This window comes from Streptomyces sp. CNZ287 (assembly GCF_007827615.1).
Genome location: NZ_VISV01000010.1, coordinates 1 through 113632, shown reverse-complemented (window position 1 = coordinate 113632; position 113632 = coordinate 1). Strand labels below are relative to the sequence as shown.

General features: G+C 72.9%; 107 protein-coding genes, 3 pseudogenes and 2 riboswitches (1 of these 112 cut by a window edge). Of the genes and pseudogenes, 61 read left to right on the top strand and 49 right to left on the bottom strand.

Going from position 1 to position 113632, the window contains the following annotated elements:
* The 5 genes in view from FB457_RS19365 to FB457_RS19345 are tightly spaced (at most 50 nt apart) and all read left to right on the top strand, a layout consistent with a single transcriptional unit that may run on beyond the window.
* Nucleotides 1–362, top strand: the 3' end of a protein-coding gene (locus FB457_RS19365; RefSeq protein ID WP_145782561.1) for a lantibiotic dehydratase C-terminal domain-containing protein. 727 nt of this gene lie to the left of the window's left edge; the window shows 362 of its 1089 coding nt (coding positions 728–1089); its start codon lies off the left edge, out of view; its stop codon occupies nt 360–362.
* Entirely contained in the window at nt 359–1468 is a 1110-nt protein-coding gene (locus FB457_RS19360; protein ID WP_047017309.1) for a metalloprotease, read from the top strand. Before FB457_RS19365 ends, FB457_RS19360 begins: the two co-directional genes overlap by 4 nt.
* A 46-nt stretch (nt 1469–1514) precedes the next feature.
* On the top strand, nt 1515–2438 hold the full coding sequence (locus tag FB457_RS19355; RefSeq protein WP_047017310.1) for an ABC transporter ATP-binding protein: 924 nt from the start codon (nt 1515–1517) through the stop codon (nt 2436–2438).
* Nucleotides 2439–2488: 50 nt separating this feature from the next.
* Nucleotides 2489–3244: an ABC transporter permease gene (locus tag FB457_RS19350; RefSeq protein WP_047017311.1), complete on the top strand. Its 756-nt coding sequence runs from the start codon at nt 2489–2491 to the stop codon at nt 3242–3244.
* On the top strand, nt 3241–5229 hold the full coding sequence (locus FB457_RS19345; RefSeq protein ID WP_047017312.1) for a TOMM precursor leader peptide-binding protein: 1989 nt from the start codon (nt 3241–3243) through the stop codon (nt 5227–5229). The genes FB457_RS19350 and FB457_RS19345 overlap by 4 nt, the downstream gene beginning before the upstream one ends.
* A 93-nt stretch (nt 5230–5322) precedes the next feature.
* On the opposite strand, the gene FB457_RS19340 is transcribed toward FB457_RS19345, so the two are convergent.
* Nucleotides 5323–5496, bottom strand: a complete 174-nt coding sequence (locus tag FB457_RS19340; RefSeq protein WP_018840305.1) for a thiazolylpeptide-type bacteriocin — start codon at nt 5494–5496, stop codon at nt 5323–5325.
* Between the two features lie 203 nt (nt 5497–5699).
* Between FB457_RS19340 and FB457_RS19335 the strand changes: the two genes are divergently transcribed.
* Both FB457_RS19335 and FB457_RS19330 read left to right on the top strand, forming a co-directional pair.
* Complete coding sequence (locus FB457_RS19335; RefSeq protein WP_047017313.1) at nt 5700–6956, top strand: amidohydrolase; 1257 nt, start codon at nt 5700–5702, stop codon at nt 6954–6956.
* On the top strand, nt 6953–7189 hold the full coding sequence (locus FB457_RS19330) for a hypothetical protein (RefSeq protein ID WP_047017314.1): 237 nt from the start codon (nt 6953–6955) through the stop codon (nt 7187–7189). The genes FB457_RS19335 and FB457_RS19330 overlap by 4 nt, the downstream gene beginning before the upstream one ends.
* 6 nt (nt 7190–7195) lie before the next feature.
* Here FB457_RS19330 and FB457_RS19325 read toward each other — a convergent pair whose 3' ends face one another.
* Nucleotides 7196–8218 carry a helix-turn-helix transcriptional regulator gene (locus FB457_RS19325; RefSeq protein WP_253911375.1) on the bottom strand — a complete coding sequence of 341 codons (1023 nt, stop codon included), beginning with the start codon at nt 8216–8218 and terminating at the stop codon, nt 7196–7198.
* A 303-nt stretch (nt 8219–8521) separates the two neighbouring features.
* On the opposite strand from FB457_RS19325, the gene FB457_RS19320 reads away from it, so the two are divergent.
* Entirely contained in the window at nt 8522–9313 is a 792-nt protein-coding gene (locus FB457_RS19320) for a class I SAM-dependent methyltransferase (protein ID WP_047017315.1), read from the top strand.
* A 61-nt stretch (nt 9314–9374) separates the two neighbouring features.
* Here FB457_RS19320 and FB457_RS19315 read toward each other — a convergent pair whose 3' ends face one another.
* Nucleotides 9375–9920, bottom strand: a complete 546-nt coding sequence (locus FB457_RS19315) for a GNAT family N-acetyltransferase (RefSeq protein ID WP_047020259.1) — start codon at nt 9918–9920, stop codon at nt 9375–9377.
* A gap of 384 nt (nt 9921–10304) precedes the next feature.
* Here FB457_RS19315 and FB457_RS19305 point away from each other — a divergent pair, with 384 nt between their 5' ends.
* Nucleotides 10305–10808 (top strand): GNAT family N-acetyltransferase, encoded by a 504-nt coding sequence (locus FB457_RS19305; RefSeq protein ID WP_047017316.1) that lies wholly within the window; start codon nt 10305–10307, stop codon nt 10806–10808.
* Nucleotides 10809–11182: 374 nt separating this feature from the next.
* Here FB457_RS19305 and FB457_RS19295 read toward each other — a convergent pair whose 3' ends face one another.
* The 4 genes and pseudogenes from FB457_RS19295 to FB457_RS19280 all read right to left on the bottom strand — a co-directional run.
* Nucleotides 11183–12862 (bottom strand): PH domain-containing protein, encoded by a 1680-nt coding sequence (locus FB457_RS19295; protein ID WP_145782559.1) that lies wholly within the window; start codon nt 12860–12862, stop codon nt 11183–11185.
* Nucleotides 12859–13392: a PH domain-containing protein gene (locus tag FB457_RS19290; protein WP_047017318.1), complete on the bottom strand. Its 534-nt coding sequence runs from the start codon at nt 13390–13392 to the stop codon at nt 12859–12861. Before FB457_RS19290 ends, FB457_RS19295 begins: the two co-directional genes overlap by 4 nt.
* An 88-nt stretch (nt 13393–13480) precedes the next feature.
* Complete coding sequence (locus FB457_RS19285; RefSeq protein WP_047017319.1) at nt 13481–14470, bottom strand: zinc-binding dehydrogenase; 990 nt, start codon at nt 14468–14470, stop codon at nt 13481–13483.
* Between the two features lie 37 nt (nt 14471–14507).
* Nucleotides 14508–14861, bottom strand: a pseudogene (locus tag FB457_RS19280) (NAD(P)-binding protein); the annotation flags it as partial.
* Between the two features lie 107 nt (nt 14862–14968).
* Here FB457_RS19280 and FB457_RS19275 point away from each other — a divergent pair.
* Nucleotides 14969–15694, top strand: coding sequence for a pentapeptide repeat-containing protein (locus FB457_RS19275; RefSeq protein ID WP_486589075.1), 726 nt, complete (start codon nt 14969–14971; stop codon nt 15692–15694).
* 85 nt (nt 15695–15779) lie between these two features.
* Nucleotides 15780–16358 carry a Uma2 family endonuclease gene (locus tag FB457_RS19270; protein ID WP_047017322.1) on the top strand — a complete coding sequence of 193 codons (579 nt, stop codon included), beginning with the start codon at nt 15780–15782 and terminating at the stop codon, nt 16356–16358.
* Between the two features lie 80 nt (nt 16359–16438).
* Here the strand turns inward: FB457_RS19270 and FB457_RS19265 are convergent, their stop codons facing one another.
* Complete coding sequence (locus FB457_RS19265; RefSeq protein ID WP_047017323.1) at nt 16439–17014, bottom strand: TerD family protein; 576 nt, start codon at nt 17012–17014, stop codon at nt 16439–16441.
* A gap of 170 nt (nt 17015–17184) precedes the next feature.
* Here FB457_RS19265 and arfB point away from each other — a divergent pair, with 170 nt between their 5' ends.
* Nucleotides 17185–17616, top strand: coding sequence for an alternative ribosome rescue aminoacyl-tRNA hydrolase ArfB (gene arfB, locus FB457_RS19260; protein ID WP_047017324.1), 432 nt, complete (start codon nt 17185–17187; stop codon nt 17614–17616).
* Between the two features lie 55 nt (nt 17617–17671).
* Here arfB and FB457_RS19255 read toward each other — a convergent pair whose 3' ends face one another.
* Nucleotides 17672–18211: a flavin reductase family protein gene (locus tag FB457_RS19255; RefSeq protein ID WP_253911377.1), complete on the bottom strand. Its 540-nt coding sequence runs from the start codon at nt 18209–18211 to the stop codon at nt 17672–17674.
* Nucleotides 18212–18551: 340 nt separating this feature from the next.
* Here FB457_RS19255 and cdgB point away from each other — a divergent pair, with 340 nt between their 5' ends.
* Nucleotides 18552–20243, top strand: coding sequence for a diguanylate cyclase CdgB (gene cdgB, locus FB457_RS19250; RefSeq protein ID WP_047017326.1), 1692 nt, complete (start codon nt 18552–18554; stop codon nt 20241–20243).
* A 183-nt stretch (nt 20244–20426) separates the two neighbouring features.
* Complete coding sequence (locus FB457_RS19245) at nt 20427–21404, top strand: carbohydrate-binding protein (protein WP_047017327.1); 978 nt, start codon at nt 20427–20429, stop codon at nt 21402–21404.
* A gap of 69 nt (nt 21405–21473) precedes the next feature.
* Here FB457_RS19245 and FB457_RS19240 read toward each other — a convergent pair whose 3' ends face one another.
* The 5 genes from FB457_RS19240 to FB457_RS19220 form a co-directional block, all read right to left on the bottom strand.
* Nucleotides 21474–22349, bottom strand: coding sequence for a ketose-bisphosphate aldolase (locus FB457_RS19240; RefSeq protein ID WP_145782555.1), 876 nt, complete (start codon nt 22347–22349; stop codon nt 21474–21476).
* 2 nt (nt 22350–22351) lie between these two features.
* A complete protein-coding gene (locus tag FB457_RS19235; RefSeq protein WP_145782655.1) occupies nt 22352–23356 on the bottom strand; it encodes a 1-phosphofructokinase in 1005 nt (334 codons plus the stop codon).
* A gap of 65 nt (nt 23357–23421) precedes the next feature.
* Complete coding sequence (gene nagA / locus FB457_RS19230; RefSeq protein WP_145782553.1) at nt 23422–24639, bottom strand: N-acetylglucosamine-6-phosphate deacetylase; 1218 nt, start codon at nt 24637–24639, stop codon at nt 23422–23424.
* Nucleotides 24639–25568 carry an ROK family protein gene (locus tag FB457_RS19225; RefSeq protein ID WP_186462004.1) on the bottom strand — a complete coding sequence of 310 codons (930 nt, stop codon included), beginning with the start codon at nt 25566–25568 and terminating at the stop codon, nt 24639–24641. The genes nagA and FB457_RS19225 overlap by 1 nt, the downstream gene beginning before the upstream one ends.
* Nucleotides 25569–25715: 147 nt before the next feature.
* The gene (locus FB457_RS19220) at nt 25716–26654 is read right to left on the bottom strand and encodes an SIS domain-containing protein (protein ID WP_047017332.1); all 939 of its coding nucleotides are present in this window, start codon (nt 26652–26654) and stop codon (nt 25716–25718) included.
* A 255-nt stretch (nt 26655–26909) separates the two neighbouring features.
* Here FB457_RS19220 and FB457_RS19215 point away from each other — a divergent pair, with 255 nt between their 5' ends.
* Nucleotides 26910–28190 carry an ABC transporter substrate-binding protein gene (locus tag FB457_RS19215; RefSeq protein ID WP_047017333.1) on the top strand — a complete coding sequence of 427 codons (1281 nt, stop codon included), beginning with the start codon at nt 26910–26912 and terminating at the stop codon, nt 28188–28190.
* 94 nt (nt 28191–28284) lie between these two features.
* On the opposite strand, the gene FB457_RS19210 is transcribed toward FB457_RS19215, so the two are convergent.
* The gene (locus FB457_RS19210; protein WP_125936447.1) at nt 28285–28530 is read right to left on the bottom strand and encodes a DUF3263 domain-containing protein; all 246 of its coding nucleotides are present in this window, start codon (nt 28528–28530) and stop codon (nt 28285–28287) included.
* Between the two features lie 37 nt (nt 28531–28567).
* Here FB457_RS19210 and otsB point away from each other — a divergent pair, with 37 nt between their 5' ends.
* Nucleotides 28568–29428 (top strand): trehalose-phosphatase, encoded by an 861-nt coding sequence (gene otsB / locus FB457_RS19205; protein WP_047017334.1) that lies wholly within the window; start codon nt 28568–28570, stop codon nt 29426–29428.
* 106 nt (nt 29429–29534) lie between these two features.
* Here the strand turns inward: otsB and FB457_RS19200 are convergent, their stop codons facing one another.
* Complete coding sequence (locus FB457_RS19200; protein ID WP_145782651.1) at nt 29535–30395, bottom strand: alpha/beta fold hydrolase; 861 nt, start codon at nt 30393–30395, stop codon at nt 29535–29537.
* 104 nt (nt 30396–30499) lie between these two features.
* Between FB457_RS19200 and FB457_RS19195 the strand changes: the two genes are divergently transcribed.
* Entirely contained in the window at nt 30500–31021 is a 522-nt protein-coding gene (locus FB457_RS19195) for a CGNR zinc finger domain-containing protein (protein WP_047017336.1), read from the top strand.
* Between the two features lie 27 nt (nt 31022–31048).
* Here the strand turns inward: FB457_RS19195 and FB457_RS19190 are convergent, their stop codons facing one another.
* Together FB457_RS19190 and FB457_RS19185 are read right to left on the bottom strand one after the other, a co-directional pair.
* Complete coding sequence (locus FB457_RS19190; RefSeq protein WP_145782551.1) at nt 31049–32476, bottom strand: trehalose-6-phosphate synthase; 1428 nt, start codon at nt 32474–32476, stop codon at nt 31049–31051.
* A gap of 610 nt (nt 32477–33086) precedes the next feature.
* Nucleotides 33087–34049 carry a glucosyl-3-phosphoglycerate synthase gene (locus tag FB457_RS19185; RefSeq protein WP_047017338.1) on the bottom strand — a complete coding sequence of 321 codons (963 nt, stop codon included), beginning with the start codon at nt 34047–34049 and terminating at the stop codon, nt 33087–33089.
* Between the two features lie 179 nt (nt 34050–34228).
* A riboswitch (SAM riboswitch) is annotated at nt 34229–34368 on the top strand.
* Between the two features lie 17 nt (nt 34369–34385).
* On the opposite strand from FB457_RS19185, the gene thrC reads away from it, so the two are divergent.
* From thrC to groL, 4 genes are all read left to right on the top strand, one after another.
* Nucleotides 34386–35690 (top strand): threonine synthase, encoded by a 1305-nt coding sequence (thrC, locus tag FB457_RS19180; RefSeq protein ID WP_145782548.1) that lies wholly within the window; start codon nt 34386–34388, stop codon nt 35688–35690.
* Nucleotides 35687–35965, top strand: coding sequence for a MoaD/ThiS family protein (locus tag FB457_RS19175; protein ID WP_047017340.1), 279 nt, complete (start codon nt 35687–35689; stop codon nt 35963–35965). The genes thrC and FB457_RS19175 overlap by 4 nt, the downstream gene beginning before the upstream one ends.
* A 396-nt stretch (nt 35966–36361) precedes the next feature.
* Nucleotides 36362–36565: a cold-shock protein gene (locus tag FB457_RS19170; RefSeq protein ID WP_018839739.1), complete on the top strand. Its 204-nt coding sequence runs from the start codon at nt 36362–36364 to the stop codon at nt 36563–36565.
* 378 nt (nt 36566–36943) lie between these two features.
* Nucleotides 36944–38566: a chaperonin GroEL gene (gene groL / locus FB457_RS19165; RefSeq protein WP_047017341.1), complete on the top strand. Its 1623-nt coding sequence runs from the start codon at nt 36944–36946 to the stop codon at nt 38564–38566.
* Between the two features lie 239 nt (nt 38567–38805).
* Here groL and murQ read toward each other — a convergent pair whose 3' ends face one another.
* Complete coding sequence (gene murQ, locus FB457_RS19160) at nt 38806–39741, bottom strand: N-acetylmuramic acid 6-phosphate etherase (RefSeq protein ID WP_047017342.1); 936 nt, start codon at nt 39739–39741, stop codon at nt 38806–38808.
* A gap of 393 nt (nt 39742–40134) precedes the next feature.
* Nucleotides 40135–41073 carry a MurR/RpiR family transcriptional regulator gene (locus tag FB457_RS19155; protein WP_018839736.1) on the bottom strand — a complete coding sequence of 313 codons (939 nt, stop codon included), beginning with the start codon at nt 41071–41073 and terminating at the stop codon, nt 40135–40137.
* A 139-nt stretch (nt 41074–41212) separates the two neighbouring features.
* On the opposite strand from FB457_RS19155, the gene FB457_RS19150 reads away from it, so the two are divergent.
* The 6 genes from FB457_RS19150 to FB457_RS19130 all read left to right on the top strand — a co-directional run bounded on the left by FB457_RS19150 (nt 41213) and on the right by FB457_RS19130 (nt 44731).
* A complete protein-coding gene (locus FB457_RS19150) occupies nt 41213–41584 on the top strand; it encodes a hypothetical protein (RefSeq protein WP_047017343.1) in 372 nt (123 codons plus the stop codon).
* Nucleotides 41581–41853 carry a DUF4031 domain-containing protein gene (locus FB457_RS19145; RefSeq protein WP_047017344.1) on the top strand — a complete coding sequence of 91 codons (273 nt, stop codon included), beginning with the start codon at nt 41581–41583 and terminating at the stop codon, nt 41851–41853. The genes FB457_RS19150 and FB457_RS19145 overlap by 4 nt, the downstream gene beginning before the upstream one ends.
* A gap of 70 nt (nt 41854–41923) precedes the next feature.
* Entirely contained in the window at nt 41924–43168 is a 1245-nt protein-coding gene (locus FB457_RS19140; protein ID WP_047017345.1) for a Cmx/CmrA family chloramphenicol efflux MFS transporter, read from the top strand.
* A 57-nt stretch (nt 43169–43225) separates the two neighbouring features.
* Nucleotides 43226–43351: a hypothetical protein gene (locus tag FB457_RS36270; RefSeq protein ID WP_486589074.1), complete on the top strand. Its 126-nt coding sequence runs from the start codon at nt 43226–43228 to the stop codon at nt 43349–43351.
* A 48-nt stretch (nt 43352–43399) separates the two neighbouring features.
* On the top strand, nt 43400–43798 hold the full coding sequence (locus tag FB457_RS35290; protein ID WP_078898392.1) for a hypothetical protein: 399 nt from the start codon (nt 43400–43402) through the stop codon (nt 43796–43798).
* Nucleotides 43799–43894: 96 nt separating this feature from the next.
* The gene (locus tag FB457_RS19130) at nt 43895–44731 is read left to right on the top strand and encodes an SMP-30/gluconolactonase/LRE family protein (protein ID WP_047017346.1); all 837 of its coding nucleotides are present in this window, start codon (nt 43895–43897) and stop codon (nt 44729–44731) included.
* 47 nt (nt 44732–44778) lie between these two features.
* On the opposite strand, the gene FB457_RS19125 is transcribed toward FB457_RS19130, so the two are convergent.
* Nucleotides 44779–45465 carry an HD domain-containing protein gene (locus FB457_RS19125; RefSeq protein ID WP_486589073.1) on the bottom strand — a complete coding sequence of 229 codons (687 nt, stop codon included), beginning with the start codon at nt 45463–45465 and terminating at the stop codon, nt 44779–44781.
* A gap of 36 nt (nt 45466–45501) precedes the next feature.
* Here FB457_RS19125 and FB457_RS19120 point away from each other — a divergent pair, with 36 nt between their 5' ends.
* Nucleotides 45502–46200: a copper homeostasis protein CutC gene (locus FB457_RS19120; RefSeq protein ID WP_240662389.1), complete on the top strand. Its 699-nt coding sequence runs from the start codon at nt 45502–45504 to the stop codon at nt 46198–46200.
* 75 nt (nt 46201–46275) lie between these two features.
* Here the strand turns inward: FB457_RS19120 and FB457_RS19115 are convergent, their stop codons facing one another.
* Entirely contained in the window at nt 46276–46677 is a 402-nt protein-coding gene (locus FB457_RS19115; protein ID WP_047017349.1) for a VOC family protein, read from the bottom strand.
* A 148-nt stretch (nt 46678–46825) separates the two neighbouring features.
* On the opposite strand from FB457_RS19115, the gene FB457_RS19110 reads away from it, so the two are divergent.
* Nucleotides 46826–47065, top strand: coding sequence for a ribbon-helix-helix protein, CopG family (locus tag FB457_RS19110; RefSeq protein WP_047017350.1), 240 nt, complete (start codon nt 46826–46828; stop codon nt 47063–47065).
* Nucleotides 47055–47369: a type II toxin-antitoxin system PemK/MazF family toxin gene (locus tag FB457_RS19105; protein WP_047017351.1), complete on the top strand. Its 315-nt coding sequence runs from the start codon at nt 47055–47057 to the stop codon at nt 47367–47369. The genes FB457_RS19110 and FB457_RS19105 overlap by 11 nt, the downstream gene beginning before the upstream one ends.
* 239 nt (nt 47370–47608) lie before the next feature.
* Here the strand turns inward: FB457_RS19105 and FB457_RS19100 are convergent, their stop codons facing one another.
* The gene (locus FB457_RS19100; protein WP_047017352.1) at nt 47609–48631 is read right to left on the bottom strand and encodes a LacI family DNA-binding transcriptional regulator; all 1023 of its coding nucleotides are present in this window, start codon (nt 48629–48631) and stop codon (nt 47609–47611) included.
* Nucleotides 48632–49016: 385 nt separating this feature from the next.
* Here FB457_RS19100 and FB457_RS19095 point away from each other — a divergent pair, with 385 nt between their 5' ends.
* The 13 genes from FB457_RS19095 to FB457_RS19035 all read left to right on the top strand — a co-directional run bounded on the left by FB457_RS19095 (nt 49017) and on the right by FB457_RS19035 (nt 63193).
* Nucleotides 49017–50120: a glycoside hydrolase family 172 protein gene (locus tag FB457_RS19095; RefSeq protein WP_047017353.1), complete on the top strand. Its 1104-nt coding sequence runs from the start codon at nt 49017–49019 to the stop codon at nt 50118–50120.
* 119 nt (nt 50121–50239) lie between these two features.
* On the top strand, nt 50240–51667 hold the full coding sequence (locus tag FB457_RS19090; protein ID WP_145782544.1) for an ABC transporter substrate-binding protein: 1428 nt from the start codon (nt 50240–50242) through the stop codon (nt 51665–51667).
* Nucleotides 51664–52626: a carbohydrate ABC transporter permease gene (locus tag FB457_RS19085; protein ID WP_047017355.1), complete on the top strand. Its 963-nt coding sequence runs from the start codon at nt 51664–51666 to the stop codon at nt 52624–52626. Before FB457_RS19090 ends, FB457_RS19085 begins: the two co-directional genes overlap by 4 nt.
* Nucleotides 52616–53491: a carbohydrate ABC transporter permease gene (locus tag FB457_RS19080; RefSeq protein ID WP_047017356.1), complete on the top strand. Its 876-nt coding sequence runs from the start codon at nt 52616–52618 to the stop codon at nt 53489–53491. The genes FB457_RS19085 and FB457_RS19080 overlap by 11 nt, the downstream gene beginning before the upstream one ends.
* A gap of 107 nt (nt 53492–53598) precedes the next feature.
* Nucleotides 53599–55017 (top strand): L-fucose/L-arabinose isomerase family protein, encoded by a 1419-nt coding sequence (locus tag FB457_RS19075; protein ID WP_047017357.1) that lies wholly within the window; start codon nt 53599–53601, stop codon nt 55015–55017.
* Between the two features lie 170 nt (nt 55018–55187).
* A complete protein-coding gene (locus FB457_RS19070; RefSeq protein ID WP_145782542.1) occupies nt 55188–56765 on the top strand; it encodes a sugar ABC transporter ATP-binding protein in 1578 nt (525 codons plus the stop codon).
* 7 nt (nt 56766–56772) lie between these two features.
* The gene (locus FB457_RS19065; protein ID WP_047017359.1) at nt 56773–57960 is read left to right on the top strand and encodes an ABC transporter permease; all 1188 of its coding nucleotides are present in this window, start codon (nt 56773–56775) and stop codon (nt 57958–57960) included.
* Nucleotides 57957–58982 (top strand): substrate-binding domain-containing protein, encoded by a 1026-nt coding sequence (locus tag FB457_RS19060; RefSeq protein WP_145782540.1) that lies wholly within the window; start codon nt 57957–57959, stop codon nt 58980–58982. The genes FB457_RS19065 and FB457_RS19060 overlap by 4 nt, the downstream gene beginning before the upstream one ends.
* 5 nt (nt 58983–58987) lie before the next feature.
* Nucleotides 58988–60472, top strand: a complete 1485-nt coding sequence (locus tag FB457_RS19055) for an FGGY-family carbohydrate kinase (RefSeq protein ID WP_047017361.1) — start codon at nt 58988–58990, stop codon at nt 60470–60472.
* A 148-nt stretch (nt 60473–60620) separates the two neighbouring features.
* A complete protein-coding gene (locus FB457_RS19050; RefSeq protein ID WP_047017362.1) occupies nt 60621–61271 on the top strand; it encodes a hypothetical protein in 651 nt (216 codons plus the stop codon).
* Entirely contained in the window at nt 61253–62242 is a 990-nt protein-coding gene (locus FB457_RS19045) for a hypothetical protein (RefSeq protein WP_145782538.1), read from the top strand. The genes FB457_RS19050 and FB457_RS19045 overlap by 19 nt, the downstream gene beginning before the upstream one ends.
* A gap of 83 nt (nt 62243–62325) precedes the next feature.
* A complete protein-coding gene (locus FB457_RS19040) occupies nt 62326–62913 on the top strand; it encodes a dihydrofolate reductase family protein (protein WP_145782536.1) in 588 nt (195 codons plus the stop codon).
* Nucleotides 62914–62968: 55 nt separating this feature from the next.
* Complete coding sequence (locus tag FB457_RS19035; protein ID WP_145782534.1) at nt 62969–63193, top strand: hypothetical protein; 225 nt, start codon at nt 62969–62971, stop codon at nt 63191–63193.
* A 129-nt stretch (nt 63194–63322) separates the two neighbouring features.
* Here FB457_RS19035 and FB457_RS19030 read toward each other — a convergent pair whose 3' ends face one another.
* Entirely contained in the window at nt 63323–64582 is a 1260-nt protein-coding gene (locus FB457_RS19030) for a PP2C family protein-serine/threonine phosphatase (protein ID WP_047017366.1), read from the bottom strand.
* Nucleotides 64583–64717: 135 nt separating this feature from the next.
* Between FB457_RS19030 and FB457_RS19025 the strand changes: the two genes are divergently transcribed.
* Entirely contained in the window at nt 64718–65470 is a 753-nt protein-coding gene (locus FB457_RS19025; protein ID WP_145782532.1) for a class I SAM-dependent methyltransferase, read from the top strand.
* 88 nt (nt 65471–65558) lie between these two features.
* Here the strand turns inward: FB457_RS19025 and FB457_RS19020 are convergent, their stop codons facing one another.
* The gene (locus FB457_RS19020) at nt 65559–67625 is read right to left on the bottom strand and encodes a HelD family protein (protein WP_047017367.1); all 2067 of its coding nucleotides are present in this window, start codon (nt 67623–67625) and stop codon (nt 65559–65561) included.
* Nucleotides 67626–67896: 271 nt separating this feature from the next.
* Between FB457_RS19020 and FB457_RS19015 the strand changes: the two genes are divergently transcribed.
* Nucleotides 67897–68265 carry a hypothetical protein gene (locus FB457_RS19015; protein WP_047017368.1) on the top strand — a complete coding sequence of 123 codons (369 nt, stop codon included), beginning with the start codon at nt 67897–67899 and terminating at the stop codon, nt 68263–68265.
* Between the two features lie 153 nt (nt 68266–68418).
* Entirely contained in the window at nt 68419–70641 is a 2223-nt protein-coding gene (locus FB457_RS19010; RefSeq protein WP_145782530.1) for a protein kinase domain-containing protein, read from the top strand.
* A 31-nt stretch (nt 70642–70672) separates the two neighbouring features.
* On the opposite strand, the gene FB457_RS19005 is transcribed toward FB457_RS19010, so the two are convergent.
* From FB457_RS19005 to FB457_RS18995, 3 genes are all read right to left on the bottom strand, one after another.
* Nucleotides 70673–71206, bottom strand: a complete 534-nt coding sequence (locus FB457_RS19005; RefSeq protein ID WP_047017370.1) for a GNAT family N-acetyltransferase — start codon at nt 71204–71206, stop codon at nt 70673–70675.
* A 79-nt stretch (nt 71207–71285) separates the two neighbouring features.
* On the bottom strand, nt 71286–71531 hold the full coding sequence (locus FB457_RS19000) for a DUF397 domain-containing protein (RefSeq protein WP_078898689.1): 246 nt from the start codon (nt 71529–71531) through the stop codon (nt 71286–71288).
* Complete coding sequence (locus FB457_RS18995; RefSeq protein WP_047020264.1) at nt 71518–72321, bottom strand: helix-turn-helix domain-containing protein; 804 nt, start codon at nt 72319–72321, stop codon at nt 71518–71520. Before FB457_RS18995 ends, FB457_RS19000 begins: the two co-directional genes overlap by 14 nt.
* A 201-nt stretch (nt 72322–72522) precedes the next feature.
* On the opposite strand from FB457_RS18995, the gene FB457_RS18990 reads away from it, so the two are divergent.
* Nucleotides 72523–73011, top strand: a complete 489-nt coding sequence (locus FB457_RS18990; protein WP_253911379.1) for an ATP-binding protein — start codon at nt 72523–72525, stop codon at nt 73009–73011.
* A gap of 93 nt (nt 73012–73104) precedes the next feature.
* Nucleotides 73105–73308: a hypothetical protein gene (locus tag FB457_RS18985; protein ID WP_047017372.1), complete on the top strand. Its 204-nt coding sequence runs from the start codon at nt 73105–73107 to the stop codon at nt 73306–73308.
* Nucleotides 73309–73572: 264 nt separating this feature from the next.
* Here the strand turns inward: FB457_RS18985 and FB457_RS18980 are convergent, their stop codons facing one another.
* The 9 genes and pseudogenes from FB457_RS18980 to FB457_RS18935 all read right to left on the bottom strand — a co-directional run bounded on the left by FB457_RS18980 (nt 73573) and on the right by FB457_RS18935 (nt 82879).
* Nucleotides 73573–74376, bottom strand: a complete 804-nt coding sequence (locus FB457_RS18980) for a hypothetical protein (RefSeq protein ID WP_145782527.1) — start codon at nt 74374–74376, stop codon at nt 73573–73575.
* A 1505-nt stretch (nt 74377–75881) separates the two neighbouring features.
* Nucleotides 75882–76718, bottom strand: a pseudogene (locus FB457_RS18975) (IS5 family transposase).
* Between the two features lie 81 nt (nt 76719–76799).
* The gene (locus FB457_RS35695) at nt 76800–77522 is read right to left on the bottom strand and encodes a thioesterase, FlK family (RefSeq protein WP_222439509.1); all 723 of its coding nucleotides are present in this window, start codon (nt 77520–77522) and stop codon (nt 76800–76802) included.
* A 129-nt stretch (nt 77523–77651) separates the two neighbouring features.
* Nucleotides 77652–78203, bottom strand: coding sequence for a YbaK/EbsC family protein (locus FB457_RS18960; RefSeq protein WP_347612467.1), 552 nt, complete (start codon nt 78201–78203; stop codon nt 77652–77654).
* 2 nt (nt 78204–78205) lie between these two features.
* Nucleotides 78206–78508 (bottom strand): ArsR family transcriptional regulator, encoded by a 303-nt coding sequence (locus FB457_RS18955; RefSeq protein ID WP_145782522.1) that lies wholly within the window; start codon nt 78506–78508, stop codon nt 78206–78208.
* Nucleotides 78509–78819: 311 nt separating this feature from the next.
* On the bottom strand, nt 78820–79224 hold the full coding sequence (locus tag FB457_RS18950) for a hypothetical protein (protein WP_486589083.1): 405 nt from the start codon (nt 79222–79224) through the stop codon (nt 78820–78822).
* A 351-nt stretch (nt 79225–79575) separates the two neighbouring features.
* On the bottom strand, nt 79576–80223 hold the full coding sequence (locus FB457_RS18945) for a sulfotransferase family protein (protein WP_047017375.1): 648 nt from the start codon (nt 80221–80223) through the stop codon (nt 79576–79578).
* A 34-nt stretch (nt 80224–80257) separates the two neighbouring features.
* Nucleotides 80258–81301 carry a type III polyketide synthase gene (locus tag FB457_RS18940; protein ID WP_047017376.1) on the bottom strand — a complete coding sequence of 348 codons (1044 nt, stop codon included), beginning with the start codon at nt 81299–81301 and terminating at the stop codon, nt 80258–80260.
* A gap of 42 nt (nt 81302–81343) precedes the next feature.
* Nucleotides 81344–82879 carry an arylsulfotransferase family protein gene (locus FB457_RS18935; RefSeq protein ID WP_347612464.1) on the bottom strand — a complete coding sequence of 512 codons (1536 nt, stop codon included), beginning with the start codon at nt 82877–82879 and terminating at the stop codon, nt 81344–81346.
* Nucleotides 82880–83347: 468 nt separating this feature from the next.
* Between FB457_RS18935 and FB457_RS18930 the strand changes: the two genes are divergently transcribed.
* From FB457_RS18930 to FB457_RS18890, 8 genes are all read left to right on the top strand, one after another.
* The gene (locus FB457_RS18930; RefSeq protein ID WP_145782520.1) at nt 83348–85156 is read left to right on the top strand and encodes an ATP-binding protein; all 1809 of its coding nucleotides are present in this window, start codon (nt 83348–83350) and stop codon (nt 85154–85156) included.
* Nucleotides 85153–85590 (top strand): roadblock/LC7 domain-containing protein, encoded by a 438-nt coding sequence (locus tag FB457_RS18925; RefSeq protein ID WP_047017379.1) that lies wholly within the window; start codon nt 85153–85155, stop codon nt 85588–85590. Before FB457_RS18930 ends, FB457_RS18925 begins: the two co-directional genes overlap by 4 nt.
* Nucleotides 85587–85955, top strand: coding sequence for a DUF742 domain-containing protein (locus tag FB457_RS18920; protein ID WP_047017380.1), 369 nt, complete (start codon nt 85587–85589; stop codon nt 85953–85955). Before FB457_RS18925 ends, FB457_RS18920 begins: the two co-directional genes overlap by 4 nt.
* The gene (locus tag FB457_RS18915) at nt 85936–86622 is read left to right on the top strand and encodes a GTP-binding protein (RefSeq protein WP_047017381.1); all 687 of its coding nucleotides are present in this window, start codon (nt 85936–85938) and stop codon (nt 86620–86622) included. Before FB457_RS18920 ends, FB457_RS18915 begins: the two co-directional genes overlap by 20 nt.
* The gene (locus FB457_RS18905; protein WP_486589072.1) at nt 86619–88151 is read left to right on the top strand and encodes a cytochrome P450 family protein; all 1533 of its coding nucleotides are present in this window, start codon (nt 86619–86621) and stop codon (nt 88149–88151) included. The genes FB457_RS18915 and FB457_RS18905 overlap by 4 nt, the downstream gene beginning before the upstream one ends.
* The gene (locus tag FB457_RS18900) at nt 88148–89419 is read left to right on the top strand and encodes a cytochrome P450 family protein (RefSeq protein ID WP_047017382.1); all 1272 of its coding nucleotides are present in this window, start codon (nt 88148–88150) and stop codon (nt 89417–89419) included. Before FB457_RS18905 ends, FB457_RS18900 begins: the two co-directional genes overlap by 4 nt.
* A 449-nt stretch (nt 89420–89868) precedes the next feature.
* Entirely contained in the window at nt 89869–91185 is a 1317-nt protein-coding gene (locus FB457_RS18895) for a PP2C family protein-serine/threonine phosphatase (RefSeq protein WP_145782518.1), read from the top strand.
* Between the two features lie 256 nt (nt 91186–91441).
* A riboswitch (cyclic di-AMP (ydaO/yuaA leader) is annotated at nt 91442–91584 on the top strand.
* Nucleotides 91585–91595: 11 nt separating this feature from the next.
* Nucleotides 91596–92717 (top strand): peptidoglycan DD-metalloendopeptidase family protein, encoded by a 1122-nt coding sequence (locus tag FB457_RS18890; protein WP_145782517.1) that lies wholly within the window; start codon nt 91596–91598, stop codon nt 92715–92717.
* Nucleotides 92718–92920: 203 nt separating this feature from the next.
* Here the strand turns inward: FB457_RS18890 and FB457_RS18885 are convergent, their stop codons facing one another.
* From FB457_RS18885 to FB457_RS18870, 4 genes are all read right to left on the bottom strand, one after another.
* Nucleotides 92921–93286 (bottom strand): VOC family protein, encoded by a 366-nt coding sequence (locus FB457_RS18885; protein WP_145782515.1) that lies wholly within the window; start codon nt 93284–93286, stop codon nt 92921–92923.
* A 53-nt stretch (nt 93287–93339) separates the two neighbouring features.
* The gene (locus tag FB457_RS18880) at nt 93340–94239 is read right to left on the bottom strand and encodes a PDDEXK family nuclease (RefSeq protein WP_253911381.1); all 900 of its coding nucleotides are present in this window, start codon (nt 94237–94239) and stop codon (nt 93340–93342) included.
* 224 nt (nt 94240–94463) lie between these two features.
* Nucleotides 94464–94670 carry a DUF397 domain-containing protein gene (locus FB457_RS18875; protein ID WP_047017387.1) on the bottom strand — a complete coding sequence of 69 codons (207 nt, stop codon included), beginning with the start codon at nt 94668–94670 and terminating at the stop codon, nt 94464–94466.
* Nucleotides 94667–95497, bottom strand: a complete 831-nt coding sequence (locus tag FB457_RS18870) for a helix-turn-helix domain-containing protein (RefSeq protein WP_047017388.1) — start codon at nt 95495–95497, stop codon at nt 94667–94669. The genes FB457_RS18875 and FB457_RS18870 overlap by 4 nt, the downstream gene beginning before the upstream one ends.
* A gap of 113 nt (nt 95498–95610) precedes the next feature.
* Between FB457_RS18870 and FB457_RS18865 the strand changes: the two genes are divergently transcribed.
* Nucleotides 95611–96294: an ATP-binding protein gene (locus FB457_RS18865; protein WP_145782513.1), complete on the top strand. Its 684-nt coding sequence runs from the start codon at nt 95611–95613 to the stop codon at nt 96292–96294.
* 2 nt (nt 96295–96296) lie between these two features.
* On the opposite strand, the gene FB457_RS36265 is transcribed toward FB457_RS18865, so the two are convergent.
* The 5 genes from FB457_RS36265 to FB457_RS18840 form a co-directional block, all read right to left on the bottom strand.
* Nucleotides 96297–97244: a YDG/SRA domain-containing protein gene (locus tag FB457_RS36265; RefSeq protein WP_145782512.1), complete on the bottom strand. Its 948-nt coding sequence runs from the start codon at nt 97242–97244 to the stop codon at nt 96297–96299.
* A 108-nt stretch (nt 97245–97352) separates the two neighbouring features.
* Nucleotides 97353–98681 (bottom strand): PrsW family intramembrane metalloprotease, encoded by a 1329-nt coding sequence (locus tag FB457_RS18855; RefSeq protein ID WP_145782644.1) that lies wholly within the window; start codon nt 98679–98681, stop codon nt 97353–97355.
* A gap of 63 nt (nt 98682–98744) precedes the next feature.
* Nucleotides 98745–99503, bottom strand: coding sequence for a tRNA (guanosine(46)-N7)-methyltransferase TrmB (gene trmB, locus FB457_RS18850; protein ID WP_047017392.1), 759 nt, complete (start codon nt 99501–99503; stop codon nt 98745–98747).
* A 66-nt stretch (nt 99504–99569) separates the two neighbouring features.
* The gene (gene lhgO, locus FB457_RS18845) at nt 99570–100904 is read right to left on the bottom strand and encodes an L-2-hydroxyglutarate oxidase (protein ID WP_145782511.1); all 1335 of its coding nucleotides are present in this window, start codon (nt 100902–100904) and stop codon (nt 99570–99572) included.
* 191 nt (nt 100905–101095) lie between these two features.
* A complete protein-coding gene (locus FB457_RS18840; protein ID WP_047017394.1) occupies nt 101096–103198 on the bottom strand; it encodes an asparagine synthase-related protein in 2103 nt (700 codons plus the stop codon).
* 769 nt (nt 103199–103967) lie between these two features.
* On the opposite strand from FB457_RS18840, the gene FB457_RS18835 reads away from it, so the two are divergent.
* Complete coding sequence (locus tag FB457_RS18835) at nt 103968–105413, top strand: NsdA family TPR-like regulatory protein (protein ID WP_047017395.1); 1446 nt, start codon at nt 103968–103970, stop codon at nt 105411–105413.
* 709 nt (nt 105414–106122) lie between these two features.
* On the opposite strand, the pseudogene FB457_RS36260 reads toward FB457_RS18835, so the two are convergent.
* Nucleotides 106123–106569, bottom strand: a pseudogene (locus tag FB457_RS36260) (RNA polymerase sigma factor); the annotation flags it as partial.
* Between the two features lie 521 nt (nt 106570–107090).
* Nucleotides 107091–107795: a TetR family transcriptional regulator gene (locus FB457_RS18825; RefSeq protein ID WP_145782509.1), complete on the bottom strand. Its 705-nt coding sequence runs from the start codon at nt 107793–107795 to the stop codon at nt 107091–107093.
* A 354-nt stretch (nt 107796–108149) separates the two neighbouring features.
* Here FB457_RS18825 and FB457_RS18820 point away from each other — a divergent pair, with 354 nt between their 5' ends.
* Nucleotides 108150–109505, top strand: a complete 1356-nt coding sequence (locus tag FB457_RS18820) for an NAD(P)/FAD-dependent oxidoreductase (protein ID WP_145782507.1) — start codon at nt 108150–108152, stop codon at nt 109503–109505.
* Nucleotides 109506–109587: 82 nt separating this feature from the next.
* Complete coding sequence (locus FB457_RS18815; protein WP_186462003.1) at nt 109588–111306, top strand: SpoIIE family protein phosphatase; 1719 nt, start codon at nt 109588–109590, stop codon at nt 111304–111306.
* Nucleotides 111307–111363: 57 nt separating this feature from the next.
* Here the strand turns inward: FB457_RS18815 and FB457_RS18810 are convergent, their stop codons facing one another.
* Nucleotides 111364–112680 carry an MFS transporter gene (locus FB457_RS18810; RefSeq protein WP_145782501.1) on the bottom strand — a complete coding sequence of 439 codons (1317 nt, stop codon included), beginning with the start codon at nt 112678–112680 and terminating at the stop codon, nt 111364–111366.
* A gap of 136 nt (nt 112681–112816) precedes the next feature.
* Between FB457_RS18810 and FB457_RS18805 the strand changes: the two genes are divergently transcribed.
* The gene (locus tag FB457_RS18805) at nt 112817–113395 is read left to right on the top strand and encodes a MarR family winged helix-turn-helix transcriptional regulator (protein WP_047017400.1); all 579 of its coding nucleotides are present in this window, start codon (nt 112817–112819) and stop codon (nt 113393–113395) included.
* Nucleotides 113396–113632 lie beyond the last annotated feature (237 nt).

Here is a 113632-nt window from a genome sequence, read left to right as displayed (position 1 = left end):
GCAAGGCCGACGAGGTCGCCCCCGGCCTCCTCACCTGGCACGGCCGCATCCGCGCCGCCGCCGCGGGCGAGGGCACGCTGCCCGGGCTGCTGGACCGCTGGGCCGGGCACTGCCACGAGCTGCGCGCACGGGTGGTGGAGCTGGCCGGCCGGGGCGAGCTGGTCTTCCGGTCCTGGGACGGCACCCAGGACGAACCCGTCGACGACCCCGACGAGGCGCTGGAGCGGCTGCTGTCCCCGTACATGCACATGACCAACAACCGGCTGCACGTGACGATCCAGGACGAGGCGTACCTCTCCCACGTCCTGGCCCGGGCCCTGCACGCGCGCGCCGCCGCGCCGGCCACCGGGGGCGCGCGGTGAGCAGCACCCGGGAGTCGCTCGCCGCCCACCAGCCGAGGCTGCGGCCCGAGGTGCTGGTCAGCGACGCGCTGCTGCACGGGCCGCGTACCGTGCACCTGGTCAAGGACACCGCGACCGGGCAGTCCTTCGAGGTCGGGCCGCGCGAGCGGTTCCTGATGGTACGGATGGACGGCTCCCGTACGGTCGCGGAGCTGGGCGGCGAGTACGCCGCCGCCTTCGGCAAGCGGCTCGGCGACGCCCACTGGAGCCGGCTCTTCCAGCTCCTCGGCGGCCGCGGCCTTCTCGACGGCGCCCCCCGCCCCGAGCGCCGGGACGAGCCGGCGCCGGAGAAGTCCCGGGGGCCGCTCGCCGGCAGCGTACGGCTCGTCGCCGACGCCCACGCCACCGCGGGGCGGCTCCACCGCGCCACCGGCTTCCTCCTCGGCCGCGTCTGGGGCACCCTGCTGCTCGCGGCGCTCGGGGCGATGCTGCTGGTGCTCGCCCTGCATGCCGGCGAACTGGTCGACGGCGCCGCCGCCGTCTTCACCGAGCCCGTGCTGCTCATGGCCGTCGCCACCGCGCTCTGGCTCTCCACCGCGGTGCACGAACTCGCACACGGCGTCGCCGCCCGGCACTACGGCGGCCGGGTCGGGGAGATCGGGCTGCGCTGGCGGCTGCCCGTGGTGATCATGTACTGCACCGTCGACGACTACATGTACCTCGCGGGCCGCCGCGCCCGCATCGTCGTCGCGGGCGCCGGGGCCGTGGCCAACCTGCTGTTCCTGCTGCCGTTCTGGTGCTGGTGGCTGCTCGCGCCCGGGGGATCGACCCGCGACGGGCTCGCGGGCCTGCTCTTCCTCGGCGTGCTCCAGGCCGCGGCGATGCTGGTGCCGCTCCCGCCGCTCGACGGCTACACCATCGCCGGGCAGCTCCTGCGCGGGCTGCGGCTCGCCGAGTCCAGCCGTACGTACCTCTCCCTGGCCCTGCGCCGCTCCCCGGACGCCGCCGCGTACCCGCGCCGCGCCCGCGCCGTCTACGCCGGCTACGCGGCCGGGACGGTGCTGACGGTCGCGGCGCTGGCCGCGGTGCTGGTGCTGCTCGTACGCGCCGTGGTGCTGGCGGCGTAGCCCGATGACCCCCCGACCCCGCGCGGAACCTCAGAAGGAGAACCCCGTGACGACCGACACCGACGCCCCCGGGGGACGGCCCCCGGCCGTCCGCCTGGAGGCGGTGCGCAAGAGCTACGGCGACGTGCGGGCGGTGGACGAGGTGTCGTTCACGGTCCGCGGCGGCGAGTTCTTCGGCCTCCTCGGCCCGAACGGCGCGGGCAAGACCACCCTCATCGAGATCATGGAGGGCCTGCGGGAGGCCGACGGCGGCGTGGTCGAGGTGCTGGGCCGGGCGCCCTGGCCGCGGGACAAGACGCTGCTGCCGCGGCTGGGCGTGCAGACGCAGACCTCGGCGTTCTTCGTCCGGCTCACGGCGTACGAGCACCTGAGGACGATGGCCGCGCTCTACGGGACCGAACGCGCCGCCGCCGACCGCACGCTGGCCCTCGTCGGCCTCACCGAGCAGGCGGACGTGCGGGTGGAGAACCTGTCCGGCGGGCAGCGGCAGCGCCTCGCGATCGCCTCCGCGCTGGTGCACGCGCCCGAGCTGATCTTCCTGGACGAGCCGACCGCCGCGCTCGACCCGCAGGCCCGCCGCGCCCTGTGGGAGGTGCTGCGGGACCTCAAGCGGGCCGGCCGCACCATCGTCTACACCACCCACCACCTCGACGAGGCCGAGGCGCTGTGCGACCGCGTCGCGATCATCAACCGCGGCCGGATCACCGCCCTGGACACCCCGGGCAGGCTGGTCGCGCGCGGCGGTACGTCGGTGTGGCTGCTGGTGCCCGCGGAGCGGCTGAGCGAGGAGGACGCCCGGGTGCTGCCCGGCGTCACCGAGGTCACCCGCGAGTCCGACGCGCTGGTGCTGCGCACCGAGGACGCCGGTCCGGTGCTGGCCGCCGTGGAGAAGGCCGCCGGGCTGCACGGGGTGCGCACCCGCACCGCCAGCCTGGAGGACGTCTACCTCCAGCTCACCGGCCAGGACTGACACGTGACCGCCGCCATCCTCCGCCTTCCGATCCCTCGGAGAGAGATGCCATGAGTGCCTATTCCGCGCTGGCGGAGGCCGGCTACCGGGCGTACACCCGGGACAAGACCACGCTCTTCTTCACCTTCGCCTTCCCGCTGCTCTTCCTCGTCGTCTTCGGGCTGATCTTCCACGGCCAGGACGTGGAGGAGAGCGGCCGGCCCTACATCGCGTACATCGCGCCCGGGGTGCTCTCCTGGGGCGTGGGCAACGCGGCCGTCTTCGGCGTCGGGTTCGTGCTGATGCAGTGGCGCCGGGACGACATCCTGCGGGTGATCCGGATGACGCCGACGCCGCTGTCCGCCGTGCTCGGCTCCCGGTACGTGCTGGCGGTGGGCATCGGGCTGGTGCAGGCGGTGCTCTTCGTGGCGGTGGCGCTGCTGCCCGTCATGGGGCTGGAGCTGGCGGCGGGCTGGCCGCTGGCGATCCCGGTGCTGGTGCTGGGGATCACGGCGTTCCTGGCGCTGGGCGCGATCGTCGGCTCCTACGCCCGTACCCCGGAGGCGGTGGCCGCGGTCGCCAACTTCCTGATGGTGCCGATGGCGTTCCTGTCCGGCTCCTTCTACCCGCTGGACGCCATGCCGTCGTGGATGCAGGCCATGAGCTGGGTGCTGCCGCTGCGGCACCTCAACGACGGGGTGTCGGCGGCGCTCACCGACGCCGGCGGCGGCGCGGACATCGCGGTGGCGTGCGGCGGCCTGGTGGCGTTCGCCGCGGTGTTCGGCGCCGTGGCGTTCCGGGTCTTCCGCTGGAGCGACCGCACATGACGGCGACGGCGGCGGAGCAGACGGAGACCGTACGGGCCGGAGCGCGGGGCCCGTTCGAGGCGGCCAGGACCTGGCTGGCGGACGCGCTGCGGAGCCGCTGGGCGGCCGGGGAGGGCCTGCCGCCCACCCGCGAACCCGGCGTCCCGCTTCCCCTCGTCGTCCCCCTCGGCGCCGCGGACACCCTGCACCCCGGCCGCGACCCGTGGCCGGACGAGCGCCCCGGCGCCACCGTGCACCTCACCTCCCGCGCGGTGCTCGTCGGCCCCTGGGGCGCCGGACCGGATCCGGTCGCAGGCGGACCGCCCGCACCGCGGCCCGCCTGCGGCCGGTGCCTCGCGATGCGGTGGCAGCGGCTGCGTACCCGCTCCGAACGGGAGGCGCTGGAAGGCGGGTTCGCCCCGGAGGGCGGTGCCGCGTGGCCGGTGCTCACCGACCACGCCGCCGACGCCGTGTGGGCGGTGTGCCGGGCGGTCGCCGGCCGGCGCTCGCCCGACGGTCTTGCCCAAGTCACCCGCGTCGACCTCGGCACCCTGGCGCTCGCCACCTTCCCGCTGCTCCCCGAACCGCTCTGCCCCGCCTGCGTCACGCCCGCAGACGACGCGCCCGAGCACGGCCGGATGTACCTCGCCCCCACCCCGAAGCCGGCCCCCGACGTCTACCGCGTCACCCCGCTCGCCGCCCTCGACCTCCCCGAGGCGGCCCTCGCCAACCCCGTCTGCGGCGCCCTCGGCTCCACCACCCACCTGAACCCCGCGTCGACCACCACCGCGCCGATCTCCGGCAGCGCCTTCGTCCGCGGCTACGCCGGGCTCAACGACGTCACGTTCTCCGGACAGGCCGACGCGTACGCCACCAGCCGCACCCTCGCCTACCTGGAGGGCCTGGAGCGCTACGCCGGCACCCACGCCCGCCGCGGCCTGCGCCCCGTGACCGCCTCGCTCGGCGAACTCGCCGCCGAGTGGGGCGAGAACGCCGTCGTCGACCCGCGGCGCACCGGGCTGTACTCCCCGGAGACGTACCGCGACGACCCCATGGTGGACCCCTTCGACCCGGCCCGGCCCATCCCCTGGATCTGGGGCCACTGCCTGCGCGACGACCACCCCGTGCTCGTACCGGCGCGGCTGGTGCACTACAGCGCCGGGCTGCCGTCCGACAACTTCGTCTTCGAGTGCTCCAACGGCTGCGCCACGGGCGGCTCGCTCGCCGAGGCCGCGCTGTACGGGCTGCTGGAGCTGATCGAGCGCGACGCGTTCCTCCTCGCCTGGTACGGGCGCGCCCCCCTCACCCGCGTCGACCCCCGCCCGGCCGGCGATCCGCGGGTGCGCGGCATGCTGGACCGGGCGGCGCTCCTCGGCTACGAGGTACGGGCCTTCGACACCCGCAGCGACCTGGGCATCCCGGTGATCACGGCGGTGGCGGTCCGGGAGGACGGCGGCGACGGGCTGCTGTCGTTCGGCGCCGCCGCGGCCCTGGACCCGGCGGCCGCGCTGACCGGCGCGCTCAGCGAGGTGCTGACGTACATCCCGCACCTGCCGTACCAGGTGGCCGAGCGGCGCGCCGAACTGGAGGAGATGGCAGAGGACTTCGGCCGCGTACGGCAACTGAAGGACCACGCCCAGCTCTACGGGCTGCCGCGGATGGCCGCACACGCCCGGGACTTCCTCACCGGCGACCCCGCGCTGCCGCTGGCCGACGTCTACGCCGACTGGGCGCAGGTGCGCCCCGCGACGCTGGATCTCCGCGACGACCTGCGGCTGCTCGTCGACGCGCTGGCGGTGCACGGGTACGACGCGGTGGCCGTCGACCAGACGACGCCCGAGCAGCGGGCGGTGGGCCTGCGGACGGTGGCGACGCTGGCGCCGGGGCTGCTGCCGCTCGACTTCGGCTGGCACCGGCAGCGAGCGCTCGGGATGCCGCGGCTGCTGGCGGCGGCATCCGCCTCGACCGGAGGCGGGCTGCGTACCGTGCCGCACCCGTTCCCGTAGCGGATGCCCGGCTCACCGCACACCGCAGCCCTCGCGGGAGGACGGACTCCGTCCCGCGAGGGCTGCCTTGGGCGCGGCGTTACCGACGGATCGTCAGGCGCTGCACGAGGTGGTGCTGGTGGTGCTGGAGCAGGTCGAGGTGGAGGAGCAGGAGGTCGAACCGGCGAGGACGACCTCGGCCTGGTCCGAGTAGTCCGAGATCTCGAAGGTCTCCGACTCCAGCTCCAGGATCTCGTCGGCAAGCGTGGAGAGCGCCTTGTCAGCCATGGGAACTCCTTCTTCCGTGAGCGGCGGTCCCGCCGTCGTGCGACCGGCGGATCCGTTGGTTGCCGAACATTCAAGCGACGGCCGCTGCCACCCCCGCCCGCGTTTCACTGTCACTTCGCTGTCACCCGGCGACAGGGGGCTGAGTCCGTACTGATCACGTCGTCGGGCAGGCTGGGACCGCCCGGAAGAGGAGCGTGGCGCGCATGGCCGTACCCGCGGACGTTCTGCGGTCCGCCGTCGAATGCTGTCTCGACGTCCATCTTCACCCCGAGCCGTCCGGCGCCGAGGAACGCACCGCGGGCGTCCTCGCGGGCCGGCTCGCCGCCGCCGGCTACGCCGTCACCCGCGGCGTCGGCGGCCACGGCGTCGTCGGGCTGCTGCGCAGAGGCGAGGGCCCGACCGTGCTGCTGCGCGCCGAACTCGACGCGCTGCCGGTGACGGAGGCCAGCGGACTGCGCTACGCGAGCACCGTTCCCGGCGTCGCCCACGCCTGCGGCCACGACGTGCACCTCGCCGCGCTCGCCGGCGCCGCCGCGCTGCTCGCCGACGACACCGACGGCTGGCGCGGCACGCTGGCCGTCGTCGGCCAGCCGGCCGAGGAGACGCTGGACGGCGCGCTGGCGATGCTGCGCGCCGGGCTCTACGACCTCACAGGGCCGCCCGACACGGTCCTCGCCCAGCACACCGCGCCGCTGCCCGCCGGCGCCGTCGCCCACACGGACGGCGCCCCGCTGCTGGCCGGCACGGTCGCGGTCGACGCGGTGCTGCACGGCACCGGCGGCCACGCCGGGGCGCCGCACCTGACGGTGGACCCGGTGGTGTCGGCGGCGGCGGCCGTGCTGCGGCTCCAGGCGCTGGTCGCCCGCGAACGGGCCCCCGCGGAGCAGGCCGTGCTGACCGTGGGCCGGCTGCGGGCGGGTACGGAGGCGAACGTCATCCCGGACCGTGCCGAACTGGGCATCAGCCTGCGGGCGTTCGACGAGGGCACCCTGGACCGGCTGCTGGCGGGCGTCCGCCGGGTGCTGGCGGGCGAGGCGCAGGCGGCGGGCGCGCCGGAGCCGCCGGAGGTGACGGTACGGGCCCGCTCGCGGACCCTGCTGCCGGACGCGGGGTTCACCGCGGAGCTGCGGGACGCCCACGTCGCGGCGCTCGGCGGCGCCCGGGTGCTGCGCTGGCAACCGGCCACCGCGGCGGAGGACTTCGCCTGGTACGGCCCCGCGGGCGCCGAGGTGCACGGGGCCCCCGGCGTCCGGCTCGGCTACTGGATGCTGGGCACCGTCTCCGCGTCCGCCCGCCGCGAAGCGGCCCGCACGGGGGTCCCGGTGCCGGGGAACCACTCGCCGCGGTTCGCGCCGGACCTGCGCCCGGCGCTGGAGACGGGCATCGAGGCGCTGACGGCGGCGGCGCGCCGGGCGCTGCGGGCGCGTACACCGGATGCCGCCGCCGGGGCGGGCCGATGAGCGGCGGCCGGTCGGTCGAGGTGGCGTTCGTACGCCAGGACTTCGACGCCCCGCCCGCGGAGACGACCGCGGTCCGGCTGCTCTGGCTGCTACGGGCCCATCTCCCGCACGGCCTGCGGGTCGAGTCGGAGCGGATCAGGCTGCGGCTGGCGGTGCCGGAGGTCGGGGCGACGACGGTGGCGGGCGACGCGCTGACGCACCGGGCGTGCGCCGGCTGGTCGGTGGAGAACTGACCGCGGTCACACCCACCCGCGCTCGCGGGCGAGGAGCGCGGCCTGTGCGCGCGTGGAGGCGCCGAGGACCCGCAGCACGTCGGCGATGTGCCGCCGGTACGTACGCACGGAGACACCCAGGTCCCTGGCCCCCGTCTCGTCCTTGCCCACCTCGCACATCATCCGCAGCACCCGCAGCTCCGCCTCCGACAGCTCCGGCTCCGGCTCCACGGGCTCGCGCAGCTCGACGGAGACGTCCCCGGCCTGCTCCCACACCTTCTCGAAGAGCCCCGACAGGGTGCTGACCAGCCCCCGCCCCCGTACCAGCAGCGCGCCCTCTTCGAGGTTCTTCGGGTCCTTGGGCATGAGGGCCACCCGCCCGTCGTACACGGCGAGCTGGTCCGATATCTCCTCGACCACCCGCACCTCGCCGCCCCGGGCCAGCAGCTCCCGCACGTGTCCCGCGACCCGCGGGTGCCGCAGCGTGTCCGCGGGCAGCACCAGCCGCCGCCGCACCCCGCGCTTCAGCGCCCGCCACTCCACCGCGCGCCGCTTCAGCACCGCTTCGCTCATCAGGTGGAAGCCCGGCTCGACGGAGGCGATCTCCTCCCGGGCGAAGAAGACCAGCTCCTCCATCCTGTTGCTCAGGGCCTCCCGGTCGTCGATCTCCTCGACCCCGTGCTCACCGCCGTACGCGCCCGCCTGGCCGCCGCCGTCCGCCGGTGCCGCGGTCTCCGCGCGGAGCGTCGTCAGCACGTGCCGGCTCTGGGTGAGCCGCTGGATCTCCTGGTACATCTCGCGCAGCCGCATCTCGGTGAGCCGCGCCACGGCCTGCTCCGGGTCGACGGGGACGAACCACCCCGGCCGGTCTCCGGGTCTGAGCAGCCGCAGCCGGATCAGGCGGTCCATGGCCTCTTCCGTTTCCCGCCGGTCGAGGCCGAGCTTCACGTGGACGCCTTCGGAGGGTGAATCGGGGTTCCGGAGGAAATGCCGGTAGAGCTGTTCCTCGGCGGGGGAGACCCCGAAGACTCCCATTTCGTTGGTGTGCACGGCGAGCCTCCTGCTTCGAGCGGTGTGTCACGAGGGGCCGGCGGTGACCGGCCCCATGGTTCCGCGCCGTCGCCACGGCAGGGTGAACTTCGGCGTAACGACAATTTGTCACGCCGGAGCGCGCTGCGGCATGCATACCTGAGGCAGACCGTGGAAAGCGAGGGCCCCACGCGGACTTCCGAACGACCGTCCGTGCGGGGGAAGTCGGGGGGTGGCAGGTGTGGAGCCTTCTGGCGGGGGGCGCGGGCACGGCGGCGCGGTTATGCGGTCGCCGCCGCCGGTTGACTTTGCGACGATCACGGCATGACCACCGACGCGACCCCCGACCCCTCCGCCGACGCCGAGTTCGACCGCCTCCTCGACGAAGCCGCCGCGACCCCCACCGAGGGCTGGGACTTCTCCTGGTTCGAGGGCCGTGCCACCGAGGCCCGGCCCTCCTGGGGCTACCAGCGGGCCATGGGCGCCCGCATGGCCGCCGCGAGCGCTTCGCTGGACATCCAGACCGGCGGCGGCGAAGTGCTCGCCGGAGTGCCGGCGCGGCCGGCGCTCTCCGTGGCCACCGAGGCGTGGCCGCCCAACGTGGCCAGGGCCACGGCCCTGCTGCACCCCCTCGGCACGGTGGTGGTCGCCGCGCCGGAGGAGCCGCCGCTGCCGTTCGCGGACGGCGCGTTCGACCTGGTGGTCAGCCGGCACCCGGTGAAGCCGTACTTCGGGGAGATCGCCCGCGTCCTGCGCCCCGGCGGGACGTACTTCGCCCAGCACGTGGGCCCCGCGAGCGTCTTCGAGCTGGTCGAGTACTTCCTCGGGCCGCAGCCCGAGGAGACGCGGCGGGGCCGCGACCCGCGGCGGGAGCGGGCGGAGGCGGAGGCGGCCGGGCTGGAGATCACGGACCTGCGGACCGAGCGGCTGCGGATGGAGTTCCACGACGTGGGCGCGGTCGCGTACTTCCTGCGGAAGGTGATCTGGATGGTGCCGGGCTTCACCGTCGCGGCGTACCGCACGAGGCTGCGCGAGATGCACGAACTGATCGCGGCGGAGGGCCCGTTCGTCGCGCACAGCTCGCGGACGCTCTTCGAGGCGCGCAAGCCGGCCTGAGCCGGGCCGGTGGCGGTACGGGGCCGGGCGCGGGCCGCGCCCGGCCCCGTACCGGTGGGGATCAGATACCGAACGCCGCCGGCCAGCGGATCATGCCGCCCGGCAGCGGGTGGGCCTCGTCGAGCGCGAGGGCCATCAGCGCGTCGTCCGGCACCTCGACACTGAGCCGGATGCCGTACGCGGACGCCCGGGTGAACCCGAACCGCGGGTAGTACTCCGGGTGCCCGACGAGGACGACGTACCGCTCGCCCCGTGCCGCGGCCGCCGCCAGCGCGGCCCGCATAGCCACGGAACCCACCCCGTCACGCTGCCGCTCGGGCCGCACGGAGACGGGACCGAGGCAGAGCGCCGGGGTGTCGCCGATGTGGCCGCGGGTGAGCAGGATGTGCCCGAGGAGCGCTGCACCGGTGGTGTCGTCCGCCGCTGCGGGCTCCGTGACGACGAGGGAGAGGCCCTCGATCCAGGCGGACTCGTCGGCGCGCAGCGTGTCGACGATGTCGGCCTCGTGCGCGCGGCCGAAGGCGGCGAGGGTGATCTCGCGGATGACGGGGATGTCGGCGCGGGTCTCGGCGCGCGTGATCCAGGAGGTGTTGCCGGTGTTGCCCATGGTGTTGGCCATGATGGAGAGGGATCCGTTTCGATGGTCGTGTTCGTGGACGCCCCGCGGGCTCACGCTCCCGGCGTGGGCAGGGGTGGGAGAGGTCAGGCCACGGCCCGGGACGTGAGGGAGACCCGGACGCTGCGCACGGTGGCCTTGAGCGCGGTCATCAACCTCACCTCCCTCTCTTCTCTCTCCGCAGACGAACACGGCGACGGCCACTGTACACGGGGAAGCCGTCGGCCGCGCCGGGGGCGTGGACCTCTTCCGCGGGGAGGACGACGGGGGAGACGGCGGGGGCGATCGAAGGGCTGGGGGGCCGGTTCGCGAGGGGGGTACACGGCGCTCGCCGTGACCGCGGTGGTGGCGCGGCGGCCTGGTTAACCTGGCGGGATGATCGAGACGGAACGGCTCTTGCTGCGCCCGCTGACGACGGGGGACGCGGACGTCGACGCGTTTGTGGCGCTGCACGCGGATGAGCGGGTGAACAGGTTCGTGGGCGCGTACACGCCCGAGCAGGCGCGGACGCGGCTGGCCGCGATCGAGCGGCAGTGGGCGGAACGGGGGCACGGGCTGTGCGCCGTCGAGCTGAAGTCCAGCGGGGAGTTCATCGGCCGGGTGGGGCTGAACTACTGGGAAGAACTGGACGAGGTGGAACTCGGCTGGACCCTGGCGGCGGAGCACTGGGGCCACGGCTACGCGACGGAGGCGGCCGGCGCGTGCCTGGAGTGGGGGTTCGCGACGCTGGCGGAGGAGTACTTCATCTCCCTGATCCGCCCCGCGAACACGGCGTCGGCGCGGGTGGCGGAGCGGCTGGGGTTCGAGGCGCGGCGGGAGGAGACGTTCATGGGGCACGGGGTGGCGGTGTGGGTGCGGGAGAGACCGGCCGGCGGGTGAGGGCTCCCGGGGGCCGGGCCCCGGAGTCCTGTGGCCGGCCCGGCTCGGGGAGAGGCGGTACGCCGTCACGTGGTGCGCCACCGGGGGGCCGTTCGCGGTGGCGGGGCGCGGTCCGTACAGGTGCGTCGGGGCGGTTACGCGCAGGGGCCGAGGTCCTCCCACACGCCGCTGCCGCCGCCCGGCGTCTCGCCCTGGGTCCCCCACTTGGCGCGCCAGGTACGGCCGTTGTGGGTGACCGTGTTGCCGCCGTTGTCGCCGTCGACTGCGGTGCGGCGACCGGGTATTGGTCTAGACCTTAGCGGCTGTCGGGTCGCGGTCAAGAGGGTATGGCCCCTCATGTACGCACGTGGCTCCACCGGTCTGGACAAGACCGCTCACCGGGCATCCTCGTCCGCGGGTACGGGAGCGGGCGCCCGGCCGTCCGCCGCGGCCCCGGTGACCAGGAACGGCGTCAGCAGCCCCGGCACCGCCTCCGCCGCGAACCGCAGCCCCTGCGCCTCCCCCACGTCGTACGCCGCGTACGCCTGTGCCCCCGCCGCCGTCGTCGCCCGCAGCGTCACCAGCCCCGCCCGCCGCTGGAACAGCGACTGCCGCACCGTCCAGCCGACCACCCCGTCCCGCCGCAGCGCCACCGTCGAGCGCCGCAGGGTGCCGCTGCGCACGACCAGATACGGCCCCGCCAGCCCGTGCCCCAGGCTCCGGTACGCGTCCCGCGCCAGCAGCGCCGCCGCCGGCAGCAGCACCGCGGCCGCCACCGCCCCCGCGTACACCGGCCCCCGTACCGACAGCGCCGCCCCCAGCGCCACCAGCATCACGACCGGCACCAGCGCCGCGCCCAGCGACCGCCGCAGCCGCCGCGCCAGCGCGGCCCGCGGGTGCGGCGCCAGCTCCGGCCGGGTGAGCGCGACGGGCGCGCGGAGCACCCGGGCCGTCACCTCGTCGACGACGGCGCGCGGGGCGGCGGGCAGCAGGGCGCTCAGGTCCTCGTCCTCACCGTCCTTGCGGGACAGTCCCGTCGCGATCGCCTCCACCCGGGCCGCGCCCGACAACCGCACCCCCAGCGGCTCGACGACGTCAACGCCGCGCAGCCGCGCCTCCTCCAGCGATATCGACCGGGTGGTGAGCAGCCCGCGGCGGACGCGCAGCGTGCCGTCCGGCTCGCGCTCCAGCCGGTAGCTCCACCACATCTCGGTCCACACCCCGAGCGACCCCACGAACCCGGTCACCAGCGCGATCGACCCCAGCGCCAGCACGGTCCAGAGCGCGGGCAGCGGGCTGAAGGTGTCCCGTACCCAGTCGACCACCGTCTCCTCCGCGCCGAACCACTGGCTGACCTGCATCACCGCGCCCCAGCCGGTGAGCGCCAGGAGAGGGGTGAGGAAGGAGAGGGGCGCGTAGCGGATCCAGCCGGGGGAGAGGGCGGCGAGCCGCGGGTCGTCGCCGGCCGGTGCGGCCGTCGTGTCCCGGCGCAGGAGCGCGCGGCGCAGCGATTCACCCTCCGCGCGCCGCACCGGCGTCAGTTGCAGCGCGGACTCGCCCGCGGCGGCCTGGTCACCGGTGCCGATACGGACCTTGACCAGCCCGAGGAGGCGGAAGAGGGGATGCGCGGTGAGGTCGACGGTACGGATCCGGTCGCGGGGGAGGGAGCGCCGGCTGGTGAACAGCACGCCGGTACACAGCTCGACGCGGTCGGCGCCGACGCGGTAGCGGGTGTGGCGCAGCCGCAGCACGTCCACGGCGAGCCCGCCGCCGAGGAGCAGCACGCACCCGGCCAGCACCCAGGCCACGGCGGCGCGGAAGTCGAGGTGCGCGGCGAGCCCGGCACCGACGGGGACGCCGGCGCCGAAGGCGGCGCCGAGGAGGAGCTGGGCCGTGACGAGGAGGGAACGGCGGTCGAGGCGGCGCCAGTCGGGGGCGGCGTCCGGCGGGGCCGGAGAGCCGGCGGCGGCTGCCGGGGTACGCGGGGCCGCGCGCGCCGGGTCCGGGGCGCCCGCGGGCGTCGCGGGCCGCTCCCCGGGGACGCCCGGCCCCGTATCCGTAGCCGCGTCCGTCACGTCGCGTCCCCCGGGGTCTTCTGCGTCGCCAGCGCCAACTGCTCGGCCAGCTCCGCCGCCTCCTCGTGGTCCAGCGCCTCGATCCGCAGCGCGCCCTTCGCCGACGCGGTCGTCACCGTCACCGCCGCGAGACCGAACACCCGCTGCAGCGGCCCCCGTTCGGTGTCCACCGTCTGAATCCGCGACATCGGCGCGATCCGGGAGTCGACCCAGAAGTAGCCGGTACGGACGTACACCGCGTCGTCCGTGACCTCCCACCGGTGCACGCGGTAGTACCACCGCGGCAGCCCCGTGCCCACCGCGAGCCCCGCCGCCGCGACCCCCGCGGCCACCGCCAGCAGCCAGAACCTGGCGGGACCGATCAGCGCGCCCAGCACCCCCAGCACCGCGACCGGCACGGCCGCCGCCAGCAGCAGTCGCGTACGCCACCAGGCGACGGCCCGGCGGTCCACCCGGTGGTGCGGCGGCCGCAGCCGCGGCCCCGCCGGGCCCGGAGCCCGGCCCTCTCGATCTACGTCCACGATCTGCACCGTACGTCCTGCCGCGCGGAGGCCACGGCCGGGTGCGGAGGGTTCCGGCCGCGGCGACCGGCTCGTAGTGCTCCTCCCTCCGGGCCTTCTACGGCTCCAGTACGACCTTCCCGACCGTCCCCCGCGTCTCCAGCGCCCGGTGGGCCTCGGCGGCCCGTGCCAGCGGGTAGCGCTGCACCAGGGGTGTCCAGCGGCCCGTCGCCGCCTCCGTCAGCGCCGCCTCCTCCATCCGCCGCAGGGGGTCGTCGCCGCCGATGCGGCTGAGCCAGTCGGGGCCGAGGACGTTGACCGACGTGATGCCCCGCTCCGCCAGCTCCGCCTCCGTGAACTCCAGCGGCGTCCCCGACGACCAGCCCAGCACCAGGTGCCGCCCGCCGGGCGCGAGGAAGTCCGCCGCCGTGCGGGCCGCGGCGCCGCCGACGGTGTCGAGGAGCACCGTGGGGCGGCGGTCGCCGAGGGCGGCGCGTACGGCGTCGGGCCAGTCCTGCTCGGTGTAGTCGGCGGCGGCGTCCGCGCCGAGGTCCCGTACGCGCGCGACCTTCTCCGGGCCGCCGGCCAGGCCCACGGCGTACGCGCCGACGTTCCGCGCGTACTGCACCAGCAGCGAGCCGACGCCGCCCGCGGCCGCCGTGACGATCACGACGTCGTCCGCCGTGACCTCGGCGAAGTGCAGGAAGCCCATCGTCGTCCGCCCCGTGCCGATCATCGCGACGGCCTCCGCGGCGCCGAGGGAGTCGGGCAGCGCGTGCAGCCGCTCGGCCTCGGTGACGGTCAGCTCCGCGTAGCCGCCGGGGCGGAGCCCGATGTGCGCGACGACGCGGCGGCCCAGCCACTCCGGGTCGACGCCGTCGCCCACGGACTCGACGGTGCCGGCGACCTCGCGGCCGGGGATCGTGGGCAGGTCGGGGGGCGGCATGGGGCCGCCGGTCCCGCCGGCGCGCAGGAACGTGTCGAGGAGGTGCACCCCGGCGGCGGCGACGGCGATACGGACCTGGCCGGGGCCGGGTACGGGGTCTTCCGTCTTCTCGTAGACGAGGTTCTCGGGGGGGCCGAAGGCGTGAAGTCGTATGGCGTGCATGAGGCCAGCAGACAACGTGAACAGAACTTCAGGTCAAGAGGAAGTCGCGGTCCACGGGCGCCTCGCGGCGGCGGACCAGGCGCAGCGTCGCGGCCGGCGGCACCTTCCGCAGCCGGCCGTCGCGGCGGAAGCGGAACCGGGAGCCCTCCAGGGGCGGGATCGGGGCGAGCGGGCCGAGGAGGTGGCGCCGTTTGAGCCAGGCCCAGTGCGGGCCGCGGTAGTAGAGGGCGTGCGGGCCCTCGTTGGTGCGGTAGGGCGCGCCGGCGGTACGGGCGCGCCCCCCGACGGTGTGGTGCGCTTCGTCCAGGGTGACGCGGGCGCCGGCCTCGGCGGCGGTGATGGCGGCCGTGAGCCCGGCCAGCCCGCAGCCGATGACGGAGATCCGTCGCATGTAGTGCTCCTCACCTGCGATATTGCCGTTCTGATCACAGGGCGAGGGCCGGGGGCGGGAAGGTGACATCGCACGCGGTGTCAGTGCCGTAGGTCACGATGGGCCGCATGACGAGGCGGAAGACGATCAAGGCGCCGCGGCGGCCGGCGGTGCGGCTCCCGGCGTCCCTGGCGCGGTACGGGGCGCGGGAGGAGGCCGCCGCGGGGACGTACCGGGCCGCGGACCTGGAGCCCGACGGGGACTACGACGCGCTGGAGTTCGCCGGGCTCGACCTGACGGGGGCGGACGGCGCGGGGGCGCGCTTCATGGACTGCGCGCTGCGCCGCTGCGTGCTGGACGCGGCGCGGCTGCCGGCCGCGCGGCTGATCGACTCGGTGCTGGAGGAGGTGCGCGGCGCGGGGACGGACCTGGCGGGGGCGACGCTTCGGGACGTGGAGCTGACGGACACGCGCCTGGGCGGCGTGCAGTTGCACGGGGCGACGCTGGAGCGGGTGGTGGTGCGCGGCGGCAAGGCGGACTTCCTGAACCTGCGCGGGGCGCGGCTGACGGACGTCGTGTTCGAGGACTGCGTGCTGACGGAGCCGGACTTCGGCGACGCCCGGCTGGAGCGGGTGGCGTTCGAGGGCTGCGCGATCCAGCGCGCGGACCTCTCCGGCGCCCACCTGAAGGACGTCGACCTGCGCCGCGCCTCGGAACTCACCCTCGACCGCGGCGTGGACCGCCTGGCCGGCGCGACCATCAGCCCCGACCAACTCCTGGCCCTGGCCCCGGCCTTCGCCGCCCAGGTGGGCGTGGAGGTCCGAGCGGCTGGTGACGTGCAGAAACGTCACTGAACACCCGTTCGGGTGAAGCTCCATCGGATCGTATCGCGCGTACTCGCTTACGCTGAGAGCGTCCTTTCGACGAGGGAGGACATCCATGGCATTGACGACCCCTGAGCGCGAGGTGCTCGTGCCTGCAAACCACCCGGTCGAGGACGCCTTCTTCGCAGCAAGCGCGGCTGTCCCCAGGGGATGGCGCGTGGAACTGATCGAGGGGCAAATCCACGTGACACCTCCGGCGAATGCTGAGCACGAAGACTTCGTCTCCGGGATGCACGAGCAGGTTCGCGATCATCGTAGAGATGTTCGGATGTACCACGGAATCGGCCTGAAACTTTCCGGTCCCGATCCCGGCCTCCGAGTCATCCCTGATCTGGTGGTCGCCCCCAAGCGGGCGTTCCAGGCCGAACTTGAGTGGCACGATCCCGATCCCGTCTTGCTTGTCGCCGAAGTCACCTCGAAGTCCACGGCCCGCAACGACCGCTTGAAGAAGTTGCGCGGATATGCCCGCGCCGGGATCCCCCTGTATCTGCTCATCGATCGCGAAGCGGGCGTCGTCTCGGTTTTCAGCAGGCCGAAGGCAGGGCAGTACGCCCGCAGCGAGAGCGCAACGCTCGGCGAGAAGATCATGCTGCCGAAGCCGTTCGACTTCGAACTGGACACTGCCGAGTTCTGACCCCGGGAACACGAGTGGCCCGCCGCGCTGCCGCGCGACGGGCCGCTCCGCGTCTACGGGGATCCGCGGACCCCGGTGCGTCAGACGCTGACGCCGAAGTCCTGGGCGATGCCCGACAGGCCCGAGGCGTAGCCCTGGCCCACCGCGCGGAACTTCCACTCCGCGCCGTTGCGGTACAGCTCGCCGAAGACCATCGCGGTCTCCGTCGCCGCGTCCTCGCTGAGGTCGTAGCGGGCGATCTCCGTGCCCCCGGCCTGGTTCACGACGCGGATGAACGCGTTGCGCACCTGGCCGAAGTTCTGGCTGCGGGTCTCGGCGTCGTAGATCGAGACCGGGAAGACGATCTTGTCGATCTCGGGCGGCAGGCCGACCAGGTTGACGTTGATCTGCTCGTCGTCGCCCGCGCCCTCGCCGGTGACGTTGTCACCGGTGTGCACGATCGTCTGGTCCGGCGACTGCCGGTTGTTGAAGAAGATGAAGTGCTGGTCGGAGAAGACCCGGCCTTCGGCGTTCACCGCGATGGCGCTCGCGTCCAGGTCGAAGTCCACTCCCGTCGTGGTGCGGACGTCCCAGCCGAGACCGACCGTGACGGCGGTCAGTCCGGGGGCTTCCTTGGTGAGCGAAACGTTGCCGCCCTTGGACAGGCTTACGGGCATGGGGAGTCCCCTCCTGGTTCTGGCTCCACGTGCCGGAGCCACGTCTACGGACCACAACGCCGGTGTGCCCCACCCGGTTCCACGCACCGTACCCCCCGCCACTTCCGGGCGACTTCCGGGTGGCGCAAACGACGTGACAGGTCGAACATCCGCGCGGGATCATGGGAGACATGTCCGGTCCCCACCGCATCCGCGGCTCGGTCGTCCTGCCGGAGGCCGAGCTGCTGTGGCGTTTCTCGCGTTCCTCCGGGCCGGGCGGTCAGCACGTGAACACCAGCGACACCCAGGCCGAGGTCCGCTTCGACCTCGCGGGTACGCAGTCGCTGCCGCCGGTCTGGAAGGAGCGGGCGCTGGAGCGGCTCGCGGACCGGCTCGTCGACGGGCACGTCGTGGTCCGGGCGAGCGAGCACCGTTCGCAGTGGCGCAACCGCGAGACGGCCGCCGTACGGCTCGCCGCGCTGCTCGCGGAGGCCACGGCGCCGCCGCCCGCGCCGCGGCGGAAGCGGAAGGTCCCGCGGGGGGTCAACGAGCGCCGGCTGCGGGAGAAGAAGCAGCGGTCCGACGTCAAGCGCGGCCGCACGGGCCGCGGCTGGGGCCAGTGACCCCCTCCTCGTCCCCTATCGCTCCCACCCGTCGCCAACGCGAAGGTGCGAAGGCTCAGCCCAGCGTCCGGTACCGCCCCCGGAAGTACGTCAGCGGGCTGCCGTCCGCACTCGGCTGCGTCGCGCTCAGCACCCGCCCGATCACCAGCGTGTGGTCCCCCGCCACCACGCGCTGCTCCGTCCTGCACTCCACCGTCGCCAGCGCCCCGCCCACCAGCGCGCACCCGGTCACCTCGCCGCGCGTGTACGGGATGTCGTCGAACAGCAGCCGGTCGCTGATCCGCCCCTTCATCGCGAACCGCCCGGCGATGTGCCGCTGGCTCTCGGAGAGCACCGACGCCGCCCACTCCTCGCGCTCCGCCAGCAGTTCGTCCATGCGGGAGCCGTTGCGGACGCTGACCATCACCAGCGGGGGGTCCAGGGACACCGACAGGAACGCGGTCGCCGTCATCCCGACGTCCTCGCCGTTGAGGCCGGGGTCCGGGTCGTACGCCGTGACCAGCACCACGCCCGCGGCCAGCCGGCTCATGGCCGCCCGGAACTGCTCGTCGCTCACCCCAACAGGATGGTCCACCGTTTGCGTCTCATGCAGCACGCCTCGAACGGTAACGGGACGAACGGGCCCCGGGCATCGGGCAGAGGGCGGAGCGGAGTCCTAGGTCTCCGTCCCGTCCCACCTGCCGCGGGACCCCCGCGGACCCCGCCGCGCGGCCCCTTCCGCCCCACCCGGCGCGAAGCTCCCGCAGACCGGCGTGCGGCTCTTGGCCGCACGCCGGTTAACACCTCCCCGCCCTGTGACTTGAGTCACAGAGAGCATCCAATGTTGACCCTGTGTACCCGCCGAAGAGCGGGCTGTGATTCAGTGGCCGTGTCGTTGGATGAAATTCCACGCGGGGGTCTTCCGCCGAGGTCGGGGCGAGACGGGAGGGGCAGGTATGGAGACGGAGGCCGAACCTTACGTAAGGCTGGCGAGCCTGCGCCGGCTGCATTCGGTCCTCGCGGACCTGAATCAGACGCGCAGCCTCGCCGACACTCTCCAGAGCGTCGCGGACGGGCTCGTCGCCCTCGGGTACGAGGTGTCCGCGGTGAACCTCGTACGGCCCGACGGCGACCTCGTCGTCGCCGCCGTCGGCGGCGATCCGACCGCCGAGGCGATCATGGCGGGCCGGGTCGGCCCGCGCGAGGCGTGGGAGCGCCGGCTCCGCATGGGCATCGAGTGGGGCGAGCTGCGCTACATACCCCACAGCGAGGGCTGGGTGCTCGACGGCGACGAGGTGCCGCAGACCCACTCCGTCGTCCCGCCGCCCTCCGCCCCCGGTGACTGGGTCACCGGCGACCGCCTCTTCGCACCGATCTACGACGCCGGCCGCGAGTTGCTCGGCGTCCTGTCCGTCGACAAGCCGGCCAACGGCCGGGTGCCGACCCCCTGGGGGCGCGAGGCCCTGCAGATGTACGCCTCGCAGGCCGCCATAGCGATCACCAACGCCCGGCTGCGGGCCAACATGCAGCGCGCGCTGGTGCGGCTGGAGCGCGAGCAGCAGGCGCTCCGCGCCAGCGAGGAGAGCTTCCGCCAGGCCTTCGAGTACGCGCCCAGCGGCATGGCGGTCGCCGAGATGGGCGGCGACGACCACGGGCGGCTGATCCGTACGAACGACGCGCTCTGCCGGCTCCTGGGCCGCCAGCCCTCCAGCCTGCGCCGGCTGTCGTTCTCCGACCTGGTCCACCCCGAGGACGTCGGCACCCTGCTGCGCACCTTCGCCGAGGGCGGCAAGACCGAGCTGCGCCTCGCCCGCCGCGACGGCACGTACGTGTGGGTGAGCCTGCGCAACTCGGTGGTCGCCGACGCCGCCGACGGCCCGCGCTACCTCCTCACCCACGTCGAGGACATCGAGGAGCGCAAGCGCCACGAGGCGCAGCTCGCGCACCGTGCCAGCCACGACTCGCTCACCGGCCTGCCCAACGCCGCCGAACTGCGCGCCCGGCTCACCGCCCGGCTCTGCGACCGGCCGCCGGAGCTGTACACGGGCGCCGTCAGCCACTCCGCCGCCGGGCTGCCGGGGCCGCGCGGCCGCGCCATCGTCGGCGCGGGTCCCGTCCCCCGGGAGGTCGACAGCAACGGGCACGGCTTCGGGACGGACGGCGCCGAGGAGCAGTGGGCGGGACCCGGCCCGTACGAGCACCATGTGCACGCGATGGCCCCCGGGGCCGGCGGGGAGTCCGGGGGCAAGGGGCTCGCGGTCCTCTTCTGCGACCTCGACGGCTTCAAGTCCATCAACGACCGCTTCGGCCACAACACCGGCGACGCCGTGCTCATCGCCGTCGCGCAGCGGCTGACCCACGCGGTACGCGACGGCGACACCGTCGCGCGGCTCGGCGGTGACGAGTTCGTGGTCCTCGCCGACGGCCTGACGCCCGGCGGCGCCGAGGACCTGGCGGTCCGGCTGCGGAACGCGATCATCCCGCCGATCCGCGTCGACGGCCGGGGGGTGCGCGTGGGCGCGAGCATCGGCACCGGCTGGGCGGTGTGCGGGATGTCGACGGAGGAGATCCTCAGCTCGGCGGACCAGCTCATGTACCGCGAGAAGCGGGCCCGCTCGCAGGGCCGCTCGCACCGCCGGGCAGGCTAGTGGCGGTGGTACGGGCCCGGGGCGGCGCCGCCCCGCGGCCCCGGCCGTCCACAGGCGGCCGTCGTGGCTTCGTCCACAGTCGACCGAAGGAACGCCCGGGTACTGCTCCGGACGGGGTAGGCTCGCCCCCTGGCCGGCGGTCCGCCGGCCCGGACGCAACGCGCACCAGGGAGTGAGAGGGAGATGACGGCCGGCAACCACGGTGCGGGCACGCCGCCCGAGGACGACGACCCCTTCGCCCATCTGTACCGCCCCGAGGGCGGTGCCGCGCCGGTGCCGGGACCGGGGGAGGGCACGGCCCCCGCCCCGGGCGTGCCGCGTACGTCGTACACCCAGGTCAGGGCCGTCGGCGAGCGGACGTACGGCGGCCAGCAGGCCGCGCACCAGGTGCCGCCCCAGCAGGCGTACCCGTACGGGCAGTCCAGCCCCAGCCCGCACTACGCCGCCCCCGAGACCTACGGCGGCCCCCCGCCGCAGCCCCCGTCCTCTCCGCCGGGTGACCCCGGCGACGGCCCGCGCCGCGGCCGCGGCGGCGGGCGGAACGGGCTGATGCTCGGCGCGGTCGCCGTCGTCGCCACGGTGGTCATCGCCATCGTCGCCGCGGTGCTCTTCAGCGGCGACGGGGAGGACTCGGACGTCGGCGGCGGCGACTCGGAGTCCGTCGCCCCCAGCCCCGGGGGCAAGGGCGACGACGGGCCCAAGAACGGCGACGACAAGCCCGAGAAGGACCCGACCGCCCCGCCCAGCGAGGACGGCGCGAAGCTGGCGCTGGCCGGCGGCGCGGTCGTCGGCAGCGACGCGAACGTCTCCGAGGACGGCCCCTACGTCCACGGCCTGGAGAACGAGGGCGCGTCCGCCACCTGGAAGCCCGAGGTCGGCGAGGCGGGAGAGTACACGCTCTTCGTCGACTACAGCGTCCCGGGCAAGGACGCCGAACTCACCCTCACCATCAACGGTGAGGCGGAGAGCCGCCCGCTGAACCTGGAGAACTTCGCGAAGGCGAAGAAGGACGACTGGCTGGCGGGCTGGACCCGGACCTACTCGTGGATCTCCCTCGACGAGGGCGCCAACGAGATCACGCTCTCCTGCGAGTCGGGCAACAAGGAATGCCAGAGCGCGATCGGCAAGGTGGAGCTGAAGAAGGGCCAGGTCTCGTCGTAGCGCTGTCCGCAGCGCCGGTACGTCCGGGCCCGTAGCGCCGCTACGGGCCCGTCGTCGTCCCCGTGTCCGTCAGCCGCCGACGACCTCCAGGAACCGGCGCACGGTCGCGGCCATCGCGTCCCGCCCCGGCGCCAGGTACTTGCGCGGGTCGACCACCTCGGGGTGCGCGTCCAGATGGGCGCGCGCGGCGCCGGTGAACGCGGTGTTCAGGGCCGTACCGACGTTGATCTTCACCATTCCCGAGGCCACCGCCTGCCGCAGCTCCTCGTCCGGCACCCCGGACGAGCCGTGCAGCACCAGTGGCACCGCGACCGCCGCCCGCAGCCGGCCGATCAGCCCGTGGTCGAGCGCCGCCGTGCGCTCGGTCATCGCGTGCGAGCTGCCCACCGCGACGGCCAGCGCGTCGACCCCGGTGTCCGTGACGTACGCGACGGCCTCGTCCGGGTCCGTCCGCACCCCCGGCGCGTGCGCGTCGAGGGGCGCCTCGCCCTCCTTGCCGCCGACCTTCTCACCTTCCTTCCCACCCACCCGTCCCAGCTCTGCCTCGATCCAGATGCCGTGCTCGTGCGCCCAGCGCACCGCCTCCGCGGTGGCCCTGACGTTGTCGGTGTACGACATCTTGGAGGCGTCGAACATCACCGAGCTGAAGCCGAGACCGTGCGCGGATCGCAGCAGTTCCGGGGAGACGACGTGGTCCAGGTGCAGCGACAGCGGCGCGGACGAGGCCCGCGCCACGGCCGCCGTCGCGGCGGCGATCGGCGTGAGCCGGCCGCCGTGGAACCGTACGGCGTTCTCCGAGATCTGCAGCACCGCGGGCGCACCCGCGGCCTCAGCGCCGGCGGCGATGGCCTCGGCGTGCTCCAGCGTGATGACGTTGAAGGCGGGCACGCCGTGGCCCGCGTCGCGGGCGGCGGCGACGAGTTCGCCGGTGGTCGTGAGTGGCATCTTCAGGCCCCATCCCGGGCCGCACCGCGGCCCGACGTGATCTCGGTGCGCGGCAGCGTCTCCGCGTAGACGGCGGTGTCGAACTCGCCCGCCACGGGCGCGGCGACGGTCGCCGCGGACAGCGCCACCGCACGGGCGAGCCGGGCGGGCCAGTCCAGGCCCTCGGCGAGCCCGGACAGCAGCCCGGCGACGGCGGAGTCGCCGGCGCCGGTGGGGTTGCCCGGCACGTGCCGCGGCGGTGCGGCGCGCCAGGTGCCGTCGGCGGTGACGGCGAGCAGCCCGTCGGCGCCGAGCGAGGCGACGACGGCGCGGGCGCCGCGGCGGCGGACGTCGTCGGCGGCGCGCAGCGGCTCGGTGCCGCCGGTGAGCTGGGCCAGCTCCTCGGCGTTGGGCTTGACGAGGTCGGGTCCCGCGGCGACGCCGTGGCGCAGCGGTTCGCCGCTGGCGTCGAGGAGTACGGGCACGCCGGCGGCGTGCGTGGCGCGTACCAGCTCGGCGTACGCGTCCACGGGCACGCCGGGCGGCAGGCTGCCGCACAGGGCTACGGCCCGTACGGGCGCGGCGCCTTCGCCGGTGCCCGTGCCGGTGCCGGTGCCGGAGTCCTGAAGGAGCGCCGCGTACGCGTCGAGGAACGCCGCCCACTCCTCCGCGGAGACCTCGGGCCCGGCCTCGTTGAGCTGGGTGGTGTCGCCCGTACTGCCGTCCACGACGGCGACCGTGCGCCGGGTGTTGCCCGCGACGGGGACGAGCGCGTCGGTCACCTGCCCGCCGGCCGCCGCCCCCGGCTCGGCGGCCAGCAGTGCGCGGACGTGCGCGCCCGTGGGGCCGCCGGCGAGGCCGGTGACGGTGACGGGGTGGCCGAGCGCGGCGAGCACGCGGGCCACGTTCAGGCCCTTGCCGCCGGGCCGCTCCGTGACGTCGGTGACGCGGTGCGACGCGTGGGCACGCAGCCGCGGCACCCGGTACGTGACGTCGAGTGCGAGATTGAGCGTGACGGTGAGGAACATATGCGCGAAAGATCCTGCCATGGTGCTTGAGCGCCGTCGACGGCATGCGCCGCCGACGGCGCGCCTCAGCTACCGGGTTCGACGATCCACGCACCCTTGCGCATGATCCCGACGAGAGTGAACCGGTCGTCGAGCACGACGAGGTCCGCGTCCTTTCCGGGCTCCAGCGAGCCGATCCGGTCGTACGCACCGAGGACCTTCGCGGGCGTCGCCGACAGCGCCGCCACGGCGTCCCCGACCGGCAGGCGGTCGACGGTGACCGCCCGGCGGAACGCGGTGTCCAGCGTCAGCGTGGAGCCCGCGATCGACCCGCCGTCGACCAGCCGGGCCACGCCGTCCCGCACGTCGACCTCCATCGGGCCGAGCGGGTAGCGGCCGTCGCCCATGCCGGCGGCGCCCATCGCGTCGGTGATGAACGCGACCCGGCCCGCCCCCGCGGTCCTGAACGCCAGTTGCAGCACCGCCGGATGCAGGTGCACGCCGTCGTTGATCAGCTCGACGGTGACCCGCTCGTCCTCCAGCAGCGCGGCGACGGGACCCGGCGAGCGGTGGCCGAGTGCGGGCATGGCGTTGAAGAGGTGGGTGGCGACGGTGGCGCCGGCCGCGACGGCCCTCTGTACGGCGTCGTACGAGGAGTCGGTGTGGCCCACGGCGGCGATGACGCCGCTGTCGGCGAGGAGGCGTACGGAGTCGAGTCCGCCGGGCAGCTCCGGCGCGAGCGTGAGCATCCGGGTCTGCCCGCGGCCGGCCTCGACGAGCTTGCGCACGTCGGCGGGCGCGGGGTCGCGCAGCAGCGTGGGCTGGTGGGCGCCGCAGCGGTGCGGGGAGATGAACGGGCCCTCGAAGTGGATGCCGGCCAGCTCGCCGTCCTCGGCCAGCTCGGCGAGGACGCCGGCCTGCCGGGCGAGGTCGTCCAGGTCGCCGGTGACGGTGGAGGCGAGCATCGTGGTGGTGCCGTGGCCGCGGTGGGTGTCGATGACGGTGCGGGCCTGCTCGTGGGTGCCGCCGGAGAAGGAGGCGCCGCCGGCGCCGTGCACGTGGATGTCGACGAAGCCGGGGACGATCCAGTGCCCGGAGAGGTCGAGGGCCGCGGGCCCGCCGTCGTCCCGCTCTGCGCCGGAAGCCTGCGGTGCCGTGCCGTCCCGCGCCGTGCCGGCCTGCGGTGCCACCGAGGCGATCCGGCCGTCCGCGACGGTGAGCCGGGCGTCCTCTACGGTGCCGGCCGGCTGGACCACACGGGCACCGGTGAGGACCGTGCCGCCCTCCCGCATCGAATCCCGCATCAGGCGGTTACCTCCGTGGCGAGTAGGTCCCAGGCGAGCTGCCCGGCGCCCAGGCAGGCGGCGGCGTCTCCCAGCTCCGCCGGGACGATCTGGGGGAATGTCTGGAACGTGATGCGCGCCCGGACGGCGCGGGTGAGCGGTACGAAGAGGGTGTCGCCGGCCTCGGCGAGGCCGCCGCCGACGACGATCCGGCGGGGGTCGAGCAGGGTGATGCCGGTGATCAGTCCGCCGGCGAGGGCGTCGACGGCGTCCTGCCAGACGGCCTCCGCCAGCGGGTCGCCGGCCTCGACCGCCTCGGCGCAGTCCGCGGCGGTCACGCCGGGGTCGCCGCAGGCGGTGGCCCACGCCTCGCCGACGGCGGAGGCGGACGCCAGCCGCTCCAGGCAGCCGCGCTGCCCGCAGCCGCAGGGCGGCCCGTCGGGGCGTACGACGACGTGGCCGATCTCGCCGGAGCCGCCGTGGGCGCCGGGCTCGATGCGGCCTTCGATGCCGATGGCGGCGGCGATGCCGGTGCCGAGGGCGATGAAGAGGAACCGGTCGACGTCGCGCGCGGCCCCGAGCCGGCCCTCGGCGAGCCCGCCGGTGCGCAGGTCGTGGCCGACGGCGACGGGGCAGGCCAGCCGCTCGCCGAGGAGGCGGCGGAACGGTACGTCACGCCAGCCGAGGTTCGCGGAGAACACCGCGACGCCCTCGGCGTCGTCCACGATCCCGGGCACGGCGACCCCGGCCGCGACGGCCGGTTCGCCGTACTTCTCCACGCCGATGTACCGCAGCTCGGCCGCGAAGTCGAGTACGGCGGCGACGACGGCCTCGGGACCCGCCTCGCGCGGGGTGGGCCGGCGCGTCTCGTGGAGCAGCGCGCCGTCCGCCCCGACGAGGGCGGCTTTCATGCCGGTGCCGCCCACATCGAGGGCGATGACGTGTCTCACGGGGGACAGTCTCGCCCGTAGAGGGGCGAGAGGTCTAGTCCAGTCGCGATGACGGGTCCGGTTTCCGCCGGTATCCGGTTGAGTGCCCCCGCTGGACCCCCCGAACGCCGACCGCGGATCCCCCCGCCGCGCGCCAGCCGCACGGCCTTATCGCAGGACGACGCTCCGCGTCAGGTTCCGGGGGCGGTCCGGGTCGTACCCCTTCGCCTCCGCCACCGCGACCGCCAGCCGCTGGGCCCGTACCAGGTCCGCCATCGGGTCGAGCCCGCGCGCCGTCGACTCCGCGCTCAGGTGGCCGCCGACCCGGCCGACGTCCGCCGCCAGCCCTTCGGGCAGCTCGCCGAAGTGCCACACCGCCCGCCCCGGGCCGGTGATCGCCATCGGCCCGTGCCGGTACTCCATCGCCGGGTAGCTCTCCGTCCACGCGCCGGCCGCCTCGCGCATCTTCAGCGCCGCCTCCGCCGCAAGGCCGCAGGTCCAGCCCCGGCCGAGGAACGTCCACTGCACCGCCGCCGCCAGCTCCTTCGGCAGCGGCTGCGTCACCGCCAGCTCGGCGTCGACCGCGGCGTCCGTAACCGCCTTCACACCCGCCGCGGGCGGTCCGTGCAGTTCGAGCCCGGCGCGCAGCAGCGCCAGCGCCGTCGTCGCGAACCGGGTCTGCACCACCGACTCCTCGTCCGCGTACGCCAGCGTGACCAGCGCGTCCGCGGCCCTGGTGACGGGCGTCTCCGCGTCCGCCGTGAGGGCGGTGGTCGCGGTCCCGGCGGCCTCGTCCCGTACCGCGGCCAGCAGGTCCAGCACCTCGGTGGTCGTCCCGGACCGGGTGATCGCCACCATCCGGTCGTACCGCCGCCCGGCCGGGAACTCCGAGGCGGCGTAGGCGTCGGTGTGCCCTTGGCCCGCCGCCTCCCGCAGCCCGGCGTACGCCTGCGCCATGAACCACGAGGTGCCGCAGCCGACCACCGCGACCTTCTCCCCGGGCTGCGGCAGCCCGGGGGCGGCCGCCGCCTCCTGCCGGGCTCGGCGCCAGCAACTCGGCTGGGTGGCAATCTCGGCGGCGGTGCGGGACGGTTCTGCGGCTGCCATGAGGTGCGGCTCCCTCGTTGTGCTCGTGGACGTACGTCGCCACGCGCACCGTTGCGATCGTGCGCGCTTTCGTGCTGTTCCGCGACCGTTGATGTGCGGTTCAGCTCGTCGTCTCCCTATCAGCCCGGTACCCCGTGCGGCAATGGCGGGCAGGGTCACGTGGTTACGGAAGTGATATCCGTCTGGTGTAGACCTGAGAGGGTCGCTCCGGACAGACTCGGCCCTCTCAGATGATTCTGAAGGTGAGCTAAAGCTGTGCAGCGGCGTGGATTTCTGAAGGCGGCGGCCGGTGCCGCGGGAGCGGCGGCCCTGCCGCTGAGCGCGTGCGGGGATGGCAGTGGCGGCGGCGACGTCACGCTGAAGCTGGTGGCCGCCGAGTACGGCACGGGCGAGTCCGACACCGCCCGGCGCTACTGGGAGCAGTTGGCGGCGAAGTTCTCCAACGACACCCCGGGGATCTCGGTCGACATCGAGATCATCCCGTGGGAGGACATCGACGCCAAGGTCGACAAGATGGTGAAGGACGGCAACCCGCCGGACATCGCGCAGATGGGCCCGTACGCCGCGTACAGCTCCCGCGACATGCTCTACAGCACCGACGAACTGCTCTCCATCCCCACCCAGGCCAACTTCGTGCCCAGCCTCGCCGCCGCCGGCGAGGTCAACCGCGTGCAGTACGGCATGCCCTTCGTCTCCAGCTCGCGGCTGCTGTTCTACAACAAGTCCCTCTTCGAGGACGCGGGTCTGAGCACCGACCCCGAGGACGCGCCCCAGGACTGGGGCGAACTCCTCGACGTCGCGCAGGCGCTCAAGGACACCGGCGTGAAGGTCCCGTACGCGCTCCCGCTCGGTCCCGAGGAGGCCCAGGGCGAGACGCTGATGTGGATGATCAGCGGCGGCGGCGCCTACACGGACGACGTCGGCAGCTACACGATCGACTCCGAGCAGAACATCCACACCTTCAACTGGATACGCGACAACCTCGTCGGCGCCGGCCTCACCTACGCCGCGCCCTCGGAGACCAACAGACGCACGGCCTTCGCCGATTTCGTCAAGGGTGACGTCGGCATGATCTTCGGCCACCCGACGCTCATGCAGGACCTGCGGCGCGAGAAGGTCGACTTCGGCATCGCCGAGAAGCTGCCCGGACGCGACGGGCCCTCGGAGTCGACGATGGGCGTCGCCGACTGGATCATGGCGTTCAAGGCCAACGGCCACCGCTCCCAGATCGGCAAGTTCCTCGACGTCCTCTTCGACGACACCAACGTGCTGAAGTTCGCGCAGCGCTACGACCTGCTGCCGACGACGGTCTCCGGGGTGGACAAGCTGAGCGAGGGCCGCAAGGACCTGCAGCCGTTCCTGGACCAGCTCCAGACCGCGGTCTTCTACCCGGACAACAAGACGTCGTGGGCGCGGGTCAACGCCGAGCTGAAGAAGCAGATAGGCAAGGCGGCCGAGGCCGGCGGCGAGCCGCCGGAGCGGGTGCTGACGAACCTGCAGAGCATCGCGGAGTCGGCCTCCACGACAGAGGAATGACCCGCCCCGCCTCTGCCTTCGCCGCCCCTACGGACCCCGCTGACCCACCGCGGACCCCCGCAGCCCTGCCGGACCGGGGGAGTGCCGACGCGCGTCAGCCCTCCCGGGCGTCGCGGCGGGCCTGCCGGACGCGGCGCAGCCGGTTGACCGTCACCGGGTCGTGCTCCTGCGCGCGCGGGTCGTCCAGGAGCGCGTTGAGCACCTGGTAGTACCGCGTCGGGGAGAGCCCCAGGCGCTCCCGGATCGCCCGCTCCTTCGCCCCCGGACCCGGCCACGCGCGCTTCTCCAGCGCGAGGACCGCCAAGTCCCGCTCGGTCAGCGCCGCGTCACCCTCAGACATGCCCTGCACGGTACCGCGGGCCGGTAGGGTCCTGGACATGGGCAGCACCTCCGCAGCACAGCTCCCCGTTCCGCGCACCGAGGCGGGTCGCGCCGGCCTCGCGGCGCTCCTCGCCGACCCGGAACAGGCCCTCCTCGCCTTCGACTTCGACGGCACCCTCGCCCCGATCGTCCCCGACCCCGACTCCGCGCGGGCCCACCCCGGCGCCGTACCCGCGCTGGCCCGGGTCGCGCCGCGGGTCGGGACCGTCGCCGTCATCACCGGCCGGCCCGCCGCCGTGGCCGTACGGTACGGCGGCTTCGCCGGCGTCGCGGGGCTCACGCACCTGCGCGTCCTCGGCCACTACGGCGACGAGCAGTGGGACGCCGCCACCGGCACCCTGCGCGCCCCCGACCCGCACCCCGGCGTCGCGGCCGTGCAGGCCGAGCTGCCGGGTGTGCTGGAGGCGGCGGGCGCCTGGCGGGGCACGTGGATCGAGGACAAGGGCCGCGCCGTCGCCGTCCACACCCGCCGCGCCGACCGTCCCGCCGAGGCCGCCGACGCGCTGCGCAAGCCGCTGGACGACCTGGCGGAAGCCCACGGCCTCGTGGTCGAACCCGGCCGCTTCGTCCTCGAACTCCGCCCCCCGGGCATGGACAAGGGCCGCGCCCTCACCGCCCTGACCCGCGAGACCGGCGCCCGCACCGTCCTCTACGCCGGCGACGACCTCGGCGACCTCGCGGCCTACGACGCCGTGGACGCGCTGCGCCCGGAGGGCGTCGCCGGGCTGCTGGTGTGCAGCGCGGCGACGACGGGCGAGGGTGCGGACGCGCTGGCGGACCGCGCGGACCTGACGGTCGAAGGACCGCGGGGCGTGGTGGACCTCCTGACGGCCCTGGCGACGGCCCTCGGCACGTAGCCCCGGGCCGTCGGGCTTCGCAGCCACGCGCCGTCGGGCCCGGAGCCGGGCTCCTCGGAGTCCGTGGCCCCGGCCGCCGGCCGCCGCCGGACCGCCTGCCGCCCCCTCAGTCGGAGAGCCGGCGCAGGAAGTCCCGTATCAGCCCGGCGCTCTGCGCGAACCGTGTCGTCAGCGGGAAGTGACCGGCGTCCAGCAACTGCACCTGCGCGTCCTTCACGTCCCGGGCGAAGGCGCGCGCCCCGTCCGGCCCGAAGATCTCGTCGTGCCGCCCCCAGGCCGCGAGGACCGGCGGCTGGTGCACCCGCAGATACTCCTGCCAGTCCGCGTACCGCCCGGGGTTCGTGCCGTAGTCGAGGAAGAGGTCGAGCTGGATCTCCTGGTTGCCCGGCCGGTCCAGCAGGGCCTGGTCGTGCACCTCCAGCGCCGGGTCGACCAGCGAGGCGTCCGGGACACCGTGGCTGTACTGCCAGTGCGTGGCGTCCGGGGTGAGGAGCGAGCGGAGCGCCTCGCGGTTGGCCGGCGTGGGCTCGGCCCAGTAGGCGCGGAGCGGGGTCCAGAAGGGGGTGAACCCCTCGTCGTAGGCATTGCCGTTCTGGCTGACGATGCCGGTGATGCGCTCGGGGTGGCGCAGGGCGAGGCGGAAGCCGACCGGGGCGCCGTAGTCGTGGACATAGATCGCGTAGCGCCGGACGCCTAGCTGGTCGAGCAGCTTGTCCACCACGTCGGCGAGATGGTCGAAGGTGTACGCCCACTCCCCGGCCGGCGGGGCGGAGCTGAGGCCGAAGCCGGGATAGTCGGGGGCGATCAGACGGAACTCGCCGGCCAGCTCCGCCATCAGCGGGGCGAAGCCGACGGACGACGTCGGGAAGCCGTGCAGCAGCACGAGCGTCGGCGCGCCCGGGTCACCGGCCTCCCGGTAGAAAACGTCGAGGCCGTCGATGCGGGCGGTGCGGTGGCGTACGGTCACGGCGAGCTCCAACCATCAAAGTGAACTTGAACGGTTAACGACGAGAGAAACCTAACCCGCCCCTGCCAACCTGTCAATTCGACTTCAACGGTTACACTGCTCGTATGGCACGACCGCTGACCGGCGAACCGCTGGCCCTGGACCTGGTGAACACCTGGTGGATCGACGAGGGGAGCCCCGTCGACTTCTTCTACGAGCCCGACGGCGTCAGCCGCTGGCTGGGTGAGCACGGCCTGTCGGGTCCCGCGGCCGACGTCCCCGACCCCGCCGCCGTGCGCGAGCCGCTGACCACCGCCCGCGCCGCCCTGCGCGCCGCCCTCGACGGCGACGAGCGGCCGCTCGACGAGATACTGGCCCACGGCGCCCGCCGCCCCCTGCTCCGCGCCGGGCGGGCCACCTCGGAGATCGTCGTGGACGACCCCGCGTGGCTGCCGGCCTGGGTCGCCGCGGCCGATCTGGTCCGGCTTTACGAGGAGCACCCGGAGCGGGTCCGCGGCTGTGCGAACCCCGAGTGCGTGCTGTGGTTCTACGACGTCAGCAAGAACGGCCGCCGCCGCTGGTGCTCGATGGAAGGGTGCGGCAACCGCGCCAAGGCGGCCCGCTTCCAGGAGCGCCACCGCCGCTGAGGGGTCGCGCGCGGCCCGTACCGCCGGCTACGCCCGCAGCGCGTCCAACTGCGCGAGGAACCACGCCTGCGGCGGCAGCGCCGTGGCCGCCGCCGCCAGCCGCTTCGTCCGCCGGGCGCGCTCGTCGCGCGGCATCGTCAGCGCCGCGTGCAGCGCGTCCGCCGTGGCCTCCACGTCGTACGGGTGCACCACGAGCGCGTCCTCGGCGAGGTCCGCGTACGCGCCCGCCTCCCGGGACAGCACCAGCGCGCAGCCGTCGTCGGAGACCACCGGGATCTCCTTCGCGACCAGGTTCATCCCGTCCCGCAGCGGATTGACCAGCGCCACGTCCGCCAGCCGGTACGCGGCGAGGGAGCGGGCGAAGTCGTCCTCGACGTGGAGCACGACCGGCTGCCAGCCGTCCGTCCCGTACGCCTCGTTGATCTCCGCGGCGAGGCGGCGCACCTCCGCGGTGTAGTCGCGGTACACCGCCAGGTCCTGCCGCGACGGATACGCGAACGCCAGCTTCACCACCCGCCCGCGCCACTCCGGCCGCGCTTCCAGCAGCCGCCGGTACGCGAGCAGCCCGCGGACGATGTTCTTCGACAACTCGGTGCGGTCCACCCGCACGACGACCTCGCGGTCCGCGCCGCCGATCTGCTCGCGCAGGGCGGCCATCCGCTCGGCGACGTCCGGCCGCCGCGACCGCTCGCGCAGGAAGTCGGCGTCGGCGCCGAGGGCGTGCACGTCGACCCACGTCGTCCGCTCACCCCGCGCCTCCTCCCCGGCGAAGGCGACGTCGGCCTCCCCGCCCAGCACCTCGCGGCAGCAGCCGGCGAACGCCTCGGCCCACCGGCGGGTGTGGAAGCCGACGCGGTCGGCGCCGAGCAGCCCGCGCAGCAGGGCGGCGGCGATGTCGTCGGGGAGGAGCCGGAAGTACTCGGGGGGTGCCCAGGGGGTGTGGGTGAAGTGCGAGATGCGCAGGTCGGGGCGGCGCTCACGGAGCATGCCGGGGACGAGACACAGGTGGTAGTCCTGCACGAGCACCGCCGCGCCCTCGGCGGCACCGTCGGCGAGGGCGTCGGCGAAGGCGCGGTTGTACGTCTCGTACGCGGCCCACTGGCGGCGGAACGCGGCGTCGAAGACGGGGGCGACGGGGATGTCGTAGAGCATGTGGTGGACGAACCACAGGACGGAGTTCGCGACGCCGTTGTACGCGTCGTGGAAGACGTCCGGGTCGATGCCGAGCATCCGCACCCCGGGCTCTGCCACCCCCTGCCGCACGGCCTCCCGGTCCCCGTCACCCAGCGCGGCACACACCCACAGCGCACCGGCCTCGGGCCCCACGGCGCTGAGCCCGGAGACGAGCCCGCCACCGCCACGCTTGGCGACGAGCGCACCGTCGTCGCCGACGGCGTACGAGAGGGGCCCGCGGTTGGACGCGACGAGCAGGGGAGCACCGGGCGACACGACCATGCGCCGAGCCTAGCCACGGCAGGGCCCTCTGAAACGCAACCGGGACGGTGTGGCCGATACCGGTGGGGCACGTGGGCCGGTGGGACCGGAGGCTCCGGGATCCGAGGGGCCCGTGGGAGGTACGGCAGCGCGGTCGGCCCCGGGGCGAGCCTCGCGGAGGTCTCGGGCGGCGCGGCCTCAACAAGGCCGGCCGCAGCCCTGTGTGGTCCGGGGCGCGGCCCCTTCGGGGTCCCGGGGCGGAGCCCCGAGGGGGTCTGGGGCGCAGCCCCGGGGGCTCGGGGGCGGAGCTCCCCGCCGGGTCCCGGGGCGGAGCCCCGCGGGGGTTTGGGGGCGGAGCCCCCGCTGGGTCCTCGGGGGCGGAGTCCCGCTGGGGTGCCGGGCGCGCTTCCGCGAGGGCTGGGGCGTAGCCCTGTCCGGTCTCGGGGCGGAGCCCCGCGGGGGTTTGGGGGCGGAGCCCCCGGCGTCTCGGGGCGGAGCCCGCTGGGGTGCCGGGCGCGCCTCCGCTGGGGGCTGGGGCGCAGCCCTGTCCGGTCCCGGGGCGGAGCCCCCGGGGTTCGGGAAGGGGCGGGTGCGGGGAGACCCCCACCCGCCGTCGCCCGCCCGGCGAGGGCTATGCCGCGCGGCGCTCCACGTACTCCCGGATCTCCCCCATCGGCGGCCGCTCCTCCGTGTCCACCCCGTACGTCCGCGGCTCGAACGCCCCCTCCGCCCCCCGGTCGAACTGCGTCAGCCGCGGCCGCACCAGGTGCCCCCGCGCCAGCCGTACCTGCGCCGTGCGGTAGATCGCCGCCGCCATGCGCCCCAGCGCGCGGTCGTCCTGGTGCCGGTGCCGGCGGACGCCGACGTCGACCTGCGCCAGCGCGTCCAGCCCCACCGTGTGCAGCGCGTCGACGAGCAGGCCCAGCTCCACCCCGTACCCGACCGGGAACGGCAGCCGCTCCAGCAGCGACCGGCGCGCCGCGTACTCACCGCCCAGCGGCTGGACGAAGCCGGCCAGCAGCGGCCAGTGCAGGTTCAGCAGCGGCCGGGCCACCAGCTCGGTCACCCGCCCGCCCTGTCCGGTCGCCGCCCCCGTACCCAGCGGTCTGTCGTACACCGCCTTCACGAACTCCACGCCGGGATCCGTCAGCAGCGGCCCCACGATCCCGCTCACGAACGCCGTGTCGAAGTCCCGCAGGTCCGCGTCCACGAAGCACACGATCTCGCCGCGCGTCACCAGCAGCGACCGCCACAGCACCTCGCCCTTGCCCGGCACCGCCGGCATCCGCGGCAGCACCTCGTCGCGGTGCACGACCCGCGCGCCCGCCGCGGCGGCGACCTCCGCCGTACGGTCCGTGGAGCCGGAGTCCATCACGACCAGCTCGTCCACCAGCCCGCCGTCGGGAGCCATCAGCTCCGCGCGGATCGCCGCGACGATCGACCCGACCGTGGCCTCCTCGTCGAGCGCCGGCAGCACCACGCTCACCGTCCCGCGCGCCCCGAGCGCGCGCTTGGCCGCCAGCAGCCGCGCGTCCGGCCGGTCCGCCGCGGACCAGGACCGCGTCCTCAGCCACTGCTCCACGTCATCGAGCACCTGCGGGCCTCCCCTTGCCGGTGTCCTGCCCGGTGTGTGAGCCGTCTCGCGTATCGGACGGCCCTCACAACTGTCCTGGTCGTCGGTTACAGTCTTGAACAACGTGCGTGACGTCCCTATGTCGGGGTCCGCGCGCGGACAAAAGCGCCGGGCGGCCCCGCCGGACCCGCGCCATACAGAGCTCATCCAGAGGGGCAGAGGGAACGGCCCGTTGAAGCCCCGGCAACCCTCCGTCCGGTACTCGCGACGCTGCGAGGCCCCGGACGGTGATGGTGCCAATTCCGTCCTGCGGCGAGATGCGTCGCGGGGAAGATGAGGAGAGAGGGCCTCGCCAGTATGGCTGTAGACACAGCTCCCACCCCCACCGCCGTCGACGGCGGCCCTGATCTGGGCCCTGCCGTCGCGCTGTCGTGCCGGGAGTGCGGGGAGCGGGTGCCGCTGGGTCCGGTGTTCGCGTGCCAGTCGTGTTTCGGGCCGCTGGAGGCGGCGTACGAACTCCCCGGCGGTGACGCCGGGTCCGCCGCCCGGCTGCGGGCCCGTATCGAGGCGGGTCCGCGGAGCATCTGGCGGTACGCGCCGCTGCTGCCGGTCCCCGCGGACGTGGCGGGCAAGCCGAACCTGAACCCCGGGTTCACCCGGCTGCACCGCGCCGACCGGCTCGCCGCCGAGCTGGGCGTGACGGGCGCGCTGCACGTCAAGGACGACTCGGGCAACCCGACGCACTCCTTCAAGGACCGCGTCGTCGCGATCGCCGTCGAGGCGGCGCGCGCCTTCGGCTTCACCACGCTGTCGTGTTCCTCCACGGGCAATCTGGCGGGCGCGGTCGGCGCGGCCGCGGCGCGGGCGGGACTGCGTTCGTGCGTCTTCATCCCGTACGACCTGGAGCACGCGAAGGTCGTCATGGCCGCGGTCTACGGCGGTGACGTCGTCGGCATCGAGGGCACGTACGACGACGTGAACCGCTTCTGCTCGGAGCTGATCGGCGACCCGATCGGCGAGGGCTGGGGGTTCACGAACGTCAATCTGCGCCCGTACTACGCGGAGGGCTCCAAGACCCTCGCGTACGAGATCTGCGAGCAGCTCGGCTGGCGGCTCCCGGACAACATCGTCATACCCGTCGCCTCCGGCTCCCAGCTCACGAAGATCGACAAGGGGCTGAAGGAGCTGATCGCGACCGGGCTGGTCGAGGAGCGCCCGTACAAGATCTTCGGCGCCCAGGCGGCCGGCTGCTCCCCGGTCTCGCGGGCCTTCAAGGACGGTCACGACGTGGTACGTCCCGTGCGGCCCGACACGATCGCCAAGTCCCTCGCCATCGGCAACCCGGCCGACGGCCCGTACGTGCTGGACATCGCCCGCCGCACCGGCGGCGCGGTGGAGGACGTGACGGACGCCGAGGTCGTGGACGCGGTGAAGCTGCTGGCCCGCACCGAGGGTGTGTTCGCGGAGACGGCGGGCGGCGTGACCTTCGGCGTGCTGGCGAAGCTCGTCGCGGACGGCCGGATCGACCCGGCCGGGACCACCGTCGCGATCAACACGGGCGACGGCCTGAAGACCCTCGACGCGGTCGCTCCCACCACGGGGCCGAGCGCGATCATTCGTCCCACACTCGACTCCTTCCGAGAGGCCGGCCTCGCATCATGAGCGTGAACGTCCGAATTCCGACCATCCTCCGTACGTATACCGACGGGCGGGCAGAGGTGAGCGCCGAGGGCGCGACGCTGGCCGAGGTGATCGAAGACCTGGAGAAGAACCACCGCGGCATCGCAGGACGGGTGCTGGACGATCAAGGCAAGCTGCGCCGCTTCGTGAACGTCTATGTGAACGATGATGACGTCCGCTTCGCCGATGGCCTGCAGACTCCCACTCCCGAGGGGGCCGGGATCTCGATCATTCCGGCGGTCGCCGGAGGCTGCTGAACCCCGCGTGCGCGTGTGCGGCCCCACTGATCCGGAGTGGGGCCGTTCGCATGTCATGACACGCGATAGGGTTGGGGCGTTCCCCCCTCGTGGCCCATGCTCCACGCATATGAGAACGCGACAAGTTCCGCGCAAATGCGGAGAGTTAATTGTCGTGATGGTGAGTTATGCCCTGCCCGAGTTGTCATGGAATGGCGGAAATTGATCGGAAAAATGCCGATCGCGTGTCCGTAGAATTCTCGTCCGATTGACCTGTTGCACTGGGCATCTGTGCGGATACATTCAGCCGCGGTCGACGCGTTCCGGCGCACGCCCCGGCGTGTATCCGGGGGTGAGGTCTGACCCGGGTCCGCGGAGTGCGGTCCTGTGTAAGGGCCAGCAATAGGGGAGTTTGGAATGGCTCAGGGCACCGTCAAGTGGTTCAACGCGGAGAAGGGGTACGGCTTCATCGCGGTCGACGGTGGTGCGGATGTCTTCGTCCACTACAGCGCGATTCAGATGGACGGATACCGCACCCTCGAGGAAGGCCAGCGGGTCGAGTTCGAGATCTCGCAGGGCCAGAAGGGGCCGCAGGCAGACATGGTCCGCGTCAGCGGCTGAGCGCCGGGCATCGACCACGGACGACTCGCGACGGCCCGCACCCCCCGGGGTGCGGGCCCTCTGCTGTCCGTGCTCCGCCCCTGCCCGCTCCCCGTATCCGCCCATGTCCGCCCCTGTCCGCGTCCTCCGCCGCCTGTTGTGCGGTGCCGCGGTCCGGTTCCGCTCTGCGCATGAGAAGCCCCTACCCGCTTGCACTCGCAGGGGGCGAGTGCTAATCATTGGCGTTAGCACTCTCCCCGTGAGAGTGACAGCACGGGACCGGTTCGGTGAGGTCCGCACGCCGGGTGGGAGGGAACCACGCGGGTCGCGGACCGTCCGTCGCGGGCGCCAGCGCGGTCCGGACACAGACGACCCCCCTGTCCGGGAGGACTCAACACAATGGCCAAGACCATCGCGTTCGACGAGGAGGCGCGGCGCGGCCTCGAGCGCGGCATGAACCAGCTCGCCGACGCCGTCCGCGTCACCCTCGGCCCCAAGGGCCGGAACGTCGTCCTTGAGAAGAAGTGGGGCGCCCCCACGATCACGAACGACGGTGTCTCCATCGCCAAGGAGATCGAGCTCGAGGATCCGTACGAGAAGATCGGCGCCGAGCTGGTCAAGGAGGTCGCGAAGAAGACGGACGACGTCGCCGGTGACGGCACGACGACCGCGACCGTCCTGGCCCAGGCCCTGGTCAAGGAGGGCCTGCGCAACGTGGCCGCCGGCGCCAACCCGATGGCGCTGAAGCGCGGCATCGAGAAGGCCACCGAGGCCGTCTCCGCCGCCCTGCTGGAGCAGGCCAAGGACGTGGAGACCAAGGAGCAGATCGCCTCCACCGCCTCCATCTCCGCCGGCGACGTCCAGATCGGCGAGCTGATCGCCGAGGCCATGGACAAGGTCGGCAAGGAAGGCGTCATCACCGTCGAGGAGTCGCAGACCTTCGGGCTCGAGCTGGAGCTCACCGAGGGCATGCGCTTCGACAAGGGCTACATCTCCGCCTACTTCGCCACCGACATGGAGCGCATGGAGGCGGAGCTCGAGGACCCGTACATCCTCATCGCCAACTCCAAGATCAGCGCGGTCAAGGACCTGCTGCCGCTCCTGGAGAAGGTCATGCAGTCGGGCAAGCCGCTGCTGATCATCGCCGAGGACGTCGAGGGCGAGGCCCTGTCCACCCTCGTGGTGAACAAGATCCGCGGCACCTTCAAGTCCGTCGCCGTCAAGGCCCCGGGCTTCGGCGACCGCCGCAAGGCCATGCTCGGCGACATCGCCATCCTCACCGGTGGCCAGGTCATCTCCGAGGAGGTCGGCCTCAAGCTGGAGAGCGCCACGCTCGACCTGCTGGGCCGCGCCCGCAAGGTCGTCATCACCAAGGACGAGACCACCATCGTCGACGGCTCGGGCGACAGCGAGCAGGTCCAGGGCCGGGTCAACCAGATCCGGGCCGAGATCGACGCCAGCGACTCCGACTACGACCGCGAGAAGCTGCAGGAGCGGCTCGCCAAGCTGGCCGGCGGCGTGGCCGTCATCAAGGCCGGCGCCGCGACCGAGGTCGAGCTGAAGGAGCGCAAGCACCGCATCGAGGACGCCGTGCGCAACGCGAAGGCGGCCGTCGAGGAGGGCATCGTCGCCGGTGGCGGCGTGGCCCTGCTGCAGGCCGGCCACGTCTTCGAGAAGCTGGAGCTCCAGGGCGACGAGGCCACCGGCGCGTCCGCCGTGAAGCTGGCCCTGGAGGCCCCGCTGAAGCAGATCGCGGTCAACGCCGGCCTCGAGGGCGGCGTCGTGGTGGAGAAGGTGCGCAACCTGACCGCCGGTCACGGGCTCAACGCCGCCAGCGGCGAGTACGTCGACATGATCGCCGAGGGCATCCTCGACCCGGCCAAGGTGACCCGCTCCGCGCTGCAGAACGCGGCGTCGATCGCGGGCCTCTTCCTCACCACCGAGGCCGTCGTCGCCGACAAGCCGGAGAAGGAGAAGGCCGCGGCCGGGGGCGGTATGCCCGGCGGCGACATGGACTTCTGATCGGGATCGCGAAGTCCGTACGTCCGCCGCGGCCGCGGCGGACGGCGGACGGGCTGACGAACCGAGGGCGGTACCCCGCAGGGGGTGCCGCCCTCGGGCGTGTGGGCACGCGGCGGCGGTGCGTGGGCATGCGGCGGCGGCAGCCCGCGGGTGCGGCGGGGGAGGGGCGGCCGGGTGCCCCCGGCCGGCGCCGACCGGGGCACCCTCCGGTCAACGACCCCTTGCCGACACCGCCGGGCTCAGCTCACGTCGGTCGCGGACTTCAGGGCGACTCGCAGGTGACCGTGTGAGGCGTCGAGCAGGCGCTCCGCCGTGCTGCCGTCCACGCCGCCGAGGATGGTGAGGATCGCGTTCTTCACCTCGCCGTGGGTCTCGGCGAGGGCGGCCTCCACCTCCTCGTCGCCCGCGCCCGTCGCCAGTGCGACGATGCGCCGCGAACGGGCCCGCAGCTTCTCGTTGGAGGCGCGCACGTCGACCATCAGGTTCCCGTACGTCTTGCCGAGCCGGATCATCGTGATCGTCGACAGCATGTTGAGCACGAGCTTCTGCGCCGTGCCCGCCTTCAGCCGCGTCGACCCCGCGATCAGCTCGGGGCCCACGACGACCTCGATGGCGTGCTGCGCGGCGGCGCCCAGCGGCGAACCGGCGTTGCAGGACAGCCCGACGGTCAGCGCCCCCAGACCGCGGGCGTACGTCACACCGCCGACGGCGTACGGCGTGCGGCCGGAGGCCGAGATGCCGACGACCGCGTCGTCGGGCCCCAGCTCCGCCGCCGCCAGGTCGGCCGCGGCCAGCTCCTCGCTGTCCTCCGCGCCCTCCGTGGAGGTCCGCAGCGCCACGTCACCACCGGCGATCATGCCGACGACCTGCGACGGGTCGGTGTTGAACGTCGGCGGGCACTCGCTGGCGTCCAGCACCCCGAGCCGGCCCGCGGTGCCGGCGCCCAGATAGAACAGTCTGCCGCCGCGGGCCATGCGCTCGGCGATCTCGTCGATGGCGGCGGCGATCCGCGGCAGTTGCGTGGCGACAGCGCCCGGGACCCCGCTGTCCTCCTCGTTCATGATTCCGGCGATCTCCAGGCTGGAGAGACGGTCGATCTCTGCCAGCTCGGGACGGAACGCCTCGGTGGTCAGGTTTTCCAGCTCCCGGCGGATGTCTGCTGAGGGAGAGGGCATGTCGGAGCGGCTCTTTCCATACGGTGCGTGGCGCGCGGTGGGCGGTGCGCGCACGCGGCGGTGGGGTCGGTCACGGCGGCTTGCGTGGTGCGGTCGCCGGCGGTCGGACCGCCGCCACGGGCGCCAGGCGCGCGGGGCGCGCCGGGCCACCGGGCGGCGTCGGCGCCGGCGTCGTACGTCGGTGCGGGGCGTGCGTGGCGCGGGGGCGGTGCGTGGTGCGGGTGGCGCGGGGGACGCCTCCGGCGCGCGGGGCTGAGCCCGTACGCCCGGCGTATCCGACAGATCCGACTCGTCCGCGTTCTCCGGCGCGGCCGGTGCCGTGGGCGGGGTCCGCGCCTGGACGGAGGGCGGGTCGCCGGTGCATCGGTCGTCGTCGGGAGTCGCCGGGCGGGGTCAGGACCGCGGGCGGAGCGGGCTGTGCCGGTGGGCCAGCGCCTCGTACGAGGCGGCGAGCGCCGGCGCGGCCCGTTCGTACGTCCGCTGGGCCACGCCTATGAAGAGACAGTCCACGACCAGCAGCTGGCCCGTCCGGCTGGACATGGCCGCCGGCCGCAGCTCGCTCTCGCGACCCGTGGACGTGGTGAGTATGTGATCGGCGTACGACGCGACGGGGCCGTCCGGGCGGCCGGTGATCGCCACGGTCGTCGCCCCGTGGTCGAACGCGACCCGCAGCGGCTCTATGACGTCGACCGTGCGGCCCGAGTGCGTGATCGCGATGGCCACGTCGCCCGCGCGCAGTTGGACGGCATTGGTCACGGCCAGGTGCGGGTCGGGCGAGGCGTGCGCCACGACGCCGATCCGCAGCAGCTTCTGGACCAGGTCCTGGCCCACGAGGTTCGACGCGCCGATGCCGTACACATCGATGCGCCGGGCGGTGGCCATGGCGGCGATCGCCGCCTCCAACTGCACGGGGTCGAGCCCGGCCGCGGTGTCCGCGAGGGCCTGCTGCTCGTCCCGCGCGAGCTTGGCGATGACGTCGGCCATCGAATCGTCCACCGCTATGTCCGCGGTGACCGACGGCGCCCGCCCCGCCTCCTGCTGCGCGGCGGCGGCGGCGAGGGCCAGCCGGAGATCGCGATACCCGGGATAGCCGAGCAGCCGCGCCGTCCGCACGACGGTGGCCTCCGACGTGCCGGTGCGCTCCGCGAGGCCGGTGACGGTGAGCGCGGCACAGCCGGCCGGGTCACCGGCGACGGCCTCGGCAACGCGCTGCATGGAACGCGTCATGGACGGCGCGACCGTGCGCACCTTGGCCGCGAGGGCGGCGGGCGCGGGCGGCGCGGGTCCGGTCGGGGTGTCAGGAGTGAAAGTTTCCTTCACGCTGTAGCTCACACACGAAAGATATTTTCGCGACGAAGGGCGAGTCAACCCCCCGCGTCGGCCCTGTGGAAAACCCCGGCAGGCCCCGCGGCGGGCCCCGGCCCGGCCGCGGGCCCGGCCGCTCGGGTGCCGGTTGCGGGAGAATTGACGTATGGAGCACCAAGGGCTGGAGCAGGCGCTGCACCGCGCCCGTGCACTGATCCTCGCCGACCTCAGCGCCGCGGATGTGGCCGGGCCGGACGTGGTCACCTTCGTCGAGGACGCGGTGGTCCACCGCCGCTGGTGGGTGGAGCAGTGGCCCGAGGGCGTGGCGTATCTGGACGGCCTGGTGGCCCAGGACGTCCAGGACGCACTGCTGGAGAAGTACGGCAGATGGCCGCTCTGCCCCGTCTGCGAGGACGTCGATTCCACGGGCCCGCACGCGCTGGACATCGAACCGGCATTGGGCCCGGACCCGCGGTGGGTGTGCGGCAGGACGGGCGCGGTGATGGCCCGGGTGGGGAGCCTGGGGGGAGCCGGATGACGATTTACGTCGACCCGCCGACGTGGCCAGGTCACGGGCGGATGTGGTCGCACCTGGTGAGCGACGTGTCGTACGAGGAACTCCACGCCTTCGCGGAGTCGATGGGGGTGCCGCGGAAGGCGTTCGACGGGGACCACTACGACATTCCGTCGACGCGGTATGGGGACGCGGTGAGCCGGGGCGCGGTGGAGGTGGGCTCGAAGGAACTGCTACGGAGGCTGGTGGAGGGCGGCCTGCGGAGACGGGGGAGGAAGACGGGGACGGGATGAGGGAGAACGGGGTGAGGAGATCCCCGCGCTCGCAGGAATGTTCCCCCGGCGACCGAGCGTTTCCTCCTTCATGTCCCCGACCGCTCCCCGGGCCGGAGCCCGCCTGCCCGTCGCCGTGTACGTCCTCGGCGTCGCCGTCTTCGCCCTCGGGACGTCGGAGTTCATGCTCTCCGGGCTGCTCCCGGAGATAGCCGACGACCTCGACGTCTCCATTCCCCGCGCGGGTCTCCTCATCTCCGCGTTCGCCGTGGGCATGGTCGTCGGGGCGCCGACCCTCGCCGCCGCCACCCTCCGCCTCCCCCGCCGTACCACCCTCGTCGGGCTGCTCGTCGTCTTCGGGGCCGGGCACATCGTGGGGGCCGTCTCCACCTCCTACGGTGTCCTCTTCGCCACCCGCATCGTCAGTGCCCTCGCCTGCGCCGGGTTCTGGGCCGTCGGCGCCGCAGTCGCCATCGCAACCGTTCCGGCGGGCGCCCGCGCACGGGCCATGGCGATCATGGTCGGCGGGCTCAGCGTCGCGAACGTCGCCGGGGTGCCCGGCGGGGCGCTGCTCGGCCAGCACTTCGGCTGGCGGTCCGCCTTCTGGGCGGTCACCCTCATGACCGCCGTCGCCCTCGTCGGGGTGGTGGCGCTCGTACCCGGTGGCACGCCCGGCGACGCCGAGCCGCCCCGGCTCCGCGAGGAACTGCGCATCTACCGCGACGGTCAGGTGTGGCTCGCCATGGCCACGATCGCGCTCTTCGCAGGCGCAACGTTCTCCTTCTTCTCCTACCTCGCCCCCCTCCTCACCGACGTCGCCGGCCTCGGCGACGGCTGGGTGCCGACCGTGCTCGCGCTCTTCGGCGCCGGGGCGTTCCTCGGCACGCTCGTCGGCGGGCGGATGGCGGACAGGTACCGCTTCGGCACCATGTACGTCGGGCTGTCCGCTACCGCCGCCGTGCTGGTGGCGTGCGCACTGCTCGCCGAGTACCCGGTGGCGATCGTGACCCTGTCGATCCTCCTCGGCGCCACGGCCTTCACCACGGCGCCCGCTCTCAACGCCCGCATCTTCGACGTCGCCGGCGACGCCCAGGGCCTCGCCGGCGCGACGGCGACCTCTTCGTTCAACATCGGCAACACCGTCGGCCCGTGGCTCGGCGGCCTCGTCATCAGCGCCGGCCTCGGCTACGCCGCCACCGCGTGGACCGGCGCCGTACTGGCGGTGGGCGCGGTGGCGATGACGGTGGTCGCGGGCCGGTCGGCGGCGCGTCGTACGAGGCTGGTGGCGTGCGGCGGCGAGCCGGCGGCCGAGGGCGCGGTGAAAGCGGTGGGGTAGGCACGGCTGTCACTCCCGTGTGGTTCCCTCTGTAGAGGGACGAGGGGGAGGGTGCTCATGCTCGCGGAGACGGCGGCGTTACGGCTCGGGACGATGGTCGCGAACGCCGCGGGGAAGCTGTGGCTCGGCGGCAAGCGCTATGAGCGGTGCGTCTGGTTCGCCGGCAAGAGACACGACGCCTGATCATCAACGTTGTCGATGTCGTTGATCACGAACAGGAGTCGCGTTCGCGTGCCTTCCTCCCTGATCGATGTCCTCCAGCGCCACTGCGGGGACGTCGAGCTGCCGCGCTTGACCGCGGAACCGCCCGACCTGCTCACCCTGGCCGAGGTGTGGGACCGGGTGACTGACCCGAGACGAGTGCGAGGCCGCCGCTACCGCCCCGCCCGGCTCGCCACGCTGATCCGCGGGCATTGGTCCGTCGAGGCCCTGCACCACCTGCGAGACGTCACCTTCGCCGAGGATTCCTCCCGCATACGCACCGGCGCCGCGCCCCGCGTCATGGCGACCCTGCGCAACCTCACCATCGGTCTCATCCGTCAAGCCGGCTGGGCGAACATCGCTGCCGCCGCCGACCACTATCGGTCACGCCCCGAGCACGCGCTCGACCTACGTCATCTCGCAGCCTGAGACGCATCAGCCCAGGCTCCGAAGCGCGGTGCGGACCGCGATGAGTTCTGGTGCCTGGGCAGGTCTGCCCCTGTACGAAGCGAGAGGAGACGCGTGATGAGCGCACCCGAGGTCCTGATGGAAGGCGTCGTGTTCGGCGAGTCACCGCGCTGGCACAACGAGCAACTCTGGTTCTCCGACTGGGGCGCCAACCAGGTGATCGCGCTTGACGCCGACGGACGCCATGAGGTGGTGGTAACCGTCCCGTCATTCCCGATGTGCATCGACTTCCTCCCCGACGGGCGACTGCTCGTCGTGGACTCTGCGCAACGACGGCTGCTGCGCCATGAACCGGACGGATCACTCGTCCAGCATGCCGACCTTTCCAAGGTCTCGGAGAAGCCGTGGAACGATATCGTGGTCGATGACCGGGGCAACGCCTATGTCAACACCATCGGTTTCGACTTTCCCGGCGGTGAGTTCGCGCCGGGCTTGATCGTGCTCGTCACGCCGGAAGGCAACGTCGATCAAATTGCCGACGACCTCGCGTTCCCCAACGGTATGGCGATCAGCCCGGACGGTGCCACCCTGATCGTTGCTGAGTCATATGCGAACCGGCTCACCGCCTACGACATCGGCAGCCACGGCGGCCTCGGCAACCGGCGCGTGTGGGCGGAGACACCCGACGACCACCCGGATGGAATCTGCATGGATGTCGAAGGCGCCGTCTGGTACGCCGACGTCGGCAACCGGCACTGTGTTCGTGTGCGCGAGGGCGGTGAGGTGCTCGCTACAGTCGACCTGGATCGCGGCGCCTTCGCCTGCGCGCTCAGCCGCGGGGACGACCCCCGTCTGTTCGTCGTCGGCCAGACCTGGGGCGGACCCGAGTCGCGGCAACCCAGCGGGCGGGTTGTGGCGTTCCCGGCACCAGCACCGGGTGCCGGGAAACCCTGACCCAGCCAGGCTCGGTGTCTCACTAACCGAGAACGCATCAGCCCTGCCTACGCCCCCAGCAGCTCCAGCTCCGTCCCCACGTTGTGCCGTGCCGCCGCCTCCCAGCGGGCGTAGCCCGTCTCCGTGCGGAACAGCCGGGGCAGCCCCAGCAGTTGTCGTAGCACCATCGCCCGGCCCTTGCGGAAGGCGTCGGCCGGGACGAAGCCGTACTCCTCCCGTACCGCCGCCGCATACGCCGCGTACTCCGTCGGCGTTCCCGCCAGCACCGCGAGGTCCGCGTCGCACAGCACCTCGCCGTTGTGGTCCCCGGATGCCGGGTCGTGGGTCACCGTGAGCCGTACGAGCCGCGTCACCTCCGCCACGCGCTCGGCCTCAACTCCCGCCTCCGCCAAGGCGACTTGCGCGAGTCGCGCACTGCGCTCCTCGTTCTCGCTGCGCTCCGGCCGGTAGACGGCGTCGTGGAACCAGGCCGCCAGGCGTACGGCGTCGGGGTCGTCGGCGTGGTCGGCCAGCTCGTCGATGCGGTCGAGGACAGCGGCCAGATGCTCCGCGGTGTGGTAGCGCCGCTGAGGCTCACCCCACCGTTCCAGCAGGTTCTTCCCGTACGGCACGGGGTCGGGGGCCGCCGCGCCGGAGCGGCAGCGGGTGAGGAGGGCCGTCCAGCGGTCGAGGAGGGCCGGGGCCACGGGCGCGGGCGCCGATGGTGCGTGCTGGTTATCTCCGGGGGCGGGCATGGTCACCATTCTGCGCGATGTGGCAGGCTGTGCATCATGTCTAGACCAATGCTGCTTGAGGTCATCGCCCTGAACGCCGCCGACGCCGCCGCCGCGGAGGCGGGCGGCGCCGACCGTCTGGAGTTGGTCACGGACATGGCCGCCGACGGGCTCACCCCGTCGCGCGAGACCGTCGCCGCCGTGCGCGCCGCGGTGGAGATCCCCGTACGCGTCATGCTGCGGGCCGAGGACGGGTTCGCGGCGGGGGACGCGGAGGCGCTGGCGGCGCGGGCGCGGGCGCTGCGGGCGGAGGGGGCGGAGGAGTTCGTCCTCGGGTTCCTGGACGAGGCGGGCGGGCCGGATCTGGCGACGGTCGGGCGGCTTTTGGAGGCGGTGGGGGACGGGTGCCGGTGGACGTTCCACCGGGCGATCGACCGGGCGGCGGACCGGGACACGCTGCGCAAGCAGCTCGCGGGGCTGCCGGGGCTGGACACGTACCTGACGGCGGGCTCGGCGAAGGGCGTCGCGGACGGCCTGGCGGTGCTGGTCGCCGAGGCCGCCCGCGCGACGGCCCGCCAGCCCGGCTACGAGGCCCGCATCATGGCCGGCGGCGGCCTTACCACGGCCCACGTCCCCCGCCTCCGCGCGGCGGGCCTGGACGCCTTCCATGTCGGCGGCGCGGTCCGCCCGGAGGGCTGGTCGGGCCCGGTGTCGCCGCGGTCGGTGGCGGAGTGGCGGACGCTGCTGGACACGTAGGCGCTCCGCGGGGGGCGGCGGGCCTGAGGGCGCGGGCTGGCGACGCGGCGGCCGGAGCTTGGCGTGGCCCGGCCGTCACGACGACTTCGGCGGCGGCTGCCGGGCGGGCTGGAACAGTTCGACGAGGTTGCCGGAGGGGTCGGCGAGGAGGATCTGCCGTCCGCCGGGACCGCTGACCAGTTCGCTGCGGAACGGCAGGCCCGCGGCGCGGAGCCGGTCGATCTCGGTGTCGAGGTCGTCCACGACGAGGTGAATGCGGTTGCGGCCCGCGGTTGCGGTGTCGGCGGGGGTGGCGCGGGCGCCGGAGCTGGCGGGGCCGGACAGCAGCAGGCGCAGCGGACCGCGGATGACGTCGGCGAAGGCGGGGATCGCGTCGGTGCGTACGGAGAAGCCGAGGTGGGTGGTGTAGAAGTCGACGGCGCTCGCGACGTCGTCGACGACGTAACGGACGCTCGCGTGTTGCTCTGGTGCGGTCACGAGGTCACTCCCGTGGCGAGGGCGGACAGCAGGTGGCGTACTCGGGTGTCGATTATGACGTCGACACGGCGAATCCGCCGCTGCGGCGACGCGGGAGGGCTTCTCCCACGGGGAAGCGACGTAATACGTTCCGTATTACATTGGTCTCATGACCGTACAGACCATCAGTTTCCGCCCGGACGCCACCACACGTCGCGAACTCGACGCGCTGGCGAGCATGCGCGACGTGACGGTGTCCGATGCCATAAGGCAGGCGGTGCACGAGGCGTACGTACGCGAGCAGTACCGCCAGGCAGCGGCGGAGGTGCAGGAATGGCGTCTCGACCCCGCGTACGCGGCGGAGGCGGCTGCGGTGCGGCAGGAGATGGACGACCTGCGTGCGTGGTGACATCTTCCGCCTGCGTGCGCCGAGACAGCGGGTGGGGCACGCGCAGCGGGGCATGCGGTACGGGGTCGTACTGCAGACGGAGGCGCTGGCGACGTCGACGCTCGTCGTGGCGCCCACATCGACGAGCGCGCGGCCCGGACTGATCCACCCGCGGGTGGAGATGGCCGGTACGGACACGGTGGTGCTGGTCGAGCAGATGGCGGCGGTGGACCCGGAGCGGCTGGGTGACTTCGCGGGGCGGGTGGAGCCGGCGGAGTGGGAGGACATCGAGCACGCGGTCCGGCTGGTGCTGGGGCTGCTGTAGCGAGGCCGGCGTGGGCGCTGCGGGGGCGCGCGCGTACGCCGGCGGGCGGGGTGTCGTACGCGAGGGTGTGCGCGTGCGTACATCGGTGGGCGGGGCGTCGTACGCGAGGCTTCGGTTGCCTCCCGGTTGTCACAGGGGCGGCCTACCCTAGGGCGGGGGTTGCGGGGGAGAGTGTTCTGCGTCCCCCCGTCGCCGCGGCCTACGACCCCGCCGCCGTGCGCTACGCCTCCCGCCGTGCGCTACGCCCCCTCCGTCCCCGGGCCCGACGTCGACTCCCTCACCTGCAGTGCCGTCCGCAGCACCACCGTCTGCAGCGGGCGCTCCGTCCCCGCGATCCGCTCCTGCAGCAGCCCCGCCGCCGTCCACCCCAGGTCGTACGACGGCAACTGCACCGTCGACAGCGGCGGGCGGACCAGGGACGCCCACGGGACGTCGCCGAACGACAGCACCCCCGTCCGCGGCGGCTCCGTGCCTGCCTCCCTGAGGGCCTGCAACGCCCCCACCGTCATCAGGTTGTTCGCCACGAACACCGCGTCCGGCGGCGACGGCAGCGCCAGCAGGTCCCGCATCGCCGCCCGGCCGCCCTCGACCCGGAAGTCGGCGTGCCGCACGTACTCCGGCGGCAGCGTGCCCCCGTCCGTCTCCCGCAGGTGGTCGCGCATCACCGCGCGGTAGCCCGCCAGCCGGTCGTCGGACGTGGACGCGCCCTCCGGGCCCGCGATGCACGCGATCCTGCGGTAGCCGCTGCGGAGCAGGTGCGCGGTGGCCTCCTCGCCGCCGTGCTGGTTGTCGACCATCACCGCGTCCACGGACGCGCCCCGCGGCCGCCGGTCCACCGCGACCACCGGCATCCCGCGGCCCTCCAGCACGGACAGGTCCGTCCGGTTCCGCGACGCCGCGGCCACGATCACGCCCGCCATCTGCTCGGCCGCCGCGATCTCCAGATAGCGCCGCTCCTTGTCCACGTCCTCGTCGGTGTTGCACAGCACCACCGACAGGTTCGTCTGCTGCGCCGCGTCCTCCACCCCGCGCGCGAGCGACGTGAAGAACGGGTTCTCGATGTCCGGGATGATCAGCCCGATGACGCTGGCCCGCTGCATCCGCAGCGACCGCGCCACCCGGTTCGGCGAGAAGCCCAGCTCCGCCGCGGTCTTGCGGACGCGCTCCGCGCGTTCCGCGGTGACCCGGCCTCCGTTGAAGACCCGGGAGACAGTGGCCGGCGAGACCCCCGCGGCGCGCGCCACATCGTTGATGGTCGTCACTTCTCCGCTACCTGAACCTCTCACGCAGGCGCGGGAGTCGGCCGCGCGTCCGGTGCCCTGCCGCCCATTCTCCGCCAGTCCGGGGCCCGGTCGGACCGCCTCGGGGCATCGGATACGCGTATCCGGCGGTCCCGCGATGCAGCCCGCGGCGCGGCCCCGGCATCCGGTCGGGTACGTGGACGGGTCGGCGCGGACGGTGTTTTCCACGGTCTCGTACGGACCTCTTGACACCGTCTGGCGTGAACTCTACGTTCGCGTGAAATGGATTTCAAGGGATGTCCGGTGGGGCCGCCTCACATCACTGGAGCCCGCTCAGTCGCTATGCGCGCACTTGGGATGACCCTTCGTCAGCCTCGTACGAAAACGATTTCACAACGGAGCGTCCATGAGCACCACGTTCGGCCTGGATGACCTCGCCCGTACGACCCCCGCCGTCACCCGCTCGATCAGCGCCGAGAACCCCACCGGCGCCAAGGGCGCCGGCGGTGCCGCGACCGAGGGCACCGGCGCCCGGGCCGCCGGCCGGCTCGGCCAGGGGTGGAAGGTCTCCCCGAGCATCGACATCGCCGCCGGCGAGACCGCCGTGCTCGCCGAGATCGACGGGCCGGGCACCATACGCCACCTCTGGTGCACCACCGCCCCGCACGCCGCCTGGCGGCAGACCCTGCTGCGCATCTACTGGGACGGCGCCGAGACCCCCGCCGTCGAGGTGCCGCTAGGCGACTTCTTCTGCAACGGCTGGAGCGTCTTCAGCCAGGTCTCCTCGGTGCCCGTCACCGTCGCCCCCAACGGCGGCTTCAACGCGTACTGGCCGATGCCCTTCCGCCGCCGCGCCCGCGTCACGCTGGAGAACCTCGCCCCCGAGCAGATGACGCTCTACTACCAGATCGACTACGAGCTGGCCGACGTCCCCGCCGACGCCTCCTACCTCCACGCCCAGTGGCGCCGCAGCAACCCCGTCGACGAGTCCGGCATCCACACCCTCCTCGACGGCGTCACCGGCGCCGGCCAGTACGTCGGCACGTACCTCGCCTGGGGCACCAACAGCCCCGGCTGGTGGGGCGAGGGCGAGCTGAAGTTCTACCTCGACGGCGACGAGGACTGGCCCACCATCTGCGGCACCGGCACCGAGGACTACTTCGGCGGCGCCTGGAACTTCGACGTCAAGCCGCACGGCTACACCGCGTACACCACGCCCTATCTCGGCCTGAACCAGATCCTCCGGCCCGACGGCCTCTACGCCAGCCAGCAGCGGTTCGGGATGTACCGCTGGCACGTCCTGGACCCCGTCCGCTTCCAGGAGGACCTCCGCGTGACCGTGCAGTGCCTCGGTATCGGCGCGGGACAGGGCAACGGCCTCAAGCACCGCTACCGCAAGAACCGTGACGACATCGCCTCGACCTCCCTGTTCTACCTGGACGCGCCGTCGAGCGCAGCCCTCCCGGCGACCCCCGGACTGCTCGACCTGGAAGTCGACGCCCCTGACTGAGCCCGCCTGAGCCCGGCTGTGCCCGGCTGAGCCCCGCTGAGCCCGCCTGAGCCCGACCGAGCCCGTACGAGCCCCCGCGCTCCCGACCCCAGCACCCAACCGACAGACAGGGGCACGACATGCTCCACCACGGCAACGGCGCCGTACCCGCCCGGGGCGCCCCCGCGCGCCGCCGCACCCCCGGCGCCCCCGCGCGCCGCCGCACCCCCGGCGCCCCCTCGCGCCGCCGCTTCCTCGGCGGCACCGCGGGCGCGGCCGCCGCCGCGACGGCCGCCGCGACCCCGCTGCTCAGCGGCTGCGGCTCCGCGAGCGCCGACGGCGGCACGCTGAAGTTCTGGCACTTCTACGACCCGAAGGCGTCCGACCCCGCGATGGTCGCCCAGTCGAAGTGGTTCGACAAGCTCGTCAAGGACTGGAACGACACCCACGACGTCAAGATCGAGCCGTACTTCGTCCCCGGCGTCAGCTACCAGGGCTCGAAGATGGTCACCGCCTTCGCCGCCGGTGCGGGACCCGACATCTTCCTGCTCAGCCCCGGCGACTTCACCCGCTACTACAACGGCGGCATCCTCGCCGACCTCACCCCGCACCTCGACGACGGCGTGGTCGAGGACTACGGCACGAGCCTCGCCAGCCGCACCGTCGGCGGCAAGGTCTACGCCCTGCCCATGGAGGTCGAACCGCTGGCGATGTTCTACAACGTCCCCGTCTGGGAGGAGGCCGGCCTCTCCGAGGCCGACATCCCGACCACCTGGGACCAGCTCCTCGACGCCGGGGACAAGATCCGCAGCAAGACCGGCGCCGCCGGCCTCGTCTTCCACACCGACCCCGGCTATTACCAGAACTTCACTTGGTACTGCTGGATGTGGCAGGGCGGCGGCGAGGTGGTCGACAAGGCGGGCAACGTCGCCTTCGACTCCAAAGGCGCCCGCCAGGCCCTCGCGCTCTGGCAGGACGCCGTCGAAGCCGGCATCGCGCCCCGTACGCTCCCCGCCGCCGACGACCGCATCACCGCCTTCACCTCCGGCCTCGCCGGCATGTGGCAGATCGGCATCTGGGAGGTCCAGGCGTTCAAGGCGGGCGCCCCCGACCACGAGTACGGGGTCTTCAAGCTGCCCGTGCCGCCCGGCGGCGAGTACACCACCACCCTCGGCGGCTGGTCGTTCTGCGCCAGCACCCAGGGCGCCAACCCCGACGCCGCGGCCGAGTTCTGCGGCTGGGCCCTCGGCGGGATGTCGGACGAGTCCATCGACCGCACCGTCGAGTGGTGCACGGGCGTGAAGTCCGACATCTCCCCGCGCACCTCCGCCCTGGAGCGCGGCGCGGAGCGCGGCGGCTACGACTCCTGGGCGATGAAGAAGTTCAAGGAGGACATCTTCCCCGGCGGCCGGGCCGAGCCCCGCTACCCGCCGATCGTCTACAAGGCGATCTCCGACGCCATCCAGGCCACCATGCTCGCCGGCAAGGGCGTGGAGGGCGAGGCCGACCGGGCGGCCCAGACCATCGACGCCTTCATGAAGAGCTACCAGGGGGCGAGCCTCGTATGACGAGCATCGCCGCACAGCAAGAGCGCGCCCCCGGCGCCGTGAAGCGCGCCGCCGCGCCCGCGGGCCGCCGCAAGCTCGGCCGCAAGGGGCGCGAGCGGCTGGCCGCCGCGCTGTTCCTGCTGCCCGACACCCTCGGCCTGGGGCTCTTCGTCGTCCTGCCGATGCTGCTGTCGTTCGTGCTGAGCTTCTTCCAGGTCTCGGGCTTCGGCTCGTACGAATGGATCGGCGTCGGCAACTACGAGCGCATGTTCAACGACCCGTACTTCTGGTCCTCGATGTGGGTCACCGCGAAGTACGTCGTCATCCTCGTGCCGACGCTCTTCGTCGTCAGCCTCAGCCTGGGCGTGCTGATGAAGCAGATGCTGCCGGGCATGGCGGTCTACCGCACCGCGCTCTTTCTGCCCCACATGCTGAGTCTCGTCGTCGTCGGCCTGCTCTGGAAGTTCATGCTCGACGACCAGACCGGCGTGGTGAACAAGGCCGCGGGCGAGGCGGGCCTGGGCGCCCGCTCCTGGCTCGGCGATCCCGGCCTCGCGCTGTACGCGGTGATCGCGGTCACCGTCTGGTACTACATGGGCTACTACATGATCATTTTCCTGGCGGGTCTCAACGAGATCCCCCGGGAGCTGTACGAGGCCGCGAAGATCGACGGCGCCGGACCCTGGACCTCGTTCCGGCAGATCACCTGGCCGCTGCTGAAGCCCACCAGCTTCTTCGTCCTCATCGTCAGCACGGTCGCCGCGATCACCGGCACCTTCGACCTCATCTTCGTGCTGACCGACGGCGGTCCCGCCAACGGCACCGCCGTGGCGATGTTCTACATCTACCAACAGGCGTTCGTCTTCGGCGAGTACGGCTACGCCGCGGCCCTGGGCTCCTTCCTCGTCCTGGTGATGGTCGCCCTGTCCTGGCTGATCTTCAAGGCGACCAAGGGCGGGAGGTTCGACGATGAGCATTGACACCCCGGCCGGCGGCACCACCACCGCCGCCCGCCCCACCCCGCTGCGCGGCCCCGGCCGGCGCCGTGCCCGCGCCGGGCTCACCGTGCTGGCCATCGTGCTGTCGGTGCTGAGTGTCTTCCCGGTCCTCTGGCTCATCACCTCGGCGATCAAGCCGCGCGAGGCGGTCACCGACGGCAAGCTGCTCCCCGAGGACGTCACCTGGGAGAACTTCCGCTACGTCCTCACCGAAGTGGCCTTCGACCGCTGGCTGTGGAACAGCTTCTTCACCGCCGCGATCATCACGATCCTCGCGCTCTTCTTCCACTCCATGGCCGCCTACGCCCTGGCCCGCCTCCGCTTCCCCGGCCGCGACGGCATCTTCGTCGTCATCTTCTCCACGCTGCTGATCACCCCGCCGGTGATCCTCATCCCGCTCTTCATCGTCGTCCGCGAGATGGGCATGCTCGACAGCTACGCGGCCCTCATCATCCCGCCGCTCTTCAACGCCTTCGGCATCTTCCTGCTGCGCCAGTTCTACCTCGGCATCCCGCGGGAGCTGGAGGAGGCGGCGATCGCCGACGGTGCGGGCTACTGGCGGATCTACTGGAGCATCATCCTGCCGCTGTCCCGGCCCATCCTGGCCGCGCTCTCGGTGTTCTTCTTCCTCGCCAACTGGAACGCCTTCGCCTGGCCGCTGGTCGCCACCAGCAGCGAGAACCTGACCGTCACCCAGGTCGGCATCGCGTCCTTCACCACCCAGTACGGCTCGAACTGGAACTACATCCTCGCCGCCGCGGTGGTCGCGGTGATCCCGATGCTGATGCTGTTCCTCTTCTTCCAGCGCCAGATGGTCGAGTCCATCAAGACCTCCGGCCTCAAGTAACGCGCCGCCGCCGCCCGCCCGTACGCGCAGACGTCACCCCGCGCGCGTACGCCCACCGCTCCACCGTCACCACGCATCACAACCGCACGCAATTGGAGGCCAGCCACATGGCACGCATCGGTCTGCTGTCCATCTCCGACGGCCGGGACTACGTCCAGCGGGACGTACGCGACCACGTCTCCCGCGCCGCGCGCGAGCTGGCCGCCATGCTCACCGACGCCGGGCACGAGGTGATCGTCGCGCCCGAGCACGTGGAGTCCAACGTCCTCGCCACCTCGCAGGCCCGCTGGCTCGCCGAGCGGCACGTGGACGTGACGATCTTCCACCACTCCGTGTGGACGTTCCCGCACTTCACGATGTTGGCCGCCGAGGCCACGCCGGGGCCGGTCCTGATGGTCGCCAACCTCGACCCGCAGTACCCCGGCATGGTCGGCCTCCTCGCCGGCGCCGGCGGCCTGGACCAGATCGGCCGCGTCCACGCCCGCGCCTGGGGCGACCTGGCGGAGCCGGCGGTACGGGACCGGATCCTCACCCACGTCCGCGCGGGCGCCGCCGTGCAGCAGTTGCGCGGCTCCACCTTCGGCCGGATCGGCGGCCGGCCCATGGGGATGTACACCGCCACCGCCAACACCGACCAGTGGATGAAGGTCTTCGGCGTCGATGTCGAGGAGATCGACCAGTGGGAGATCGTGCGGCGCAGCGAGAACGCCGACGCGGCGCGGGTGAAGAACGCCCGTACCTGGATCGAGCGGCACGCGGCCGGCGTCCACTACGACGGCGACCGGCTCACCCCCGAGCTGCTGGAGCGGCAGATCCGCTCGTACTACGCGATGCGCGAGCTGATCGAGGAGTGGAACCTGGACTTCTCCGGCATCAAGGGCCAGCCGGAGCTGACCGCTCACTTCGCCACGATGGACGTCGCCGAAGCGTTCCTCAACGACCCGTACGACTGGGAGGGCCCCAAGGAGACCCACGTCACCTCCACCGAGGCGGACATGGACGCGGCGATGACGATGCAGCTCCTCAAGCTGCTCTCCGGCGACCCCGTGCTCTTCGCCGACATCCGCCACTACGACAGCGACAAGCAGGTCTGGGACCTGTGCAACTCCGGCCAGCACGCCACCTGGTACGCCGCCCGCTCCGACGACCCCGCGGAGAACATGCGGCACGTCAACTTCCTCCCGGAGGTCTTCTACTTCCCGGCCGGCGGCGCCTCCGTCCAGCACCTGGCCGCCCCCGGCGCGATGACCTTCGCCCGGCTGACGCGGCTCCGCGGCGAGTACCGGATGCACGTGATGCGCGGCGACCTGGAGCAGTACGACGCGGAGACCAACGAGCGGATGATGCGCGCCACCACGTGGGAGTGGCCGCACGCCTTCGCGCGGCTGAGCCCCACGGCGGAGGAGTTCCTGACCCGCTTCGGCAGCAACCACATCCACGCGGTCCCCGGCGACTACGTCGCCGACCTCCGCGCGGTCTGCGACCAACTGGGCATCGCGTACGACGGCTTCGGGGACGCGGAGTAGCCGCGGGCTCCGGCGGCGGGGTTCCGCGTCGCTGCCGGCCGGGTCGTCACCGGTGCTTCGGCCGGAGCGCGCGGGGCGGCCCCGGGGCGCAGCCCCCGGATGGGGCGACGGGCCCGGCCACCGCAGAACCAACCGTCTGACAAGCAACGGAAGGGGAGGCATCCAACCGCATGTCCAGCGACGCGAAACCGTTACTCGCGATGCGCGGGATCGCCAAGTCGTTCCCCGGGGTGCGGGCGCTCAGGGGAGTCGAGCTGACCGTGCACGCCGGGGAGGTGGTCGCGCTCCTCGGCGAGAACGGCGCGGGCAAGTCGACGCTCATGAACGTCCTCGCCGGGGTCCACCCCGACTACGAGGGCGTCATCGAGCGCGACGGTGTGCCCGCCGCCATCCACTCGCCCAGGGACGCGCAGCGGCACGGCATCGGAATGATCCACCAGGAGCTGAACCTCGTCCCCGAGCTGTCCGTCGCCGAGAACGTCTTCCTCGGCCGCGAGCTGCGCACCGCCCGCGGCACCGTCGACAAGAAGGCCCAGGAGGCCCGCGCCCGCGAACTGCTCGCGGGCCTCGGCCTGGCCGTGCCGCCGCGGCGGCCGGTCAAGCACTGCCGGCTCGCGGAGCAGCAGCTCATCGAGGTGGCGAAGGCACTCAACCTCGACGTCCGGCTGCTGGTCATGGACGAGCCGACGTCGGCGCTCGCCGACGCCGAGGTACGCCGCCTCTTCACCGTCATCCGCGACCTGACCGCCCGCGGCGTCGGCGTCGTCTACATCTCCCACCGCCTGGAGGAGCTGGAGGAGATCGCCGACACCGTCACCGTGCTGCGCGACGGCGCGTACGTCGGCAGCCGCCGGATGGCCGAGACCACCCGGGCCGAGCTGGTCCGGCTCATGGTCGGCCGCCCCCTCGGCGAGCTGTTCCCGCGCCGCGCGGAGCAGCACCGAAGCGGCGAGGTGCGCCTCGCCGCCGAGGGGCTGACGTACGTCGCGCAGGACGGCGGCCCGTCGCTGTACGACGTGGACCTCTCCGTACGGGCCGGGGAGATCGTCGGGCTCGCCGGGCTGATGGGCGCCGGGCGCAGCGAGGTGCTCCAGGCGCTCTTCGGCCACTACGGGACCCGGGCGCACGGCCGGATCACCGTGGACGGCCGCCCGTACCGGCCGCGCAGCCCCGGCCACGCGCTCCGCCGCGGCCTCGCGCTCGTCGCCGAGGACCGCAAGGGGCAGAGCCTCGTCACGGCCAACACCGTGCGCTTCAACGGCTCGCTCGCGGCCCTCGCCCGCTACCGCACCCCGTGGCGCACGGTGCACAGGCGCCGCGAACGGGCCGCGGTCGCCGGGCAGATCGAGGCGCTGAAGGTGAAGACGCCCGGCATGGAGACCGCCGTACAGCACCTGTCCGGCGGCAACCAGCAGAAGGTCGTGCTCGCCAAGTGCCTGCTGACGAAGCCCAGCGTGCTGCTCATGGACGAGCCGACGCGCGGCATCGACGTCGGCGCCAAGGCCGAGATCCACCGGCTCATGGACGAGCTGGCCGCGCAGGGCACCGCGATCCTCGCGGTCTCCTCCGAGCTGCCCGAGCTGATCGGCATGTGCGACCGGGTGCTGGTGCTCTGCGAGGGCCGGCTGACCGGCGAGTTCCACCGCGATCCGGCGCACGGGCCGCAGGCCGGCCAGGAGGCCATCCTCACCGCGGCGATGGCGCGCGAGACCGTCACCACCCACCACCTTCGAGGAACGCGGAGCTGAGGCGGAGATGACCAAGACCCAGCCGGACGCGGCGACCGCCGGCGACGGGGGACCGGACGGGGCCGTGTCGCGGGCCCGGCGGATCCTGCCGGTGCTCGGCTCGCTCCAGGCGTACATCGGCCTGATCCTCATCGTCGCCCTCGGCGTGATCACCAAGGGCGACGTCTTCCTCAACCAGACCAACCTCACCAACGCGGTGGGCGCGTTCGCCACCCGCGGCATCCTCGCGGTCGGCGTCACGCTCGTCATCCTGGCGGCGGGCATCGACCTGTCGGTCGGCTCGCTGATGGGCTTCGCCTCGATGTCCGCGGCCATCATGGTGGCGCACCACGACATGCCCGTCTGGCTGATCGTGCCGGCGTGCATGCTCATCGGCGCCGGCTTCGGCCTCGCCAACGGCATCGGGACCGCGTGGCTGAAGATTCAATCGTTTGTCATGACTCTGGCGATGATGTCGATCGCCAGAGGGCTCGACCGCAAGATGAGCGACAACGAGTCCGTCGGCACCCTCGTCGCCGGACCGGACGGCGAACTCACCGAGAACTCCGAGTCGTTCCAGAAGCTCGGCACCCCCGACAACAACGTCCTCGAAGGCATCCTCGGCCCGGACGGCATCTACTTCCCCGTCCTCGCCTTCCTCATGGTCTGCGTCGTCTTCCACCTGCTGCTGTCCCGCACCACCTTCGGCCGGCACGTCTACGCCGTCGGCGGCAACCCCACCGCCGCCCGGCTCTCCGGCATCAACGTCACCTTCGTCATCATCGCCGTCTTCACCCTCTCCGGGATGCTCGCCGGCTTCGCGGGCCCCATCGACGCGGCGTACAGCGTCTCCGCCGACCCGCAGGCCGGCTACACCTACGAACTCGACGCCATCGCCGCCGCCGTCATCGGCGGCGCCTCGCTCGCCGGCGGCAAGGGCACGATCATCGGCACCTTCGTCGGCGCGCTGATCCTCACCCTGCTCGACAACGTCCTCGGCCTGAACGCCGTGGACGACAACTGGCAGTTGGTCATCAAGGGCTCGATCGTCGTCCTTGCGGTCGTGCTGCAACGCCCCGACCTGCTGCAGAGCATCAGGAACGGCATCGACAGGCTACGCGGCGGCCGCTCCCGCACGGGACCGGACCGCACCCCCGCCAAGGCCCAGGTCCCCGGCCCCGCACCCGCACCCGCCTCTGAGGAGACTCCACGATGAGCAGCAGCACCAGCAGGCACCGCACCCGCACCCTCCGCCGCGCGCTCACCGCCGCCACCGCCGTGCTCGCCGCGACCGCCCTGGCGGCCGGCTGCGCCTCCAAGACCGAGGAGGGCGGAGGCGGCGGCGAGAAGGGCGCGGGCGACGAGTTCGTCATCGGCTACTCGCAGGCCAACAACGCCGAGCCGTACCGCGCCCAGCTCAACAAGCAACTGGAGCATTACGTCAAGGACTATCCGGACCTCAAGCTGCTGCCCATCGCCGACGCCCAGCAGGACAACGCGCAGCAGGTCAGCCAGATCCAGCAGTTCGTCCAGCAGAAGGTCGACATCCTCATCGTCTCGCCGAACGAGCCCGCCCCCGTCACCCCCGCCGTCGAGCAGGCGTGCGCCGCGGGCATTCCCGTGATCATCCTGGACCGCACCGTCGACACCGAGTGCTACACCTCCTTCATCGGCGGCGACAACCGCGAGATCGGCAAGAAGGCGGGCGAAGCCGTCGTCCGCGAGCTGCCGGACGGCGGCAACGTCGCCGAGCTGCGCGGCCTGCTCTCCACCGAGCCGCAGAAGCAGCGCCACGACGGCTTCATGGAGGCCATCGGGGCGAACCCCGGCATCAAGGTCGTCGAGGAGCGCGAGGGCAAGTGGCTCCAGCCCGAGGGCACGAAGATCATGCAGCAGTGGCTCGCCCGCGGCACCGACATCGACCTCGTCTACGCCCACAACGACCCGATGGCCATCGGCGCCCAGCAGGCGGCGAAGGCCGCGGGCAAGGACGAGATCACATTCATCGGCATCGACGGACTCGCCATCCCGGACGGCGGCATCCGCGCGGTCCAGCAGGAGCGGATGGCGTACACCTACCTGTACCCGACCGGGGCGGAGGAGGCCGCGAAGACCGCGGCCGACATCGCCGCGGGCAAGAAGGTGGAGAAGAAGCAGATCCTCGGCACGGTGGAGATCACCAAGGAGAACGCCGAGGACGTCTACGCCACGTACGACATGAGCGGGAAGGTCGACTGACAACCATGGGGCTCCTCCTCGGCATCGACATCGGCACCTCGTCGTCCAAGGGCGTGCTCGTCCGCGGTGACGGCACGCTCGTCGCCCAGGCCGTACGCGAACACGCCACCTCCACCCCGCGGCCGGGGTGGGTCGAGCACGATGCCGAGGAGGTGTGGTGGGCGGACTTCACGGCGCTGGCCGCGGAGCTGACCACCGCGGCGGAGGAGGGGATCGACGCCGTGGGGGTCAGCGGCATCGGGCCCTGCCTGCTGCCCGTCGACGCCGCCGGCGCCCCGCTGCGGCCCGCGATCCTCTACGGGGTCGACACCCGGGCCGGCGCCGAGATCGAGGCGCAGACCGCCAGGTACGGCGCGGAGGCGGTCATCGCGCAGTGCGGCTCGCCGCTGACCAGCCAGGCCGTGGGGCCGAAGCTGGAGTGGCTGCGCCGGCACGAGCCGGAGGTCTACGCCCGTACCCGCCGCTGGTACATGGCCAGTTCGCTCCTGGCGCACCGGCTCACCGGCGCGTACGTCCTGGACCACCACTCCGCGAGCCAGTGCACGCCGCTGTACGACCTGCGCGAGCGGCGCTGGATCGCGGAGCGGTGTGAGGAGATCGCGCCGGGCCTTGAGTGGCCGGAACTGGTGTGGCCCGCCGACGTCGTCGGCGAGGTCACACCGGCCGCCGCTGCCGCCACGGGCCTGCCCGCGGGCATCCCCGTCGTCGCCGGCACCGTCGACGCCTGGGCGGAGTCCACGGCGGTCGGCGCCACCGGCGCGGGCGATCTGATGCTCATGTACGGCACGACCATGTTCCTGGTCAACGTGGTCGAGGAGCCGGTGTCCAGCCCGAAGCTGTGGGGTACGGCGGGCGCGTTCGCCGGTACGTACTGCCTCGCCGCAGGCATGGCCACCTCCGGCGCCGTCACGGGCTGGCTGCGCGACCTCACCGGCTCCGACTACGCCACCCTCGTCGCCGAGGCCGCCGCCGTCCCGCCGGGTGCCGAAGGGCTGCTGATGCTCCCCTACTTCGCGGGCGAGCGCACCCCGCTCTTCGACCCCGACGCCCGCGGCCTCGTCCACGGCCTCACGCTGCGCCACACCCGCGGCCACCTCTACCGCGCCGCGCTGGAGGCCACCGCGTACGGCGTCCGCCACAACCTCGCCGCGATGACCGGGGCCGGCGGCGCACCGGCCCGCCTCGTCGCGGTCGGCGGCGGCGCGCGCGAGCTGTGGACGCAGATCGTCTCCGACGTCACCGGCAGGGAGCAGGAGATCCCCAGGCACCTGATCGGCGCCGCGTACGGTGATGCGTTCCTGGCGGCGGTCGGCGCCGGTACGGCGGCACCGGCGGACATCGCCGCCTGGAACCCGGTCGAGTCGACCGTCACCCCGGACCCCGCCGCGGGCGCCGTCTACGCGGACCTCTACGGCCACTACCTCGACCTCTACCCGGCGACGAAGGACGTCGCCCATGCGCTGGCCGCCCGCCAGCACGCGGACGCCTGACGCGTACGGAACGGCCGCAGCTATCACGCTTCTGTGACCGCATGGTTGCTTTCCTGCCATCGAAGACGCCACCCGGCTTCGCTAATCTCGTTGAGGCACGACGGGGGCAGGTGGCTCCCCTCCCCGAGACGACGGAGGGAACCGCGCCATGAAAGCGCGTAGTGCAGGTGCATCGGCGGTGGCCGCGGCGCTGGGAGCCGTGCTGCTGCTGGCCGGCTGCGGCGGTGACGACGGGGGTCCGTCGTCCGGTGACAGGATCGAGGGCGCGAAGACGGGCAACAAGGAGCCGTCCGGTGACCCGTCCGAAAAGGAGCCCGGCGCTCCGGAGTTCGACCTGCCGGACGACGTGAAGGTCGAGATCGCCGAGGACGCGACGGGGGACGAGGAGAAGGACGCGATCCTGCGGGACCACGGCTACGCGCTGATGGCCCAGCAGGAGGCGTACGCCGCCACCGAGGCCACACCGAACTTCGAGCAGTACTGGGACGGCGAGGCCGCCGCCACGTTCGAGGCCGACTTCGCCGCGTACCGCAAGGACGGCATCACCATCACCGGGCTCGACACCTTCTACTTCCGCGAGGTCACCTCGCTGAAGGGCGACCGCGCCGTTGTCGCGTACTGCGAGGACCAGAGCGAGGCGTACGTGAAGGACGCCGAGACCGGAAAGGTCGACAAGACCCCGGCCGACCTGGACTCTTACATCGACGCACGTGCCACGATGGAGAAGAGCGGGGACATCTGGAAGGTCGTGGACTACCAGGCAACCAGGGGGAGCAAGGAATGTCGCGACGAAGCCTGACACACCGATCAACCGTCACCGCCACGGTCGCCGCGCTGGCCTGCGCGATGCTGCTCGCCTCAGCCGGCGGCGCGGCGGCGGAGCGGCCTACCGGCACCACCACGCCCGGCGCGGACACCGGTAACGGGGACATCGGCTCCAGCGTGCAGTTCACCTACCACAGCCCCGGTGGCGGACAGCCCATGACCAGCTCGACCGGCAACTGGTCGCCGCCGGTGTGCTGGTTCGAGCCTCGCTACACCAACGACGCGCTGGCCAAGCACAACGAGGAGATGGAGGACAAGGGCCCGCTGGAGGGCATCGACCACGAGACCGCGGAGAACCGCAAAGAGGAGACCGACGCCCACAAGGACAAGGACGGCATGTGGTGGGAGCGCACCCCCGTCATGTCGCCGCGCTCCTGTGAGATCGGCGAGCTGTGGATCTGGGTGGACCGCGGCGACCCCGACCCGCCCGCCGACGCCGTCGACCCGGAGATCCTCGCGGGCCTGGCGTACGACAGGACCAAGCTCCCGGCGCCGCCGGTCGACCTGAAGCCGAACGCGGACCGCAACGTGGTGAACCTGCCCACGAAGATCGAGTTCAGCGAGCCGCTGGACCGCGTGTGGACGACGGCGAGCCTCGTCAACGAGCAGGCGGGCGTCAACATCGCGGCCACGACCGTCGCCGAGCCGGTCTCGCTGCGCATCGACGCGGGCACGGAGTACGCCGAGCCGTCCTCCTGCACGTACGACCTGGTGCAGGCGGACGGCGGCTACCAGGTCGACAGCGACGGCTCCGGCTGCAACATCACGTACCGCAAGTCCTCGGGCGAGGGCGCGTACTCCATGGAGGCGCAGATCGTCTGGGACGTCACCTGGAGCCCGACCGCGAGCCCGGACGGGACGCCGCAGAACGACGACCTGCCGGACGGGCTGTCGGTGTCCGAGCAGGACGTGACCGTGAAGGAGATCCAGACGGTCGTCCGCTGACCTCGCTGTTTATGCTCGTGACGGCGCCCTCGGCCGGAGAGGCCGGGGGCGCCGCGATCTTCTGCTGAACAAAGGAATCCGCCGTGCGCAAGCTCGTCTACTACATCGCCGCCACCCTCGACGGCTTCATCGCGGGACCGGACGGCGCCGACCCGACGGGCCCCGGCGGCTTCTGGCCGCTGCCCGCGGACTACGTGCAGTACCTCGCCGCGCACTACCCCGAGACGCTGCCCTTCATGGCCCGCGAGGCGCTGGGCGTCACGGCGGAGGGCAGCAGCTTCGACACGGTGCTGGAGGGGCGCAAGTCGTACGAGATCGGGCTGGCGGCCGGCGTCCCCGACGCGTACCCGCACCTGCGCCACCTGGTCTTCTCCACGACCCTGGGGGAGAGCCCGGCCGCGGCGGTCGAGGTCGTCGCCGGGGATCCGGTCGCGCGGGTGGCGGAGCTGAAGCAGGAGGAGGGCAAGGACATCTGGCTGATCGGCGGCGGCGCGCTGGCGGGGGCGCTGTACGGGGAGATCGACCGGCTGATCGTGAAGCTGGCGCCGGTGACGACGGGCGCGGGGATCCCGCTCTTCGGCCGCGAGGCGGCGTTCGACCCGCGGGTGTGGAAGCTGACGGAGCACGAGGCGGTGGAGAGCGGGGCGTTGTTCCTGACGTACGACCGATGAGAAACGGGCCGCCGGGGCATCCAAACGTTCGGAAGTAGTCACGACCGAACGGAGAATGACCCATGCGTCGGCGGAGGAGATCGTCGCGCTGGTCGCGCTGGACCGGAAGGTGGCCACGGGCCGGTGGGGGAACCTGACGCCGGAGCGCCTGGACGCGGTGGCGGGATCGTTCGGTCCCGAGTACCAGGAGGCGTTCGACTTCGGCACGGGCGCCGCGAGGCCGGTGGACCCGGCGTTCACGGAGTTCACCCCGCCGCGGTTCCTCCGCCCGACGCGGTAGGGACGCAAGAGCAGGGCGGACAGGGACAGGCCAGGGCCGGGCGGCAGCGGCGTGCGTCGTGGGGGAACGCACGCCGCTGCCCCCTTCCTCGGCAGGACTCAGCAGCTCGGTGTCACCCGAACGGCCCGCTTACAGGCGGACGACCACCAGGGCGGTGTCGTCGGTGAGGCCGGTGGGGGGGATGAGGTCGGCCAGCAGTGCGTCGGCGAGCTGCTCGGGATCTGCGGCGCCGTGACGGGCGATCGAATCGGCCAGCCGCGCCAGGCCGACGTCGATGTCCTCGTTCCGGCGCTCGACGAGACCGTCGGTGTACAGGACGAGGGCACAGCCCTCGGTGAACGCCACCCGGGCCTCGGGGCGGGCGCTGCGCTCGGGGCGCACGCCGAGAGGCGGATCGGTGGCCTGTGCGAGGTAGGTGACGGTGCCGTCCGGACGCCAGAGCGCGGGAGGCAGGTGGCCGGCGCTGCTGTACGTGAGGGAGCAGCCGGCCCAGTCGATGAACACGGCGGCGGCGGTGGCGGTGGCCGCGGCGTCGACGTTCCGGGCGTACCGGCCGAGGACTTCCAGGGCCTGGGCGGGGCCGCCCGCGACGAGCGAGGCGGCGGAGAGCGCGCTGCGGAGCTGGCCCATGACACCCGCTGCCCGCAGTCCGTGGCCGACCACGTCGCCGACGGCGACGACGGTGCCGTCGCCGCCGGGCCGGTCGGCGATGTCGTACCAGTCGCCGCAGACGTTCAGGGACGCGACAGCGGGCCGGTAGCGCACCGCGGCCCGGTGGTGACCGAGCGGGTTGGGCGCGGGCAGCATCGCATCCTGAAGCTGGAGGGCGACCTCGTGCTCGCGTGCGTGCGCCAGGCGCAGACGCTCGTTGAGCTCCTGCAGCTCCCGGCCTCGGGCGTAGAGGTCGGCCTCAAGCACCTGGGTGCGCTCGTCGCCGCCGCGCGCCCGGACGAGTTCGGTGACCTCCTCGACCCGGTGCAGCAGCAGGGCCACGGTCCCGTCCGGCGCGAAGACGGGCGCGTTCACCAGGCTCCAGTACCGCTCCTCCCACACCCCGGGCTGGTCGGGCGACTCCACGTCGTAGCGCTGCAGGGCCATGGCGTCGCGCTGCCCGGTGGCCGCGACCCGGCGCAGGGAGGCGGCCAGGTTGCGCGTGCCGCTCGCCTCGGGGTTGTCGGGGTTGTCGGGAAAGACGTCGAAGACATAGCGGCCGATCAACTGACTGCGGCTCCGCCCCGACGTCGAGCAGTACGCATCGTTGGCGTCCAGGTAGGCCAGGTCCGTGGTGAACAGCGCCGCCGCCGTCGGCATGGCCTGGAAGACGGCCTCGTAGTCGATCACGGGTCCGCTCTCCGTCCGTTGCCCGCGCCACGTAGGTCCCGGTCCCATATCCCTTCACGGTAAGGCCGGACGGCGGGATCCGCCCGTCGTGTTCGGCCGGCCGGGGGGTCGTCGGCCCCCGTCCGGTGCGCTTCGCGTGCGGCCGGGCCGCCCGGTGGGCAGGGTCGGGAAGCGGTTGGGGCTTTGCCGGTCGCCGCCGCACACGCCGACTGCCGACGAGGAACGACATGGCCCCGGATCCGACGGAAGCCCTGCGCGCGGAGTTCGCCGCCAGCCTCGGCGACGGCAGCCCGAGCCCGTGGCGCGCGGCTCGTCACCACCGGAGACGGAGCCCTCGGCTACCCGCCCCGCGCCCCCTACTCCCGCTTCATCGCCACCGCCGCACTCCGCTCCGTACCCCGGGCGCTGCTGGAGCAGGCGGAGGACGGCGCCGTGATCGTCGCCCCGATCGGCTTCGGACTGATCCGGGCGGCGGTCACCGCTCCCGGCCACGCCGAAGGCCGCTTCCTGCCGACGCCCGCCCTCTTCATGCCCCTCCGGGCCCCCGCGGGCGGCGGCCCGGACCTGACCGGCGCGCGGGACCGGCCACCGGAGTCCACGTCGCTGCGGGTGAGTGACGTGCTGGCCGGCCGGTGGGCGTTCCCGCTCTCCCTCGCCCTGCCCGGCTACAACGCCGTCGCGTGGCGGGCGGACGACGGCGCGGTGGCCGGCATGTGCCTGTGGACGGAGGACGGTTCGACGGTCCTGGCGCAGGCGGACGGCGACGTCCGGCAGACGGGCCCGCGGCGGGTGTGGGACACCGTGGCGGAGGTCGCGTCCCTGTTCCCGGGCGGCCGGCCGGCCCGGGAGGACTTCGGCATCACCGTCACGCCGCGCGCCCAGCGGTTCTGGTACGGGACGCCGGAGGGCCCGTCCTGGCCGCTGCCGGCGGGGTGACCCGGGCGCGCCGTGGCGCCGCGGGTCCGGGCGGGTCCCGGCAGGTCCCCCGCAGGTCGGCAGGGACCGCCGCCGCGGCTACGGCGGCTCACACCGCCAGCTCCGGCGGCAGCGGCTCCGCGTGCAGCACCGTCAGCCCCGACACCGCCCGCGTCAGGCACACGTACAGCCGCCGCAGCCCCGTCCGTACGTCCGGCTCCGCCGCCACGATCGTCGCCGGGTCGTCCAGCACGACGTAGTCGTACTCCAGGCCCTTCGCCAGCGACGCCGGCACCAGCGTCAGCCGCGCCTCCGACGACGTCTCCTCACCCGGCGACAGGAACGGCAGCCCCGCCGCCGCCAGCGCCGCCCCGAGCGCGGCCACCCGCCCGTCCGCCGCGATCAGCCCCACCGAGCCCTCCCGGGTCCGCAGCACCGACCCGCACGCCTCCGCCACCGAGCCGTCCAGCGCGGCCCGCGGCAGCGCCCGTACCGCCAGGTCCCCGGCCGACTCGCGGATCGACGTCGCCTCCTTCAGCCCCGGCGCGATCGAAGGCAGCAGCCGCGACGCGTACGCGATGACCTCCCGCGGCACCCGGAAGCCCTGCGTCAGCTCCTCCACCACCGCGTCCGGCTTCCCCAGGTGCGCGAGGGCGACCGCCCAGCTCTCCGTCGCCCACGGCGTCGTCCCCTGCGCGATGTCCCCCAGCACCGTCGCCGACCCCGTCGAACACCGCCGCCCTACCGCCCGGTACTGCATCGGCGACAGATCCTGCGCCTCGTCCAGCACCACGTGCCCCAGCGACGGCGTCCGCTCGACCACGTCCCGCGCCTCGTCGATCAGCACCGCGTCCGCCGCCGACCACCGCGCAGAGCGCACCCCCCGCGGCGCCTTCTCCCACAGCAGCAGCCGCTGCTCGTCCGCGTCGAGGATCCCCTCCGCGTGCGCGGCGAGGAAGCCGGCGTCCGACAGCAGCCGCAGCACCAGCTTCACCGGGTCCACCGCCGGCCAGATCGCCTTCACCGCCGCCTTGACCGCCGGGTTCCGCGCCACCGCGTCCTGCACCCGGTCGTCCGGCGCCTCCCCGGCCCGCTCCATCCGTACGAGCACGGCGTGCGCGATGCGCTGCGGCAGCGCCTCCCGCGCCGAGTTGTAGCGGATGTCCCGCGCGAGCAGCTCCCGTACCAGCTCCTCCACCTCGTATGCGGGCACCCGCCACCGCCGCGACCCGCGCACCACCACGACCGGCTCGGTCGGCATCGTCACCCCGGCCCGTACCGCCCGCCGCAGCACCTCCGCCATCCGCGCGTCGCCCTTGAGCCGCGCCACCGGCGCCGGATCGGACCCCCGCACCTCCACGTGCGCCACCAGCTCCGCCACCGTCGCCTGCTTCACGTCCAGCTCGCCCAGCGTCGGCAGCACCTGCTCGATGTACCGCAGGAAGGAGTCGTTCGGCCCGATCACCAGCGTCCCCGTGCGCGCCAGCCGCTCCCGGTGCGCATACAGCAGGTACGCCACCCGGTGCAGCCCCACCGCCGTCTTCCCCGTCCCCGGCGCCCCCTGCACGCACACCGTCCCGCCGATCTCCGCCCGCACGATCTCGTCCTGCTCGGGCTGGATCGTCGCCACGATGTCCCGCATCGGCCCGACGCGCGGCCGCTCGATCTCCCGCTGGAGGAGGGCGCTCGACTTTGCCGCCTCGTGGGGGTCGGTCAGATGCTCGTCCTCGTACGCCGTGATCTCCCCGCGGTCGTACCCGAACCGGCGGCGGAGGGACACATCCATGGGGTCCTGCTTCGACGCCCGGTAGAAGGGCTGCGAGACCGGCGCCCGCCAGTCGATCACCATCGGGTCCCCGTCGGCGTCGTGCACGTGCCGCCGCCCGATGTAGAAGTGCTCCCCGGGGCTCCCCTCCCGCGCGTAGTCGAGCCGCCCGAAGAAGAGCGGGGTGTCGGCGAGGTCGGCGAGGGCCTTGATCCGCAGGTCGATCTCGGCCTGGAGGACTTCGCCGCTCACCCAGCTCGCGGTGACGTCCGTGAGGTCGAGCGCCTCGGCGTCGGCGCGCATGGCGCGCAGTGCGGTACGGGACGCGGCGAGGTGGGCCCGCTCGCGGACGAGGGGGGCGGGGGGAGCGGGGCTGGGGGCGGTGCCGGTCGTAGGGGTGGGGTCGGACATGGTGGAACAAGCCTCCGGCGGCTGGCGGTACGGTCACGGGCGTGGCGTAGGCCGCCGGTTTCCGACCGGCAGGCGGCACTCCCGGCGTGCGAGATCAGCCGGTGAGGCGGGGGCAGACGCGCGAGCATACGGGCGGGGAGGCGGACCGGTCCAACGAATTTCGCCGCGGGGGCGAATGGCCGGTACTGCGCTGGCGTCCGGCCGTGTGCGGCAGTTGTCTGTACGCCGACAAGCGTTTCGCTCTGCTACGGACCAGAAGGAGCCCCGCCCCATGCGAAGAACCCGCTTATCCGCCACCCTGGCCACCCTCGCCCTGACCGCCACCCTCGCCGGCACGGCCACGGCGACCGCCGCGCCGCCCGCGGCCGACGCCCCGGCGGCGCCTTCGTGCGTCAAGGGGTACGTCTGCGTCCAGCCGCTCAACGGCTTCACCATCCGCGTGCCGGAGGGCAGCCGCCAGGACTTCGACCCGCCCTTGGCCATCGCGTCGGTGGTCAACGAAACGAGCACCGGGTACTGCCTGACCGGCACGTACAACAGGGGCATCGCCCCCGGTAGCGTCTTCGAGCCGCGGGCTGCCTACTCCCTGCGCTCGCTGACCCCGTCGCCGAACGGCTACTGCCTGGCGACGGACGACTGACATACGGCTCGGCAACCCCCTTCGGCCCGGCATCGACGGCCGCCACCGGCCGGGGCCGACCCGGCCGGTGAGGACCCCGGGCGCATCCGGTACAACTTTGTTCGCAGCGGAACGCGACGGCGCCACCGGGGTGCGGTACCGAAGGGGGCAGGGGTGCGGGTCATCGCCGACAGGTACGAACTGGTGGCGTTCGTGGGCCGGGGCGGCATGGGGGAGGTCTGGGAGGGCCGGGACCGGGTCATCGGGCGCCGCGTCGCGGTCAAACTGCTGCCGGACCACCAACACGGGCCCGCCGCCGACCTGTTCTTCCGCGAGGCGCGCACCGCGGGCGGGCTGAACCACCGCGGCGTCGTCACCGTCCACGACCTGGGCCGCGACCCGGGTGACGGCACACTCTACCTCGTCATGGAGTACGTGGCCGGGCGCAACGTCGCCGTCGTGCTGCGCGAGGACGGCCCGCCGTCGCCCGCGGTGGGCGTCGAGTGGGCCGCCCAGACCACCGCCGCGCTGGCCGCCGCGCACGACGCGGGTGTGGTGCACCGGGACCTCAAGCCCGCCAACCTCATGCTCACCACCGGCGGCGAGGTGAAGATCCTCGACTTCGGCATCGCCCGCTTCATGGCCGCCACCGACAAGTCCAGCCAGGTCATGGGCACCCTCGCCTACATGCCCCCGGAGCGGTTCGCGCAGCACTCCGGCGACGCCCGCAGCGATCTGTACGCTATCGGCTGCATCCTGCACGAACTGCTTACCGGGCAGGTGCCGTTCGACGCGGACGACCCGGTGTCGCTGATGACCGCCCATCTGACCAGAGCGCCGGAGGCGCCGAGTGTGCGGCGCTCCGGGCTTCCCGTCGCCCTCGATGACCTGGTGCTGCGGCTGCTCGCGAAGGAACCGGCCGACCGCCCGCAGTCCGCGGCCTCGGTCCACGACGAACTGCGGGCTCTGGACCTGGCTTCGGTGCGGCCGCAGGAGCCGGGCCCGGCGGACGCCGACGGCAGCCGGGCCGTCACTCCCACCCCGACCGCCACGCCCACCGCCCCCGGCACACCGCCGGCCCCGGCCCCGGCCGACCCGCCCCCGTACGCGCCGTCGGCCCCCGGACAGCCGCCCGCGGCCCACCGGTTGCCGACCCGGACGGCCGCTCCTGCCGCACCCGGGAACGCCCCGGGTGCGGGGGGCGGTCCCGCCGCGCCGGGGCGCCGCCGTGCGCTGCTGTACGGCCTGGGCGGAGCGGTGGTGCTGGTGGCCGGCGGCGGGCTCGCACTCGCCCTGGCCACGGACGACGGTGCCAAACGGGCCGACGGTGGCGGCTCCGGCGCCACCGGGCCGGAAGCGGACGCCGCCCCGAAGCGCAAAGTCCGCCCGTGGCGCTACGACATCACCAGCGAGCCGCCGACCGCATGCGCGGTGGCCGACGGTGTCCTGTACGTCTCGGCCGACTTCAGGATCACCGCCCTGGACGCGCGCACCGGAAAGAAGCTCTGGGCGGGCCCCAGGTTCTCCTTCCTCCCGGACCAGCCCACCGCCGCCGACGGGACGGTGTACGTGGGCGGCGGCGAAGAACTGTGGGCGCTGGACGCGGACGGAAAGAAGAAGTGGACCTTCCCCACCGGTGACCGGATACGCAGCAGGCCGACCGTGTCCGGCGGAATCGCCGGAATCGTCTACTGCTCGAGCCTGGACACGAACGTGTACGCCGTGCACGCGGACGGAGGCCGGAAGGCGTGGAGCTTTCCGTGCGGGGACGAGCTTTACTCCTCCCCGACGGTCGCCGACGGCACCGTGTACGTCGGCTGCGCCGGGAAGGACAACACCCTCTACGCGCTGGACGCAGCCAGCGGCGACCTGAAGTGGACCTTCCCCGCGGACAAGGGCTTCCCACAGGCGCCCCTCGTGTCCGGCGGCCTCGTGTACGCCGGCGCCGGCGACGGGAGGCTTTACGCGATCCACGCCGACGAAGGCACCAAGAAGTGGTCGATCGAGGGGACCGCCGCAACGAAACAGACCCTCTACCTCGCGGACGACACGGTCTACGCCGCCGGTGACGACGGACGCGTCCACGCGTTCGACGCGTCGTCGGGCGACAAGAAGTGGACCAACGAGGGCATGTCGACGGTGAATCCCACGCAGCTCGCGGTAGCGGGGGGCCTCGTCTACTTCGGCGAGACCCTGAGCGATGTGGGCAGCGTCCGGGCCCTCGACACCGGTGACGGCTCCGAGCGCTGGACCACATCGACACTCTCCAGCCTGTCCCCGGGCAACCGGGAGAACGGCCCGGTCACGGCGTACGACTTCGTGTACGTCACCAACGAGAACGGCGTGGTGGCACTCGACGCGGCCACGGGCGCGGCCCCGGACCTGGGCCCGGCCTGAGCCGGCGCCTGGCGCCGTGAGCCGGGCAGGGTCAGGGAGCGAGCGTCTTCTGGAACCAGGCGACGTCCCAGAACCTACCGAACTTCCGCCCGACCTCCTCGTACACGCCGACGGGCCGGAACCCGAAGCGCAGATGGAGCCGCTCCGACGCCTCGTTCGGCAGCGCCACCCCGGCGAGGGCCAGGTGCACGTCCTCCTGCTCCAGCACCTCGAAGAGGGAGGTGTAGAGCAGGCCCCCGACACCTCGCCCTACGTGTTCGGGCGCCAGATAGACGCTGGTCTCGACAGAGGTCGAGTACGCCGGTTTCGGGCGGAACGGGCTGCTGGTCGCATAGCCGAGGATCTTGCCGCCCTCCTCCGCCACGAGCAGCCGGTGCGGACCCCGGCCCGGGTGGGACTCCAGCCACGGGCGACGCTGATCAACGGTGAGCGGCTCGACGTCGAAGGTGATCGGCGTCTCGACGATGTAGTGGTTGTAGATGCGGGTCAGCTCTTCGAGGTCGTCCTCGGTTCCCGGCCGTACCCGCGTATCCCCGTCGTCTGCTCTGTCCACCCCGGTGCGCATGGGGCGATCGTAATAAGCGCACGTTACGTCCCGGTTTCGCGGCGCAGCGGTCCGGAGACGGATGGAGAAGAGGGCACTGTCAGGTGGTGGGGAACTCCTCGCGCTTGACGGCGGCGACGAAGGCGTCCCATGCGGCGGGAGTGAAGGCCAGGTGGGGGCCGTGGGGGTCTTTCGAATCGCGCACGGGGATGGTGGTGGGGGTGGTGGCTACCTCCACACAGTTGCCGCCGTTGTCATCGCTGTAGCTGCTCTTGCGCCAGTCCGCGGCCACCTCAATGCAGTCGCCGCCGTTGTCGTGGCTGTAGCTGCTCTTACGCCAGGTCATGGCCATGCTGCCCGTATCCCTCCATGAACTCGCCGATCAGAGTGGCGGATTCGCGAGCCGACATGGCGTCAGCCCTGAGCACATCATAGGTCCGCAGGTGTTGCTCGAAGGCCGCTGGATTCCCGCTGAAGTACCCATGGTCAAGTGCTTCCGCGTAGGCCCATTTTTCGTCGTCCGGCAGCGTGATCAGCGACATCGAGCCGCGCGGGCGGATGAGTTCGGGCCGGTCGGCCGGGGCCACCTGGATCTGGATGTTGGCCCGCTGACCTGCGGTGAGCAGGTGTTCGCACTGCATGCGCATGACCTCCGGGCCGCCGACGACGTTGCGCAGGCAACTCTCGTCGATTACTGCGATGTACAAGGGGCCTTGCGGCGAGAAGAACCTTTGCTGGCGGCTGAGCCTGGCTCGTACGCGTTCCTCGACCTTCTCCTCATCTTCCGAGACACGAGCGAACAGTGCCTGGGCGTACAACTCGGTCTGTAGCAAACCCGGCACGACTCCCTCCTGGTACGCCCGCAACGCCACGCACTCCGCGTCCATCTTCGCCCGTCGTTCGAACCAGTCCGGATGCGCCACATCCGGGTACCAGTCGACCTTCAGCCACAGCCGCGCTAACAGTCCGTTACCACCCAGCACTTCGTCGCACTTCTCCGCGAACGTGTCCGGCGGAACGCTCGTCCCCGTCTCGACCCTCGCGACGTACGACCGGTCGCAGGGGATGAGCTTCGCCAGTTCCGCCTGTGTCATGCCTGCTGCCTCGCGCAAGTGCTTCAGCACGTCGCCGAACATCGCGGCCGTCGTACCTGTCGCGCGGTGGGTGGCGTTGCGTGGGGTCATGTCTGCCTCCCGGTTCAGGTCGCGTCTGTCACGCGGCGGGCCTTGCTCTCGGCCGTTCCGCTCCGAAAGCCTTTCACCACGCAGCGTGACCGAGCGCTACGGCAATACAGCGGTAAATCCCAAAGTGTCACTGTAATTCTGGAGTTGGTGTGGATGGCCGAGCATGGAGCGTGCGGTTCGGAGGGGATGTCGCGCGAGTGGTCGATGGGGTACGTGATGGGCTACCGGTCCGTGCCGCTGGTGCGGGTGCACGTGCGGCGGCAGTTGGCGCTGTGGCGGTGGGGTGGGGACGCGCAGGACGCGGCGCTCGTGGTGTCGGAGTTGGTGACGAACGCGATCCAGTACGGGCGGAAGATCGGGCGCCGGGTGTGGGTGCGGTTGGCCGTGCGGGAGGACGGTTCACTGGTGATCGACGTATCGGACCCGCAGACGACGCAGCCGCCGCGGATGCCGGACGCGTCGCCGCCGGGGCCGGAGGACGAGCGGGGGAGGGGGCTGTTCCTGGCGCGGGGGCTGGGGGCGGAGGTGTCGTGGTTCCCGCGCGAGTTCGCCGGCAAGACCGTACGGGCGACGCTGGAGCCGGCGCGGGTGCCGGGGGTGCCGCGGGACGAGGAAGTCGGGGGAACCCTGAGACTTCCGTAGGGGTGCGGCTGGCCCTTGGGTCGTAGATCCGGGGCGGTGGGGTTCCGCCCGCGGGCCGAGGTTTCCGCAGGTGGCCCGCGGCACGCTGGAAACATGAGCAGCGCTTCCATCGCCCCGCCGCGCGGGGCAGCAGACACCGGGCGGGCCGCCGACGCCCCGCAGCCCGACAGCCCGCACATCGCGACGGTGGCCGCGCGTGCGACGAGGCACCACCTGCACACGGCGTGGCGGGCGGTCACGGCCTTCGGCGGCGCGGTGGTGGCGGTGGTCGTCCTGGGGGAGTACGCGGACCGCTGACAGCGTCCCCTCATCCCCGGATTCGGCCCGGACCGGACCCTCGGCGCCGGTTTCGCCCGATTCCACACCCGGGGCGTCTCGGGTGCACCTGGGCGTGACGAACTCGTGGTAGTCCATCCACTGAACCGGCTCAAAACGCCCATGCGGGCCGACTTCTGCACCTCGCGGAACGTATCGCCCTCGTGCCGACGCATCCGGACTGCGCGACCGAGGCCGGGCCGGCGCCGCTCACGGGGCGCCGACCCGGCGTGGTCCATGCCGCTGCTAACTCCGGCACACCTTCACTTCACTGCTGGCCCGGCTGGCCTGATCCCACCTGTTGCTGCTGCTGGACCAGGCGAAGCCGAATGAGTCGGCGCCGATGGTCATGCCGGTCACGTCGGTGGAATTCCAGGTGTGGCCGTATGCCGAGAACACCTGGTGCCTTGAGCAGCCCTTCTTGGCGGCCTTGAAGGTGATGCCCATTTCACCGATTCTGCCCTGCATGTCCGCAAGGTCCCCGGTGCCGCCCCGGGGGCCTTCGTTGAAGATGAATCCCGACCCGTAGGAGTTGGACGCCTTCGCCTGGGTCTTCGTCTTCCAGTCCATGAACTTGCCCCTGTACCTCAGTACGTGGGACACAGGGGCGACCTTCTTGCTGAAGCTCAGGCCGAAGCCGTCGTAGCCCTTGACCTCCTTGGGGATCTTCGTCCACTTCCAGGCGGCACGGGCAACGTAGCGGTTCTTCCCGCTGACCTTGTAGATCTCCGGCCTGGAAAGGGTGATCTCGTCGTCCGGGTCCCGGGTGTCGACCCCTCCGCCGCTGTCCACCCGGTCCAGGCAGTTGTCCGCGGCCAGCTTCGCGTCGATCTCGGCCTGCGTCAGGCCACGGTCATCCAGCGTCCCGACGAGCGTCAGGAATTGCTTCGCCGCCGCTGTGGGATCGTCTGGAAGCGGTGCGGAGCAGTCCCGCGTGGCCTCCGCCGGCGCTCCCGCCGACTCCGGCCCGGCGAAGGCGGTGGACGCCCCGAGGGGCAGCAGAACGGCCCCCACCATGGCGGCGCCGATCAGTCGTGTCTTCTTGCGCATGTACCTGTCCTTCTCGTTCGCGATGACGCTGTGATGTGCTGGTCGGTGGATGTGCGCACGGATGCGGCGCGTGGTCGCATGTGACCTGCACGTCGCGCCGTTCGGATTCGGCCGCTTGGCAGACCCGTTCGTGAGGCCGGAGCCTTCGTTTCCCCCCATGCACCACACGGACCGTCGCCGAAAACCGTGGGAGCGGCCCTGCCGTCGCCCGTGTGCACGGTGCTCGGACACTCCGGGCCCGGGGCGGCTTCACGTACCCGGTGAGAGCGTGTTGTCGGTGATGCCCCGGATCCAGAGGGCGAGTGCGTCCCCGGATCGCTTGGGTGGTCTGAGGGATGCCGTAGCCCCCGGTGCCGTCGATCCCGTGAGGGTGGACGGCGATGCGGCTGCGAGGGGCCGGCTACGGAGAGCACCGTGACGATGGCCGCGGCAGCCTCAGATTCTTCCGCGAGATGGCGGTGGCAAGGCGTCGTCCCCCCGGGCGTGTTGGCAAGCCGTGTTGGCGGTGCCAACTCTGCCAGCGGGTACTGGTACGCAACCTTGATGGGATCTGGTACATCCCTTGGCCTCAGCACCCGCGCGCGGCTACCCTCGCCCCCGCCTTCGGCAGTGGCCGAAACGCCTACCGCCCTGCCACCTCTACGGCGAGTCCTCCGCCCAGTGGGCGCGGATTCATGCCGTACGCGCGGATTCACCCGGCTCCGTGCGGGGTGCGGCGTCGGGCGGGCGGTGGTGCGTGGGGTGGGCCGGTGTGCGGGGTGGCGGCGAGGGGAGTAGCCGTGTCGTTGGGGCTCCCCCCGGGCCACCCCGCTTTGGAGTGTGCGGGCCTCCGCCCGGCGTCAAGGGCGCTCCCTCCGCTTCGCTCCGGGAACGTCGCTGCGCGATGGGGCTTCGCCCCACCCTTGACACCGGACTCCGGCCCGTAACAGACCGGCGGCTAAGGGTGGCCCGGAGGGAGCGGGCGCCCTCCGACAGGGACTACGGATGCCGTGCCCGGTGGACGGGGGGCCGAGGCCACCGGCGCCCGGGCCGGGCCCGATCGCCGATTCCCCCGGCGGACAGGGGCTGGACCCCGGGCGCCGGGTCTGTCCCGAGCGCCGATGTTCCCGGCAGACGTGGGGCGGAGGCCGGAGGCGGGGCGGTGCTGATCGCCGATGTTCCCGGCGGACGGGCGCCGGGACGCGGGGAGTTGGCCCCCTCATCGCGGGTGGGCGCGGCACCGGGCAGGGGGGGCCGGGCCCGGCTCGTAGATGCCCCCTCCCGGCGGGGCGGAGGAATCTCGCCGTAACTCGCGGTAACACCCGGCAGTCCGGCCCGAATCGCGCCCCGAGGGCCGACTTTCGCCCCGCTGGGCTCACTTGCCCGCCCCGGGGCCGTGCCGGGCCGGCGGAACGCGCGCCACCGGGACGAATACGGGGCTCGCCGCCCCCGGAATTGGTCCAAAACACCCATGCGGCCAGACTTTCGCCCGCCCGGACTCATTTAGAGCGACCGGCAGTAGGCGGTCACTTCAGCCGCCGAGTGGTGGGGCGGCGGTCCCAGCGGTAGCGCTTGTGGGCTCGCTGGATCAGGACACGCAGCGTGACGAAGGCGGCGGCGAGGTGGAGGTAGAAGTCCACAACCACGCCATTCTTCTCGGTATAGCGTCGCAGCTTGCCGTAGCCGTTCATCCAGGCATGCGTCCGTTCCACTATCCACCTCGTGCCGGCCTGAATCGGGGCGGGCACGCCCCGATAGGCGATGGTGCTCTCGAAGCCGAGCCGGTCCAACAGAGCGCGGCCTTGTTGTCGTAACCAGCATCGAGATTGATCTCCACGTCGTCCGGCAGTGGTCCGACCTGTTCCTTCACAGCCGCCAAGGTCGGCTCACGCAGCGGGGAGTCGTGTCGGTTGGCGCCTTCAGCGACCAGGCCGAGCGGCACTCCGGCGGCCTCGACGGCGACCGACCTCTCCAAGCCCTGCTTGCCCCGATCCACTGGAGATCGACCGGACTTGTCACCGCCGCCGGGTGCCTTGGTGATGCAGCCGTCCGCGGACTCCTGGAGCTGCAGGCCGATCACGTGGTCGTATGGCCTCCAGGGCGAGCTCGTGCACCTTCTGCGCCAGGCCCAACGTGGCCCAGAGTTTGACGCGGCGACGGATAATACGGTCCGAGCAGCCAGGGGAGGCGATCCGCTCGTATCCGGAGCCGTGGACGAGTGCCTGTACGACGTGCTCGAACACTATGCGGTCCGGGATCCGCCTCCGATGGCAGCCCAGTGGGTGGCTTGGGTCGAACTCCCCGCGGGCGGGCAGCAGCGCCTTGAACTGGTCCCAGGCGGGTTCGAGCAGGCAAGAGGGCAACGCGGGTACAGTTGTCCTTTGCGATCATGGAGTTCATCGAGCTCGGGGCTGCGGCGCCCAACGCTGGGTATGCGCGCTTGTTCAGGGGGCCGTGGCCGCGGTGGCCGCCTTGGCGGCCATGCGCTGATCGAACTTCGATGCGTCGATGACGTGCCGTTCGTGGTGGCCACTGCTGATCACGTCCTGTTCGTCCCGGCATTCGACGGCGAAGCGCAGCCGCCGCCCTTCCACCTCGACCAGTTCGACGAACGCGGTGACCTCCATGCCTACCGGGGTCGCCGCGCTGTGGCTGAGCTCCACATGAGTCCCCACCGTCTTGCTCCCCTCTGGGAGCAGCGGAGCGACCGCCTCAATGCAGGCGTTCTCCACGAAGGCGATGAGATACGCCGTGGCGAAGACGCGCGGCATGCCGGTGAAACCTGGCAGCGTGTCCGATACCGCCGGAACGATCAGGCCGTCGTCGACCAGCAAGCGGGAGGTGTGCTTGAGGCCGGGCTGCGGGCCGATCCGTGTCATCCGTTCAAACCCCTCGTTTGTCGATTGAGTGATCCGTCGGTCGCCGGTGGCGGTGACACCCGCCTGCTCAAGCATGAGCACGGAGGAGCGTATGGGTACGACGGGCCGGTGCAGGAGCCCTCTGGGGACGAGATATGCCTGTCTGGGCCCCGGTTCAACGGTGTCCATGCTGTCCAGCTCGATGCGGAACAAACCGTCGAGGACGAAGAAGAACTCATCCTGCTCGTCGTGCTTGTGCCAGTGGAACTCTCCCTGCATGACCCCGAGTCGCACCACCAGGTCGCCCACCTGACACAGGGTTTGGTTGTACCAGGGGTCGGTCGTGTCATCGATCAGCTGCTGGACATGAGCTTCTCCAGAGGGGCGATCAGTGGTTGATAGTTGATCGCGTACCGCGACGTGTCGTCCATGGTGGTCTCAGGCTCCCTTGCTGGCGATCGGCCGGATCTGCGCGCCGATGCGTCGAAGATGATCCTGGTAGTCCTGAGTGTTCAGGGCCAGGGAGCGATCCAGCCGCGCGGCGTTGAAGAAAATCTCGGGGTTCTCCAACAGCCCTGGATCGACGACGAGTTCGAGATCCGGGTGGAAGCTGAACGGCAGGATGGTCCCGCTGACGCTGCCGGACAGAGCCTCGGCCTTGTCCGTCGATGCGAAGGACACGTACGTGCCGTCAGCCAGAGCCCTCAGCCCTTGCAGGTCGACCCTGGCATCACCGGAGACGACGGCGAGGAAGTACCGCTTGGTGCGTTTGCCGGTCTTCACCATGACCACGAGACATTTGGCCGCGTGGGCCACCGGGTGGCCGCGGTACCGGCTGACCACCTCGGTGCGCCCCTCCGGGGCATGGTCGATGACGCGGTACCGGGCGCCGTGCGCGTCGAGCAGCGCGATGAGCCGCACGTAGGCGTCCGTGTCGGCGCTGCCGGCGTCCTCAGCCTCTTGCGGGGTGGGCGCGTACTGCTGGGCCACTTTTACCATCCTTCGTCGAACATCCGCTTGACCTCGGCGATGCGCTGCTCGTCGCGGCGATAGAAGGTCCACTGCTTGATCTTCTTGGCGCGCAGCAGACCGGCTGCGGTGAGCAGCTTGAGGTGCACGCTCGCGGTGGGCTGGCTCACCCCGAGCTTGTCGGCGATGAACACCGAGCAGACCCCGTCGTCGACGAGGTCGCCGTCACGCTGCGGCGGGAAGTGCACGGTGGGGTCCCGCAGCCACTCCATGATTGCCAGGCGTTTCTCGCTGCCCAGCGCCTTCAGTACCTCAACATCAAGCACTTAGATAGTTTGCTAACTAACTAAGTCTCGTGTCAAGCTCCGCCCCCAGTAGTCACCGCGAGGAACGTTTGCCATGCGTGCACATCCACGGCAAGCGGCGACGCTGCACCGACGAGGGCGGCTGCCCCACCATTCGTCGGCTGAAGTGACACCAACTGCCGGTCACTCTTAGGCGGGCCACGGATGCCCGCAGGGCCCCGGGTGAACGCACGCGAGACGAACTCGCGGTGAGCCACCGATCAAACCGTGCCAAAAACGCCTATCTGATCCGACTTTCGCCCGTCTACGTGCACCTGGCCGCTCCGCGGCCCTCACGCGGTGGGACCCACGTTCCCTTCCGCGGGCAGATCCGTGCCGCAGAAGACGCAGACGAAGTCGTCCTCACGCACGATGGTGCGCTCCTGGCAGCCGGGGCATCGCCGGAAGACGACCTCGTGGGTGAAGCCGGAAGGCCGCCGGAGCCCTGCGGCGTCCAGAGCACGGGCGACCTCCGCCCACGAGTCGACGTCCGGGCAGTACCCGGTGGACTGGTTGCTGACCTCGCTCACGGCCCACCGGTCCGCCTCGCGCACAAAGCTGATCTCGCCGGCGCTCAGGACCATGTCGCCACCGGCACAGGCCACGTGCTCGCTCCGCCGCGGCGCCAGCCGGAGCACACCGTCCCTACCGACCACGAACGTGAACGGCTCGGCCAGCTCCACCGCCGATTGCTCCATGATCCAGCCATCGAAGTCGGCCGCCGAGCCGATACGACGCCCGCCGCCACCTGGCCGGACCGCGGCCTTCAACTCCACCGGTCCGACGTATCGGTAACCCCGCCCAGTCACGTCAGCCACGCTAAACGAGCCCCCGCGGGGCTGTCGCGTACGGGGCGAGTCGGCTGCCGGGTCCGCCGGAGAGGCGTGGCCGCCTTGCGGAACGCCCCCCTCCGTTCCGGGATCACGGTCCGCCAGGGCCGCTCCCACCGACGAGGCCCGGAGGCTGCCTCGCCTCCGGGCCCCTGCTGCCGCGGGTCGCGTCGCGGTGATCGGAGGAGTATCACCCCCGCCGCGTCCCGCCGTCCGGTCCTACCTCTCGGCTGCCGCCGTGCTCCGCTCCCTCACCTCGTCCACGAACCTGCCCCTCTCGTTGCTCCTCGGGAACGGCTCGTCCGGCACCGGGACGCCCAGGAACGCGCAGAGCGGCTCCCAGCCCTCGCTCACCCGGAACACCAGCAGCCGGTCCGCGGGTATCTCCTCCCGTACCGCCGCCTCGTGCTCCGCGAAGACCTTCAGCGCGTGCTCCTTCTCCGTGAAGCGGCCGTCGAACACGCCGTCCCAGATGACTTCGAGCGACATGTCCCGCAGCCGCAGGAACGACTCGCCCACGTCCGGCGGGGGCGGGGCCACCGCCGTGGCGTAGATGCTGCTCGCCGCGCTCGCGTACCAGCTCTCCGGGTCCCGTACCGTCAGCACCACCTTCGCCTCGGGGAACGCCCCCGCTATCTCCCGCCAGAAGCGGGCGCCCGGCCAGTCCACCGTCGAGCCGTACGTCGCGTACACCCGGCGCCAGTCCACGGGCTCGCCGCGCGACGCCGCCTCCCACATCGGGATCTGCTCCGGGTCCTCGAAGAGGCCCAGCATGTGGTGGCACGGGCCGAAGCCCAGCCGTTCCAGCGCCGTCTTGAGCGACAGCGTTCCCGTACGGCCGACTCCCGCGCCGATGACTTCCAGCATCACCTTCTCCTTCCGGTTTCCCCTTGTACGCGTCCTACGTGCCGCGCAGCAGCAGCGCCCAGACCGTCGCTCCCGGGCCGCACGCCAGCACCACCCCGTGCTCACCCGCCGCCAGCGGCCGCGCCGTCTGCAGCCGGCGCAGCACCGCCAGCACCGCCGGGGCCGCGGTGTTGCCGTACTCCCGCATCACCTCCCGCGCCGTGGCCATCGACCGCTCCGGCAGGTCCAGCGCCTCGTCGACCCGGTCGAGGATGCGGCGGCCGCCCGGGTGGACGGCCCACCACGCGACGTCGGTCCAGCGGACCCCGTGCCGGGCGAGCAGCGCCCGCGCCGGTATCGCGACGGAGCCCGCGACGACGTCCGGCATGGAGGGCTTGAGCCTGATGCGCAGCCCGTTGTCGCCCATGTGGACCTGGAGGTCGTCCGCGTGGGCCGGCGCGGTGAGCTGCTCGGCGTCGACGACCTCGGCGCCGCCCGGCCCGTCCGCGTCCCGAGGCAGCAGCACCACCGCCGCGGCGCCGTCGCCGAACAGCGTGAGGACGACGGCCTGTTCCTTGTCGTACGGGGGCGGCTGCACGTGCGGCGAGAAGAGGTCGACCGCGAGCAGCACCGCCGGGCGCCGCTTGACCGCGACCCAGTGCGCGCACGCGGACACCGCCGGCACCGCGGCGTAGCAGCCCATCGGGCCGAGGGACAGCGTCTCGACGTCGGGGCGCAGCCCGAGTTCCGCGGCGAGGGCGTCGAGGCCCGGGGCGGAGTGGGTCGTGGTGGTGACGGTGGCGAACAGCCCCACGTCCCCGGGGCCGAGACCGGCCTCGGCGAGCGCCGCGGTGACGGTGGTGCGGCCGAGGCGGCGGGCTTCGGCGAGGCTGCGGTCCATCCGCCGGCGCGTGGTCCAGCGGCGGGGGTCTTCCAGCAGGGCGTTGACGGCCATGCCCTTGGTGGTGATCGCCGAGTTCCGGACGACCTGGGCGACCGTGTCGCCTCCGGGGTCCGCGGCGACGAGGTTGGCGAACTCTTCCATCTTGACCAGCGGTGGGGTCCGGAACGTGACAGCCACGATCCGCGCTTCGGACATCGTGTTCTTCTCCTGACTCCGTGAGGCGTCGGCGGCCTTCGGTCAGTGGTGGCGGGATGCGGCGGGCTCCACGGCCTCGACCGGCGAGGACCCGATGACCCGGCCGCGCGCGTCGAGGCCCTGGACCTTCACGTAGTCGATGTCCCGGGCCTCGGGCGGCAGCCGCACCTCGGTGTCGAGCCCCTTCCACCCGGCGCGCGCCACGGGGCGCAGCCCCGATGCCGTCTCGCCGCCGAGCACGCGCCAGTCGCTGACCTCCGTCGCGCCGTTCCACACGGCTTCGACGGCGGTGCCCGCGTCGTTCACCCCGACCTCGGGGGCGGTGTCGGGTGTGCTCTTCCAGGGGGCGCGATAGCCCCGGTAACTACTGATGTCCTCCGGCAGCGCGCTGTCGAAGACGAGCCGGCCCGAGGGCGAGAACTCGGAGATGCGGCCCGAGGGCGAGCCCCAGCTCACGAAGGTGTTGCCGTTGGGCAGCGCCTGGCTGTTGCCCTCCAGTCCCGTGGTCAGCCGGTCCGGGTGGACCTGCTGGCGTACGAGCTCCGCGGTCATCCGCCGCTCGTCGATGCGCAGCCACGCGACCCGCGACTCGTAGCCGGGGCTGCCCATGTTCTGGTTGTCGAAGACGCGGTACGTGTTCTCGCCGGCCGGCTCGATGTTGTGCTGGCCGATGGTGCGGGCGCCGGCGCCGAGGCGGAAGTCGCTGCGCTTGCCGCCGAGCCGCCAGACGATCTCGCCGGTCTCGCGGTCGACCTTGTAGATGGTGCTGGTCTCGCGTCCGGAGAAGAGGAGGTCGCCGTCGCGGTCGAGGCTGACGGCGTTGAGGTGCAGGTACGGGAACGGGCCGGGCATGCCGGCGTCGAAGCGGCGGTCGGAGTCGGTGATCGGGATGTGGTCGAGGCTGTGCCAGTCCATGACCTTCTCGCCGGTGGCGATGTCGATCTCCTGCACGACGTAGTCGAGGACCTGACCGTCTTTCGGTCCGCCGACGGGGGTGAGGTCGTACGGCTCGTCGCGGTAGCTGAGGATCAGGGCCGTGCCGTCGGGGGTGAGGCGGAACTCGTGGAAGTCGGTGCGCTCGCCGGGGTCGGGGGTCCTGACGGTGGCGATGACGTCGTAGTTCTCGTCGGCGATGTAGCCGGTGCCCGAGCCCGTGCCGGTGGGGGAGCTTTCGCCCTCCCACCAGGTGAGCACCTTCTCGCCGCGGTACTCCTCGACCTGGAAGTCGGCGGCGACGAAGCCCGTGGGAATCCGGTGGTACCAGACCGGGCGGCCGCGGTCGTCGACGATCTGGGGGCCGCGGGGCGTCTCGTGGCGGCCCTGGGGGGTGAGGAAGAGGAGGCCGGGGGCCATGCCCTCGCCGCGCTTGAGCACGTCGAGCCCGGGCGGGGCCCCGCCGTCGACGGCGGCCTGGTCGACGGCGGCGGCCTGGTCGGCGGCGGGGCCGGGGGCGGGGGTGGAGCCGGGGGCGGCTTGCTCCGCGGCGGCGGTGCCGGTGGCCGGGGCCGCCGCGGTGAGCGCGGCGACCGTGGCGCCGCAGAGCATGAACGTGGCGTACGTACGCGGTAAACGGGTCATCCGCAGGTCTCCCGTCGGGGTGGAGGGTCCGGAGCGCTGAGCGGCCGTCGTACGGCAGAGTGGCGGCGCCGCGTGGCTGCTTGATCAGCGATCTTGCTCAAACGTTGTAACAAGCGCGCGGTTACAGCGTGGTGACGCCGTAAAGGCTTGCTGACCAGGGCCGTTGAGCAGTTGGACGCCGTTGCCGCAGGGGGCGTACGGGAGATCTTGGGCGTTCTCCGTTCTAGCCGACCGGCGGTGACAGGGCCGTCACGATCGCCGCGGCGGGACCTCTGGAAGCCGCCTTCACCGGGGCAGACCCGGGCGCACACCTCTTGTCACAGGTGTGCTGCAAACGGTCCATTGAGTGTGCTGGTGTGGTGAGGAAACTCCCTATAGTGTCGGCGACTTGAGCACCCGCGAGCACGTTGCTCAATTCGGCGCACATACCCGACCTGGGACAGGCCACCTGCCCGGAGGAGCCCGTCGATGACCGCGCACCAGGATGCAGCCCCGCCCCGGGACTCGCGTTCCCGCCTCCCCGCACCGCTGTCGGCCCTGTTCGTCACGGCGCCCGCGACCGCCGTCGCGGTCCTGGCCGCGGCGCTCGCCGGACCCGAGGACCACACCCGGCACATCGTCTACGCCGGTGGCGCCGCCGCCGTCCTGCTGTGCATAGCCGTCGCCGCCGCGGCCGGCTACCGGGCCAAGGCCGCCCGCGCCGACGAACGCGCCGCCGCCGCGGCCGGCGCCGCCGCCGTCTTCGCCGACCGCGTCGTCCCCGAGGTGCTGCGGAAGATCGCCGCGGGCGCGCCCGTCGACGAAGCACTCGCCGCCGCCCCCCGGCTGGACAACCAGGCGTACCGGCGCGCCGTCCAGCAGGTCGCCGAGGAGGCGCGGCGCAGCGAGAACCGCCGGGCCGCCGCCATGGCCTCCTGCGCCAACGCCGCGGGACGGATGCAGGCCATCACCACCAGCATGCTCGCCGACCTGCGCGAGATGGAGCACCGCCACGGCGACGCCGACGTCCTCGGCGACCTCCTCCACCTCGACCACCGCACCGCGCAGGCCGGCCGCGTCGCCGACAGCATCGCCGTGCTGAGCGGCGCCCGCACCGGCCGCCGCTGGGCGAAGCCGATCGCGATGGAGTCCATCCTGCGCGGCGCCATGGGCCGGATCGCCGGCTACCAGCGCGTGCGGCTGCGCGCCGTCTCCGAAGTGGCCGTCGCGGGACACGCCGCCGAGGGTGTCATGCACGCGCTCGCCGAACTCCTCGACAACGCCTGCAACTTCTCGCCCCCCACCACCGAGGTGCACGTCTACGTCTCGGAAGTGCCCGCCGGCGCCGTCGTCACCATCGAGGACAGCGGGCTGATGATGAGCGAGGCCGCGCAGCGCCGCGCCGAGCGTGCCGTCTCCGGCACCGCCACCGACCTGTCCACGCTCACCGGCACCCGGCTCGGCCTGCCCGTCGTCGGGCACCTCGCGCAGAAGCACGGGCTGACCGTCTCCTTCCGGCCCTCCGCCATCGGCGGTACGGGCGTGGTCCTGATGATCCCGCAGGAGCTGATCTCCCGCGCCCGGCCCGGCGAGCCCGTACGCACGCCGGGCCTGCCCATGCCCACCGAGGACACCGGCAGCACGCCGCTCCCGCTGCCCCGGCAGCGGGACGTCGCCGCCGGCGAGGACGCGGACGAGCGGGCGGGCGAGCGGGCGGGCGACGGTGGGCACGACCCGTTCGCGCTGGCCGCGCTGCCGCGGCGGCGCCGCGGGCGCACGCTGGCGGGCGCACACCCCGGCGGCGTGCCGGACGGCGGCCCGTCCGGCGAGGCCGGCGGTACGGGCACGGGCCGCGCACGTACGGGGACGGACACGGGAACGGGAACGGGAACCGGCGACCAGGGCGCCGCCGGTGCCGGCACCGCCCCGCAGCGGCGCCTCCAAGCCGCCGGCTCCGCCGCCCGGTTCGGCGCCTTCCGGCGCGCGGTGACCGGCCAGGAGCGCGGCGCCGACGGCACGGGCGGCGCGGGCACGGCGGGCGGCGCCCTGGCCGCCGCCGTCAACGGCCGCAAGCGCGACACCGGCCGCGCAGACGACGTACCGGCCGCAGGCGCCGGACGGGACGCAGACGAACAGCAAGACGACGTACGGCAGGACGACGGCGCACGCGCCGAAGCCCCCGTGCCGGCAGAGCAACCCGCGGAACGCGAGGAACCCGCCGCGCCCGGCGACGGCACCGACCCCGCCACCGCGCCCCCCGCACGCAACGCCGCTTCATCTTCGGAGGACGACAGATGACCCAATCTCCCGCCGAGGCCACCGGGCTGACCTGGCTGCTGGAGGGGTTGCTGGAGCGCACGCCCGGCGCCAGGCACGCCCTCGTCCTCTCCCGCGACGGACTCAAGCTCTGCCACACGCCCGAGCTCTCCGAGGACCGCGCCGACCAGCTCGCCGCCATCTCCGCCGGCATCCAGAGCCTGTCGCACGGCGCCTCCGTCGAGTTCGGCGACGGCAGCGGCGGCGTACGGCAGTCGATGACCGAGTTCTACGGCGGCATCCTCTTCATCGCCGAAGCCGGGTCCGGCAGCCACGTCGCCGTGATCGCCGCCGAGACGGCCGACCCCGGGCTCGTCGGGCACAACATGCTGGAACTGGTCGAGCAGCTCGGCGAGCACCTCAGCGCCCCGCCCCGCGGGCCCGTACCCGCGGCCGAGGGGGTCGCGGCGGAATGACCCGCCCCGGCCGGGACGACGACCCGGACCGGCTGTACACCCTGACAGGAGGGCGCAGCCGGCCCGCCAGCGACGAGTTCGACCTCGTCACCCTGGTCGTCGCCGAGGACGAACCGGCACCGGGCATGCAGTCGGAACACGCCGCGATCCTGCGCATCTGCCGCACCCCGACCGCCGTGGTGGAACTCTCCGCCGACCTCGGACTGCCCGTCGGCATCACCAAGATCCTGCTGTCCGACCTGCTGGCCGCCGGCCGGATCACCGCACGCCACCCGCGGTACGCGCCCCCGCGCACACCGGGCGGCGTCCGGTTCGCCGATCCCGAGACTCTGGAGAAGGTGCTCGTTGGACTCCGCCACCTCTGACCCCCGCGCGACCCCCGCGCCGGGCGGCGCGACCGAGCGCGCCCCCCTGGCCCGTACCGCGGACAACGGGCTGAAGATCGTCATCGTCGGCGGCTTCGGCGTCGGCAAGACCACCATGGTCCGCTCCGTCAGCGACATCCGGCCGCTGAACACCGAGGAGACGATGACCCTCGCCGGCCGCGGCATCGACGACCGCCGCGCCGTGCCCGGCAAGACCGCCACGACGGTCGCCTTCGACTTCGGGCGCATCAGCCTGGACGAGCGCACCGTGCTGTACCTCTTCGGGGCGCCCGGCCAGGAACGCTTCTGGTTCCTCTGGGACCGGCTGTTCTCCGGGACGCTCGGCGCGATCGTCCTCGTCGACCACCGCAGGCTCTCCGACTCCTGGTACGCCATCGACCGGCTGGAGCACCACGGCACGCCGTTCATCGTCGCCCGCAACGACTTCGGCGGCCCGCCCTACACCAGCGCCGAAGTACGCGAAGCGCTCGACCTCGACCCGCACGTCCCGCTCGTCGACTGCGACGCGCGGTCCCGCGAGTCCAGCAAGGGCGTGCTGATCGCCCTGGTCGAACACCTCCAGCGCCTCGCCGCCGGTACGGCCACCGCGACCGCCGCGACCGCCGCCGCAGCCACTGTCCCCACCGCACCGGAGACCGCGACATGACCCCGACCCCCGACGACCAGGCCGCACACGAGGGGAGCAGCAGCCAGGCGCAACCGCGCACGGGCGCGCTCAGCGCGGCCCCTGCGCCGGGTGCGCCCGGTGAGTCCGGTGCGCCCGGTGAGCCGTCGGCCGATCCGGATGCGCCGGGCACCGCGCCGGGTGCGCCGGCCGACGTGCCCGCGCCCGACGGCCCCGACGCGCCCCCCGCTGCCGACGCACCCCCCGCCGCCTGCCCCGCGCACGCGGGCGCCGCCGGGGCCGTACCGCTCAGCGGCCCCCGCTTCCACACCGACCCGCGCGACCTCTACCGCGAGATGCGCCGCGACCACGGCCCCGTCGTCCCCGTCGAACTCCCCGGCGACATCCCCGCCTGGCTCGTCATCGGCTACCGCGAACTCCACCAGGTCACCTCCGACCCCGAACTCTTCGCCCGGGACCGCGGGCTGTGGAACCAGTGGGAGAAGATCCCGCCGGACTGGCCGCTGCTGCCGATGGTCGGCCAGGTCATGCCGTCGATCCACTTCACCGCCTCCGCCGCCGACCACCGCAGGCACGCCGTCATGGTCGGCGCCGCACTGGAGAGCGTCGACCCCTTCGACCTCCGCCGGCACTGCGAACAGCTCGCCGACCGGCTCATCGACTCCTTCTGCTCCCGCGGCAGCGCGGAACTCGTCGGCGACTACGCCGTCCCGCTCCCCGTCCTCGTCCTCGCCCGCCTCATCGGCTTCCCCGACGCCCAGGGACGGCAACTCGCCCAGGTCCTCAACGAACTCGCGGACGGCGGACCCGGAGCACTCAAGGCGTACGAGACCTTCGTCGAGCACATGACGCGGCTCGTCGCCGAGAAACGGCTCGCGCCCGGCCAGGACGTCGCCTCGCGGATGCTCGCCGACCCCATGCACTTCACCGACGAAGAGGTCATGCTCGACCTCAAGGACACCACCGCCGCCGGCTTCCTGCCCACCGCCGACTGGATCGGCAACTCCATCCGCCTCATGCTCACCGACGACCGCTTCGCCGCCGCCCTCGGCGGCGGGCGGCACAGCGTCGGCCAGGCCATGAACGAGGTGCTGTGGGAGGACACCCCGACCCAGATCCTCGTCGGCCGCTGGGCCGCCCGCGACACCCAGCTCGGCGGCCGCCCCGTCGGCGCGGGCGACCTGCTGCTCCTCGGCCTCGCCGCCGCCAACGACGACCCGCAGATCCAGCAGGCCCTGGTCGGGCCGGGCGGCGCGGGCGGGGCCGGCGGCATGGGCGGCGGATACGGGTACGGGGGCGTACCCGCACAGGCCGGCAACAGCGCCCACTTCGCCTTCAGCTACGGCGACTTCCGCTGCCCCTTCCCGGCCCAGGAGATCGCTGAGATCATCGCCCGGACGGGCCTCGAGGTACTCCTCGACCGGCTGCCCGACCTGGACCTGTCCGTGCCGGCCCGGACGCTGGTGCGGCGGCCGTCCGCGTTCCTGCGCGGCATGACCGCCCTGCCGGTCACCTTCACCCCCGTACGCGCTGCAGGAGGTCACCTGTGAACTGCCCGCACGCCGCCGGCTCCGCCGCCGCCCCGGCCGCCTCCGGGGCCCTCCCCGAACCGCTGGCCATCGACCCGCTCGTACGCGACCTCGCGGGCGAGACCGCGCTCCTGTGCGCCGCCGCCCCGCTCACCCGGATCGAACTGCTCGGCGCGCCCGCATGGACCGTCACGCGGCACGCGGAGGCCCGCCGACTGCTCACCGACGCGCGGCTGGTCAAGGACATCGGCGCCTGGCGGCTGTGGCAGACCGGCGAGGTGACGGCGGAGTGGCCGCTGATCGGGATGGTCAACCCGGGCCGGTCGATGTTCACGGTCGACGGCGCCGAGCACCGGCGGCTGCGGGCCAAGACGGCGCAGGCCATCACGCCGCGGCGGCTCGACGCGCTGCGGCCGGTGGTCGAGCGGGTGACGGCCGAACTGCTGGACTCCCTTGCGGCCGCGGCGGCCGGGGGCGACGGGGTGGTCGACCTCAAGGAGGTCTTCGCGCAGCCGCTGCCGATGCGGGTGGTGTGCGCGCTCATGGGCGTCGCGGAATCGGAGATACCGCGGCAGATGCGCCTGTGGAAAGCCTTCTTCTCCATGCTCACGCCGCAGGAGGAGCGGCTCGCGGTGATGGCGGAACTCGACCGCGTGTTTACCGACATGGTGCGGCAGAAGACCGCGGAGCCCGCCGACGACCTCACGAGCGCGCTGATCCTCGCCGACGAGGGCGGCGAGCCGCTGACCGAGGAAGAGGTCGTCGGCAACCTGAAGTCCATGATCGCGGCCGGGCACGAGACCACGATCACGCTCCTCCTCACCACCGTGCGCGGACTGCTGAGCCACCCCGAGCAGCTCGCCCTGGTCCGCGAGGGCAAGGTGACGTGGGAGACGGCGATCGAGGAGGCACTGCGCTACGACCCGCCCGTGACCCACCTGCTGATGCGGTTCGCGACGGAGGACATCGAGATCGCCGGCACGGTGATCGAGAAGGGCGAGGGCGTCGTCATCTCGTACCGCGCGATCGGGCGGGACGCCGGGCACCACGGGGCGGACGTGGACGCCTTCGACGTGACGCGGGCGACGCCGATCCGGCACATGACCTTCGGGCACGGGCCGCACATCTGCCCCGGCGCGGCGCTGTCGCGGCTGGAGGCGGCGGTGGCGCTGCCGGCGCTCTTCGCCCGCTTCCCGGAGCTGCGGGCGGCGGTGCCGCTGGGGGAGCTCCGCAACCTGCCGGTCCTGACGCAGAACGACCTGGAGTCCTTCCCGGTACGCCTCGGCTGACGGCGGCCGGCGCGTGGCGGGGGCCGGCGCGTGGCGGCGGCGGGCGCGTGGCGGCGGGTGGTGCTTGGCGGTGGGTGGTGCTTGGCGGTGGCTGACGCCGGACGGCTGACAGATGGCGTCAGTTGTCCGGGGATTCCCAGGGTGTAGGGCGTGCACGGGGCGCGCGGGGCGCTGGGAGAGCCGGGGGGCGTGCGCACGTCGCGCGCGCCGGAGCCGGGCGGTCCTCTACCCGTTCGGCTGTACCCTCTGCGTGCGGTCCGCCGGTCCGCTGCTCGTATGCCCGTCACACCCTGGCCGCAATGGCGCCCGAAACGCCACCTGTAACCCGCCTGGGCCCCGCCCGGTCGCCGTCCCGCCCGGGACGCGGAACCTTGAGGGACGACGGCAAGGGCCCGCGTGTCGGCCGCATGGGGAGGACAGCACTGGAAGGGCAGCGCAGGAGAGGGCAGGTGCAGCCGGTGCGGGAGGACGGCGCGCAGGGCGCGGGGCAGGACGAGGGCGGCCCGCGCGGGGGCCGCGCTTCGCACGGCGCGAAGAGCGGCTCGTACGCCGAGCGACGCGCCCCGTACGAGAAGGGGCGGGCCTACCGCGTGGGTAACAGTGCGCTGGACCAGATGGTCCGGTCCAGTCGTCCCAATGCCACCGGCGGTGAGCGGCGGGTCCGCTGGGTGCTGCGGTGGCTGCCGGCCGTGCTGATCGTCGTGGGAGCGGTGTTCTTCTGGTTCACGCCGGAGGGGCTGAGATCGTTGCCGGTCTTCGAGACCACCCCGCTGGTCGCCGCTGCGCTGCTCACTCTGCGCGGCACCGTCGCCGTCGCCGTCGCCGCCCTGGTGGTGAACGTCGTGCTCGAAATCCTCCACGGCACCGCCACGAGGACCCACGCACTCACCCATATGGTGTCGCAGGCCGTGCTCGGTGCCCTGGCGGTCGGCATCAACGTCCTCATCCAGCGCAACTACCGCCGGCTGACCTCCGCCCGCCATGTCGCCGTCGCCGCGCAGCGTGCCGTGCTGCCGAATCCGCCGGACGGCTTCGGCACGCTGCGGGTCGCGGCCCGCTACCAGGCCGCGGACGCCGACGCCCGGATCGGCGGCGACCTCTACGCCGTGCAGGAGGGCCCGTACGGCGTGCGCTGCATCGTCGGCGACGTACGCGGCAAGGGGCTGGAGGCGGTGGAGTCCGTGGCGGTCGTCATCGGCGCCTTCCGGGAGGCGGCCGAGGAGGAGGCGGGGCTCGCGGGAGTCGCGCGGCGGCTGGAACGCGCGCTGCAGCGCCAGGAGACGGGGCGCAGCGGCCTCGACCGGGTGGAGGGGTTCACGACCGCGGTGCTGGCGGAGGTCGACCGCGAGGGCGGCGCGCTGCGGCTGCTCAACCGCGGCCATCCGGCGCCGCTGCTGCTCGGGCCGGACGGCGCGGCGCGCACGCTGCACCCGCACGAGCACGCGCTGCCGCTGGGCATGGGCGACCTGGGTACGTGGCCGGACGAGCTGATGGAGGAGGAGTTCCCGCCGGGCGCGGCGCTCGTTCTCTTCACGGACGGCGTGACCGAGGCGCGGAACAAGGCGGGCGTCTTCTACGATCCGCTGACCCGGCTGGACGGCCGGCTGTTCGACGGGCCGCACGAACTGCTGGACACCCTCCTGGACGACGTGACCCGTTATACGGGCGGAAGGATCGCGGACGACATGGCGCTGTTCGCCCTCGCCCGCTCCCGTACACCGTTCGCGGAGCCGCCGGACTCGCCCCCGGCCGCACACGCTCCGTAGCGGAACAGCGCCCCTCCGCATAACAACTGATGCACGATCAGCTAACGACCGGACCTCACTGCGCGTAATCAGGGCGTCAACTTGTCCGTTTCCGCTGGTGCATGCCCGGATCGTCCGCGGTGAAGCACAACTGAATAACGGGAACGACTTGGAATCGAACGCCGTCGTCCGCTAGCGTGCGGTAACGCAGCGCGGTCGTCACTGCCGTCGCAAGAGGCGGCACCGTGCGCCGTCGCCGAATCCCGCACGAGTCACAACTGCAGCAACGGCAACACCTAGGGAACCGGGGAACCACCACCTTGGGGTGAATCGGGCCAACTTCCGCGAGGAAGCGGCCCGTAGGAGACCTTCCTGCTCCGAACCCGTCAGCTAACCCGGTAGGCGAGAAGGAAGGAAAGGAGTACGCCTTCGTGGCGTCCTACAGGTCTGGGCCTGGCTACGGCCATGGCTATGACGATTACGGCTACGACGGCTATGCGCCCGGCGGCCACGCCCCCGAGGGGTATGCGCCCACCGGTCACGCCGCCGAAGAGCCGGTCGACGAAGTCCTCCCCGAGGACGACCTTCCCTCCCGCGGCCGTCGGCGCCTTCCCCGGCAGCGCGGCGGCAGCATGGCGCGCAGCGGCGCCGTACTCGGCGTGGGTGTCTTCGCCGCCGTCGGCGCGGGCAGTATGGCCACGGCGCAGGAGAAGCCGCCGGTCGCGATATCCATGCCCGACCAGGTCGACACCGTGGCGAACCGGATAGGCGCCCAACTCCCCGACGCGGAGAGCCTGCCGGGCGTCGGCGACCTGATGCCGAGCGAGGAGGAGCCCGCTTCCGACTCGGTCGTCACCACGGCTCCGCTCACCCAGGTCAGCTACGCGAGCGACACCGACACCGCGAACCAGCCCGCCGACTCCGGCGAGGCGCTGCGGGCCCGCATCCTGGAGCAGGCCGAGCAGCAGCAGGCGGAGGCCGACGCCTCCGCCCGCGCGGCGGCCGAGGCCGAGGCCGCCAAGCAGGCGGCCGAGGAGGCCGCCGAGGCGAAGGCGGCGGAAGAGGAGCGCCAGCGCCGCCTGGAGGAGGAGCGCCGCCGCAAGGCGGAAGAGGAAGCCCGCCGCAAGGCGGAGGCGGAGCGCCTCGCGAAGCTCGCCGCCAGCTACGTCGCCCCGGTCGCGAACTACACGCTCACCTCGACGTTCGGCGAGTCCGGCGACATGTGGGCCGCGGGCCACACGGGCCAGGACTTCGCCGCCTCCACCGGCACCCCGGTCAAGGCGGTGCACGGCGGCACGATCACCGAGGCCGGCTGGGCCGGCTCGTACGGCTACCGCATCGTCCTCACGCTCGAGGACGGCACCGAAGTCTGGTACTGCCATCTGTCCTCCATCATCCAGTCCTCCGGCGAGGTGACGACCGCCGACGTCATCGGGCGCGTGGGCGCCACGGGCAACGTCACCGGCCCGCACCTGCACCTTGAGGTACGACCCGGCGGCGGGGACGCAGTGGACCCCCTCGCCTGGCTGCGCAACAACGGCGCCCCGGTCTGATCCACCCGGCGGGCCCAGCGCCCCGGCCCTCACGGCCGGGACGGCCACCCGCCGCACGGACCGCAAGCCCCCATAACCCCTCTCCCACGTCTCCGGCGTGCCCGAACGCAACTTCCCCCGTGGCGTCCGAGCACGCACCGAGACCGCCGGCGGCCCTGGTGGCCGACCCCCCGACACCAGGGCCGTCGGCACTTTCCCGGGACCTACTCCCCGGGCCCGCAGAGGCAGAACGGATGCCCGGCGGGGTCGGCGAACACCGGGCAACTGCCCCCCGCCTCGGAGAGCCGCGTGGCCCCGAGCCGCAGCGCCAGCTCGCCGGCGGCGGTGGAGTCGTCGACGCCGAAGCAAATGTGCATCTGCTGGGGGTAGGTGCGGTCGAGATCGGGCCAGAGCGGCGGCCGGTAGCCTTCGACTTCCTCGAATGCCAGCCGTGGAAAGCTGTCTTCGTCCTTGGCGATCACCATCCAGTCCTCGCGGATGACCCGCATGCCGAGCAACTGCGTGTAGAAGTCGGCGAGCTGACGGGCGTCGGCGCAGTCGAGCACGATGTTCCTGACGCAGGCGTCCATGGCGGCAGCCTGCCACGCACGGCGGACATCGCGGGCAGACCAGCGGCGGCGATTCAGGCAGCCGCGGTGGCAGAGGCAGTGACCTCGGCAGCGGCGCTGGAGGCCCCGGCACTCGCTGCCGCACGGGCGGCAGCATCGGCAGGGTGGGATCCCCCGGCGGCGATCTCACCCAGGGCGGCGCGGATGGCGTGGAGCATCCGCTGGGGCCGCTCGAAGGCATCGGCCGCGGTGAACCGGAGCATGCGCCGGACCTCGGGACAGCGCCCCAGGTCGTTGAAGCGCTCGACGTCGGCCCGATGGGCGGCCCGGCCGCCGTGGAAGCCGTAGCCCTCGATCTCGACGACGAGCCCCGCCACCGGAAAGAAGAAGTCCACCCGTATCCGCCGCCCGTTGGGCGCGGTGAACGGCACTTGGCTGAGCGGCCGCAGCCCGGCGTCGTACATCCGCAACCGCGCGACGGTTTCGGCGGGCGAGCCGGAGCGAGGATCGACGAGCGCCAGCCGCTGCCGCGCCTGGACCACACCCCGCCGCTGCCCGATGCCGGCAAGGGCCTCGGAGACCGCATGCAGATCGGTCACCTGCTCGCGCCACCGCCGCGGCCACCCTCCGCCGGGCGCCAGGGGCCGCCGGGTCAGGGCGGACTCCACGGCCACGAGCGCGGCGTCCCGCTCGGCCGTACGCAGCAGGTCGACGAGGGTCCGCGACGCGTCGGTCACGCGCAGCCCGGCGACGCTGACGATCTCGTCGTCACTCAGGGCGGTCCGATGCAGCAGGCACCCCTCGGGCGCCCGCCCCCGCGACCGCACGTGGGTGAACTCGGGCCGCACGGCGAGGACTTCGACCCCGAGGAGATGAGCCGCGGCACTGTGGCTGACGACCAGCTCCGGCCGCCCGGCCTGCGCCACCCGCAACCGCAACCGCAGATCAGGAACCCGCCCCGGCTCCACCCACACCCCGGCCCGAACCTTCCGCCACCCCTCTTTCCGCAACCGCCGCACCAACACCCCGGACGACCACCCGGCCGCCAACGCCTCGGCACAAACCAACACCCCACCATTCGCCGCCGCCAACGCACCCAGCGACCCAAGTTCCCCCGTCATGCCCCCACCCTCTCCCGGATCCCCACCCTCCGCTTCCCCCTGTGGATAACTCCCGGACCATGGACCTTCGGGCAAGGTCAGAAGCGCTCGGCGAACTCTCCGGCCCGAACGCCCGCAACGAAGGCCCGCCACCCCGCGGCAGAGAACGCGAGGGCAGGTCCATCGGGATCCTTGCTGTCCCGCACGGGAACAACGCCCGAGGCGGCAACGACCGGCGCCCACTCGACACACCCGCCGCCATCACCGTTGCTGTAGCTGGACTTGACCCAGTGGATCGTGCTCATGTCGAGAACGTCTCCTTTATCGACTGGATGAGCTCCGCAGAATCCTTGGGCGACAACGCGTACGCCCTGAGCAGATCGTAGGCGCGCCGACGCGCGTCGACCAGTTCCGGATCCTCCAGCAGTTGACCTGTCCCGATGCTCTCTTCATAGGCGACAAAGGTCCCGCGTTCCAGCGTGAACAGTGCTAACGAGCCACCCAGCAAGGCGTGTTCTCCGTGCACAAACGGAAGCACCTGCACCACCGTTGTCTCCGTGTGCGTCAACTTGTGCAGCCGGTCGAGTTGCTCGCCCATCACACCAGGTCCTCCAACCGGACGACGCAGCACTGCTTCGTCCAGAACAGCCGAGAACTCGGGCGGTCGATCGGATGCCAGCAACGCCTGCCGTCCCATGCGGGCGGTAACCATCTCCTCGATCTGGTCGCCGGTGGCCCGGGGCTTCTGCGCCCGGAAAACAGCGCGTGCGTAATCCTCCGTCTGTACGATCCCAGGCACCAGGACTCCCGCGTACTCGCCGATGGCGCGTGCCTGAGCTTCCAGCTCCATCCTTCGCCGGTACTTGTCCGGGTGCACCTCGTGTCTGGCGAGCGCGTAAAGCCTCTGGAAGATCCCATCCGTCCCGAAGGCCGCGTCCAGCGCCGCGGCCAGATCAGGCGGCGGCATGTAGGCGGCCACCTCAATCCGCGCCAGGTGGCTTCGGCTGTACTTCACGACCTCGGCCAGTCCTTCGAGACTCATGCCGGCGTGTTCGCGACAGCGGCGCATTTCGAAGCCGAAGAGGTGGCGTGCTGATCGGTCGGGGGTCAACTCGCGTGGTCGTTGTGCCATGGAGGTCCTCGTCTCTCAACGGTGGTCTTGGGACACCCATCCCCTTCAAACCCTACGCACGTTGGGCGACTGTAGAGATACGGAGAGCAACAATCAAAGGATCGTGACCGGAGATGCACAAGACCGACCACCCCGATCGCACTGTCTGGGGCAAGTGCCTGGTGCGTAAGCGCTGGGAACTGGACTTCCCTGCCCACCCCGAGGAGGTTGTCGGACTACGCCGCGTTCTCCAACGCCACCTGCGGCTCTGGGGCTTGCCACATGTGGTTCACGCTGCTCAACTCTGCGTGACCGAACTTGTCACCAACGTCATCTGCCACGTGGGCACCGGCGTCCCGGTCACGCTCACGACCTCGATGCGGGACACCCGCCTTCGCCTCGAACTCCACGACCCCGGTACGAACTCAGTCCCGATTCTGGCCAAGCCAACCCCCGATGACGAAACCGGTCGGGGCCTACTCCTCGTCGCCGCCACGGCCGCCGACTGGGGTGTGGAACTCCGCGACGACGGCAAAACCACCTGGGTAGAACTGGCCACGGGCCTCGACTCCCCAACCGCCCACGCAGGTGGCGACCGCGTCACCGCCGCCGAGGCCCTCCTCATCCTCTACCGCCAACAACACCACCGCACCCTCCGTGCCAACTCTCCCCTGAGCGCGGCCATCCTCGAAGACGCCGCAACCCACCTCATCGCCGACGTCCTCCGCTGGCTGGAGACCCACGGCTGTGACCCGGACACGGCGTTGGCGCGGGCGGAGTCCTGCCTTGAGGATGAAATCGCCACCACCTCACGCTGACTTCAGGCGTGGGCCCCTGCGGGAGAATCCGGGGCGCTGTCGCGGCTTGCCCAACGGGAACGGTGCTGGCGGACGTAGGTCACGTCTATGGCGTGGCCGGGATTCACGGTGAGGGGCGAACGCTCGGCCCCCGTCAGTCCGTTGATCACCATCAGTGAGTCGGAGAGTTGAAGCGCTCCTCGATCGAATCGCGCGTGGCAGTTCGGGCAGAGGCAAAGCACATTGCTTGGGGTGTCCGGCCCGTCGTGAGGTCTGCCGAGAGCCTGGATATGTGCGCCTTCGCTGAAGGCGACATCGGGGGGTGAAACCACTATTCGTTCGGCGCAGATCTGGCACCTGTTGTCGTACAGATCCTTCACTTGCCGTACGACCGAAGAGTCTCGTTTGAGCTGTTCCCGCTCGATGTACTCCCGCGTTCGCGCTCCCGCGCCCGTCGGAGTATCAGCAGGGCCGGTCACGGGGCGGGGGACAGGGCGCTCCCCCGGGCGGAGCTTCGTGAGCCTGAACTGGCATATTCGGAAGCCCTCTTTACCTATCGTGAACCAGTGCTCCTGGACCTGCCACAGGCCCCGATAGCGGTACCCCCCTTCGGCCCGTCGTCGCTCTATGCGGAGTCCTTGGATGACGCGGATCTCCAGTCCTTTGACCTGCGAAACGACGAGTGCCGCTGTGCCGCGCGTGTCGAAGTGCTGGTCAGCTATCTGGAGGCGGCTGTTGCGGTCTCGACCACCGGCCCCCGTGTAGATGATCTCCTCGTCGCCGTAGACATCGTCCACGTACCCGCCGGAGAGCACTATTGAGTCCGCGCCAGTCTTCTCGGTGCCGGAGATGCCCTGGTCTTTGAAACGGTGGAGTCCGGCTTCGTACAGGGCGCGATGCGACGGGAACCAGTCGCCGTCCGCGACGCCTGCTGGCTCGCCGAAGAAAGCGTGCTTGGTCTGTTTCGGCACGAGGCTCCTCGTCCCTTCCTTGCCTGCATGCGCGGGCGGGCCGCTGTAGGGGATGGGGGCATCGTAAGGCGGCCCTCTGACAGCGTGGGAAGGCCGGGCGACTGCGCGTCAGGGGCGTGGGGGGTGGGGTGGGTGCGCAGTGCCCTGACGTGGGGGCCAGGGGTGGGGGCGGGGTGGGTTGGTGGTGTAGGCGGCTCTGGTGAGGGCGGGTTGGGCTAGCGCCTTGTTCTGCCACATCGCCGTCAGCAGCGCCTGTTCGCGGGTCGCGTAGTCCTTCGCCGGGCGGCCCTGCGTCGCCTGCGCGCGGAGCAGGGCCAGGGTGGTCGCCGCGCGTTCGTAGTCGGCGACCGCGCGGCGGGCCTCCTCGCCGTGGGCGTGGCGGGCCAGGCTGCGGGCTATCTTGCGGATGCGCAGCGAGGAGAGGGCCACCGGTTCCGCGGGGACCAGCCAGCCGGCCTGGGCGTAGGCGGGGAGCTGGGTGCGTATCGTGCGGAGTTTGCCGCCGCGGGACCAGACCGCCAGCCACACCAGCAGGCCGAACACCGGCGCCATCACGAAGGCGTACGCGCCGAGGAAGGCGTAGCCGTTCATCACCGCCGAGCCGTTCCACAGCGCGTGCATCGCGATCGCCAGCAGCAGGCCGGCCACCGGCAGGAGCACGCGGCGTACGCGCTGGCCGGCGACCGTCATGGCCGCCAGGCCGAAGCCTATGCCCGCCATCGCCGTGAACAGCGGGTGCGCGAACGGGGAGAAGACGATCCGGGCGATGAACGTCACGGTCACCGTCGCCAGGGGGCCGGAGTCGCCGAAGGTCTGGTTCTCCTCGTACGCCCTGCCCAGGTAGAGGATGTTCTCGGTGAACGCGAAGCCCGTGCCGATGATCCCCGCCAGCACCAGGCCGTCGACCAGGCCGGAGAAGTAGTGCCTGCGGAAGAGGAAGATCAGCAGTATCGCCGCCGCCTTCGCGCTCTCCTCCACCACCGGCGCCACGACCGCCATCCCCCACAGGTCCGCCTCGCGTGACGACGCCGTCGGCAGGCCGGTGGCGATCCAGCGGGCGGCGAAGGTATTCGCCAGCATCGCGACGAGCGTCGCGGCGAAGGCGCCCCAGGCGAACGCGAAGACGCGGTAGCGCCACGGTCCCGGCGCCACCCGGTCCAGCCACAGGAAGCCCGCGATCAGCAGCGGCACCGGCAGCAGCGCCAGCCCGCTGCCCAGGAGCATCCCGTGCGTGCCGGTCTCCGTCCACACCAGCCACAGGATCGCCAGCCCCGCCAGCGTCAGCACGGTCCCCACCGCGCCTATGCGTACGCCCCTTCTGCGCCAGAACCGCCGGCCGGCGGGAAGGGTGTGTGCGGTGGTTTCCGCCGCTTTGGGGCGCGCGTCCTCGTACTCCGGGCGCGGGCCGAATTCCTCGGGCTCCCGCGGCCGGGTCATGAGCTGAGCGCCTTCGTACCGCACCCTTCGACCCTAGCCAGTCCTCCCGCCGCGCGCGACGGGCTATTTATCGCTGATGCGGCGGAAGAGCAGATCGTTCACGATGTGCCCCTTTCCAAGCCCCTGCCCCTCGAAGCGCGTACGCGGGCGGAAGGCCGGCCGCGGCGCGTAGCCGCCGGGGTGGGTGTTCTCGAAGTACGGTGACGCCTCCAGCGTCTCCAGCATCCACTCCCCGTACGGCTCCCAGTCCGTCGCGCAGTGCAGCACCGCTCCCGGCGCCATCCGTGACGCCGCCAGCGCCAGGAACTCCGGCTGGATGAGCCGGCGCTTGTGGTGCCTCTTCTTGGGCCACGGGTCCGGGAAGTAGATCCGCATCCCCGCGAGCGCGGCCGGGGGCAGCATCTCGCGCAGCAGGATGACGGCGTCGCCGTTGCCGATGCGTACGTTCGTCAGGCCGCGCTGCTCGATGAGCCGCAGCAGGTTGCCCTGGCCGGGGGTGTGGACGTCGACGGCGAGGATCCCGGTCGCGGGGTCGGCGGCGGCCATGTCCGCGGTCGCCTCGCCCATGCCGAAGCCGATTTCGAGGATGACGGGGAGGCCGCAGAAGAGGTCGTCCAGATCGAGTACGGACGCGCCGTCGATGTCGAAGCCCCACTTCGGCCAGAGCCGCTTCAGGGCCTCGCCCTGTGCGAGGGTCACGCGGCTGCGGCGCGGCACGAAGGAGCGGATACGGCGCTCGTCGTGCGGCCCGGCGGGCGCGGGGGCGGGGCCGTCGGGGAACCTGGGCTGGGGACGATCGTGCTGATCGGAGTGGTCGGACACAGTGTTCCCAGTTTACGAAGGCCCCGAGCCGGTCCCCGAGCCGGTCCCGGGGACGGCCCCCGCCGGTCACAGCAGGGCGAGCGTCCTGCGGGCGACCTCCCTGCCGATCGGCAGCGCCGCGGTCGCCGCCGGGGACGGCGCGTTCAGTACGTGGATCGTGCGCGGCCCCTCCGCGAAGCGGAAGTCGTCCACCAGCGTGCCGTCCGGCAGCACCGCCTGCGACCGTACCCCCGGCTGCGCCGGGCGCAGGTCCTTCTCGTCGACGGCGGGCAGCATGCGCCGTACGTCCTGGGTGAACGCCCGGCGGGAGAGGGAGCGGCGGAGTTCGCCGAGACCGTAGCGCCAGTGGCGGCGGGCTATGCGCCAGCTACCCGGGTACGCGACCGCGGCGGCGGCGTCGCGGGGGCTGAGGCGCGTACGGGAGTAGCCCTCCCGGGCCAGCGCGGGGACGGCGTTGGGGCCGAGGTGGACGGCGCCGTCGATGCCGCGGGTGAGGTGGACGCCGAGGAAGGGGAACGTGGGGTCGGGGACGGGGTAGACGAGGCCGCGGACGAGGTCGGCGGCGTGCGGGGCCAGCTCGTAGTACTCGCCGCGGAAGGGGAGGATGCGCAGCCCGGGGCGGTCGCCGGCGAGGCGGGCGATGCGGTCGGAGTGCAGGCCGGCGCAGTTGACGAGGGCGCGGGCGCGGACGACGTCACCGGCGGCGGTGCGGACGGCGACACCGGAGCGGACGGCGACACCGGAGCGGACCGCGGCGACAGGGCGGACGGAGGGACCGGCGGCACCGGCGGCACCGGTGCCGCCGGAGCGTGCCGCGTCGGCCGCGGGGGCTGCCCCGCCCGCGGTACCGGACCCGTGCGGGCGCCTCGCGATCGCCCGGACCTCCGTCCCGTACCGCACCTCCGCCCCCGCCTCCCGCGCCAGTTCCGCCAGCGTCCGCGCCACCGCCCGGAAGTCGCACACCCCCGTGGTCGCCACGTGCAGCGCCGCCAGCCCGCGCACGTGCGGCTCGTACTCCGTGATCTGCGCGGACCCCAGCTCGCGCACCGGGATGCCGTTCTCGCGCCCGCGCTGCGCCAGGGCGTGCAGGCGCGGCAGCTCGTCCCGGTCGGTGGCGACGACGATCTTGCCGGTGACCGCGTGCGGCAGCCCGTGCTCGGCGCAGAACGCGACCATCTCGGTGGCTCCCTGCACCGCGTAGCGCGCCTTGAGCGAGCCCGGCCGGTAGTACAGCCCGCTGTGGATCACACCGCTGTTGCGCCCGGTCTGGTGCTGGGCCGGGCCGGGCTCCTTCTCCAGGACGACGACGCGGATGCCGGGGGCGGCGCGCGTCAGCGCGTACGCCGTGGAGAGGCCGACGATGCCGGCGCCGATCACGAGGACGTCGCAGTCGTCCGCCATGGCACCTCCGGGAGGGGTCTGCCCCATCATCCCTCGACCGGCTCGGCCGCGGCCAAACCAGGGGCCGCGGGAGCCCCGCACCGCGGGTGCCGCAGGGCCCTCACCGCGGGTGCCGCAGGGCCCTCACCGCGGGTGCCGTACAGCCCTACCGCGGGTGCCGCACAGCCCTTTGTCCGGGTGCCGCGAACCTCCTACAGCGGCAGCCGCGGCGGCACCCCGCCCGCCACCGCGCGCTGCCGCGGCGCCGCATCGCCCGTCCAGCAGGACCCGCGCCGCATCAGCAGCCGCTGGAGCCACAGCTCCGTCGAGACCAGCTCCGCGAGACCGCCCAGCGGCAGCGGCTCGCCGTCCGCCGCCGCGCGCAGTGCCTTGCGTACGACCCGGCCCTCCACGAGCCCCGCGTCCGCCAGCAGCGGCCGGTGGAAGAGGTCGGCCAGTTCCGTCGAGGCGCGGCGCAGCCCGATGCGCTCCGCCGACGCGGCGGCCGCGGCGGGGCCGGTCGTCGCGCCCCAGCCCGGCGGCAGCCCGCGGATGCCCGCGCCGTCGAGCACGGCGCCCAGCACCGCCGCCCGCGCGCCCGGCTGCACGCGCAGCGCCTCGGGCAGGGCGCGGCAGGCCCGTACGACCTGGTTGTCGAGGAAGGGAGCGTGCAGCCGCTGGAACCTCACCTCCGCGGCCTGTTCGAAGACGCGGTAGTCGGCGCCCAGTTGCGCCAGCGCCGCGGCGGCGCGGCGCTCGCCGGGGCGGCCGGTGCCGTCGCCGTTCGCCGTGCCCGCGGAGCCGCGGAGGCGTACCGACACCTCGGCCAGCGCCTCGCCCGTCAGCCACCGCGCCGCGGGCCCCGGTCGGCACCAGCTCAGCGCGGCCAGCGACGCGTCGAGCGCGCCCCTGCTGCGCCCGGGCGCCCCGCCGAGCCCGCCCGCGGGGTCGTCGAGGAGCGCGTCGGCGCCTTCGGAGATGCCCTCCCAGTACGTCGTACGGGCCAGCCGGCGGGCCGCGCGGTAGACGGTCAGCGGCGCCAGCACCGAGCCCTCCGCGCGCGCCAGCGCCGTCACGGGCCGGAACAGCGAGCGCCGCCTGCGGTCCAGCAGCAGGTCCGCGAGCCGGGCCGGGTGCGCGTCGAGGACCTCGCGGGCGCCGACGCCCACGAGGTGGTCGGCGCTGCCCGCGGTGAGCCGGCGCCGGTGCCGGGCGGCGGCGACCAGGGAGGGCCCCGGCTCGTCGGTGAGCGGCATGCTCTCCAGGTCCGCGTACGGCAGCGCCGCCTCGCCGGCGGCCACCACCACGTGGTGCAGCCGCGGGTTGGCGGCGATGGTGCGGGCCCGCTCCAGCTCGCCCTCGTCGGCGCGTGCGGTCAGGTCGTTGAACGTCACGGCCACCAGCCGCTCGCCCTGCCCGGGCCCCAGCCCCGGCGGCGTGCCGGGCACGCCGGGCAGCCCGGCGGCCAGCAGCGCGAGGGTGCCGGAGGCGATGCCGCCGGACAGGTCGGCGCCGATGCCGGGCGCGGGGCCGCGGGAGGCGCGCCGGTCGGCCGGGCCCATGCCGGGTACGGGGCCGGGGTCGAGGCCGCCGTAGCCGGGTTCCGGCGCGTGGCGCGGGGCGGCCAGCCGGGCGCGTACGGACTCCACCAGCGCGTCGCGCACGCCCGCCACCGCCGGTTCGGTGTCCAGGGAGGGGGCGGCGACGGCGAGGGAGGCGCGCGGCTCGTAGCCGGTGATCTCCTTGGCGCCCTCGCGGAGGATGAGCGCGTGGCCGGGAGGCACGCGGCGCACGCCGGCGTACGGCGTGCCGTCGCCGAGCGCCTCCGGCACGTCGGGGCAGGCGAGTTGGGCGGCGAGGTGGCTGACGTCCAGCTCGGCCTCGATCAGGTCGGCGAGCGGCAGCGCGGCGGTCGCGTACGCCGTGCCGCCGTCCCAGGCGGCGTGGAAGACGGGGCGCGCGCCGGCGAGGTCGCCGAGGACGGTGGTGCGGCGGCCGACCTGTGCGACGGCGGTGTACCCGCCGGACCAGGCGGTCAGGTGCCGTACGGCACCGCCGCGGGCGGACAGCAGGCCCACGCGCAACTGGTCGTCGCTCGCGCCGCAGGTGCCGAAGATCGCGAGCCGGATCAGCGGCGCGACGTCGACGACGCGGATCTCGTCCGGCCGCCAGTCGCCGACCGCCCACAGCGGATCGGCGCCGCCCCAGACGAGCTGGGCGCCGACGGGGTGGAGGTCATAGTCGTCGGCGGACTGCGCACCGTCGAGGAACGAGGGCGCGGCGGCGGCACTGCTCCACCCCACCAACCACCGCATGCGTGCCTCCTCGTGGGCAACTGGGGACGTATCGGCATATGCCAAGCGAGCCAGGCGAGCCGGGCGATCGGCATCAACTCCGCCATGCTCAGGGCGTACTGCCGTTTCGTCAGGACCAATGCTGCCACGAGAGGGGCGCATGTGAGTGGATGCGGTCGCGCGGGAGTCTGGCCCGTCGCGGCCGGAAGCGCCCCCGGAGGGCGCCGCGCGGGTGCGCTCTCGGCAGTTGGGCGGCCCGGCGGGGGCCGTGCACGAGGAAGAGGATCAGCAGACGCTGCGGACCGGCCCGCGCGCGCCGTCCGGAACGCGGTACGGACACCCGGGCGGTGCCCGGACTCCGGTGCGACCGTCCCGCACGCCCGGATCTACACCCCGGGCAAGGGGCGTCATTCAGCCATTCTGCACACGGCGCAATCCCGGCCAACCAAGCCCGTCTTCCGGGCTTGTGCGGTCCGGGAAGCGTCCCGCGCTCCCCGGACCGTGAGCCGCCGCCCGCGGGGATGAATGACGGCGGAGTTCCCCAGGCCCGCCGCTTTCCCAGGCGCGGCGAGCCGACCCACGGACAACCAGCCAAGCGTGCGCGGCCCTTTGGGGGCAGAGCGCACGTACGGCGCACCGCCACACGACCCCGGAGCACGCGCGCTGCAATCCCGCCATCCGGAAACATTCCTCTTAACGGTCGGGATCCGGCGAACTACGCTGGGTGCATATGCGACCCGGCCGGATCCCCACCTGCCGGACGGGAGCCGTCGGTGGTCGAGGGGTGTGCATGTCCAGGACGCCACGCGGTCCGAACGAGAAGCTGGGCCACATGCTCGCGCTCGCCGGGATCAGCAACGCCGGACTCGCCCGCCGGGTCAATGACCTCGGCGCGCAGCGCGGCATGACGCTTCGGTACGACAAGACGTCCGTCGCCCGCTGGGTGACGAAGGGGATGGTGCCCCAGGGCGCCGCGCCCCACCTGATCGCCACCGCCATCGCCGGCAAGCTCGGCCGCCCCGTGCCACTGCACGAGATAGGGCTGGCCGACACCGACCCGGCGCCCGAGGTCGGCCTCGCCTTCCCGCGCGACGTCGGCGAGGCGGTGCGCTCGGCCACCGAGTTGTACCGGCTCGACCTCGCCGGGCGGCGCGCGGGCAGCGGCGGCATCTGGCAGAGCCTCGCGGGCTCCTTCGCCGTCAGCGCGTACGCGACGCCCGCCTCCCGCTGGCTGATCACGCCTGCCGACGGCTCGGTCGCCCGCGGCCTCAACGGCGTCGACCCCCAGCACGCGCCCGTCGCCGACGGCTCGGCGCCGCGGCGCGTGGGGCACAGCGACGTCGCCAAGCTGCGCGACGCGGCCGAGGAGGCGCGGCGCTGGGACTCCAAGTACGGGGGCGGCGACTGGCGGGCGTCGATGGTGCCGGAGTGCCTGCGGGTGGACGCGACGCCGCTGCTGCTCGGCGCGTACACCGACGAGGTCGGGCGCTCGCTCTTCGGCGCGACCGCAGAACTCACCCGGCTCGCCGGGTGGATGGCCTTCGACACGGGGCAGCAGGAGGCGGCCCAGCGGTACTACATCCAGGCGCTGCGGCTCGCGCGCGCGGCGGCGGACGTGCCGCTCGGCGGGTACGTGCTGGCGTCGATGTCGCTCCAGGCGACGTACCGCGGCTTCGCCGACGAGGGCGTGGACCTCGCCCAGGCGGCGATCGAGCGCAACAGGGGGTTGGCGACGGCGCGTGCGATGAGCTTCTTCCACCTCGTCGAGGCGCGGGCGCACGCCCGCGCACAGGACGAGGCGTCGTGCGGCACGGCCCTGGCGGCGGCGGAGAGCTGGCTGGAGCGCGCCCGCGAGGGCGACCCGGACCCGGCCTGGCTCGACTTCTACGCCTACGACCGGCTCGCCGCCGACGCCGCCGAGTGCTACCGCGACCTGCGAGTGCCGCTCCAGGTGCGGCGGTTCACCGAACAGGCGCTGGCGCGGCCGACGGAGGCGTTCGTCCGCTCGCACGGGCTGCGGCTGATCGTGGCGGCGGTCGCGGAGCTGGAGTCGGGGAACCTCGACGCGGCGTGCGCGCAGGGCACGCGGGCGGTGGAGGTCGCGGGCCGGATCTCGTCGGCGCGGACGACGGAGTACGTGAAGGACCTGCTGGCCCGGCTGGAGCCGTACGGCGACGAGCCGATGGTGGCGGAACTGCGCGAGCGCGCCCGCCCGTTGCTGGTCGCGCCGGCGTAGGGGTACGTACCCGGGCGCGCCCGGCGGCGCGGTGCGCGGGGGCGTACGGGCCTCGCGCTCGGGCGCGCCGGACAGTGGCGGACCAGGCGGGGGACGGGGCGGCGCTCAGCGGCAGTCGATGACCGAGTCCGCCCAGTCCGTCAGTGCCGCGGTGTGGACGGGGTGCTGCGGTTCCGCTTCCAGCCGGATGGTCTCGGTGCCGGACTGGCGGGCCCACGTCGACCATGGCCGCCTGCTCGCCCGCCTCGACCCAGTCGGAGCGCCAGAGCCGGGCGTCGTCGCCGTAGACGGTGAACCTGGCCGCGCCCAGGCGCTCCGCCCCGCCGCCGACGCCGCTCGCCGCCGCCGCGGCCCCCGCACCGGCGCCGACGCCCGCGAACCCGGCGGCCTTCGCCGCCGCGGCCGACGCGAACCAGCCGACCACCGCGACCGGAAGCAGCGTGCTGAGCCGGGAGTTGACGTCTGCGACCTCGACCGCCGCCATGCGGCACCGCGCGCAGTCGTCCAGGTGCTTGCGCAGCCCCCGCTCGGCGCGCATCCGCAGCCCGCCGCGGGCGTACGCGCCGAGCCGGTCGGCGTAACGGGCGCAGTCGCCGCCCGCGGTGAGCGCGGTCGAGACGTGCGCCTGGAGGTACGCCTGCTTCGGCCCCTCGCGGGCGCGGTGCGCCAGGACGGCGGTCGCGTTGGCCGTGAGCCCGAGCAGCGGCGCGACCTGGCTGGGCGACTCGTCCTCCACCGTCGTGTGCCACAGCACGGTCTGCCAGCGCTCGGGCAGGCTGCGGAACGCCTGCACCGCCATCGACTGCTCGGCCTCGTGCATGGCCCGTACGTCGGCGCCGCGGTCGAGGGTGTCGTCGTCGGAGACCGGCCGTGCGGCCTGGGTCGCGAAGACGGCGAAGTCGTCGACGAGTTGCTCGCGCTTGGCGGTCTTCGTCCAGGCGGCGGCGACCCGCCGCACGGTGGTGAGCAGATACGCCCGTACCGCGGTCTCGGGACCGGCGCCGCCGCGGACCGCCTGGAGTGTGCGGGCGAAGACCTCGGCGGTGAGGTCGTCGGCGGTGTGCGGGTCGCGGCAGCAGGTGCGCGCGTACCGGCGGACCGCCGGGGCGTGCCGCTGGTACAGCTCCTCGTACGCGCTGTCGTCGCCCTTACGCATCCGGCCGACCAGCTCGGTGTCGGAGGGCAGGGGGCCCGTGACCCCCTCGTCCCGCCGCTCACGCTGCTGGGGAATCGCCCCCACGGCCTCGTCGGCACCGCCGGAGGTCGCCCCGGTCCCGCCGGAGGACCCGCCGTCCATGGCATGCCCGCGATCGTCCCGATCGTCAACTGCCATGCCACAAGCTCCCGTAGACGCTCGTCCAGCCCGTCATTCGGGTGAGCGTGTCACAACGGACCGTGGCCGCCGTCCGGGTTGAACGGTCGACCACCCGTTGGGGGGGTTTTCCCGCTCGCGGCGCACTACCGGTCACGCTGTCGGGGTAGACGGCGGCCTCGCTTGACGAACGGGCCGCCACGCCGCCAACGGAAGCCGGCACCCGGCGGGAGCCACCCTGACGGGCGACGCCGTCAACACGAACCACCGCCCGCGGGGCCACCCGTCAAGGGGAACCCCCGCGGGGCCCTTCAGGGGACGCCGAGGCACACCCCGGCGCACCCCCGTCGGGCACCGCCCGGGGCTCAGCCCTCCGCGTGCGGCCGCAGCCCGTCGAGCAGGATGTCCAGCAGCCGCGCGGACGCGACCGCCTGCTGCTCCGGGTCCGGCAGGGACGGCGCCGCGGTGGCTATCACCAGCAGCACGTCCGACACCGATACGTCGGCGCGGAGCGACCCCGCGTCCCGGGCCCGCGCGACCAACTGCCCGACCACGTCGAGCAGCGCCGCCGCGTCCGTACCGCCGACGCTCACGCTCTCCGCACCCGCACCCGCGCCCTCACCGCCGGCCTGCGGCGCCGTGCCGTCCGGCGAGGGCCGCTGCTGCGGCACCCGCGGCTCGCCCTCCGGCGCCTGCGCCGTCACGCCCAGCACCTGCGGCGGCAGCAGCCGCCCGGCACCGGAGTCGACGGACGCGCGGAGGAAGCGGGCCAGCGCGGCCCACGGCTCGTCCTCCTGCTGCAGCGCGGCGCGGGCCTGCTCGGTGAGCCGCGCGGTCTCCGCCTCGGCGATGCGCTTGACGAGCACTTCCTTGCTCGGGAAGCGGCGGTACACCGTGCCCACGCCGACCCTGGCGCGGCGGGCGACGTCCTCCATCGGGGCGCCATAACCCAGCTCCCCGAACACTTCGCGCGCGGCACGCAGGACGTGCTCCAGATTGCGCTGCGCGTCTACCCGCAGCGCCGACCGGCCATTCGCCGGCAGTTCGCCGGAAGTGTCCGATCCCGACATGTTTGCTGACAGACGACTGCTCTGAACCTGCATCTCTGTTTCCCCCGGTTATGACAGTCTCCCCCCGGAGACTCCCCACCCTGCTTGCCCGAGTGCATCTGGTCGGGCCACTCCGGCTCGTACGAACATAGTTCAGCAGAAGTCAAGAGAGAAGGGGCTGTGGATAAGGATCGGTCGCGGGGCGGACACCACGGGCGCCGGAAATCCTTCCCCCGCCTGTGGACAAAAGTCCGAACGCGGTGCGTCATGGGTGTTCCGAGGTCGCCGTCGGCGGCCTCGCCCCGGGCCCGCACCGCCGCCGGCGGCGCGCGGCGAGGCCGGGCCCCAGGCGGGACCCCAGGCAGGAGGTTGCCCATGACGAATCCGACGCGCGTACTCGTCGTCGGTGGCGGCAACGTCGGGATGGCAGTGGCGATGCGGCTGCAGAAGCACCTCGGCAAGCAGCTCAGAAGCGGCGCGGCGCAGATCACCCTGGTCGCCCCCGACCCGTACATGACCTACCAGCCCTTCCTCGCCGAGGCCGCCGCCGGCTCCGTGCAGCCGCGCCACGTCGTGGTGCCGCTGCGCCGCGTGCTCCCCCGCTGCCGTGTGGTCGCCGGCCGCGTGACGTCCGTCGACCAATCCGCGCGCACCGCCCGCGTCGCGACGCTCGCCACCGACGAGACCGGCGAACCGCCGCTGGACCTGGCGTACGACCAGCTCGTGCTGGTGCCCGGATCCGTCTCCCGGGTCCTGCCGGTCCCCGGGCTCGCCGCGTACGGCATCGGCTTCACCTCGATAGAGGAGGCCATCGGCCTCCGCAACCACGTGCTCGAACAACTGGACATCGCCTCCTCCACCCGCGACGCCGCCGTCCGCGAGGCCGCGCTCACGTTCGTGTTCGTGGGGGGCGGCTACGCCGGCGTGGAAGCACTCGCCGAGCTTGAAGACATGGCGCGTTACGCCACCCGCTACTACACCGGCGTACGCCCCGCGGACATGCGCTGGGTCCTCGTCGAGGCGAGCGACCGCATACTGCCGGAGGTCGGCGAGCGGCTCGGCGAGTACGCCTTACGCCGCCTGCGCGAACGCGGCATCGACGTACGCCTGGAGACCCGTCTGTCGAGCTGTACGGACCGCGTCGCCCAGCTCGACGACGGCGCCCGCTTCCCCACCCGCACCCTCGTGTGGACCGCCGGCGTCCGCCCCAACCCCGTGCTCGCCGCCACCGGCCTGCCCCTCAACGACCGCGGCCGCCTGCGGTGCACCCCCGACCTCCGCGTCGAGGGCGAGGACGCCGTCTGGTCCGCCGGCGACGCGGCCGCCGTACCCGACCTCACCGCCGACGAGCCCGGCGCCCTCTGCGCCCCCAACGCCCAGCACGCCGTCCGCCAGGCCCGCGTCCTCGCCGACAACCTGGCCGCCGCCCTGCGCGGCACACCCCTGCGCGACTACCGGCACCGCTACGCCGGCTCCGTCGCCTCCCTCGGCCTCCACAAAGGCATCGCCTATGTGTACGGCCACCGGCTGAAGGGCTACCCTGCCTGGCTCATGCACCGTGCGTACCACCTGGGCAAGCTCCCCACCGTGGGCCGCAAGGCCCACGTGCTCGCCGAGTGGACCCTCGCCGGACTGTTCAAACGGGAGATCGTCGCCCTCGGCTCGCTGGAACGCCCCCGGGCGGAATTCGCACTCGCCACCCGGTCGGGTCGCGGCCCTGACGGCGACTGAGGCGGGGCATGTGACCATGGACGGGCACGAATCGGCACGGAGCGAAACGAACGACCAACGAGTGGACCTGGGACTGGCACGCTTGAACTTCACGCGCTGGAGCCCCCGGCTCCCCGGATCCCCGCGCCGCACCGCCGCCGCGCGGGGCTTCCGCGGTGCCGTCCCCTCCGCCCGCGCCGGACGGCAGGGCCGCCGCGCCGCGGCGGAACCGCCCGCCGGCGCCGAGCCGGACGCCGACCCGGGCGGTACGGCGAGCGGCGGCGGCGACACGGGCCCGAAACCCGATACGGAACACGACGTCGACCCCGGGATCGAGCTGCCCGTGAGCGCCACCCTCGGCCGGCTGCCGGCACCGGTCGCGGTCGTCCACGGCCCCGACCACCGCACCGCCTACGTCAACAACGCCTACGCCGCCGTCTTCGGCGCCCGCGCCCCGGGCCGCCCCGCCCGCGACGCGCTGCCCGAACTCGCCGAGCTGGGCCTGCTGCCGCTGATGGACCAGGTGCTGCGCAGCGGCACCCCGCGCACCGTCAAGGCCCGCCGCGCCCCCGACTCCCGCTCGTACACCTTCACCTGCAGCCCCATCGACGTCGGCGAGAGCGGCGGCGTGCTCGTCTCCGCCGCCGACGTCACCGACCAGGTGGAGGCCGCCGAGCGGCTGCGCGCGGGCGAGCGCATGCAGCGCGAGGCCGCGGTGGCGCTGCAGCGCAGCCTGCTGCCGGAGAAGCTGGAGCACCCGGACGACCTGCGGGTCGCGGCCAAGTACCAGCCCGGCGGCACGGACGCCGCAGTCGGCGGCGACTGGTACGACGTCATCACCCTCGGCGCCGGCCGCACGGCCATGGTCATCGGGGACGTCATGGGCCGCGGCGTCCGCGCCGCCGCCGTCATGGGCCAGTTGCGCACCGCGGTACGCGCGTACGCGCGCCTGGACCTGCCGCCGCACGAGGTGCTCCAACTCCTCGACGGCCTCGCCGCCGAGATCGACCCCAACCAGATCGCCACGTGCGCATACGCCGTCCACGACCCGCACGAGGGCCGCCTGGTGCATGCCTCGGCCGGCCACCTGCCGATCCTCATCCGCGACGCGGACGGCACCGTGCGCCGCGTCGACGAACCCACCGGACCGCCCCTCGGCACCGGAGGCTGGGTGCACGGCTCCGCCGAACTGCCCTTCCCGCCCGGATCGACCGCCGTCCTCTACACAGACGGCCTCATCGAGCGCCGCGGCCAGGACATCGAGGAGGGCGTGAACGCGCTCGCGAGCGCGTTCGCCGGCGCGGCGGGCGCACCCGGCGTCGTCTGCGACCGCCTCATCCGCTCCCTCGGCGTCACCGCCGAGCACGACGACGACGTCGCCGTGCTCGTCCTGGAGCACCCGCTGCGCGACGACGGCGAGGCCGAGCTGTTCCGCAGCGCGGCGCTCGACCTCCTCGGCGGCGTCGAGGCGGCCCCGCGCGCCCGCGCCTTCGCGGACGGCGTCCTGGCGAGCTGGCGCTTCCCGGCGGAGCTGCGCGAACTGGGCGTGCTGGCGGCCAGCGAACTCGTCGCCAACTCCCTCCAGCACGGCTCCCCGCCGATGCGGCTGCGCCTGCGGCGTACGGACCGGAGGCTCATCGTCGAGGTCACCGACGGCGACGACCGCCTCCCGCGCCGCCGCCATGCGGAGCCGGGCGACGAGAACGGCCGCGGCATCTCCATCGTCGCCACGATCGCCTCGACCTGGGGCTCACGGCGCACGCTGGGCGGCGGCAAGGCGGTGTGGTGCGAGTTCGCCCTGCCGGGCGAGCACGGCCACTGACGTTCGGGTACGGAACGGGGCGTACCCGCGCGGGCAGAAGCTTGCGCGGGTACGTGCCTAGGCCGCCTGGACGGGTGCCGGCTCCGGCTCGGCCCCGGCCGCCGCCGGCTTGTGGGCCGCCACCTGCACCGTGCCCGCGAGCCGCGGGTAGTCCTGCACCGGCGTCAGCCGTCGGCCCAGCCGGAGCCCCATCACCGTGATGCCCAGCGAGCAGACGACGAGCATCGAGATGTATGCCCCGTACGCCCCGGCCCCCGCGAGCAGCCCGCCGACGGCGGGCCCGATGGCCAGCGCCAACTGCTTGACCAGTGCGAACACCGAGTTGTAGTGCCCGATGTGCGAACCCGGCGCCAGATCAGCCACGAGAGGCGCGACGGTCGGCGAGAGCATCGCCTCGCCGAGCCCGAAGAGCGCGTACGTGGAGATGATCGCCGCGGTCGCCATCGCCTGCCCGCCGGCGACCCACCCGGAGGCCCCGGCCACCAGCCACGCGACCGTCCATATGAGCCCGACCGCGGCGATGACCCGGCTGCGCCGCCGCCGCTCCACGAGCCGCAGCACGGCGAACTGCGCCACGACGATCACCGCGGTGTTCGCCGCCAGCGCCACCCCGAGCGTCGACGGGGATATCCCCGACACCTCGACCGCGAACGCCGACAGCCCGGACTCGAACTGCCCGTAGCAGGCGAAGAACATCACGAAGCCCAGCACGCAGAGCCACACCATCGCCCGGTCCGCGAGCAGGATCCGCCACCGCCCCCGGGCGCCCTCGCCCGCCGGCACGGCGTGCGCGGCGCGCGTCCCGCGGGGCAGCCGCACCGTGGCCACCACGGCGCCGAGCACCAGGAACATCACCGACTCGATGGCGAAGAGCCGCACGAACGACCCCGCGTGCTCCTCCTCCACGAGCAGCCCGCCCAGCAGACCGCCGACACCGAGCCCGAGGTTGTTCAGGAAGAACTGCGTCGCGAACGCCCGCGACCGCGTCACCGTCGTCGAGCACCAGACGATCATCGTCGCCAGCGCCGGCTGGATGACCGCCATCCCGGCGCCCATGACCAGCGTCGAGGCGAGCACCATCGGCGCCGTCGAGGCCAGCCCCAGGGAGAGCGCGCCGGCCGCGGCCGCGACCGTGCCGAAAAGAGCCACCGGCAGCGGCCCGCGCCGGTCGATGAACCGCCCGGTGAAGGGCAGGACGAGCAGCGCGGCCATGGCGAACCCGGCGAGCGCGACACCCGCCGTGGTCGAGCCCAGATCCCGCACCCGCGATACGTACAAGAACGTGTACGGCACGGTGAAGCCGCTGCCGAAGGCACTCAGCGCGTTCCCCACCTGGATCCTGCGGAGGGCCGCGGCTCCGGTCTCGCGTGTCACTGCTCACCACCCCTACACACGTGCGGCCCGGCGCTGACGAGCTACCGGGTCGAAGACTTCGATGCTAAAGTTCAGACCTAAAGACTACATGACTGAGAAGTTCGACGCGAACGAGATTGGTGGAATACTGCGGGCCATGTCCGACAGCGACGCCCCGGCCCCCGATGCCGAACGGACGCCCACGCAGGAGCTGCGTTCCCTCGACGAGCAGATCGCGCTCTACCAGCGGGAGTTCCAGGACCTCGACCCGCAGGTCGAGCAGATCGTCTCGGCCCTCAGCCGGCTCAACCGCCGCATGACCGTCGCCTACGGCCGCCACCTCTCCGACATCGGCATCAACGGCGCGGAGTGGGAAGTACTCAAGGCCCTCGTCCTCGCCGGCGCCCCCTACCAGCTCGGCCCCGGCGAGCTGGCCAAGCGCCTCGGCCTCACCCCCGCCGCGATGACCCACCGCATCGACCGTATGGTCGCCGAGGGCCTGGTCACCCGCGAACGCGACGAGGCCAACCGCGTCCGCGTCATCGTCGGCATCACCGAGCTGGGCCGGGAGAAGTGGTTCGCGACCATGCGCATGGGCACGGACTGGGAGGAGGACCTGCTCCAGGACCTCACCCCGGCCGAACGCACCCTGCTCGGCGAGCTGCTGACCCGCCTCCTCCGCCGCGTCGAGGACGCCCAGCCCGATGCGAGCGGTCGACTGTCCGATTTGGACTAGCCGTTGATCGCGCTTGACACGGGTCGGGCCGCTCCGTAAGGTTCTTCGGGTTGCCACGGGGCCGTTGAGGTTCCGGAGTGCGACGGTGGCCGTTCCTGAGGGGGCGGCTCGTCCCATCTACTCGTTGTGTGATCGTCTCCCTTTCGTCGGGGTTGAATCGGCATGCCCGGTTCTTTTCGGCGGGCGGCCGGATTTTGCGCCGCCGGGACAATCCGCTACGGTTATGGAACACCGAAG

Coding starts and splice junctions, on each gene's coding strand:
- FB457_RS19350 (WP_047017311.1), top strand. CDS start 2,489: ATGAGTGCCTATTCCGCGCTGGCGGAGGCCGGCTACCGGGCGTACACC.
- FB457_RS19345 (WP_047017312.1), top strand. CDS start 3,241: ATGACGGCGACGGCGGCGGAGCAGACGGAGACCGTACGGGCCGGAGCG.
- FB457_RS19340 (WP_018840305.1), bottom strand. CDS start 5,496: ATGGCTGACAAGGCGCTCTCCACGCTTGCCGACGAGATCCTGGAGCTG.
- FB457_RS19335 (WP_047017313.1), top strand. CDS start 5,700: ATGGCCGTACCCGCGGACGTTCTGCGGTCCGCCGTCGAATGCTGTCTC.
- FB457_RS19330 (WP_047017314.1), top strand. CDS start 6,953: ATGAGCGGCGGCCGGTCGGTCGAGGTGGCGTTCGTACGCCAGGACTTC.
- FB457_RS19320 (WP_047017315.1), top strand. CDS start 8,522: ATGACCACCGACGCGACCCCCGACCCCTCCGCCGACGCCGAGTTCGAC.
- FB457_RS19315 (WP_047020259.1), bottom strand. CDS start 9,920: ATGGGCAACACCGGCAACACCTCCTGGATCACGCGCGCCGAGACCCGC.
- FB457_RS19305 (WP_047017316.1), top strand. CDS start 10,305: ATGATCGAGACGGAACGGCTCTTGCTGCGCCCGCTGACGACGGGGGAC.
- FB457_RS19285 (WP_047017319.1), bottom strand. CDS start 14,470: ATGCACGCCATACGACTTCACGCCTTCGGCCCCCCCGAGAACCTCGTC.
- FB457_RS19275 (WP_486589075.1), top strand. CDS start 14,969: ATGACGAGGCGGAAGACGATCAAGGCGCCGCGGCGGCCGGCGGTGCGG.
- FB457_RS19270 (WP_047017322.1), top strand. CDS start 15,780: ATGGCATTGACGACCCCTGAGCGCGAGGTGCTCGTGCCTGCAAACCAC.
- FB457_RS19265 (WP_047017323.1), bottom strand. CDS start 17,014: ATGCCCGTAAGCCTGTCCAAGGGCGGCAACGTTTCGCTCACCAAGGAA.
- arfB (WP_047017324.1), top strand. CDS start 17,185: ATGTCCGGTCCCCACCGCATCCGCGGCTCGGTCGTCCTGCCGGAGGCC.
- cdgB (WP_047017326.1), top strand. CDS start 18,552: ATGGAGACGGAGGCCGAACCTTACGTAAGGCTGGCGAGCCTGCGCCGG.
- FB457_RS19245 (WP_047017327.1), top strand. CDS start 20,427: ATGACGGCCGGCAACCACGGTGCGGGCACGCCGCCCGAGGACGACGAC.
- FB457_RS19240 (WP_145782555.1), bottom strand. CDS start 22,349: ATGCCACTCACGACCACCGGCGAACTCGTCGCCGCCGCCCGCGACGCG.
- FB457_RS19235 (WP_145782655.1), bottom strand. CDS start 23,356: ATGTTCCTCACCGTCACGCTCAATCTCGCACTCGACGTCACGTACCGG.
- nagA (WP_145782553.1), bottom strand. CDS start 24,639: ATGCGGGATTCGATGCGGGAGGGCGGCACGGTCCTCACCGGTGCCCGT.
- FB457_RS19220 (WP_047017332.1), bottom strand. CDS start 26,654: ATGGCAGCCGCAGAACCGTCCCGCACCGCCGCCGAGATTGCCACCCAG.
- FB457_RS19210 (WP_125936447.1), bottom strand. CDS start 28,530: ATGTCTGAGGGTGACGCGGCGCTGACCGAGCGGGACTTGGCGGTCCTC.
- otsB (WP_047017334.1), top strand. CDS start 28,568: ATGGGCAGCACCTCCGCAGCACAGCTCCCCGTTCCGCGCACCGAGGCG.
- FB457_RS19195 (WP_047017336.1), top strand. CDS start 30,500: ATGGCACGACCGCTGACCGGCGAACCGCTGGCCCTGGACCTGGTGAAC.
- FB457_RS19190 (WP_145782551.1), bottom strand. CDS start 32,476: ATGGTCGTGTCGCCCGGTGCTCCCCTGCTCGTCGCGTCCAACCGCGGG.
- thrC (WP_145782548.1), top strand. CDS start 34,386: ATGGCTGTAGACACAGCTCCCACCCCCACCGCCGTCGACGGCGGCCCT.
- FB457_RS19175 (WP_047017340.1), top strand. CDS start 35,687: ATGAGCGTGAACGTCCGAATTCCGACCATCCTCCGTACGTATACCGAC.
- FB457_RS19170 (WP_018839739.1), top strand. CDS start 36,362: ATGGCTCAGGGCACCGTCAAGTGGTTCAACGCGGAGAAGGGGTACGGC.
- groL (WP_047017341.1), top strand. CDS start 36,944: ATGGCCAAGACCATCGCGTTCGACGAGGAGGCGCGGCGCGGCCTCGAG.
- murQ (WP_047017342.1), bottom strand. CDS start 39,741: ATGCCCTCTCCCTCAGCAGACATCCGCCGGGAGCTGGAAAACCTGACC.
- FB457_RS19150 (WP_047017343.1), top strand. CDS start 41,213: ATGGAGCACCAAGGGCTGGAGCAGGCGCTGCACCGCGCCCGTGCACTG.
- FB457_RS19145 (WP_047017344.1), top strand. CDS start 41,581: ATGACGATTTACGTCGACCCGCCGACGTGGCCAGGTCACGGGCGGATG.
- FB457_RS19140 (WP_047017345.1), top strand. CDS start 41,924: ATGTCCCCGACCGCTCCCCGGGCCGGAGCCCGCCTGCCCGTCGCCGTG.
- FB457_RS36270 (WP_486589074.1), top strand. CDS start 43,226: ATGCTCGCGGAGACGGCGGCGTTACGGCTCGGGACGATGGTCGCGAAC.
- FB457_RS19130 (WP_047017346.1), top strand. CDS start 43,895: ATGAGCGCACCCGAGGTCCTGATGGAAGGCGTCGTGTTCGGCGAGTCA.
- FB457_RS19125 (WP_486589073.1), bottom strand. CDS start 45,465: ATGCCCGCCCCCGGAGATAACCAGCACGCACCATCGGCGCCCGCGCCC.
- FB457_RS19120 (WP_240662389.1), top strand. CDS start 45,502: ATGTCTAGACCAATGCTGCTTGAGGTCATCGCCCTGAACGCCGCCGAC.
- FB457_RS19110 (WP_047017350.1), top strand. CDS start 46,826: ATGACCGTACAGACCATCAGTTTCCGCCCGGACGCCACCACACGTCGC.
- FB457_RS19095 (WP_047017353.1), top strand. CDS start 49,017: ATGAGCACCACGTTCGGCCTGGATGACCTCGCCCGTACGACCCCCGCC.
- FB457_RS19090 (WP_145782544.1), top strand. CDS start 50,240: ATGCTCCACCACGGCAACGGCGCCGTACCCGCCCGGGGCGCCCCCGCG.
- FB457_RS19085 (WP_047017355.1), top strand. CDS start 51,664: ATGACGAGCATCGCCGCACAGCAAGAGCGCGCCCCCGGCGCCGTGAAG.
- FB457_RS19080 (WP_047017356.1), top strand. CDS start 52,616: ATGAGCATTGACACCCCGGCCGGCGGCACCACCACCGCCGCCCGCCCC.
- FB457_RS19075 (WP_047017357.1), top strand. CDS start 53,599: ATGGCACGCATCGGTCTGCTGTCCATCTCCGACGGCCGGGACTACGTC.
- FB457_RS19070 (WP_145782542.1), top strand. CDS start 55,188: ATGTCCAGCGACGCGAAACCGTTACTCGCGATGCGCGGGATCGCCAAG.
- FB457_RS19065 (WP_047017359.1), top strand. CDS start 56,773: ATGACCAAGACCCAGCCGGACGCGGCGACCGCCGGCGACGGGGGACCG.
- FB457_RS19060 (WP_145782540.1), top strand. CDS start 57,957: ATGAGCAGCAGCACCAGCAGGCACCGCACCCGCACCCTCCGCCGCGCG.
- FB457_RS19055 (WP_047017361.1), top strand. CDS start 58,988: ATGGGGCTCCTCCTCGGCATCGACATCGGCACCTCGTCGTCCAAGGGC.
- FB457_RS19050 (WP_047017362.1), top strand. CDS start 60,621: ATGAAAGCGCGTAGTGCAGGTGCATCGGCGGTGGCCGCGGCGCTGGGA.
- FB457_RS19045 (WP_145782538.1), top strand. CDS start 61,253: ATGTCGCGACGAAGCCTGACACACCGATCAACCGTCACCGCCACGGTC.
- FB457_RS19035 (WP_145782534.1), top strand. CDS start 62,969: ATGACCCATGCGTCGGCGGAGGAGATCGTCGCGCTGGTCGCGCTGGAC.
- FB457_RS19030 (WP_047017366.1), bottom strand. CDS start 64,582: ATGGGACCGGGACCTACGTGGCGCGGGCAACGGACGGAGAGCGGACCC.
- FB457_RS19020 (WP_047017367.1), bottom strand. CDS start 67,625: ATGTCCGACCCCACCCCTACGACCGGCACCGCCCCCAGCCCCGCTCCC.
- FB457_RS19015 (WP_047017368.1), top strand. CDS start 67,897: ATGCGAAGAACCCGCTTATCCGCCACCCTGGCCACCCTCGCCCTGACC.
- FB457_RS19005 (WP_047017370.1), bottom strand. CDS start 71,206: ATGCGCACCGGGGTGGACAGAGCAGACGACGGGGATACGCGGGTACGG.
- FB457_RS19000 (WP_078898689.1), bottom strand. CDS start 71,531: ATGACCTGGCGTAAGAGCAGCTACAGCCACGACAACGGCGGCGACTGC.
- FB457_RS18995 (WP_047020264.1), bottom strand. CDS start 72,321: ATGTTCGGCGACGTGCTGAAGCACTTGCGCGAGGCAGCAGGCATGACA.
- FB457_RS18990 (WP_253911379.1), top strand. CDS start 72,523: ATGGCCGAGCATGGAGCGTGCGGTTCGGAGGGGATGTCGCGCGAGTGG.
- FB457_RS18985 (WP_047017372.1), top strand. CDS start 73,105: ATGAGCAGCGCTTCCATCGCCCCGCCGCGCGGGGCAGCAGACACCGGG.
- FB457_RS18980 (WP_145782527.1), bottom strand. CDS start 74,376: ATGCGCAAGAAGACACGACTGATCGGCGCCGCCATGGTGGGGGCCGTT.
- FB457_RS18950 (WP_486589083.1), bottom strand. CDS start 79,224: ATGGAGCAATCGGCGGTGGAGCTGGCCGAGCCGTTCACGTTCGTGGTC.
- FB457_RS18945 (WP_047017375.1), bottom strand. CDS start 80,223: ATGCTGGAAGTCATCGGCGCGGGAGTCGGCCGTACGGGAACGCTGTCG.
- FB457_RS18940 (WP_047017376.1), bottom strand. CDS start 81,301: ATGTCCGAAGCGCGGATCGTGGCTGTCACGTTCCGGACCCCACCGCTG.
- FB457_RS18935 (WP_347612464.1), bottom strand. CDS start 82,879: ATGACCCGTTTACCGCGTACGTACGCCACGTTCATGCTCTGCGGCGCC.
- FB457_RS18930 (WP_145782520.1), top strand. CDS start 83,348: ATGACCGCGCACCAGGATGCAGCCCCGCCCCGGGACTCGCGTTCCCGC.
- FB457_RS18925 (WP_047017379.1), top strand. CDS start 85,153: ATGACCCAATCTCCCGCCGAGGCCACCGGGCTGACCTGGCTGCTGGAG.
- FB457_RS18920 (WP_047017380.1), top strand. CDS start 85,587: ATGACCCGCCCCGGCCGGGACGACGACCCGGACCGGCTGTACACCCTG.
- FB457_RS18905 (WP_486589072.1), top strand. CDS start 86,619: ATGACCCCGACCCCCGACGACCAGGCCGCACACGAGGGGAGCAGCAGC.
- FB457_RS18885 (WP_145782515.1), bottom strand. CDS start 93,286: ATGGACGCCTGCGTCAGGAACATCGTGCTCGACTGCGCCGACGCCCGT.
- FB457_RS18875 (WP_047017387.1), bottom strand. CDS start 94,670: ATGAGCACGATCCACTGGGTCAAGTCCAGCTACAGCAACGGTGATGGC.
- FB457_RS18870 (WP_047017388.1), bottom strand. CDS start 95,497: ATGGCACAACGACCACGCGAGTTGACCCCCGACCGATCAGCACGCCAC.
- FB457_RS18865 (WP_145782513.1), top strand. CDS start 95,611: ATGCACAAGACCGACCACCCCGATCGCACTGTCTGGGGCAAGTGCCTG.
- FB457_RS18855 (WP_145782644.1), bottom strand. CDS start 98,681: ATGACCCGGCCGCGGGAGCCCGAGGAATTCGGCCCGCGCCCGGAGTAC.
- lhgO (WP_145782511.1), bottom strand. CDS start 100,904: ATGGCGGACGACTGCGACGTCCTCGTGATCGGCGCCGGCATCGTCGGC.
- FB457_RS18840 (WP_047017394.1), bottom strand. CDS start 103,198: ATGCGGTGGTTGGTGGGGTGGAGCAGTGCCGCCGCCGCGCCCTCGTTC.
- FB457_RS18835 (WP_047017395.1), top strand. CDS start 103,968: ATGTCCAGGACGCCACGCGGTCCGAACGAGAAGCTGGGCCACATGCTC.
- FB457_RS18825 (WP_145782509.1), bottom strand. CDS start 107,795: ATGTCGGGATCGGACACTTCCGGCGAACTGCCGGCGAATGGCCGGTCG.
- FB457_RS18820 (WP_145782507.1), top strand. CDS start 108,150: ATGACGAATCCGACGCGCGTACTCGTCGTCGGTGGCGGCAACGTCGGG.
- FB457_RS18805 (WP_047017400.1), top strand. CDS start 112,817: ATGTCCGACAGCGACGCCCCGGCCCCCGATGCCGAACGGACGCCCACG.